Origin of the sequence: Aquimarina litoralis (assembly GCF_039523995.1) — a bacterium.
Taxonomy (GTDB): domain Bacteria; phylum Bacteroidota; class Bacteroidia; order Flavobacteriales; family Flavobacteriaceae; genus Aquimarina; species Aquimarina litoralis.
This window is the reverse complement of the sequence record NZ_BAAAGE010000002.1, coordinates 807402-922744: the sequence shown is the minus strand read 5'-3', so window position 1 is coordinate 922744 and position 115343 is coordinate 807402. Positions and strand designations below refer to the sequence as shown.

The window sequence follows — 115343 nt, the reverse complement described above, 5'->3', positions numbered from 1 at the left end:
ATACAAGGTTCTCCGGATGCTTTTGCTAACACTTTAGATATACTGGATCGACAAAATGATAGATTACAAAAATTGGTAGATCAAGTGGTTACAAATAGCTTGGGATCTGAGGAGATTATTCTTAAAAAAGAAGAAGTATTAGATGATACTTATTTTAAAAATGTATTAAAGGATTTTCAATTATCGGTGCAAGACAAAAATGTTACCGTCACCTCCAAAATAGAATTTAGAGAAGTGAATTTAAATATAGACAAGTTTATGTTTACCACAGCTTTGTTAAATATCTTAGATAACGCAGTAAAATATGGAAAAGATGAGGTAGAAATTGTTTTTAGAACTTATCTAAAAGATGATTTGTACGAAATATCAATCCATGATAACGGAATTGGAATTTCGCCAAAGGAACAGCGAAGGATTTTTGAAAAATTTTACCGTATTACCGAAGGAGATGTGCACGATGTAAAGGGATTAGGTTTAGGATTGTTTTTTACCAATCAAATTGTAAAAGCACATCAGGGCAACATAAGCTTGGAAAGCAAATTAGATTTAGGAACCACATTTACCATCAATATACCAATCAATAAATAAGATGAAGCATATATTATTAGCAGAGGACGATTTTGATTTCGGAAGTATTCTAAAACAATATTTAGAACTTCATGGATATAAGGTGGTATGGGCCAAAAATGGGAAAGAAGCCTTAGAAATATTTGGGCAAGAACAATTCGATATCTGCGTCTTTGATGTTATGATGCCCAAAATGGATGGGTTTACATTGGCAGAAAAAGTTATCGAAATACACCCAGAAACTCCCTTTGTTTTTTTAACAGCAAAAAAAATGAAGGAAGATAAAATACGAGGGCTAAAACTAGGCGCAGATGATTATATCGTAAAACCTTTTGAAGCAGATATTCTTGTATTACGTCTTCAGAATATTTTAAAAAGATCTCAAAGAACTCAAGTAATAAAGGAAGAGGTGTTGTCTATCGGTGATTTTAAATTTGATGCTGTAAATTATTGTTTAAAATTGAACGATGATCGACAAAAATTAACCGAAAAAGAAACAATTCTTATTCAGTATCTATATGATCATAAGAATACTATGATCAAAAGAGAAAATCTACTTAAAGATGTATGGGGAAATGACGATTTCTTTTCAGGAAGGAGTATGGATGTGTTTATCAGTAGACTAAGGAAGTATTTTAAAAAAGATAGTAAAATAAAAATCGAAAGTGTAAGAGGAGTGGGACTAACATTTCAAATAGAATAAATTTCATCAATCATCAATCATCAATTATCAATCAAAAAACGAACATCATGAAAACACTACAAGTACTATTATTTTGTTGCATATCATTATATGTAAATGCTCAATTAAAACAAGAGCAATTAGATCAAAAACTAGGAGATATTTATAAATCCAGTAAAATTTCTGGTTTTGGAGTTTCCGTATTTACTCCTAATCAAATTTTGTATCAGAACGGCTTTGGTTATGCTGATAAAGAAACACAAAAGCCTTACACAATTAATACAGTACAAAATATTGGTTCGGTTTCTAAAACTTTTATAGGAGTTGCATTCATGAAAGCTATCGAAGAAGGGAAGCTTTCAATAGACACTCCAATTAATGATGTTTTACCTTTTAGAATAAATCATCCAAGACATCCTGAAACACCAATAACGGTAAAACATTTGGCAACACATACTTCTTCGATTTTAGATACAGATGCTTATGAAAAAAGCTATGTTTTAGAAAATGAAGCGGAGTTCGATGAAAATACTTATACCAAAAGCGAGTTAAAGGATCTTAGCTTGATAAAAGGAAATAACAAGTATAGTCTAGAAGCTTTTCTAAAAAATCATTTGACACCAAAAGGGGAGTGGTTTCGAAAAAATAACTTCTCTAAGCATCAACCAGGCGATCGATATGAATATTCCAATATAGGTTCGGCACTATTAGCATATATTATTGAAATAGCTACAGGAACTTCATTTACAGAATATACACAACAAATTATATTAGATCCACTAGGAATGAGTAACTCGGGTTGGTCTTATGCAGCATCTAACCCAGAAAACTACGCATCGATTTACACAGAAAATGGTAATAAAATACCTAAGTATGATTTAATTACGTATCCAGACGGAGGATTAAGGAGTAGTATAAAAGACCTTTCAGCGTATTTGCAAGGATTGATGAAAGGGTATTATGGAGAAGATTCTGTATTAAAAACTGAATCTTTTCAACAGATGATGTCCGCTAAACTGGATAAAGACCAGTTAAATAATAAAGGAAATCAAAAAAACAATTATGGTTTCTTTTGGGAAGTAGGAACTTCTGGAAAGATAGGTCATAATGGATCGGATCCAGGAATCTTAACACTAATGTACTTTAATAAAAATGATCAAATAGGAGCTATATTTTTTATGAATACAGGTATTGATCAAGATAAGGATGTTATTAGTTCTGTTCAAAAAATATGGAATTCGCTTAAAGAGTTTAAAAACGATTATAAAGAGATATCAAGTTTAGATTAATTATAAAAAGAACATATAAAATGTTGAAATCAAAATTTTGGAATCAGCTTATACTCTTTGTGATCGTTTTACTCGCTACTTTAATGGGTAAGCAGTACATTATTAAGCTGTTAATGCAAAAAGAGATTGTATCGTATGAAATACATACACTTTTAAATATTGGATCAAACTTGCTTATCGTTTTAGTATCAATACTATTGATACGGAAAAATGAGCTTTCCGAAATTGCAGGAATAAAAAACACGAAGCTTAAAAAGAAGTACTTCTTAATTTTTCCTGTTGTGTATTTGGTGTTGCTTAATGTATTACTGATGGATGAAATAAATAGAGAACTTTTGGTGCTTAATATCATTTTGTTCGTAATATATTCTTTGTCCATAGGATTTGCCGAAGAGTTTAGTATTAGAGGATTTTTGCAATCTCACTTAATAAAACATTTTGGCTCTAAAAAGAAAGGTATAATTATGTCCGTATTAATTTCATCCTTGTTTTTCGGACTACTGCATACCATCAAATTTGATAAAGGTATTTATGGAGAATTATCTCAAGTTGGATATGCAACGTTTATTGGAATCATGTTCGGAATGTTATTGGTCATGACAAGAAGAATTTATCCTTTAATTATTATTCACGCCATTGTTGATTTTGTTGGGGATTTTGATACAATTGGGGTTAGCATGAAAAATAGGACAATCAATAGTGTTTCATTTGAGGATGCAATTTTAATAACCCTACTGGTATTACCATGTTTACTATATGGAATTTTTATGATGAAAAAGTATCAATTCCAAGTTATAGAGTGGAATTAAAGATCAGATTCCACATTTCACAGAATAAATATAAATCATTAAAAATAATAATATGAAAACAGTAATTTTTGTTATTGTGAGTCTTGTATTTGGCTTACTAACAACACAGGCACAAACAGACGAAAACTCATCAGGATCTTCTTCTAGTTTTTCTATAACGTATGATACTGATGCAGAGCATAAAGCATTTTATAGATCATTTGTTACGCTCGATACAGATGATAACTATCGTATTAAGATTAAGTTCATGAAACGCATGAAGTCTCATGTAAAATCTTATTTGATCGATCAGTTTGGGCAAAAAGATATGGTAATAAAAGACAATACATATTCTTGGACAAAGGGTTTAGAAGATGAAGAAATATATGTAGTAAAACTAAAAGGAAATAAACTTAGAATAAACGTAAACAAAGAATTAGCTTCAGACAAATTATTAAAGAGATTTGGGCTCATCGGTAAAGAATTAAAAGAAATGACTTCCCAAGAATCAGGAAGTTAGTATTTAGTAATTATTAAAATCAATCAATAATCTGTTCACTTAAAGTGAATCATCAATCAAAAAAAGAGAATTATGAAATAGGCCATAACCAATGTATTGGTATTAACTGATATGTTATATGGCGATTCCATATGACCTTTGGAAAAACAATAAATATAAACATATGAAAACAATCATTTTTATCTTATGTATGACAATGGCAGTGCCAACAGCATATACACAAACAAATTCAAACACTAAAGTAACTGTTAATTATTCTAGTGATGATACCGATACAGGGTATAATATCAATATTTCTGTCTCCAATACCGATGATAGCTATAGATTAAAAGCCAGTTTTCCTTCTGATAAAACAGATAAAGTAAAAAAGTTTTTAAAAGATCATTTAGATGCAAAGATGACCAAAAGCTATGGAACTTATGAATGGAACTATTTGGCTAATGGAGAAGATGGGTATAAAGTGAAACTTAAAAAAGGAAAATTATCAGTTTTTTTAGATAAAGATGCAGTTTCTATTGATTTGGTAGAAGATCTTATTGATGCTTTTGATGATCTAAGAAGCTTAATAAAGGATAACTAATAATGAGTTTTGTCTCAATAGCTATAAAAATTGAAATCATTATAGAGATGAGCTTTATCTGTGATGATAAGGCTCATTTCTTAAAATCGTAAAACCTCTGTAGAGTTGTTCAATAAAAAATAAGCGAATCATTTGATGAGAAAATGTCATTTTGGATAAAGAAAGTTTTCCGTTCGCTCGATTATAGACTTCTGGACTAAATCCATACGGCCCTCCAATAACAAATATTAATTGTTTTATACCACTATTCATATGCTTCTGTAATAGATCAGCAAAACCTACAGAGTCATATTGCTTACCATTCTCATCCAATAAAACTAACACATCAGAAGTGGTTATTTTCTGCAGGATCAATTTTCCTTCTTTGTCTTTTTGTTGTGCTTCACTAAGATTCTTGGAATTTTTGATATCAGGTATAATGTCAAAAGAAAACTTGATATAAAAACCTAGTCTTTTAATATATTCTGCAGTAAGATCCTGTAATTGTTTATGATCTGTTTTACCAACTGCAATTAATTTAATAGTCATTTGTATTTATTATTTATGCACTTTGTAGTTACTACTTCATTCTTCCAACTACTTTTCCTACTTTAGCAAAAATAACCATTCAATATGATTACAAAGGCTCAATTCGACAACGAAATTGAATTAATTATTGCTAATGCTATTAGAGAAGATGTTGGTGATGGAGATCATAGCTCTCTTGCTTGTATTCCAGATACAGCAACTGGCAAAGCAAAACTTCTCGTAAAGGATGAAGGAATATTGGCAGGAGTAGATTTTGCTAAGAAAGTATTTTACTATGTAGATCCAAATATGGAAATCGAAGTGATGATCGAAGATGGATCTAAAGTAAAATATGGAGATATTGCCTTTTATGTTTCTGGAAGCTCTCAATCTATTCTTAAGGCAGAGCGACTTGTATTGAATGCAATGCAAAGAATGAGTGCTATTGCTACAAAAACAAATCATTTTGTACAACTTCTGGAAGGAACAGGAACTAAAATTTTAGATACAAGAAAAACAACTCCCGGAATTAGAGCTTTAGAAAAATGGGCTGTAAAAATTGGTGGTGGTGAAAATCATAGGTTTGCTTTATATGATATGATTATGCTAAAAGATAACCATATTGATTTTGCTGGAGGAATTACAAAAGCCATAGAAAAGACAAAAAAATACCTAGCTGATACCAAAAGAGATTTAAAAATAATTGTAGAAGCTAGAAACCTTGAAGAGATTCAGGAAATACTTAAAACACCTGGTGTCTATAGAATCTTGATTGATAACTTTAATTATGAAGATACTCGAACAGCAGTGAAGCTTATCGGAGATACTTGTCTTACTGAATCTAGTGGTGGTATTAATGAAAATACAGTTCGTAGATACGCAGAGTGTGGTGTTAATTATATAAGTAGTGGTGCGTTAACGCATTCGGTATATAATCTAGATTTGAGTTTGAAAGCAGTGTAATATATGTCAAAAGAAGTCGAAGATAAACTCCATAAAATTCCGATTATTAATCTTTTTGTTAAAATCGGTAAAAAAGTAATTCTTCCAGGCTTCGAAGGGCTATCATTATATGATTTGGTAGAAATTTATTCGATAGGTATCGTTAAGGGAACATTTTCGGCAAGAGCAAGTTCCATCTCATGGAGTTTTTTCTTATCCCTGTTTCCCTTTTTACTTTTCTTACTTAATTTAATTCCTATAATTCAGATTGATGGTTTTCAGGAAAACTTCTTCGAGTTTATTACCTCTGCACTACCCAATCAATCAAAACTTTTTTTTGAAGGGATTTATAAAGATATTTCCGATACACCCAGAACAGGTTTATTATCTACAGTATTTGTTTTGTCGCTGTTTTTAATGACGAATGGGATAAATGCAGTTTTTTCGGGATTCGAATACTCCTATCACGTAACACTGAACCGTAATTTTGTAAAGCAATATATAGTTGCCTTAGGAGTGTCTTTAATTGTGGCATCATTGTTGCTTATCACGGTAATAGTAACATTATATTTTAGTTACTTGTTAGAAAATCTGAAAAAAATAGGAGTAATGGACAATACCGTTTTTTGGTTGCAATTTGGAAAATATGGATTATTTGTACTAATGATCTTTCTTATTGTAGCTACCTTGTTTTATTTCGGTACTACAGAAGGTAAGATGAATAGATTTTTTTCTCCTGGTGCGTTTATGACTACCATTTTAATTATGATTACAACCTATTTATTTGGTATTTATATAGATAATTTTTCTAACTATAATAAATTGTATGGTTCTATAGGAGCAATGCTGATTCTAATGGTATACATTTGGCTCAATGCTAATTTACTTTTATTAGGATTTGAATTAAACGCATCTCTTATTAAATTGAAGAAGAATTTTTAATATTTTAGCATCATACAAACATTTAATTTAATAAAAATGAAAAAACTAAGCTTATTATTTATTCTTTTAGCAATTGTAGGAACTACTCAAGCTCAAGTGAAGGTAGGAGATGCTACACTTCCAAATACAGTAACGTTTAGCGGAGAAGACCTTTCTATAAATGGAGCTGGATTGAGAGTAAAGTTCTTTTTTGACATTTATGCTGGAGGATTATATCTTAAGAAGAAAAGTGCTAGTGGGAATACGATAGCGGCAGCCGATGAAACGATGGCAATTAAATTGCATATTTTATCAGGAATGATGTCTAGAAGTAAGATGGCTGGTGCTCTAAGAGATGGATTTGAAAAATCTACAAAAGGTAATACAGCACCTTTAGACGATAGAATTAATACATTTATTGGTTTTATAAAAGATGAGATCGAAGAAGGTCAGATATACGATATAGTATATGAAAAAGGAAAGGGAAGTGTGATCTATAAGGATGGTGTAGAAAAGGGACATGTAGAAGGTTTGGACTTCAAAGAAGCGCTTTTTAAGATATGGATTGGAGATAATCCAGCAGATAAAGGGTTAAAAAATGAAATGTTAGGCGCTTTTTAGGATAAAATGCTTATTTTAGCGGTGAAATACACAATTTAACGTTTTTTTTTGAAAATTGCTATGCGCGCATAACAGATTTTATTACTTTTGAAAACTTGATGGAAAAATTGATATTAATATACCCCAAATAAAACTTTGACAAAGATGAAGAATATTACTTTATTAATTGTAGCGTTAATTTCTCTAAATACAGCTACAGCACAAATTAGAGTAGGTAAGGCTGTGTTACCTTATGAAGAGAATTTTGGCGATACAGATCTTAAGTTAAATGGTGCGGGGATGCGCGCAATGTTATGGATTGACCTATATGCTGGAGGGTTGTATTTACAAAAAAAGAGTAAAGACCCTAGAGCAATTTTGGATGCTGACGAAACAATGGCTATTAAACTAAATATTGTTTCTGGATTTGTTACTCAAAAGAAAATGATCAAAGCTGTTAGAGATGGATTTAACAAAGCTACTTTTGGTAATACAAAATCATTAGATGAGAGAATCAATAAGTTTATTAAGTTCTTTAATGAGCCTATTGTAAAGAATGATATTTTTGATATTGTATATATAAAGGACAAAGGTGTTCACTGTTTCAAAAATGGAAAAAAACTCGGAGAGATAGAAGGACGTGACTTTAAATATGCGTTATTTAAAATATGGTTAGGTGATGAACCTGCTAGTGACGATATCAAAAATGGAATGTTAGGATTACAATAATTCTACTTTTCAATAGCATAAACATAAAAGCTACCTGAGCTCAGGTAGCTTCTTTAGTATCACAATATTTTTTTAATATTATAATCTAAAATGAATACTCAATATGAAATTACATCAAATCATTATTAGCTGTTTTATATTACTATCATGTTTTGTTAATGCTCAAAATGGAATTATTGGAAAATGGAAAACTATAGATGATACTACGGGAGAAGCCAGATCTATCGTAGAAATCTACAAAAAAGGAGATAAAATTTACGGAAAGATTGATCGAATTTTAAAAGAATCGGATAGAGGACAATTATGTAAAGAATGTGAAGGAGAAGATTATAATAAACCTATCGAGGGTATGGTTATTATAAAAGGTTTAACAAAAGATGGAAATGAATATGAAGATGGAACAATTTTAGATCCTGAAAATGGAAAGGTGTACAGATGCAAAATTTGGTTGGAAGAAAATGATCCAAACACCTTAAATGTAAGGGGTTACATAGCTTTTTTATTCCGTACTCAACAGTGGGTAAAAGCTTAGTGTATTTCTTAACGTTTTTATGTTTAAACAAAATTTTAACATTTTTGATTGTTAGTTTTTAAAAAAATACAGAACTAAGACCTTGTAATTTTTAAAAAACTAAATCATGAAAAAAATAATTACCCTATCTATATTATTGCTAGTTGCAACGATAGCTACGGCTCAAATTAGAGTTGGTGACGCAGTAGTTCCTTATAAAGTAAATTTTGAAGGAGAAGAACTTACCCTTAATGGTGCTGGAGTTAGAAAAGTACTTGGAGTAGAAACATATTCAGGAGGTTTATACACGGTTAACAAATATACAGATGACAGAAAAGTTTTAGATGCAGATGAGAGTATGTCTATCCGATTAGTAATCAATTCTAAAAAAGTAACTAATAAAAGGATGATCAAAGTGTTCAGAAAAGGTTTTGATGATGCAATGTTTGGAAATACGCAAAGTTTAGATGAAAGAATCGATAAGTTTTTAGAATTATTCGGCAGTAGTACGCAAATCAATGATTTCTTCGATCTAGTTTACATAAAAGGAAAAGGAATAAGAACGTATAAGAATGGAGAAGAAATAGGATATATAGAAGGAAGAGATTTTAAATATGCGTTATTCAAAATTTGGTTAGGAGATGAGCCAGCTTGTAAATTAATCAAAGGAGGAATGTTAGGTCAAAACGGATAAAATAAATTTACCCCAAAATCTAGCAAAAGCCAGGTCAATTGATCTGGCTTTTGTTGTTTATAATTTGGCTAAAGATGTATTTTTGTATGAATCAAAAATGTCAATGCAGTATTATATAGATGTAATTCTTCCAATTCCTCTTCATAAAGAGTTTACGTATAGTGTTAATGAGAATGAGGCTCATTTCCTAAAACCAGGAATGAGAGTAGCTGTACAATTTGGTAAAAGTAAAGTTTATTCTGCATTGGTAACAAACATTCATCAAACGGCTCCTCAGGTTTATGAAGCTAAAGAGATCGAGCATATTTTGGATGAGGTTCCTATTGTCACAAATGATCAATTACAACTTTGGTCTTGGATATCGGAATACTATATGTGTTCTAAGGGAGAAGTAATGAGAGCTGCCTTACCTAGTGCATTCTTACTCGAAAGTGAAACTATTATTCTTAGAAATGATTCACATACAATAGATGAACAAGAATTAAAAGACGATGAATTTTTATTATACGAAGCACTGCAGCATCAAAGTTTACTTCGTATACAGGAGGTAATGGATATTGTAGGTAAGAAAAGTGTACTTCCGCTTATAAAAAGACTTATAGAGAAAAATGTAATTACTGTTCAGGAAGAGATTTATGAGCAATACAAGCCTAAACTAGTTCGGTATGTTAAATTACAGATTGCGTATAGTACCGAAGAAGCATTACAAGATTTATTAGACTCTTTAACAAGAGCTCCGAAGCAAAAGGAAGTGCTGATGCACTTGTTCATGTTGCAAGCCAAAACAAATAAAGCTATTAAAGTTGCTGACCTTATTAAAGTAGCTAATAGTAGTGCTAATATTATTAAGGCCTTAGTTGATAAAGGTATTTTAGAGGAGTATCATAAACAAACCGATAGAGTAGAGTATACGTCTAATCTTAGTGTTGCTAGCAAAGAATTGAATTCTTTTCAAGAACAAGCGTTAGAGCAAATACAAAAGCATTTATTAGAAAAAGATGTCTGTTTGTTTCATGGGGTTACTTCTTCTGGTAAGACAGAAGTATATGTAAAACTAATAGAAGAGCAAATTGCAAAAGGAAAACAAGTTTTGTATTTGTTACCCGAAATAGCTTTGACCACGCAACTAATTAGTAGATTACAAGAATACTTTGGTGAAAAATTGACTGTATATCATTCAAAATATTCGGTAAATGAAAGGGTAGAAGCCTGGAATAACGTAAAAGAATCTAAAGCAAAAGCACAAATTGTTATTGGCGCTAGATCTTCAATCTTTCTTCCATTCTCAAACCTTGGGTTAATCATTATAGATGAGGAACATGAAAGTTCGTTTAAGCAATATGATCCTGCTCCTAGATACCATGCTAGAGATACAGCAATTGTACTTTCCAAACTATTTAAGGGTAAAGTAGTTCTTGGATCTGCTACTCCTTCTTTAGAATCATATTATAATGCCAATCAAAAAAAGTACGGATTGGTTACTCTAAATAGAAGATATGGCAATGTATTGATGCCAGATATTAATCTGGTAGATCTTAAAACGAAATACAAGCGTAAAGAGATGAAAGGGCATTTTAGTGATACATTGTTAACAGCTATCGAAGAAGCTTTAAAAGAAGATGAACAGGTAATTTTATTTCAAAATAGAAGAGGGTATTCTCCTGTTGTAGAATGTAATACTTGCGGTCATTCTCCGCAGTGCCCTAATTGTGATGTTAGTTTAACATATCATAATTATAGAAATCAATTGAGATGTCATTATTGCGGATATCATATCGCAATGTTACAAAAATGTCTTGCTTGCGATAGTCCGGAGTTAACAACAAAAGGTTTTGGTACTGAACAGATAGAAAATGAGCTTAAAGAGCTTTTTCCGGAGCATCATATTGGTAGAATGGATCAGGATACTACAAGAGGAAAACATGGATATGAAAAAATCATTACCAAATTCGAAAATGGAGAGATCGATATTTTGGTAGGAACTCAAATGCTTACCAAGGGACTTGATTTTAGAAATGTAACCTTAGTGGGTATCATGAATGCGGATAATTTGCTCAACTTCCCTGACTTTAGAGCGCATGAAAGAAGCTTTCAATTAATGCAACAGGTAGCTGGTAGAGCTGGTAGAACCAGTAAAAGAGGAAAAGTTCTGATTCAGACCTATAATCCTTTTCACCAAATTCTTCAACAAGTATCTATTAATGACTTCGAAGGAATGTATAAGGATCAGATGGAAGAGCGTTATCAATATAAATATCCTCCATTTTACAGGATTATTAAAATAACGGGACGTCATAAAGATTATAATAGAGTTAATGAGGCTACAGCTTGGTTTGCTAAATCTCTTAGAATGAGTTTTAAAGAACATGTTTTAGGGCCCGAATTTCCACCTATTTCCAGAATCAGAAACCAATATAATAAAAATATATTGGTTAAAATACCAGCAGGACAATCTCTAAAAAAAACAAAGGAAGTCATTAAAAAAATTGAGAACTCATTTAAAAGTGTTAAAGAATTTTCTGGAGTACGGATAATTATCAATGTAGATAATTATTGATGATTGCTGGGTTTCATTCAATAAAAAATCCCATCACTATATAGTAACGGGATTGTATATTTATTATACTTTGTTTTATCCGCTTAATGCCTCTATCAAAGAATGTTTTTTGTGTCTACTCAGCGGTATTTTTTCATCCGCTATTTCTATGTTACGACTATTATAACGTTCTACTTTATCAAGATTTACGATGTACGATTTGTGTATTCTTAAAAAACGATCACTTGGTAATTCTGCCTCAAATGATTTCATCGTAGCCAAAACCACAATAGGATCACCATCTTCCATAATTAACTTTACATAATCACCCAAAGCTTCTACATACTTTAATTGATTTAAAAATATTTTTCGTTTTTTCAGATTACTTTTTACAAAGATGTAATCATCATCCTCTACAGATGCTTGTTCCGAATTTAAACGAGACATGCTAAGTGCTTTCTCTACAGCTGCATTAAATCGATCTTTTTTTAGGGGCTTTCTTAAATAATCGATAGCATCGTAGTCAAAGGCTTTAAAAGCATATTTTGTTTTTCCAGTAACAAATATGATATGAGGTTTGTTTTCTAGATCATCTAAAAGATCAAAACCGGTGAGTATTGGCATTTCGATATCTAGAAACAATAGGTCAACCGGAGTATCTAATAATCCGTTTTTTGTCTCAATAGCATTGTTCCACTCAGCTACTAATTCTAGTGATGAGTGTTCATCTATTAGTTTTACAATTGCGAGTCTTTGAAGACGTGAATCGTCTACTACTGCACATTTTAATTGAGATTGTTCCACTTGCATAGGTTAATATTCTATACAATATTAATGAATATATATTATTTCCACAAACATTTTACGCTTTTTATCGATAAAAAATGTGTTTCATCGAAATGAAAAATTTCAATGATTTTTTGTTCTAAATGTCATTTTTTAGAATCACTTTAATCACAGTTACTTATATTTAATTTTTATGATCTGTAACGCTAATTAGATTTTAAAATATCCCTTAATTCTTGTTTCTTTTGTCTACTTATAGGAATAGCCTCGTTTTTAATTTCCAAATAACTGGCAGTAAAACGTTCTATTTTTTCTAGATTTACGATAAATGATCGGTGTACTCTAAAAAAGTATTGTTTAGGTAACAAGGATTCTAAGTAAGTCATCGTACCAGTTACAACTAAAGGAGTACTTTTTTCTAAGTGAATTTTTGCAAAATCTCCCATTGCTGATATAAATAAAATGTCTTGTAAATAAACCTTGTATTCTTTTAAACCGCTTTTGATGAATACCGAAGGACTGTTTTTTTCCGCTTCAATTTTTTTATGAAAATTATCAGCTTGTAAAAGTTTATCTATGGTGATAGAAAAACGACTTGATTTCAAAGGTTTTTTTAAAAAATCTATCGCATTATAATCAAAAGCTTTATGAGCATATTTTGATTTTCCAGTGACGATGACAACATGGGGCTTGTCTTCTAAATAATCAAGAAGATTAAAACCATTTAGTACGGGCATTTCGATGTCGAGAAATAATACATCTGTGTCTACATCTAGTAATCCATTCTTTGCTTCGATGGCGTTGCTCCATTCCCCTACTAGTTCTAATTGGGGTTGTTTTCTGATTAATTGGGTTATAGCAAGACGCTGCATATTGGAATCATCTACAACTGCGCATTTGATTAAAGGTTTTTTCATTTTATTAGATTTAGGATGTTACAATAGTACTCAAAAATTATCTAAACTTAAATGAATTTGTGTATTTTATCGATGAATTGTGTTTTTTAACGATAGACGGGCGATGTTTACATTTTTGATAATACTTTTTATTTACTCTCTTGTTGAGTTTATTGAATATTTTAAAAAATAGTATTACTTTTGCAGCCAATTTTAATTAAAAATAGATTTTTATGAATCATTATGAAACTGTTTTCATCTTGAATCCCGTTTTATCTGAAGAGCAGATAAAGGAAACAGTTAAGAAATACGAAGACATTCTTGTTTCTAACGGTGCCAAGATGATATCTAAAGAAGACTGGGGTCTTAAGAAGTTAGCTTATGCAATCCAGCACAAGAAAAGTGGTTTTTATCACTTATTTGAGTACACTGTACCAGGAGAAGCTATCAACACTGTAGAGGTTGAATTCAGAAGAGATGAAAGAGTGATGCGTTATTTAACTGTAAAATTAGATAAGCATGCAATCGCTTGGGCTGAGAAAAGAAGAAATAGAAACAAACAAAAAGCTTAATTATGTCATCGATAGAACAACAAGCTAAAGGAAAAAAAGATGGAGAGATCAGATATCTTACTCCATTAAATATAGATACTTCTAAAACGAAGAAATATTGTCGTTTTAAAAAATCAGGAATTAAATATATCGATTATAAAGATCCTGATTTCTTAATGGCTTTTGTAAACGAACAAGGAAAGTTATTGCCTCGTCGTCTTACAGGAACATCTTTAAAATATCAGCGTAAAGTGAGTGTTGCTGTAAAAAGAGCAAGACACTTAGCATTAATGCCATACGTTGGAGATTTATTAAAATAAAATTCGTCATAACATTATGGAACTTATATTAAAGAAAGACGTTGAGAATCTAGGATTCGCAGACGATGTAGTAGAGGTGAAGAACGGTTATGGACGTAACTTTTTGATTCCTGGAGGATATGCAGTATTAGCTACTCCATCTGCTAAAAAAGTATTAGAAGAAACGTTAAAGCAACGTGCTTTTAAAGAAAAGAAAGAAGTTGAAGATGCGGAGAAATTAGCTAAGAAAATTGCTGCTTTTGAAATCAAAATTGCTGCAAAAGTTGGATCAGGTGATAAGTTATTCGGTTCTGTTTCTAGTGCAGATGTTTCTGAAGCTTTAGCGAAAGAAGGTGTTGAATTAGAGAAAAAATTCATCACAGTGCCAGGAGGAACAATAAAACGTCTTGGTCAATACGAAGCTTCAATTCGTCTTCATAGAGCTGTTATTACTCCACTTGCGTTTGAAGTTGTAGCACAAGCAAAATAAATAAATCGGTTAATAAACCAGTTTATAATAATAGAAAAACCGCTCCTTTGGAGTGGTTTTTTTGTTTATTTTCATTGTATTCACACAAAAACGATCAATCAATGAAAAAAACTCTTATCACTTTAGTCTTTGCCTTATTGGCAATTACTATTCATGCTCAGGTAACAACCTCCAATATTGCTGGTTTGGTATATGATAATGCCAATCAATTACTACCAGGAGCTAATATCACTGCTGTTCATTCGCCTACTGGAACCACTTACGGAGGAACAACTAACTTCGATGGTAGATTTGACCTTATTAATTTGCGAGTAGGAGGACCCTATCGCGTAACAATTAGTTATGTAGGTTTTAAAAAAAAGGTGTTTGATGATGTGTATCTTCAGTTAGGACAAACATATAATATTGATGTGGTTATGATTGAGGACGCCAATCAATTAGAAGAGGTCGTAATCACTACCAATAAAAATGCTACGTTTAGTAGTGAAAGAACAGGTGCGGAAACTAGTATTGGTAATAGAGAAATAAAATCTCTACCTACAATTACTAGGTCTGCAGCGGATTTTTATCGTTTAGAGCCAACAGCCTCGAGTAATGGTTCTTTTGGAGGAAGAAATGATCAGTTTAATAATTTTAGTTTAGATGGTTCTATTTTTAATAATCCATTCGGATTAGACGCAGCCACTCCTGGTGGACAGACCAATGCACAACCTATTTCTTTAGATGCTATAGATCAAATTCAGGTTTCTACTGCGCCTTATGATGTTACACAAGCTGGATTTACCGGAGCATCTGTAAATGCAGTTACGAAAAGTGGTACCAATGAATGGAAAGGTACCGTATATGGTTTTTATCGTAATCAGGATTTAACCGGAGATAAAGTAGGAGATGATGATATTATAGTTCCAGATTTGACCCAAGCACAATATGGTTTAAGTGTTGGAGGACCGATTGTAAAAAACAAATTATTCATTTTTGGAAACTTCGAGATAGATGATCGCGAAGATTTGGGTTCTAATTTCTTAGCAGCCAGACCTGGATTAACTGGAGCAAATGTATCCCGAGTTTCTGCTGAAGATTTAGATTATGTGTCTGAACAGCTTCGTTTATTAGGTTATGAAACAGGACCTTATGAAGGTTATACCCATAATACAGAATCTACAAAAGGAATTTTAAAGTTGGATTGGAATATAAGTGATAATCATCGATTAGCACTAATTTATAATTTTTTAGACGCTTCTAGAGATTTACCTGCGAATCCAGAAGCAGCGGGTCGGAGAGGGCCAGATTTGACTACTTTACAGTTTAGAAATGCTGGTTACACTATAAACAATAAGATTAATTCTTTTTTAGTAGAATTAAACTCTAACTTTAGAGGTAATATCTCTAATAAATTTCAGGCAGGTTATACCTTGTTTGATGATAGTAGAGATCCTTTTTCAGCGCCTGCACCTCCTATCAATATTACACAAGATGGTGTGCGATATATTGTCGCCGGACATGAACCATTTTCTATCAATAATAGATTAGAACAAAAAGTATATCAGGTAACTAATAATTTAAATATTGTAACTGGTAAACATACAATTACTCTAGGAGGAAGTTTTGAAAGATTCGAATTCGATAATTCTTTTAATCTTGGAGCATATAGTTTTTTTAATGCTAATGGAGGCGTTGGTTTTTTTGCTCCTGATTTTGATAGCGTTAGGATAACACCTGGTTCTACGAATAGTTTTGAACAGGCTTTAAATAATGGACTCATCGCAGAGGCTCTTGCGAATGCTCAAAACGTATTTGATACTAATAATGCAACAAACAATTGGGCGTTGGCAGAAACAAACATTGGGCAATTGGCTTTTTATGCACAGGATAAATGGAGAATGAATGACAAGTTTACCTTAACTTATGGGATTAGAGTGGATCAACCACTATTTTTTGATACCAGAGATAAAATTGCCGAAAATATAGAAAGAGCAGCAGGAGGGACTTTTCCGGAAGATCAAGATGCAACTTATCAACCAGGGATTACCTATTTTGACGAGAATGGAAATCCAATAAGGTTAAATAGTCTAGATCTTCCAACTAGAAAATTATTAGTTTCACCTAGATTAGGATTTAATTATGATGTATTAGGAGATAAGACGTTACAAGTAAGAGGGGGAACAGGTATTTTTACAGGGCGTCTTCCGTTTGTGTGGATAGGAAATCAAGTGGCAAATCCTACGGTTTTCTTTTACACTACAACTGCTCCTGATTTTCGATTCCCTCAAGTATTTAGAAATAGTTTAGGGATTGATTATAAATTTAAAAATGGTTTGATTGCATCCACTGATATTATTTACACAGAAGATATTAATGCACAGATAGTAAGGAATTACGGGTTAAATACACCAAGTGGTACCTTAAATGGTGTTGATGACAGAGCTATTTATTTAGCAACTGATAGATCTACTTCTAATAGTTTTGGGTTTTCCAATGCTGCATACGTATTTACAAATACAAACATAGGCTATTCTTTTAACTGGTCATTTAAATTACAAAAGAGTTTTAAGAATGGATTATTTGCCAGTATTGCTTATAACTTCTTAGAAGCAGAGGATGCTAGTTCGCTTGATGCTGAAATTTCGAGTGATGCTTTCGATAGAAATCCAGCTATTGGAAATGTAAATCAGGCGATAAGTACTGCATCTAGATATGGAGATAGGCATAGAATTGTGGGGCAATTAAACAAATCTTTTCATTATGGAAAAAATAAACAATGGAGAACATCATTAGGGGCTTTTTATGAATATGCTCAAGGCGGAAGATTCTCTTACACCTATTCTGGAGATATAAATAATGATGGATCTGTATTGAATGATTTGATTTATATTCCAACACAAACAGAATTAGGTACTTATGACTTTAGCGGAACTCCAGCAGAACAAGAAGAGCAAAGAGCTGCGCTAGAAGCATATATTCAGCAGGATGAGTATCTTAGCGGAAGAAGAGGTAACTATGCCGAGAAGTATGCAATTTTAAGCCCTTGGCGAGGAAGATGGGATGTAAAACTTTTGCAGGATTATGATTTTCAAATAGGAGATAAAACCAATACGGTTCAATTAAGTGTCGATATTCTTAATTTTGGAAATTTGTTAAATTCTGATTGGGGTGTGATCCAGATACCTGTAAATGATCAGCCAATTGGGGTTACGGTGGATGCTACTAATACACCTACCTATTCTTTTGACACTTCGCAGACAAAGACATTTGCAAATGATTTTAGTTTAGACTCTAGATGGCAAGCACAGGTTGGTTTGCGTTATATATTTAACTAAAACCATTGTATTCAGAATACTATAAAAATCCGTTCCTAATTATTAGGAGCGGATTTTTAATTATTACTATTTTTGCAGCCAATTTATAGAAAAGATGAAGTACAAAAGGCTCACCAAAGAACAATTAGAAGAATTACATCAAGAGTTTATTAATTTTTTAGCTACGCAATCTATTACAGCTGAAGAATGGAGTGATATCAAAGCAAATAAGCCTGAAGTTGCAGAGGAAGAGATAGATGTTTTTAGTGACCTAGTTTGGGAAGGAGTTCTTAATAGCGCTCAGTTTTTAGAACATTTTTCTAAAGATCAAATACATCTGTTTCATCTTGGAGAAATAGAAATGCATTTGATTGCGATAAAAGTAAATGTGGATGATGTTGATATCACTACAAAAGAAGGTTATGATTGGTTACGAAATAATTTATTAGATGATAAAGTAGCTTTTTATAATGCTAATAAGGCCTACGGAGAAGATCCTAATATGGATAAGTTTAAACTGATTCTTCAAGGGGCAAATATCACCAAAGGAGAGTTGTTTCAATATTTTGATAAACTTATTGGCGATAAAGAATAGGAAAAATTATTTTTTGGTTTTAGCCAATAGTAATTTTAAACCTTTGTCTGATAAAACATGACCGTTAAAAGAATATATCTTGTTTGTTAAAGTGTACGTTATTTTACAAGTACTATCGTATTCTTTTCTTAGCAAAATATTATGGATATTGCTAGGGAGTGATTTATAATCTACCTTCCGGCTCTTTATGGTTTTTAAATCTATGAGTTTTATAGTAACACCAAAAATATTTTTGAATATAAGTATTTTCTTTTTAATAGAAATTGTGTGAACCATTAGGAAAAGAATAATGGTTATTAGTGTTCCATGTAATATGAATAGGTAATTTGGAATGTTAAATAAGGTAGTGCCAGTAAAAAAGGTTTTGCCTATTATTAATAGGATAAATACCGAAACATTAATTAAAATAAATCTGGATATCAGAAAAAAGTAATTTTTTTCAAATTTCATTTTAACGTTTTATGTCCAAATTACTCATATCGTAACGATTCTATAGGATCTTGTTTTGCTGCTTTTACAGCTGGATAAGATCCGGACACAACTGCAGTTAAAAATGAGGTAACCACTGCAGCCAAAATTGCTAACCAAGGTGTACTAAATTCAAAGCCTGAAACAGCAACAATAATTGCTCCAATAGTTATTCCTAGTATAATACCTACTACACCACCGATTTGACCAATAATAACAGTTTCCATAAAAAATTGAACGGAAATAGTATTCTTTTTGGCTCCAAGAGCTTTTCGAACTCCAATTTCTCTAGTTCGCTCTGTTACAGAGACCAGCATAATATTCATAAGAGCAATAGAAGATCCAAATATCGTAATGATACTAATGATCCACGCTGCCCAATACAGATATCCAGTAATACTAGAAATACGGTTAATCAAGTCATCACTTCGTTCTAGACCAAAGTTATTTTCTTCTATAGGATTGAGACCGCGTATTTTTCTAAAAGTAATGATTGCTTCATCTTGCGCACCTTCTAAAAATTGTTTATCATCTACCTTTACACTGATACTGTAGTTGATGTTTGGTAAAGTATAAATTGAACGTGCTACTTGCAAAGGAATTAATACTTTAAGATCTTGATTGTTTCTAAAAGTAGCTCCCTTACTTTCTAATACACCAATCACTTTAAATTTCACTCCTCTAATGCTAATCGTTTTATTTACAGGATCAGTATCTTTAAAAATATTCTTCTTAAAATCTGGACCAATTAGACAAACACGATTGTTGTTTTCTATATCAAAAAAAGTAAAATTTCTTCCAAATTCTACTTCTGTGCCCGTATTCTCTAGATAGTTTTCATTAACTCCTACTACAGAGGCTTCTGGGTCTGTTTTTTCATTTTCAAATTTTACTTCTGCATTTCTAGTTCCTGTAAAAGAGATAGAAGTCTTAGAGAAAGGATATTGAAACTTTTCTTTGAACTGTCGTACGTTTCTGTAGTTTATAATAGGATTTATTTTTTCTCTTTCGCCACTACCACCTCTTCTGGTAGTAAACTCATAACGTTGAATATTAAAGGTGTTAGAGCCCATGGAAGCAAAGTCTCCGGTTATGGTGTTTTCTAAAGCTCCTAAAAAGGTCAATATTCCTACCAGTGCTGTAATACCAATAGCAATGATTAATACAGTAAGAATGGTACGTAATAATTGCCCTTTAATAGAGTCTAAGGCAATACGTACATTCTCGCGAAAAAGTGAAAACATAATTAGTGAATTAGTATCCGTTTCTTGTATAAGACTACAAAACGTCATTAAAGTTACTCAAAAAAGTAAATTTTATTAAAATAAGTAAAACTCTTTATATTTTTTGATATAAAATTTTAAGCTTTTTTAGATCTTTACATCCTTTAGAATAAATCAAAATTAGTAGTAAGAGTAGAAATAAAGAATTGTATACTTTTGCTAAAATTTAATGAAAATATATGGCACAAAAACCTTCTATAGCAAAAGGGACACGTGATTTTTCTCCAATTGAAGTAGCTAAGAGAAGTTATATCATGAATACTATTAAAGAACAATTTAAATTGTTTGGTTTTCATCCGATAGAGACTCCTAGTTTTGAGAATAGTGAAACATTAATGGGTAAATATGGGGAAGAAGGAGATCGCTTGATTTTTAAAATCTTAAATAGTGGAGATTACCTAAATAAGGTAGATGATGAATTGTATGCTAGTAAAGAAAGTACAAAAATCACTTCCAAAATTAGTGAAAAAGCACTTCGCTATGACCTTACAGTTCCATTCGCTAGATATGTCGTGCAACATCAAAATGAAATTAATTTCCCTTTTAAAAGGTATCAGATACAACCAGTTTGGAGAGCAGATCGTCCACAAAAAGGAAGGTTTAGAGAGTTTTATCAGTGTGATGCAGATGTGGTAGGTAGTAAATCTTTATGGCAAGAAGTAGATTTTGTACAGCTTTATGATAAAGTGTTTTCTAAATTAGGTTTAAATGGAGTTGCAATAAAAATGAATAATCGTAAGATTCTTTCTGGTATTGCAGAAGTTATAGGAGCTAGTAATAAACTTATTGATTTTACTGTTGCATTAGATAAGTTGGATAAAATAGGAGAAGAAGGTGTAAAAAAGGAAATGCTTTCCAAAGGAATCGAGCAAGCTGCTATCGATAAGGTACAACCTCTTTTTAATTTTACGGGAACTACTGCAGAGAAGTTAGCTAAGTTGAGAGAGCTTTTGGCTACATCAGAAATAGGGTTAAAAGGAGTAGATGAATTAGAGTTTATCGTAAATGCTATTAAGGAAATTCCGTTAGAAACTGCCAAGCTCGATTTGGATGTTACCTTAGCAAGAGGTTTAAATTACTATACAGGAGCAATTTTTGAGGTATCAGCACCAGAAGGGGTCAAAATGGGATCTATTGGAGGTGGTGGTCGATATGATGATCTTACAGGTATTTTTGGACTTAAAGATGTAAGTGGAGTGGGTATTTCGTTTGGATTGGATAGAATATATTTGGTTATTGAAGAATTGGGATTGTTTCCTGATACAGTTGCTCCTGGAACTAAAGCTCTATTTATTAATTTTGGTACAGAAGAGGGTTTGTATAGTCTAAAAGCAGTTGCTCAATTAAGAAAAGAAGGTATTGTTACTGAGCTATATCCTGATAGTGCAAAAATGAACAAGCAAATGAAATATGCTAATAAAAGAGACATACAGTTTGTTATTCTTGCGGGAGCCTCAGAATTAGAAAATAATAATTATACCGTTAAAAATATGAATACTGGTACTCAAGAAACTATGAATTTTGAAGAATTAAAGTTACTTTTAAGGTGAAATAACAACCAATAAATGTACCTTGCTAAAAGCAAATACTATTAACTACCCTAAAATTATAATTATGAAAAATATCTTATTGAGTTCACTTTTATGTCTTTTATTGTCTTTTGCAGTGTCTTGTAAAAAGGATCCTAAGGAAGATAAGGTTGAAGTTGTAGAAGAGGTTGCAGACTCAACAGATGTTGTAGAAGTTGTAGAGGAAAAAAAACCGGTTGTAAAAAAGAAAAAGAAGCCTAAGAAAAAGAAACCAAAAACTGATGAAATAAAAGTACCTGCTGGGGCGCCGTCATTTGATAGTAGAGAAGCAAGAAAGTATATTAGAGATTATGAAGCCTATGTTGCAAAATATAAAAAAGCTGTAGAATCTAAAGCTGATATGGATGCCTTTTTAAAGCTTAGTGAATCTAGTAGTAACCTTACAAAACAGTATAGGAAATTAATTTCGACTTTACCTGCTGATGAAATAGAAAAGATGAGTAAGTATATGCAGGAAAAAACAAAACAAATAGATGCTTTAAGTAGACAAATGTAGTGTTAGCACATTCTACAAATAAAGAAACCACCTTAAAATTAATTTTAAGGTGGTTTTTTGTTTAAACTGTTATTTTTAGTTTCTTATTCTTATCTGCTTTATTTGTTTAAATGGGATTAGCGTATAACCAGTATAAGTTTTATGATACTTTTCAGAATATAATATGTAGACTACAAACTCTTCCATAAACCAAAAAAAGCCCTTATTTCTAAGGGCTTTGTGAATTAATGTAGCGAGAGGGGGGCACGATCCCCCGACCTCTGGGTTATGAATCCAACGCTCTAACCAGCTGAGCTACCTCGCCAAATAGATGCTACATCATTTTAATTCGGGTGCAAATATAAAAACAAAAACCATTGTAGCAAACAATAAAGTAGAATTAATTTTTTTCAAATATTTTTAAAGTCAATAATTAATCTATATATTGGCTTACTAACAATTTCCAATATGTCTGAAAAAATAAAATACGAGCTTGAATTTGTAATACAATCTTCTCCTCAACTATTATATCAATACATTTCAACTCCTTCAGGACTTTCTGAGTGGTTTTCTGATAATGTGAATTCTCGAGGTGAAATGTTTACATTTATATGGGACGATAGTGAAGAGGAAGCAAAGCTTTTAAGTAAAAAAAGTGGTGAAAGAATTAAATTTAGATGGTTAGCAGATGATGAAGATGGAAGTGATTATTTTTTCGAAATGCGAATTCAGGTAGATGAAATTACCAAAGATGTATCCTTAATGGTTACAGATTTCTCGGATGATGACGAAATCGATGAAAATAAAATGTTATGGGAGAATATGATTAGTAACCTAAAACATGTACTAGGTTCTGCTTAATTCCTATATTTTTATAATGTATATTTGCCCCGCCCAATGATAATTGGTAATAAGGGGCTTTTTTATGATCAATATAAACGGAAATTTGTTGAAGGATAATGAAGCTACATTATCTACAACCAATAGAGGATATACATACGGAGATGCATTGTTTGAAACAATACGGGTGAATTCTGGTACCATTCTATTTTGGGAAGACCACTACTTTAGATTAATGGCTTCCATGAGGATTCTAAGAATGCAAATTCCGATGAAGTTTACACCAGAGTTTTTACAGGAAGAGATTTTAGGTCTTATAGAAGAAAATGGTTTGTCAAACTCTTCTGTTCGCGTAAAGATAATTGTAAATAGAAAAGAAGGAGGTTTATATACGCCAGCCACCAATGATGTTGATTATTCTATTTCGATAAAGCAACTTACATCGTCCTTTTATACTTTATCTGAAGATTTTTATGAAGTAACATTATTTAAAGATCATTATGTTGCTACAGATTTATTATCCACACTAAAATCTAATAATAAATTAGTGAATATTCTTGGTGGTATTTTTGCTAAAGAAAATGGATACAATAATTGTTTATTACTTAATTCTAATAAAATGGTTATTGAGGCTTTAAATGGAAATTTATTTTTGATAAAAGGGAATAAGATAAAAACTCCGCCAGTTGCGGATGGATGTCTTAAAGGGATATTACGAGCTCAGTTACTAAGAATTATTGAAAAGTTACCAGAATACGATATAGAGGAAGCTTCTATTTCTCCTTTCGAATTACAGAAAGCAGACGAACTTTTTATTACCAATGTGATACAAGGTATTCAACCAATTACTAAGTTTAGAAAGAAAGAGTATAATTTAGATATTGCGAGAAGATTACTTGGGGTATTAAATGCACAAATAAGACTGGGAAATTAATTATAACTAGGATCTGCAGGCGCGTTGGACCACAGCACATATTCTCCTCCTAGTTCGATCATTTTTTCTTTCCAGAAAGTATTATAGGATTTTCCTATAATGTTCTTCTCATAAGTGTTTTTCACAATCACCCAAGAGTTAGCTTCTAATTCTTGTAGTAATTGTTTTGCATCCCATCCAGAATACCCTAAGAAAAAACGAATTTCATTAGGTGTAATTTTATTTTCGATAATTAATTTAGATACTACCGAAAAATCACCACCCCAATAAATTCCTGAAGAAATCTCTACACTATTAGGAATTAACTCTGGAATTTTATGAATGAAATACAGATTATCCTGCTCTACAGGACCTCCGTTATAAATTTGAAATTCTGATTCAACTTCAGGAACTAAATCAGAAAGCACATAATCTAATGGTTTATTCATGATAAAGCCTATAGATCCCTGATTACTATGATCTGCTAAAAGTACTACCGAGCGATTAAAAGAAACATCGCCAATAATCGATGGTTCTGCAATCAGAAGGTGTCCTTTTGCTGGTTGTAATGAAATCATAGATGGTGTAGTTTATACTAAAACTAAATAATTATTTCTAATAATCAAAAAGTATAGCCGATTTTTAGCTGTTCTCCATAAAAAAAGCTCCTTTAAAAAGGAGCTCTTTATAATATCAAAAACTAACTAAATTAGTTAACTGAACTAGATAAATCTGCACCAGCTTTGAACTTTACAACGTTTTTAGCAGCGATCTTGATAGTTTTTCCTGTCTGAGGATTTCTACCTTCTCTTGCAGCTCTTTTAGAAACTGACCAAGAACCGAATCCAACTAAAGAAACACGGTCACCTTTTTTAAGAGAACCTTCAACATTTCCTAAAAAAGACTCTAAAGCTTTTTTTGCTGCTGCTTTTGTAATTCCAGCATCAGCTGCCATTGCATCGATTAATTCTGTTTTGTTCATAATTCTGTTTTTAAATTAATTGTTGGTTAAACCAAATTTTTGTTAAACGCTCTACAAATTTATACGGATTTATGATTCGTGCAAGGATTAGCCCAGTAAATACGGGCTTTTGTTGATAACTCAAGGTGATTGTTAATAAACATATATGAATTATTGGATTTTTCTTACTCCTTTGATAGCAAGGGCTCAGCACATTTTAGCATCTTTATAAAAAGTGTACCCGTTAAGGAGTGCTTTAGCTTCCATAGCTTTTTTCCCCGGAAGTTGAATTTTATTTAAAATAATATATCCTTTTACTACAGAAACTTTGATTTTCGAATCTTCAATGATTACTTTTCCTATCTCAAAATTATGTTCTATTAGTTCTATTTCAGCTTCATATACTTTTATAGATATTTCTTCTCCTTTATTATATAGGTTACTCCAGGCAGAAGGATAAGGACTCAAACCTCTAATAAGGTTGTAAATATTTTCAATTGTGTCGTTCCAATTAATCTTGGTATTTTCTCTATGCAGTTTATAGGCAGTCTTAAAAGTCTCTTCTTTTGGTTGTTTCGTAGTAGTAACCGTTTCGTTTTCTATAGCTTTAATGGTGTCAATTACCAAAGCTGCTCCTTGTGTCATTAATTTATCATGAAGCATCCCTGCAGTGTCCTCTTTTTTAATTTCTACTTCTTTTTGAAGAATGATATGACCAGTATCAATTTTTTCATCGATAAAAAAAGTAGTAATTCCAGTTTTTTGTTCTCCATTGATTATAGCCCAATTAATTGGTGCAGCACCTCGGTAATCTGGTAATAAAGATGCATGAAGATTAAATGTGCCATACTCGGGCATGTTCCATACTAGTTTTGGTAGCATTCTAAAGGCAACTACGATATTTAGATTTGCTTCTAAGGAAGCTAATTCTTTTATAAAATCCTCATTTTTTAGATTTGTTGGTTGTAATATTGTTAGACCTTGGGATAATGCATATTCTTTTACGGCAGACGCTCTCAGTTTTCTACCTCTTCCGGCAGGTTTGTCTGGAGCGGTAATAACACCCACAACATTAAATTTGTTTTCTATAATTGTTTTAAGGGTTTCTACTGCAAAATCAGGTGTACCCATAAATAGAATTCGTAAGTCTCTCATGTATTTATACAAGTTGATAGTTGTTATAAGAATTTATTTTTATAATACGATGTTCGTTTAATTCTCTTAGTATTTTTAATCCTTCTTCTTCAGAGCATTCTAGTTGGTGTAACAATTCTCTGGAGGATAAGTCTTGTTTTGTTAAAAGAGTGAGTATTTGTTTTTTGATTGTTACAGGATCAATAACTGATTTTTTTTTGGCGAGACATATGTCACAAATTCCACAATCAACAGCATCTTGTTCACCAAAATACTTTAGCAAAAATCTACTTCTGCATATTTTCTCGTTTTGTACAAAATCAATCATTGCATTTACCTTTTTAGTTTTTGATAATCGCAATTCTGTTATATAGGGTTTTATTCTATTAATAGTGTGATCATCTTCTCTAGGTACTAAAAAAGTGATATTAGCATCTGTTAGTTTATGCTTAAAAATAAGGAGTTCAGCTTCTTCTAATTGTTTTAATGTGTCGATGACATCCGTTTCTGTACAATTTACTTTGGAGGCGATTAGTGATAGGTTAACCTTTACTTCTTCGTCAAAGATACCTCCGTATGTTCGCAAAATTGCTTTGGTAATTAATGCTAAGTGAGGTTTTTGTTCTAGATATCCTAGAAGTTGATTTCCAGTAGTAGTGATATGGATCGTGCTCTTTTTGGAGTATCGTTGAGAAAAACTCAATACACTACAACGATCTAAAAATTGTAATGCATTGTAGGTAATCAATGTATTTAAATTATAAGTTTTACAGAATATATTAAAATTGAAACCATGGGAGGATTGTTCACCTTCTCCATAAGATATTCTAAAATAATTGCAGAGTTTACGATAAACCAACTTTACAAATTCTATATCCGGTAATACTTTTATAAACTGATTTTGAACATTACGGATGTCATTATTACTATTTAGTAAAAACGCAAATGATGTGGTTCCATCTCTTCCAGCTCTTCCAGCTTCCTGAAAATAACTTTCGATACTTTCGGGAATGCTATAATGTATAATAGTTTTTACATTTGATTTATCAATACCCATCCCAAAAGCATTGGTAGCTACCATGATAGTAATTTCCTCTTGCATCCATTGTTGGAAACGTTTGGTCTTTTCTTTTGCGTCTACACCTCCATGATAATAAGTTGCTTTCAGTTTATTTGCATTTAGAAAATCACTAATTTCTAAAGCAGATTTTCGATTTCTTACATAAATGATAGAACTACCTTTATATTTAGAAAGAATCCGAAGTAATTGGTCATTTTTGTCTAAAGTTTGGGTTACGATATACCCCAAGTTATTCCTGTAAAAAGATTGTCGGAATACTTTTGGCTGAAATAAATCTAATTCAATTATAATATCATCTACTACTTCGGGAGTAGCAGAAGCCGTAAGTGCAATTATGGGAACGGAAGGTTTTAATTCTCTTAGAGTTCTTATTTTTTTATAAGAAGGGCGAAAATCATTACCCCATTGTGATATACAGTGTGCCTCATCTACTGCAATCAGATTAATGTTCATTTTTTTTAAACGTTCTTTCACCAAATCCTGCTGTAGTCGCTCAGGCGAAAGATAAAGGAACTTATAATTTCCATAGATACAATTATCTAATAAGGTGTCTAGTTCAGAATATTTGATTCCACTAGTAAGCGCTATTGCCTTAATACCTTTTTGTTGTAGATGTTGTACTTGATCTTGCATTAAAGCAATAAGTGGTGATATTACAATACAAATACCAGGTTTCAAAAGTGCTGGTATTTGAAAACAAATTGATTTACCTCCACCGGTAGGGAGTAGACCAAAGACATCATTATTTTCGAGAAGTGCATTGATGATCTCTTCCTGAAAAGGTCTGAAAGAATTATAATTCCAATTTTCCTTTAATAGTTGAATAGGGGAAATCATCAATACTATTTTATAAAACGTGTTCTAATATAAAGGTACTGCGTTCTTTTACATTTCCAAAAGGAACTTCAATACAATTGTATCCAAACTTTGTATAGGTGTTTAATAAGTGAAGGTATATTTGTTTTGCTTCCTCAAAACTTTCATATCTTTCTTCATCAGAAGTGTAAATGTCTTCCCAAGGAGGAAGTATAAAAATCTTATCATACCGATACGACTTACAAGCATCAACAAAAATTTCGTCATATGTTTGATTAAACAAATCCATGTACGCAAGAACATCAGGAATTCCACGATCATAAAATGAAATTTGTTTATCACTAGCTGTACGATCTTGATATTGATCAATTCTACCTTGCAAAAGTTGTAAGTTGAAATCGTGAGGATCATCAACAGATACAATAGGATTAGAGGTGATTTCCATCGCGTCGTTGCTAAGTTTCACCTCTTGAGTTATACTTCTAATAAATTCTGGAAAACAAAAGAAACCATCATCTTCGAGTTTGTTTATGATGGATGTTTTTCCAGTAGAAGGACCTCCTGTAATTACTATTTTGTGTTTCGTCAAAGAAATATTTTTCCACAAATTTCGGAATTATTATAGGATTTTGAAAATAGATTGATAAGGATACCATAAAGCTCTGTTAAAGTTGAATTGCCCAGTATTTATTTTTATTACTTTAAAAAAGCGAAAATAGATTTTTAGCTTATTTAGACTAATTAAATACAAATCTTTAAAAATTAAACTCATGCCTGTTTATAATCTAAAAGTAAATGGTAAATCATTTTCTGTTGATGCAGATAAGGACACACCATTATTATGGATTCTACGAGATCATTTTGATTTAGTGGGTACCAAATTTGGTTGCGGAATTGGACAATGTGGCGCTTGCACAGTACACGCTGATGGAGTAGCTACTAGAAGTTGTTTGTTACAAGTATCTGTAGCTGCTGAAATGGAAATAACGACAATAGAGGGGTTATCTGAAGACGTTTCGCATCCAGTTCAACAAGCTTGGAAAGAAATAGATGTTCCTCAGTGTGGATATTGTCAGGCCGGACAAATTATGACCGCTGCCGCGTTTTTAGAGCAGAATCCAAATCCTAATAGAGAGGAGATTAGAACTGCTATGAGTGGAAATCTATGTAGATGTGCTTCCTATAATAGGATAGAAAAAGCTGTAGAAAAAGCTGCAAGTAAGCTAAGTTAACCAATTTAAATCCAAAAAAATGAAACGTATTACAACACCTTCTGTTAGTAGAAGGTCATTTATAAGAACATCCGCATTGGCTGGTGGAGGAATGTTAATTGGTTTTAACCTATTTCAGGCTTGTAAACCAGAAGCTGCGCCTCCAGTAGATATTGCTGATTTGAATTTTAATGATTTTAATGCATTTATTAAAATAGCAGATAATGGAATGGTCACTATTTTTTCTCCAAATCCAGAGATTGGGCAGGGAGTAAAAACTTCGATGCCGATGTTAATCGCAGAAGAGTTAGATGTTGCATGGGATAATGTAGTGGTAGCACAAGGAGCATTGGATACCAAAAACTTTACCAGACAAGTGGCTGGAGGTAGTCAATCTTTAAGGCATGGTTGGGAACCGTTAAGAAAAACAGGAGCTACTGCTAAGCAAATGCTAGTGAATGCTGCAGCGGCAAAGTGGGGAGTAGATCCTTCTACATGTACTACTAAAGAAGGAGTGATAACCAATAGCAATGGAGATAAACTCGGATACGGAGAAGTGGTTAAAGAAGCAGCTTCTCTGGAAATTCCTGAAGATATACAATTAAAAGATCCTAAGGATTTTACTATTATCGGAAAAGATATTCAAAATGTAGACATTGATAAAATCGTATCTGGTAAACCTCTATATGGATTAGATTATAAGGAAGAAGGAATGCTATACGTTAGTGTAGTGAGACCGCCTGCATTTGGTAAAAAACTAGAAGATTTTGATGCTACAGAAGCTAAAACGGTAAAAGGTGTTGTCGATATATTCAAGTTTGGTGATAAGATTGCTGTGATGGCCGAAAATACTTGGTCGGCGATGAAAGCTAAAAAAATCGTCAAAGCAAAGTGGAAAGATGATTCTAAACTAGAGAATACAGAAGATCATGATAAGGCATTAACTGCTCTTTTGGATGGGAGTGAGTTTAATACGATGAGGGCAGACGGAGATGTTAAAAAAGCTTTTGCAAGTGCAGATAAGGTTCTAGAGAGAACATATGAATCTCCTTTTCTACCGCATAATTGCATGGAACCTATGAATTTCTTTGCAGATGTAACCCAAGAAAAAGTGCGTTTGGTTGGACCTATTCAAACACCAGCAGGGACTGCAAGAAGAGTAGCGGAACTATTAAATAGAAAGCCAGAAGACGTTACCGTAGATATGACCAGAATGGGCGGTGGTTTTGGTAGAAGATTATATGGAGATTTTGCTTTAGAAGCTGCAGAGATCTCTAATATCGCTAAAAAACCAGTTAAAGTGGTATATTCCAGAGAAGATGATATGTCTGCAGGAATCTACAGACCTGCAATAAAATATAGAATTAGCGCTGCGATAAAAGATGGTAAATTAATAGGTTATCACTTAAAAGAAGCTGCAGTGAATTCTAATATGTATGGCTTAATTCCTAATTTCTTTCCTGCGGGAGCAGTGGAAAATTATCAGGTAGACGTTGCTAAATATGATAGTAATATTACCATAGGAGCTTGGAGAGCGCCATACACGAATTTTCTTGCTTTTGCAGAGCAAAGTTTCTTTGATGAGCTAGCTGAAGTAATGGAAGTAGACAATATACAATTACGACTAGACTTATTGCAGAATGTGAAAGGACATAATGATGAAAGAATTCAATATTCTCCAGAGCGATTAGAACAAGTGATCAAAACTGCAGTTGAGAAATCTGAGTGGGGTAAAAAACCTGAAGGAGTATTTCAAGGGTTTAGTTCTTATTATTGTCATAATACTCATGTAGCCGAAGTAGCAGATGTGGTCATAGAAAATGATCAACCTGTAGTGAAAAAGATAACTTGTGTGGTTGATTGTGGTATTGTTGTAAATCCTTTAGGAGCTAAAAACCAAATAGAAGGAGGAGTTATCGATGGAATAGGACATGCTATGTATGGAGATTTCACCTTTAAAGATGGTCAACCTCAGGATACTAATTTTAATACATATCGTTTAATTAGAATGAATGAAACTCCTATTGTAGAAACACATTTTATCGAAAGTGATGTTGCGCCTACAGGATTAGGTGAACCTACATTACCACCAGCAGGAGCTGCAATTGCTAATGCTATAAAAGCCGCAAAAGGTGTTCGAATGACAAAACAACCTTTTGTGAAAAATATGAAGGAAAAAGAATTGCTTGGGTAGAATATGACTCATGAGTTTAAAGAAATAATAGCTTCTTATAAAGAAGCAAAGAAAATAGGAATGCGAGCCGTCATGGCAACAGTTGTTGATATTGATGGCTCGTCTTACCGTAGACCAGGAGTTGGAATGTTGATTCTGGAGAATGGACAGATGACCGGAGCGGTTAGTGGAGGATGTGTAGAAAAAGAAGTGTTAAGGCAAGCTCAATCCGTTTTCGATTCTGGACGAGCTAAGATTATGACGTATAACGGAAGGTATCGTCTGGGTTGTGAAGGTGTTTTATATATTCTGATAGAACCTTTTTTAATTAGTTCTGAAAATATAGATGAAATAGAGTCGTATTTACAATCTCGAACATCTTTTGAGATGAGTTCTTTTTATGCAAAAGAAGAGAATACTAAACTTCTTATGGGATCTACTTTGTCTTTTGATGCTACTCATAGCTTTAGATTCTCAGATAAATTTGAATTATTATCGACAGATATTTCCAGTGGAATTCATTGTTTTAAAAGAGAGATGAAACCATGCTTTCGATTAGTGATTATTGGTTCTGAGCATGATGCAGTAGTATTGAGCGAAATAGCTCATAAAACTGGATGGGAAGTAGCGGTGGTAAATTCTCCAAAAAAACCTAAAACTGTCGACGATTTTCCAGGATCTAATCAAATCATCAATCAATCTCCTGAAGATTTAATAATTGATAAGGTAGATAAACAAACAGCAATTGTATTGATGACACATAATTTCGCGAAAGATCTATTATATCTGCAGGCAATTAAGGATACAAGTCCTGTGTATATAGGTTTGTTGGGACCTTCCAGAAGAAGAGAAAAACTGCTATCTGCATTTATAGAATATTTTCCTGAAGTTACAGATGAGTTTATGGATTGTATTCATGGACCTGCCGGGCTTAATTTAGGAGCAGAAACTCCACAAGAAATAGCTATTTCTATTATTGCAGAAATACTTTCTGTTGTTCGTAATCAGAGACCTATTCCATTACATGAAAAAATAGGAGGTATTCACAGTGATTATTCCAATAATCTCGCTCATAATACAGTGAAAAATCGTTAAAGAAATAGCGCATATCATATTAGCAGCAGGAGCTTCTACCAGAATGGGATCTCCAAAGCAATTGTTACCTTGGAAAGAAGAATCTTTGATAGTATCTGAAATCAAAAAGGTTCAAAAATTATCTCAATTAGAAACTTATGTCATATTAGGAGCTAATTTTGATTTAATTAATAAGGAAATAGAACATTTACCAGTTCGTATTTTGTACAATCAAAGTTGGCAATCTGGAATGGGAACTTCTATAAGCACGGGAGTTCGACATATAATGAGTGCAACGAAGAAATATAAAGCAGTATTAATATCTTTAATTGATCAACCTTTTATAGATCTTGTGCATTTTAATAATTTGATAAAGCATTATGCCGAAAATCCAAATGCGATTGTAGCTACAGCAATGCAAGCTAAAATAGGAGTTCCAGCAATATTTTCTAGTATTTACTTTGAAGAATTATCAGAGCTAAAAGAAGATTTTGGAGCAAGATATATTATTAAGAAATATGAGGATAAGGTTATTACCTTAGATGGTAAAAATAAGACGGATGATATGGACACAATCGAACAATATCGGTTGTTAATTAAAAGGCTAAAAGAGTAATATATCACTTCTTCATATATAAAAGAGAAGGTGTATCTTTGCCCAAAAATTTTGTAATAGATGAGTGACCCTTCAAAATCTGAAGAATTTTATAAAAAATTAAAAGCCCAATTAGCTGATACAGCTCTTTGGCCAACAAACTATTTGTATAAGTTTATCGTTCCTACAGAAACTGAAAAAGTGAATCAGGTAGAAGAGATCTTTAATAATCTTGGTGCTGTGATTACTACCAAACAGTCCAAAAATGGAAAATACACTAGTGTTTCTATAAACGTTCGCATGAAAAACCCGGATCATGTTATTTCTAAGTATAAAGAAGTAGCGGATAAGGTAGAAGGTGTAATTTCTCTATAAAAGGAATATTTTTAGATTCATTTTGAGCATACTAATATTATTTTAGTATTTTGCAAACAAATATTGAGTCGCCTAAAAGTCAGGATATATTACTTACCATTCCTTTTTGTAGATGCTCAAAACTACTACTTATACATTTTATAGACTTTAACAATCATATGAGTATAAATAATTTAGAATATAATACCGAACGGGATAAGTTGATTATTCCAGAGTATGGTCGTCATCTTCAAAAAATGATTGATCAAGCTGTTGAAATAGAAGATAGAGAAGAGAGAAATAAAGTAGCAAAAGCGATTATAGCGGTTATGGGAAATCTTCAACCTCATTTAAGAGATGTTCCAGATTTTCAACATAAACTATGGGATCAGCTTTTTATTATGAGTGATTTTAAACTGGATGTAGAAGCTCCTTATCCTATACTCACAAAAGAAAAGTTAGAAGAAAGGCCGGAGCCTTTAGAATATCCTCAAAATTTCCCAAAATATCGATACTACGGTAATAATATCAAGAGAATGATCGATGTTGCAATAAGTTGGGAAGAAGGAGATTTAAAAACTGCCCTTACATATACAATTGCCAATCATATGAAGAAATGTTATCTCAACTGGAATAAGGATACGGTTGATGATCAGGCAATTTTTAATCATCTTTTGGAATTAAGTGATGGTAAAATAGATCTTCGTAATAGTAGTGAGGATTTAAGTACTTCTACTGATCTACTTAGAGGAAAAAAGAAAAACTATCGTGGAGGTTCTGGAAAAAAGAATTATCGAAGCGGTGGTAATAACCGAGGAAAAAAACGTTATTAACCAAAACATTACCTTAACCAATCAACTTTTATGAGTACTTTTCAGATAGAAGGAGGGCATCAGCTCAAAGGTGAAATTACACCTCAAGGAGCGAAAAACGAAGCCTTACAAATTCTTTGTGCAGTATTATTAACTCCAGAAAAAGTTACAATTTCTAATATTCCAGATATTAGAGATGTAAATAAATTAATAGAGATTCTTAGAAATTTAGGAGTAAAAATTCAGAAACTTGGAAAGGGTAAATATACCTTTAAAAGCGATGAGTTGAATCTAGAGTATCTGGAGAGTGAACAATTTAAGCAAGAAGGAAGTGGATTAAGAGGATCTATAATGATAGTTGGGCCGTTATTGGGCCGTTTTGGAAAAGGATACATCCCAAGACCAGGAGGAGATAAAATTGGGCGTCGTAGATTAGATACTCATTTTGAAGGATTTATCAACTTAGGAGCAGAGTTTAGATATAACAAGGAAGAACGTTTTTATGGTGTAGAAGCCCCAGAAGGTCTTACAGGTACTTATATGTTACTGGATGAAGCTTCTGTTACAGGAACGGCTAATATCGTTATGGCTGCAGCACTGGCGAAAGGAAAAACAACAATATATAACGCTGCTTGCGAACCGTATTTGCAACAACTTTGTAAAATGATTAACTCCATGGGTGGTAAGATTCAAGGTGTTGGATCTAATTTGCTAACTATCGAGGGAGTTGAATCTTTAGGTGGATGCGAACATAGAGTATTGCCTGATATGATCGAGATTGGTTCTTGGATCGGTCTTGCTGCTATGACCAAAAGTGAAATTACGATCAAGGATGTAAGCTGGGATAATCTTGGTATTATTCCAAATACATTTAGGAAACTTGGTATCACTATAGAACGTGTAGGAGATGATATCTACATACCAGCTCATACTGATGGTTATCAAATTGAAAGTTATATAGATGGATCCTTTATGACAATTGCTGATGCTCCATGGCCTGGATTTACTCCAGATTTGTTAAGTATTGTACTTGTTGTAGCTACACAAGCTAGAGGAGAAGTAATGGTACATCAGAAAATGTTCGAAAGTCGATTGTTTTTTGTAGATAAATTGATAGATATGGGGGCTAAGATCATTTTATGTGATCCACATAGAGCAACTATTATTGGTCATGATTTTAAATCTACATTAAAAGCAACCACTATGGTGTCTCCAGATATTAGAGCTGGAATTTCTTTGCTAATAGCGGCTTTAAGTGCAAAAGGAACATCTACGATTCATAATATTGAGCAGATAGATAGAGGATATGAAAATATTGATGATCGATTGAGAGCCATAGGAGCTAAGATTATTAGAATGGACTCATAAGTAAAAGATCTACTTATATTGAAAAAAACAAAAAGAGGAACTAAACTGTTCCTCTTTTTGTTTTAATCCTTTATATTATGGTCACTCTAACTTTTTTCTTTTTAAGTCTGGTATTCGTAACCTGTTCGATTACTTTTTTTGCTTTAGAAGCTTTTACGGCTGCAAAAGCACAATCAGGTTTGATTTCTATAATGCCTAATTCATCTCTGTGTAACTTTCCTTGTTTTATAAAAAGACCAGCAATATCTCCTTTGGATATTTTGTCCCTTCTTCCTCCAGAAATAAATAATGTTTTCCATTCAGATCTATCCGGAATGGGAGCATCAATCAATTCTTCGATTTCCACTTCATCTATAAAATCAGGAAGTATTTCTTCTTCCCATTGCAGGATATAAGCGGTCCCATTAGTATTCATCCTTGCTGTTCTACCATTTCTATGTGTGAATTCCTCACGCTTTATAGGTAGATGATAATGTATAATATATTTGATTTCGGGAATATCAATTCCTCTTGCAGCAAGATCTGTGGCAACGATTATTTGATGTGTTCCATTTCGAAATTTTATTAAGGCTCGTTCTCGATCTTTTTGTTCCATACCTCCATAAAAACAACCATGATCTATCTTGTTCTCTTTTAAAAATGCGCTGACACGTTGTATAGAATCTTTGTAATTACAGAATATAATTCCAGGCTGATTACCAATGTGTTTAATTGTTTTTACTAATACTGGTAATTTGTCTTTAGACTCAGAGATAACTCTTTTTTGCGTTAATTGAGAGGTAGCTTGATCTAGATAATTGATTTTTATTGGATTGTGAAGTCTCACAAAATCAGGTATTGTAGATTCTTGCGTGGCAGAAGTAAGTACTTTTTTCTTGATATTGGGTAATGAATTGATAATCTCTATCATTTCTTTTTCGAAACCTACTTCCAATGATTTATCAAATTCATCCAAAACGATAGTGGTAAGATGAGCGACTGAGATGTTATCCCGTCGAAGTCTATCGGCAATTCTACCAGGAGTTCCAATAAGAATTGCTGGACGATGTTTTAAGTCTAATTTGTCCTGAGTACCCGATCTTCCTCCATAGACAGCATTAATCTTAAATCCTGTTCCCATATCTCTGGCAACTTTTTCTATTTGTATCGCAAGTTCTCTAGACGGAACTACTATAATCGTCTGGATTTCTTGGCAATCAACATCTAGATTGGCCAGGATGGGTAACAGAAAAGCAATGGTTTTTCCTGTTCCAGTTGGAGACAATAAAATGACATTATCGCTGGAACTAATTGCCAATCCTGCTTCTTCTTGCATGGGATTAAGCTTATCTATACCTAGTTTTTTTAAAAATACCTGCTGGTTTTGATCTGTATATGACATTTTGCAAATGTACAGGTTACTGAAAGATTAACGACTGTTTTTCTAACTATTATAAAACTATCTTAATTGATTTTTTAGGATAAAAACTGTAACTTGAATTACACAAATATTTTGAAAATAAAATTATCTCCTTGTGTATTTAGGTGAAAATTCCCTAAATTTATAAAACAGCTAATAATATCTTTAGTGATTTTATCGCTAACAGATACTTCCACAAATCCAAATAGTACAGGCTCGATTAAGATTTTATAATAAGTTTTAAATTAGATATATAATGAAAAGAATTTTAGCGATTGATGATCAGCAACTAATACTATTATCTTTAGAAAAACATCTTACCGATTTGGGATATGAAGTAAAATGTGCGGATAGCGGACAAGAAGGATTACGTCTTTTTGATTCTTTTGACCCTGATCTTATCATCGTGGATATTAATATGGATGGAATGTCTGGTTTAGAAGTTATAGAAACCGTAAAAAGAGAAAAAAAACCTGATGTAAAGGTATTAGTACTTTCCGGAAATAACGATGAAGATACCATCATTAATGGTTTTGATTTAGGGATTGATGATTATATGAAAAAACCACTATCATTGAATGAAGTTTCGGTTAGAATAGGTAGGATTTTAGGGGTGAAGAAAGACAGGATTCCTAGCGATGATTCTAAAGGTAAAATACTACAAAGAAATTGTGTGGGAGTGGTAATTCCGTGCTACAATGAAGAAAAAAGATTGTTAAGTAAGGAATTTATTGATTTTACGAATAGTAATCTAGGATATCATTTGTGTTTTGTTAATGATGGAAGTACAGATGATACACTTAATGTTTTATTAGAGTTACAAAAAGGGAGAGAAGATAATATAAGTGTTTATAATTGCGAGAAAAATGGTGGAAAAGGTGAGGCAGTGAGACAAGGAGTATTACATATGGCAAAAGATAAACAGTTAGATTATATAGGATATCTAGATGCCGATCTTTCTACAGATTTCAAGGATTTTGATGACTTGGTAAAAACAATAGCCTCTTCTGATTTTAAAATTGTAAGTGGATCCAGAATGAGTAGAATGGGAGCGGATATCACCAAGGAATCAGCACGTAAAATAATTAGTAAAACTATTAATCTAATCATTCGTAATATATTGGGTATGTCATTTAATGATACTCAATGTGGAGCCAAAATAATGGATAAAGAAGTATTTAATGAGTTGTTTAAAGAAAAGTTCATTACAAGATGGTTATTCGACGTGGAGATTTTTATGAGAATGCGAAAATTTTATGGAAAGAAAAAAGCAATTTCTTATATATGCGAACAACCTCTTAAAAGGTGGATACATGCTGATGGATCCAAATTATCCATGAAAGACTCTGTGAAAATTGTTGGGCAATTAGGTCAAATAGCATACCACTATAGTTTTAAAAATTAATATGATAAAACCTTATAGGGTTTCTGCTAAATAGCTAGTGATATTAGTTAAGATATTTTCAAACTCCTCTTTTAGTATTTCAGAGGATTCTTTTAGGTTGTCTTCGTATTTTTCTGCAACATCATATCCTTTTTCTAATCCCAAGATACTAATCTTGTGTTTAAGCTTATGCACATCTTCCGCTGCTTTCGTGTAATTTTTTGATTTTATACTCAAAAAATATTTTTCTTTTTCTTCAGGAAACTCTTTTCGAATTACTTTAAATATTTTTTCTTCAAAGACTTTATCTCCGTTAGAGAGTTTAGTAATAAAAGATAGGTTTGGTTGCTCCATAAATCAAATCTATGTTTAGTTTTTAATTGTTTGGCATACAGTTTTTTATAAAGATTGTGTGTTAAGGCTGGGGGAATTTACCTCTAATTTAAGAACAAAAATTAGGAAAAACTACAAGTTTTTATCAAAATATGCCTACGCATATTTATGAATAATAGTTTCGTTTTTTGATTATAAATCACTTTCCATGATCACATGCTATATAGGTTTTTGAATTTAGTTACTAGTTATCTTCCTAGTTATTAACATAAATTACAGTTGTTAACATAGTTATTAACAATTATAGAAAGAAATAACTTACATTTTCATTTTAAATATATAAATTAATTCAATTTTATCCTTAAAAATGTACTTTTAAACAATTTATAAACATTAATTGAACAATATTTTTGTTAAATTGTTAATAACTATGTATATTTAACCTGTTTAATCTTTAAATCACACAGTTATGAATCACCTTTACTCTTCTATTGAGCTTATTTTAAAAAGTGCAGTTGATTTTTTAAGAGATCTTCCCGGGGCATCTAGTTATGCAATCCGTAAATAATAAATTGTTTAGTTGTAGTTTATAAATAGTCGAAAAAGGTTACTTCTTGTAAGTGACCTTTTTTTTGTACCATAAACTCATTCCTCGTGTAATACTTGGTCTTTATATAAATATTTTGTTCTTTCGTTGATATAGCAATACATATTGAAAGATCTAGAAGAAAAAATACGGTCCTTTACACCAGTTAGCGATTCGGATATGGAATTTGGGCTTCAGTTTTATAAAAAAGAAACGTACAAAAAAGGAATGTTTCTTGTAAAACCAGGGCAATATATCCGTAATTTCTATTATATGAAGCAAGGTTGTGCAACCTACTATACCGTAGAAAATGGAGTAACCAGGGTTATGGAGTTTTATACGGAGAATACTTTTTTTACAGATTTATATCCTTATATAGAAGAAATACCTTCAGAATCATATTTGGAGCTTACAGAAGATTCAGTAGTCTATGCGATATCCAAAAGTGATGCATTAAAAGTTTTTGATCATTCTCATGCGTTAGAAAGATTCGGAAGATTGTCCATGCAGAAAGCCTATATCAATAATTTTCAAAAAATTAATCGTATCAAAAATTTATCAAATCAGGAACGATATCTTCAGTTGTTAGAAAAAAGATCTTCTCTTTTTCAACGAGTTCCTCAATATATGATTGCTTCTTACCTAGGATTAACGCCAGTAGGACTTTCAAAAATAAGAAAACGCCTTAGCCAACAATAGAGTTTATTTTTGTTAGATCGAAAACCTAACAAAATCTTAAATTTCTCATTTATTAAACATGTTTAATGAGAATGTATTAAATATTCACGAAATTTAATGAGTTGTCAATAATCAACTTCTTAAAACTTCAAGCAATGGCTAATCAATATGTAGATATAGATACTTTAAAATTCTTTTTATACGACGTTCATAATCTAGAAGAGGTATTACTGCAAGAACGTTTTACCGATCATGATAGGGATTCGTTGAATTTGTTTATAGATTCTGTAAAAGAATTTTCGGATAGAGAACTGTTTCCGTATTTCAAGGAAATGGATGAAAACCCTGCATATCACGAAAATGGTGGAGTAGTGGTGCATAAACAGGTAGAAGTAATGATGAAAAAAGGTGGAGAAATGGGACTCATTTCAGGTACCTTTGACTATGAAGCGGGAGGATTGCAAATGCCTATGATGGTCTATACAGCTTCTGCTTTTATACAGGATGCCGCTAATAATCATTTGCCTGGTTACGTAGGTTTAACACTAGGAGCTGCAGAACTCATCATTCATTTTGCCAATAAAGAATTGAATGACACATACGTTCCCAAGATGTTATCTGGTGATTGGGGAGGAACAATGTGTTTAACGGAGCCCCAAGCTGGTAGTTCGCTCTCTGATGTGGTTACAAAAGCTTCACCACAGGATGACGGCTCTTATAAAATTTCAGGACAAAAAATATTTATTTCTGGAGGAGACCATCAATATGCAGAAAACTTTGTCCATTTGGTACTCGCACGTATTGAAGGAGCTCCAGCAGGAACAAAAGGAATTTCCTTATTTATTGTACCTAAAAAACGACCTGATGGTAAAGGAGGACTTATTAGTAATGATGTTACTACGGTTGCAGATTTTCAAAAGATGGGTCAACGCGGTTATTGTACTACGCACTTAGGTTTTGGCGATGCAGATGATTGTAAAGGCTGGTTAGTTGGTGAAGCGCATCATGGTCTTAAATATATGTTTTTGATGATGAACGGTGCAAGAATCGCTGTAGGAAGAGGTGCGGCGGCAATTGCTACAGCTGCCTATCATGCTTCATTACAGTATGCAAAAGAACGTCCGCAAGGTAGAAAGCTTGCAAGTACCGGAAAAAAAGACCCTGAACAAGGCCAGACTTTAATTATCAATCACCCTGATGTTCGTAGAATGCTTTTATTGCAAAAAGTAGTTGCAGAAGGTTCACTAAGCTTGGTATTGTTAGCTTCAAAATATTATGATCTTAAAGAGACTGTTACAGATCCTTTAGAAAAAGAAAGATATAGCTTATTGTTAGAATTGATCATTCCGATGGTAAAAACATATCCTTCAGAGATGGGAGCACAAGCTGTTTCTAATGGTTTACAGGTGTTAGGTGGATATGGGTTTTGTGCAGATTTTATATTACAGCAATATCATAGAGATATTAGAATATTTCCAATTTACGAAGGGACTACAGGTATACAGTCTCAAGATTTACTCGGTCGAAAGCTTTTAATGGAAAATGGAAAGGCTTTAGAATTACTTACTAAAGAAGTAATGCTAACTATAGAAAATGCATCTAAGTTCGAAGATCTAAGAAAATATGCAAATACCCTTGGAGGTAAACTTCAATTAGCTCAAAAAGTAATTGGATTTTTAGTCGGTTTTGCTAAAAAAGGCGATTACGAAAGGTTTTTATCTGATGCTTCTCCTTTTATGGAATTTTTAAGTAATATCACCCTAGCTTGGGTTTGGCTAGAAACAGCAACTTTTGCTAAGAGCACATTGATTTCTGGCGCTTTAAAATATTCAGAAGAGTTTTATGAAAGTAAAATTCATGCAATGCGGTTTTATTATAAATACGAGTTGCCAAAGACTACTGGATTAGCAGAAATTCTAACGAATGAAGAAGTACTTACAGTAGCAACTGAAAAAGAGATCTTACATTAATTTATCCCACAATTTAAAAATCATTAATTCATTAAACACCTAATGAAGAGTATACAGCAATCATTTAATTTAAAAGGAAAAGTAGCTATTATAACTGGTTCTAGCAAAGGAATTGGAAAATCAATCGCTCAAGGATTGGCAGAATATGGAGCCAAAGTGGTTATAAGTAGCAGAAATCAAGAAGCGGTTGATAACGTTGCAGAAGAATTCAATAACAATGGTTTAGAAGCGATTGGAATTGCTTGTCACATCGGTAAAGCCGATCAACGTAAAGAGCTAATAGAAAAAACCATAGAACATTATGGTGGAGTAGATATTTTGGTAAATAATGCGGCTATTAATCCTATTTATGCTCCAATTGAAGAAGCTGAAGAAGAAGTTTTTGACAAGATTATGGATGTAAATGTAAAAGCACCTTGGCTATTATCTAATCTGGTATTGTCTTCTATGAAAGAAAGAGGAGGTGGTAGTGTAATTAATATAGCCTCTGTAGAAGCTTTGCATCCAGGAGCTGGTTTAGGTTTATACAGTACGAGTAAAGCGGCTTTACTGATGTTAACTAAGAATCAAGCTAAAGAATGGGGACAATATGGTATCAGAGCGAACGTAATTTGTCCAGGACTTATCAAAACTAAATTCAGTGCTGCTCTTTGGCAAAATGAAAAGTTACTTAATAAAATAGAAAAATCATTGCCTTCATCTCGTATGGGAATGCCAGATGAAATGGCAGGGATTGTTTGTTTACTAGCTTCAGATGCCGGAGCTTATATGACTGGAGGAGTGTATACCGCGGACGGAGGTTATATGATAGCAGGTTAATCTTGAGAGATAGATTTTGAAATAATAATTATAGCTAATAATAGAGAGTATATGAATTTCGATTACTCAGAAAAAATTATAGATCTTCAAGAGAGACTTACTTCGTTTTTTGATACACATATTCTGCCTGTAGAAAGAGAAGTCAATGAATTTCTGTATCATCCTGATAATCTTTGGAAACCATGGCCCGGTATGGAATCATTAAAACAGAAAGCCAAGGAAGAAGGTTTATGGAATTTATTTCTACCCAAAGCGTATGGAGATCTAAGTCCTGGATTGTCAAATCTGGAGTACGCTCCTCTAGCAGAAATTATGGGGCGCATTTTATGGTCTTCAGAAATCTTTAATTGCAGTGCGCCAGATACTGGAAATATGGAGGTTTTGGCAAAGTATGGATCAAAAGATCAGCAAAAACAATGGTTAGCACCTTTGTTAAACGGAGATGTTCGTTCTGCTTTTTTAATGACAGAACCTCAAGTCGCTTCTTCGGATGCAACAAATATCGAAACTTCCATTGTGAGTGATGGAAATGATTATGTGATTAATGGAAGGAAATGGTGGTCTTCTGGCGGAATGAACCCTAATTGTAAAATAGCCATCGTAATGGGTAAAACAGATCCACAGGCTCCAAGACATCAACAGCAAAGTATGGTCTTAGTACCTATGAATTCACCTGGATTAAAAATAATTAGACCCTTATCGGTTTTTGGTTTTTATGATTCACCAGAAGGGCATGCAGAGATCTTACTAGAAAATGTTCGTGTTCCCAAAGAAAATTTGATTCTGGGAGAAGGAAGAGGTTTTGAAATAGCGCAAGGAAGACTAGGGCCTGGACGTATTCATCATTGCATGCGTCTTATCGGAATGGCTCAGAGATCTTTAGAGCTAATGTCAAAACGAGCTTCAGAACGTATAGCTTTCGGAAAAACATTTAAAGATTATAGCAGTATTAGACAAGAAATTGCAAAATCGCAATGTGATATTGAGCAAGCTAGATTATTGACACTTTCTGCAGCTGATAAGATGGATAAATTTGGGAATAAATTATCCAAAGATTTAATTGCTATGATTAAAGTAGTAGCTCCTAAAATGGCATTGAAAGTAATTGATAGAGCCATGCAAATTCATGGTGGAAAAGGTGTGGGTCCAGATACTCCATTAGCACATTTTTTTGTTGCTGCAAGAATGCTGAGGTTAGCAGATGGACCAGATGAAGTACATATGTACCAATTAGGAAAAAGTATTATAAAAAAATACGCTGAGTAATATATAAAATCAACGCTTTTTAAAGATTACTATCATGCAAGATGTTCGTAAAGGAGAAGAACTTAATGAAGAAGCATTAAAATCATTTCTACAAAAAAATGACCTTATACAGAGTATCGAGAGTCCATGGAAGGTTACGCAATATACTCATGGCTACTCCAATCTTACATATTTAGTAGCAATAGAAGATAAGGAGTATGTGTTAAGACGTCCTCCATTTGGTGCCATAAAACGAGGACACGATATGGGACGAGAATTTAGGGTTCAATCTGGTATTTATAAAGCGTTTCCAAAAGTTCCCAAGATGCATGCTTATACTGGTGATGAAAGTATTTTGGGATGCCAGTTTTATGTGATGGAAAAAGTGGAAGGAATTATTCTAAGCATTCAAGAAGCAAAAAAGAGAAATATTAATGATACAAGTTTTAAGAAAATAGCAGAATCTTGGTTAGATACTTTTGTTCAATTACATGCGATAGATTATAATAAAGCAGGGTTAGAAGATCTTGGTAGGCCAGAGGGATATGTGGAGCGTCAGGTATCTAATTGGAGTAAGCAATATGTGGCAGCAAAGACTCAAGATGTTCCGGAAGCGCAAAAAGTAATGGAATGGATGGAGACACATCAGCCAAAAGAGTATACATACAGCTTAGTTCATAATGATTTTAAATATGACAATATTGTTTTTAAAGATGAGAATTGGAATGAAGTAAATGCTGTTTTGGATTGGGAAATGGCAACGCTAGGAGATCCTTTAATGGATTTAGGTACATCTTTAGGATATTGGACAATGCAGAGTGATCATGAATTTGTAAAAAAAGGAATTCCTTCACCTACCATAATGGAAGGCAATCCAACTAGAAGTGAAATTGTTCAGAAATATGCAGTGAAAAGTGGAAATACTGTCGATAATCTGATTTTCTATTATGCTTTCGGACTTTTTAAAATTGCAGTGATTGCTCAGCAAATTTACTACAGGTATGATAAAGGATTAACAACAGACCCGCGTTTTGCCCAATTGGATCAGGCATCGGCTTTGTTATGTTCGTTGGCATGGAGGGCAATCCAAACAAAAAAGATTGACTAATACTGGAAAAAATGAGTTATTTAGAGGAAACATACTATTACGATCATCAAAGTGCTGATATTAAAAATATGATACAGGAGTTTGATAATGAAGAGCTAACACAAAAGGAAAAAGCGGTTGGTTTATATCTGAAAGTTAGAGATGGGTGGCGTTATGATCCTTATCATATCCGTTTAAAAAAAGAAGCGTATAAGGCAAGTGCATTAGTAAAAAGAAATAGTGGGCATTGTTTAGATAAATCGATCATATTAATCGCAGGATTACGAGGTCTTGGAATTCCTGCAAGAATACACTTAGCAAAAGTAAAAAACCACATAGGTGTGGAGCGATTGATTGAAAAAATTGGAACGAATGAATTAACACCGCACGGAATGATTAATGTCTTTCTTAATGGAAAATGGTTAAAGGCTTCTCCAGCATTTAATAAAGAGTTGTGCGAAAAATGTAATGTAGCACCACTAGAATTTAATGGAGAAGAAGATTCGATGTTTCAAGAGTTTGATAATGAAGGAGGTGCTTTTATGGAGTATTTAGAGGATTATGGGCATTTTGAAGATGTACCATATGATTTTATTTTAAATAATATAAGAGAACATTACGGCGAAATTTATAATAAGTATGAAGGATTAAAAGAAATAAGATTGTAAATATCAACTTTATGAAAACCTATACTAGTATAACTGAAAAACAATTAAGTGATTTTTTGAAATTACCTATCGCAGGATCTTTTCAAATGATTAATCTATTAAAATTTAAAGGTATTATAGAAGAGCAGGGAATAACTGGAGAAGAAGGCTATGCTGAATATATGAAAGCAGCACTTCCTTTTTTTAAAGCAACAAACGCTGAAATAGTTTACAACGGAAAACCAATCTACGAATTAATTGGACCTGCAGATACTTTAGAATGGGACAAAATACTAATTGTACAATACGAAAGTAAAGAAGAGTTTATAGGAATGATTAGTCACAAGGCGTATCCGATGGAAATGAGAAGCAGATCCTTATTAGACTCTCGTCTTATTTTATGCGCAAATCATTAAGAAACAACTTCAACAAAAATAAAGGAATATGCAAGTACAAAATAAAATAGTTATCGTAACAGGAGCAGGTTCTGGGATTGGAGCTGCTACCGCAAAACATTTTGCAAAACATAAAGCAACGGTAATAGTATCGGATATAAAAGAAGGAAAAGCAAAACGTACAGCGGATCAAATACTGGATGAAGGAGGAAAAGCAGCAGTGATTCCAGCGAATGTGGCAAGTTATGAAGAGGTAGAAACTCTTATTGCGAAAACAGTTGATCAGTTCGGGCAGTTGGATGTAATGGTTAATAATGCGGGAATTGGCCCTAGAAATATGTCTAAAACAGCAGAATATACATTGCAAGACTGGGATAATGTAATTGCCGTCAATCAAACAGGAGTGTTTTATTGTATGAAATTAGCATTACAGCAAATGATGAAACAAGGTTATGGAAATATTGTAAATATAGCTTCTCTGGCTGGTCTAAAAGCATCATTAAACAACCTGTCATATAGTGCTAGTAAGTTTGCTGTAGTAGGAATGACAAAATCAGCTGCATTAGAATACGCTACGAAAAACATTAGAATTAATGCAGTATGTCCGGGTTATACAGAATCTGCACTACTTAATAAATTATTATCTGTGCGACCAGATATGGACGATATGCTTAAAAGTGTAATTCCTATGAAGCGATATGGTCAAGCAGAAGAAATAGCAGAAGCAGTAGTGTGGTTAGCATCTGATGCTACAAAGTTCATAACAGGACAAACCATAACGTTAGATGGAGGAACGTCTTTATAAACAAATTTTAAGATAAACCATTGATACAGAAAAGAACTAAACTAATAGAGAAATAAAACAATACACATGAATAAACAAATCATCTTAAAAAATAGACCAGAAGGATTACCAGATGAAAATACTTGGGAATTGCAAAATAAAGCTATTCCAGAACCAAAAGAAGGTGAAGTTCTAATACAACATCATTATATATCATTGGATCCTGCAATGCGAGGTTGGATGCGAGAAGGAAAATCATATATTGAACCAGTAGAGTTAGATGATGTAATGAGAGCTGGATCTATAGGTAAAGTGGTAACGTCAAATAATCATCCAAAGTTTAAAGAAGGTGATTTTTTAACAGGCTGGGGTGGTGTTCAACAGTATGTAGTAACGAATGGAGAAAATTGGTATCCCGTGGATCCAAGCTTAGCGCCTTTACCAATGTATATCGGAACTTTAGGTATGCCTGGAATGACAGCGTATTTTGGTATTCTCGAAGTTGGTAAGATTAAAGAAGGAGATACTGTTTTAGTTTCTGGAGCTGCAGGAGCTGTTGGTAGTATTGTAGGTCAAATAGCTAAAATTAAAGGATGCCGTGTTATTGGTATAGCAGGAGGGGCTGAAAAATGTAAATACATAAAGGAGGTATTAGGTTTTGATGGAGCTATAGATTATAAGTCTGAAGAAATTTATGATGCAATCAAAAGAGAATGTCCAAAAGGAATTGATGTTTATTTTGATAATGTAGGAGGTGAAATTTTAGATGCGGCTTTATCAAGACTTCGAATGCATGCAAGAATAGTCATTTGTGGAGCCATTTCTCAATATAATAATATGAATGATGTAAAAGGCCCCAAAAATTATTTGTCTTTATTGGTAAATAGAGCAACTATGCAAGGAATGGTTGTCATGGATTATGCTAAGGATTACGGGAAAGCAGCTAAAGAAATGGGAGGCTGGTTAGCACAAGGGAAGTTAAAAAGTAAAGAAGATGTCTATCAGGGAATAGAAAATTTCCATGATACTTTTTTGCGCCTTTTTTCTGGAGACAAAATGGGGAAACTAGTTCTAAAGGTTATAGAGGAGTAATTATGAAGGCTATTATATGTAAAAAATATGGACCTCCTTCTGATTTGGTTTTTGAGGATATAGAAAGTCCGAAATTAAAGAAAGATGAAGTTCTTATTCAGATAAAATCTTGTGGGGTTAATTTTCCCGATACCTTGATTATTCAAGGATTGTATCAGTTTAAACCAGAATTACCATTTGTTCCAGGAAGTGATGTTGCTGGAATAGTTAAAGAAGTGGGTAGTGAAGTGAAACATTTAGAGGTTAATGATGAGGTTTTTGGATTTGTGATGAAAGGCGGATATGCGGAGGAAGTGGTAATGCCAGCGAATTTGTGTTTTAAAAAACCTCAAAAAATGTCATTTGAAATAGCCTCTTCGTTTATGATTGCATATGGGACATCTTACCATGCATTAAAAGATCGAGTAAATCTAAACGAAGGAGATACTTTATTAGTTCTGGGAGCTTCTGGAGGTGTAGGTCTTGCAGCTGTGGAATTAGGGAAGCTAATGGGCGCTAAAGTAATTGCAGCCGCTTCTTCCGAGGATAAGTTAAAGCTATGCAAGGAGTATGGTGCTGATGAGGTTATTAATTATGCTACCGAAGATCTTAAATCTAAAGTAAAAGAGTTAACAGATGGCAAAGGAGTAGATGTGGTATACGATCCAGTAGGAGGAGACTATTCAGAAATAGCATTACGTTCTATGGCTTGGGAAGGACACTACTTGGTGGTGGGTTTTGCAGCTGGTTCTATTCCTAAAATCCCTTTAAATTTACCTTTGTTAAAAGGATGTTCAGTTGTTGGTGTTTTTTGGGGTAGTTTTGCGATGAAGAATCCTAAAATGAATATGGATAATACGATGCAATTAATGAAATGGCTCGAAGAAAGAAAATTGAAACCTCATATTCATAAGGTATATGAATTAAAAGATGCTTCTAAGGCTTTAGAGGAAATGATAAATCGTAAGGTAAAAGGGAAAGTAGTGATTCAGTGTTCTTAATGATATCGATATAATTAATGAAAAGATGAGATTAAAAGATAAAGTAGCTGTTGTTACAGGTGGAGCCAGAGGAATAGGAAAAGCAATTTCTACCTTATTTGCAAGTGAAGGTGCTAAAGTAATTATTTGGGACCTTTTGGAAGCAGGTAAGGATTTGGCGAGTGCTATAGCTGATCAAGATCAAGTAGCTGAGTTTACAAATATTTCTGTAACTGATAAAAATGGAATTGAAATAGAGGCTGAAAGAATATATCAAAAATATGGAAAGATTGATATATTAATTAATAACGCAGGAATAACCAAGGATCGTACATTACATAAAATGAGCGAAGCCGAATGGGATGCTGTTATAGATGTAAATCTTAAAGGAGTTTTTCTCTGTACTCAGGTTATTTCAAAGTACATGAAAGAAGCTGGCTACGGTAGAATAGTTTCTGCAGCATCGAATGTAGGGCTAAGAGGAAACTTTGGACAGACAAATTATTCGGCAACTAAAGCTGGCGTGATTGCCATGTCTAAAACATGGACTATGGAGCTTGGAAAATATGGTATTACGGCGAATGCTTTAGCACCAGGTTTTACGCTAACAGAAATGACTGATCAAATCCCCAAAGAGCATATTGATGGAATAAAATCACAAATACCATTACAAAAAGCTGCAACACCAATGGATATTGCGTATGGATATTTATATTTGGCTTCTGATGAGGCTTCTTATGTGTCAGGTATCTGTTTGACCATAGATGGAGGCATTTCTAGGTAAATGAATCTATACGTAAATATATGGAACAACTTATTTGTAAAAACTTTGAAGAGTTTAAAACTCATAAAGGAAAGACCTTGCCAATTGGAGAATGGGTTACTGTTACTCAGGAAATGATTAATTCTTTTGCGGATGCAACACAAGATTATCAGTGGTTACATGTGGATTTAGAGCGTATTGAAAAAGAATCACCATTTAAAAAACCTATTGCTCATGGCTTTTTATCGATTTCACTGTTGTCCAAGATGCTAATGGATCTTGTGATTGTTGAAAGTTTGGAAATGGGGGTAAACTATGGTCTTAATAAAGTTAGATTCCCACACCCTGTTATTGTTGATAGTAGGTTACGATTGCATAGTAGTATTGCAGAGGTAGAGCCATATACAAAGAAAGGATTAAAGATCACTTGGGATTGCTCTGTCGAAATCGAAGGCGTTAGAAAGCCTGCCTGTGTAGCAGAATTTGTTTCATTGATGTTTGAAAATCAAGAATAATATTATTTAGATAGTAAAAACTTATAAAATTGTTATTTATATTTGGAATAGATCTAAATAACAATTAATTTTGCTGTTGGAATATGGAATTACTGTTTGCCTCAAAATATTATACTTCTTATCAGTCTGCTGAAGAACGTTGTTTTTATATTGATTTTGGTCATAAATTGATAAAGGTATCGTTTTGTCAATTATTGAGTCTTCGATATAAGGCAAAACAATTATCTGCCCAAGAACATATAGAATATATGCTTAATCAGGGTGACACCACTCTTTTATTGTTCTGTGATAAACAGCATGTATTATTATTGGATACACTTCAGGTGTTAGATTTTGTGGATCTGATTCATGGAACATTCACGATGATAGAATTGCAAGATATTCTTGTTACCGTCTAATCTTACTTATATTTAGACTTTTTATAAATTGATATCGCTATTATTTTCTCTTTCTTTTTTTGTTTAATTTTAAATTAAAATTAATTGACAAAACACACGAGAAATGGAAAATATAGCGAGAAAACAGATTAGTATCAATTTAGAAGTAATGGATTTGCTTAATGCGCAAATTGCAAAAGAGCAACATGCATCATCTGTATATTTGGCGATGGCCTCTTGGTGTGATCAAAAGGGATTACTTAAAAGTGCTGATTTTTTCTACAAACAATCTGAAGAAGAAAGAGAGCATATGATGAAGATTTTTAAGTTCATCAATGATGCTGGAGGAGCGGCGTATTCTCCAGAAGTTTCCAATTTGTCAAATGCTCATGAATATAGTTCTTTAAAAGAAGTCTTTGAAGCAACCTTAGAACAGGAAATTAGTGTTACTAAGTCTATCTATAACATTGTTGCTAAATGTAGAAAAGTAAATGATTTTGGAACTGAAAACTTTCTACAATGGTTTGTAGAAGAACAAATGGAAGAGGAGCAAACAATAAGAGATATCTTAGATATGATAGATCTTATGGGAGATATGCCTTTAAAATTTGTAGATGAAAGAATTCCGACAGAATAATTAATAAATCATTTCTTTATTTTACTATTCCTTCTGGTAAGGAATAGTAAAATAAAATATACTACCTATATCCTTTGTGCTATCCAGCCAGATACTGCCACCTAGCATTTCGCTGTATGCTTTAGCAATGGATAAACCGATACCAGCACCTTCAATAGCATAATTGTTTTCAATATCAGCTTGCACAAAGCGTTCAAAAATTGCTTTTTGTCTATCCTTAGCAATTCCCATACCAGTATCTTTTACATAAAACTGTAAAAAATCACCCTCTAATTCATATCCAAATGTAATAGAACCTTCTGGAGTGTATTTAAGGGCATTTTTGACCAGATTAGTAAGGATTGCATTAAACTTTTCTTTATCTGTTTTAATAATGGAATCACTATCAGGTAGTCCGTTTTTAAATGAAAGATCTAGGTCTTTTCTATCTGCTTCAGGTTTAAAGAAATTATATAAATAAGCTACTTGTTCATTTACATTTAAATCAGATAGGAACACTTTTACCTGTCCAGATTCAATTTTAGAAATATCGATAATATCTCTAATGATGTTTAGCATTCGAGCACCACTCTCTTCAATTAAACTGATGTATAGTTGTTGTTCATCACCGGTTAGTACAGGCTCTTTTAATAACTCGGCAAATCCTAAGATTCCATTCATAGGAGTGCGAATTTCATGACTCATATTGGCAAGAAATGCAGATTTTAATCGATCACTTTCTTCGGCTTTATCTTTTAGTTTGTTCAGTTCTATTTCGTAGAGTTTTAAATCTGTGATATCTGTAGTAGTTCCTACATAACCGATTACTTCTCCTTTTTCATTATATTCTGGAATTGCTTGACCTAATACCCATTTAATTGTTCCATCAGGGCGTAAAAAACGATATTCTGCATGAGAAGAATCTTTTTTCTTAGAATCTTGATACCATCCTTGTTTTAGTTTTTTTCGATCTTCTGGGTGAACAGCTTTTAACCACCCGTCATTCAAAGCTTCTTGCTGTGGAATTCCTGAAGTCTGGCACCATTTTTCATTTACAAAAGTAGTTTTTCCATTAGCCTTTGTCATAAAAATACCTACCGGAGAAATATCAGTTAGTGTTTGATACCTATTTTCACCTAGCTGAATTACTTTTTCTGCTTCTTCAAATTTTTGACGGTAGGTTAGTGAATGATATACATCTTTAAAAGTAGCGTAGGTATTTTCGTTGATTTCTTTTTGTATGTATTTTAAATACACAGTAAAAATAATCCCATAGTAAAAACTCATAGTAATTTTAGAAGCTAAACCAGATATTAAAAAAGATAGCATACTACTGTTGTTCCAAAATCCTACAACACTAAAGAGAATCGCATCGAAAGTGAGGATAGTAAGCATTGTTAAGAATATGCGAAAGAATAGATTTTCGATATATTTAGAAATGTATTCATACACGAAAATGAGTAATATAGAATCAACAAATAATAATACTGTGCCGTAAATCAACAAAAAGATATTGGTGTTAAAAAAATCAGAGATCATCTTAAAAGACACCTGATGTATCTTAGAGTCTTGTAGGTTGATGCTAAATAACAGTAATAAAATTACAATCATTAAATTTGCAATGACTAAGGCATAAATAAGTCTTCTAGTTAGTAATGCATCTTCCTTTATATAAAATATTAAAACTGAAAATAGCGTAACAGAAAAGAGTACAGAAGAGCCAGGAGAGACAGTTATACCATCATATATTTCGAAATACATAGTAGTCGCGGTGAATACCTGTATGAATTGAAACATCCCAAGTGCGGTAAAAAGTAAACCATTACCAGTGACCTTACGAAAATGGAATAATATCAATACCAATGATGAGACAACAAACCCTTGTAGTAGAAAAACTGATATTTGATAAAAATTAATAGCTTCCATAGAACATAATTAATCATCCTAACTTTCATTGAAAGAAAGAAATTTTTAGTGCCGTTTTTAAAAAATCTTCAAGATGATCGATGTGTGTATCGTTAAGAGAATTAATGTATTGTTCTAAGATACAAAAGTATTTATATATACGTCCTCTTAATATTTAAGTTTTTAGAGATATGATTTTTCTCCCTTTTTTAATTGCCTGCTGCTTTACGAAATTTGGAGGTTTTTTTTGTATTTTTAAAGGTGGATTTAAATATGTTATTTTCATATTTATTTCAACCATAATAACTTTTAGAACCTTTTAAATAAACAACAATGGGGATTTTTTTAAGTACATATGTTCCAGAGTTAGGAATGAGTCCAGATTCTGAAATATGCCATACTTTCGTCTACAGATGGCTAATAGCTAATGGAAATTTTACAGGAGATTATCCAGATCCGTTACAGAATATCTCTTCTGTAGAAGCAGAACGATTCTTTTTTCCTGATATGGGTTTGCCAGCTAGAGTTGGTGGAGAAGTTCAAGTTCGTGAAAACTCTGTAATTGGGTTTTGGGATCATGGTGGAGTTTTGCAACACACCATGTTGGCAATAACACCTACTTCTTGGGTAGGAGCTAATAATACAGGATGTTTTGGAGTACAGGGCGGAAGAACCCAAATTAATGATGTGGATGAGTTTGTAAATGGTCCTCGAAGTCATTTTGGCTGGGTTGGTGATGATAATGGTTGGCAAGGTCAATACCAAGGTTTGACAGTTACCTATAGAGATTTGCCAAGAAGAACTTTTTAGGTTAATTTATAAGGTGTTTTGTAGATATGTATACACAAAAAATAAAGTTGCTGCAAATGCTGCACTAACAAAAAAATAAAGGATTCGCTTTGGATCCTTTTCTTTTTTTGAACTAATTATCTGTATTACTTTGGAAACCCTATTCTTTTCAAAAATTAAAAGGACGAAAAGAATTACAAGAAATACAATAGCGTTCACAGTAGCGCCGGTTTTTACTTCATAAAAAATATCAAATAATACGATATTAATCATAATTGGAATTAATAGTAAAATCCCAATAATTTTTGTTCTATAAAATAATAGAAATATAGCTCCTGTTACTTGTAACAATCCAATAATTATAGGTAGTGTTTGAGTGTATCCAAAAAAGGACCACATAAGTTCCATTCCTGTAAGTTCACTTACCAATTTATCTGGAAACCCATTATTGTTTTGAAATTGTAAAGGTTTTGCAGCGCCATATATGAAAATGAAAAATGAAACGAAATAACGCAACGTACGTTCCATAATATTTTGAAAAGTCATACAGAAACAGATTTAGTAATCAGACGATTTACTAGAAATGTTGTTACAGCATTAAGTTTTTGAAATTTTTCTTCTCCAAAAGGTAACAAATAGTAGGGTGACGACAGATGGTGTTAGCCAAACCCACAGAGTGCTTGAATCTAAGGCTGCAAGAAGGAATGCTGTTACGGCTGCTCCAAAAGCTCCAGACATTTTACCAAGATGATTGGATAAATAAGCTGTAGGGTTTGTTTTAAAGGTTTTGTAGAGTTTAATATCTCTTGTGGTTGCCATGATACCAAATCCTCCAAAAAAGAAAAATAAAGCGCTCTTAGGTATTGCATTTATTTGATAATAAGCTCCTACCGCAATCATCCCAAGAAAAACAACTCCCATTACTGAAGTGATAATAAGGTCTGTATTACCTATCGTGTGATTTTTCTTAAATTTAAGTACACGATTTCCAGAGACAACTAAATAGATAGTAAAAATAGAAAGTAGGTGTAATAATAAGTTTTTATGATTTGGTAGTAATGTAATAGGTATTGCAATCAATGAACTTATAAGCATACTTATCGAAAAAACTACACCACCTTTTTTATGATAAAATCTTCCTTTTTTGCCGACTAAACTTATAAATCCAGATAATAATCCAATACTACCAAAGAAAGCATGGATATAAATGAGTGTTTTAGCGGTTAATTCCATTTAGGTGATTCAGATTCTTCATAGTAAAGATAAAGAAAAGGAATTGCGAATCATGTTATAAAGTAGAAATATACTTCATGATATAATAAATTAATCTAGCTGCTAATCTTGCTGTACAATTATCAACATCATAAGCTGGATTAAGTTCTACAATGTCAGCGCTAATAAGTTTGTTAGAATTACAAATCTTTTCGATAGTGTGTAACGCTATAGAAGGAGAGAACCCAAATGGAGAAGGAGCACTTACACCAGGAGCATATGCAGAAGAAAAGCCATCTAAATCTATAGAGAGGTATACATAATCAACAGTATTAATGAAATTGATAAGGGTTTTGTCTATATGATCTGTATGCTTCATTGTAAACTCTGTATTTTTGATGAAGTTTACATCTAATTCACGAGCGGTTTCAAATAAAATCCTATTGTTTGCTTCTTCTTGAATTCCTAAGCATAAGTATTTGAAATGATCGTTCTCTTTTGCTATTTGGTAAAATGGAGTACCGGAATTCCCTTTTCCGTTAGGGACTCTTAAATCAAAATGTGCATCTAAATTGATGATTCCGATAGTGGCAGTAGGGAGATGTTTTTTAATACCATTATAATGCGCGTATCCTAAATCATGACCACCTCCTAAAACTATATTAAAATATTCTTTTTCAAGTATTTGATATATTTTATCTGAAGTAAAACTTTGGGTTTTTTCTAAATCACCATCAACACAGTTTATATTGCCAATATCAATGATATCTACATCATTTTTGAAGTGATTTGATAAAGATCCCATCATTTTTCTAATGATATCGGGAGCAGTTGCAGTACCAATACGTCCTTGGTTTCTTTTAACTCCTTCTTCACATGCATATCCTAATATGGAGAATCCAATATTTTGATTTCTAGTTAATTCCTCTTTTTTAAGATCGATGCATCGTACCTTTTCATGCAGATATAGCTTTTTGTCAGATGTTCTCCCTTTCCATATATCGTAAGAAGTTTTTTCGTAACTAGCCATTTTTTATAAATTTATTGAGATCTATTTTGATTAAAGTTGTTTTTGAATGTAAGCTTTAAAATACTCTATCTAAAACGCTATTATTTAATTTATTAGGAATTGTTACTTTAAGTGTTGGTGTACGTTTCATTTCTCTTTTTATTGCGAAAATGGCCTCTTCATTTCTTGCCCAACTTCTTCTAGATATACCATTATTAACATCGTAAAAGAGCATATTTTTCAATTTAATTGAAGCTTCATTAGATCCATCAAGTAAAAGTCCAAATCCACCATTAATTACTTCGCCCCAACCAACACCACCTCCATTATGAATGGATATCCAAGTGGCACCTCTAAAACTATCACCAATGACATTATGGATAGCCATATCAGCGGTAAATCTACTACCATCATAAATATTGCTCGTTTCTCTATATGGAGAATCTGTACCGCTAACGTCATGATGATCTCTTCCTAAAACAATAGGAGCAGATATATCACCTGATTTAATAGCTTTATTAAACGCCTCAGCGATTTTTATTCTTCCTTCGGCATCAGCGTATAGAATTCTTGCTTGAGAGCCTACAACAAGCTTATTTTGTTTTGCTTCCTCAATCCATGTAATGTTGTCTTGCATTTGTTGTTGGATTTCTTTTGGAGCTTCTGCTTTTATTTTTTGCATTACCTCAATAGCTATTTGATCCGTTTTATCCAGATCCTCTGACTTGCCGGATGTACAAACCCATCTAAAGGGTCCAAAACCATAGTCAAAACACATAGGGCCCAAAATATCTTGGACATACGAAGGATATTTAAAATCCACTCCGTTAGTATTCATAACATCTGCACCAGCTCTTGATGCTTCTAATAAAAATGCATTACCATAATCAAAAAAATAAGTTCCTTTGGCTGTATGCTTATTGATTGCTGTAGCGTGTCTTTTTAGGGATTCCTGAACTTTTACCTTAAAACCTTCAGGATTGTGGGCAATCATTTCATTAGCTTGCTGGTAGCTTATATCTACAGGATAATATCCTCCAGACCATGGGTTATGTAATGATGTCTGATCGGATCCTAAGTGAACATAAATATTTTCCTCATAAAATCGTTCCCATATATCAACTACGTTTCCTTTATAGGCTATAGAAACAACTTCAGTATTAGAAATTGCTTCTTTAACACGATTTACTAATTGGTCTAGATTGTCTATAATCTCGTCTACCCAACCTTGCTGATGTCTTTTTTCGGCAGCAGCTGGATTTACTTCTGCACATACGGTGATACATTTGGCGATATTACCAGCTTTTGGTTGCGCTCCACTCATTCCACCTAGCCCGGCTGTTAAAAATATTTTTCCTTCAGAAGTTTCTCCTGTTTTCAGAGTTTTTCTAAAAGCATTCATCACTGTGATTGTGGTTCCGTGTACAATTCCTTGTGGACCGATATACATGTAACTTCCAGCAGTCATTTGTCCGTATTGAGTCACTCCAAGAGCATTGAATTTTTCCCAATCATCAGGTTTAGAGTAATTTGGAATCATCATTCCATTGGTGACTACAACTCGTGGAGCGTTTTTAGGTGAAGGAAATAGTCCCATCGGATGACCAGAATACATTTGCAATGTTTGTTCCTCAGTCATTGTTGCTAGATAATGCATTGTTAGTAAATACTGTGCCCAGTTTTGAAATACTGCGCCATTACCTCCGTAGGTAATAAGTTCATAAGGATGTTGAGCAACTGCAGGATCTAAATTATTTTGTATCATGAGCATGATTCCAGCTGCTTGTAAATTGTTTGCTGGATATTCATGTATAGGTCTGGCATACATATCATAATCGGGCATAAATCGGTACATATAAATTCTGCCATATTCATTTAGTTCTTCAAGAAATTCTGGAGCTAATTCTTCGTGCCATTCCGAAGGAAAGTATCTCAAAGCATTTTTAAGTGCTAGTTTCTTTTCATCAATTGATAATATTTGTTTTCTTTTTGGAGCTCTGCTTATGTTTGTGTTAAATTCCTTTTTTTTAGGAAGAGTTTGCGGGATACCTGTTTTTATTTGCTCTTTGAATGTAGTCATGATAATGGATTGTAATTGACCTTTAATTACTAGATTTTTTGATCGATTGGTTATTTAGAATACACAGATTCACCTCGTTTCCATACTTGTGAGGGAGTGAGTTTACCTTGATGATATAATATTTCGTTAAAATGATGAGATGGAAATAGACAAAAATCTGCAAGCATTTTTGGTGCTAAACTACCTCGATCATTTAGTTTTAGTGCTGCAGCAGCTCTGCAAGTTATGCCGGCTAAAACTTCTGCATTGCTAAGTTTTTGAAAAGTTCCCAAGATGCAAGCTTGTGTTAGTAAATCGCCCATAGGTGCAGAACCAGGGTTCCAATCACTCGCTATTGCTAAAGCGCCTCCTTGATCCAAAATTTTTCTGGCAGGAGTAAAGTCACACCCTAAACCTATGGATGCTCCTGGTAATGCCACTGCAATAGTATTGCTTGTTGCTAATTTTTCTATTTCCTTTTCTGTGCTGGCTTCTAAATGATCGGCACTAATAGCGTCAAATTTTATGGCTATTTCACTACCGCTAGTTGTAAACTGATCTGCATGCACAGTGATATCAAATCCCATTTCCTTTGCTTTATGAAAATAAGGTTCGATGTGTTCGTTAGAAAAAGCGCTTTGTTCTATAAATGCATCAATTCGATTACTTAGATTTTCAGTTTTTAGAATTGGAAATAGTTTTTCGGCAATTTCAGAAAGGTAAGTATGATGATCACCATCATAATCTTTTGGAAGCATATGTGCTGCCAAACAGGTTAGTATAAGGTCGGATTCCGAATTTGAATTCGCTTGATTGATTGCTCTAAGCATTTTCAATTCTTCTGATATGGAAAGTCCATATCCGCTTTTAACTTCTACGGTAGTAACCCCGTTTTTAAGCAAGTAATTCGCTCTTTTGATAACCGAATGGCACAATTCTTCTTGACTTGCGGCTCTTGTTTTAGTGACTGTATCCCAGATACCTCCACCAGCTCGTGCGATCTCTAAATAGGTCTTTCCCGAATTTCGCATAGCATAATCATTAGCTCTGGAACCTGAAAAGCAGATATGCGTGTGCGCATCTATCATACCAGGCAAGCAAACATAATCTGTGTGTAATTCAATGATCTTTGCATTCAATTTAAGTGCAATTTCCTTGATCGCTTGATAATCGCCAACGGAATGAATTAACTCATCTTCTATTAGAATTCCTGCATTTTCAATTACACGAAGTTCTTCATCTTTTAATGCACCTTTTAGTGGGGTATCATCCATTGGTAATACTTGGGAAATAGGTCCAATAAGTGTATACTTTTCCATAATTAATATGTTTCAAATAAGGAAGAAAACTTGGTTTCTAAGGATAAGTTCTTCTTTTTAGTTACTTCATTTGCTAAGTATATGATACTATTGTTTCTAATAATATCAATTCCTTTTTCTATATCATCTGAGAAAACCCGATCTTTTTCTGCAAAAGAAACTTTAGTACGTACCATTTTATGGATTTCATCTAAGATAGGGCCAGATTTCATCGGTTTTCGGTATTCGAATGCTTGTGCAGCGGTTAGAAGTTCTATTGCTAGTATCTTTTCTACGTTATCTATAACTCGAATTGCTTTCCTTCCTCCAATAGATCCCATACTTACGTGATCTTCTTGCCCTAAAGAGGTTGGAATACTATCGGCGCTAGAAGGGAAACATAATCCTTTGTTTTCACTTGCTAAAGCGGCTGTTGTATATTGTAAAATCATATATCCAGAATTAATACCTGTGTCTTCCATTAATAACTTTGGAACTCCAGGAGAGTTTCCTTCTAAGGCCAGATATATGCGTCTGTCTGAGATATTTCCTATTTCAGATGCAGCAATACAAGCGTAATCTATTGCCATAGCTAAAGGTTGTCCGTGAAAGCTTCCGCCACTTATAGTTAATTCTTCATTGATAATAATGGGATTATCAGTTACAGAATTTAATTCTATCTCCAATAATTCTTTAAGATGAAGCCAAGCGTTTCGAGAAGCTCCATGTACCTGAGGAATACATCGCAAAGAATAGGGATCTTGAACACGGTCACAATCAATGTGATCTTCCATAATTTCAGAACCTTTTAATAAAGATTTTACTCTGGAGGCAACATGAATAGTACCTTTGAATGGTCTTAAAGCGTGCAATTCATTGTAGAAAGGTTTAACAGAACCTTGCAATCCTTCTATCATCATTGCTCCAATAATATCCGCTTGAGAAAGACAACTATGGAGTTTTTCAACAACTTTAACGGCATGAGCAGCAATAAATTGCGTTCCGTTAATCAAAGCTAACCCTTCTTTTGGTCCCAATTCGATAGCTTGTAAACCTGTAAGGTCAAATAACTTTGAAGTGGTTATTTCTTTGTTCTTGTAGGTTACTTTCCCTAAGCCAATTAAAGGTAAAAATAAATGAGAAAGAGGAGCTAGGTCTCCAGAAGCTCCTACAGATCCCTGTGAAGGTACTATCGGAATAGCATCATTATCAATATGCCATAAAATACGATCTAAAGTTTTCTCTGCAATGCCAGAATACGCTTTAGCTAAAGATTGTAATTTCAGGATTAGCATAAGTTTGCTAATTTCATGATCAATTGGATCTCCCACGCCTACACTATGACTTTGTAATATATTGGATTGTAATACTCTAGTTTCTTCTTTAGAAATCATTGTTGTACAAAGCGGTCCAAATCCAGTATTGATTCCATACACAGGCTTTCCTGTTTCAACAATATTTTCTACGATGTTTCTGCTGCTTTTTATTTTTTCTCTCGCATCATTAGAAATTATCCCTTTTAGTTCTTTTCTAGCTATTTTTATAGCCTTTCCAGCGGTTAAATAGTCTTCTCCAAAGTGGAAGTGTGATGATATTTTAGACATTTTGTACGATTCTTTATTTGTGTACATAAAGATAATATGTATTTTTAATACTTATAAATACTAATTTTATCAATAATTAATAACTATGAGTTATCAATTAGAACTTCGACATTTTACTTATTTTTTGGCAGTGGCTGAAGAATTACATTTTCGCAAAGCTGCAGAGCGGTTGTTTATTTCTCAACCTGGGTTAAGCAGACAGATAAAGCAAATGGAAGAAATCATTGGAGCTGAACTTTTTATTAGAAATAAACGAAATGTAAGTTTGACCGCTGCAGGAGTGTATTTGAAAAAAGAACTATCTTATATTTTCAATCATATTGATTTTACTGTAAAGCAAACATCTTTAATAGATAAAGGTAGTGAAGGGGAGATACGAATTGGTTTTTTGGGCTCTGCTATGCAGACTGTTATTCCTAATCTTCTAATAAAGGTTAATAAAGAATTTCCTAAGATTCAATTTAGCTTAGAAGAAATGTCTAATTATGATCAGGTAAATGGAATATTAAGTGATGAATTGGATGTAGGTTTTGTAAGATTAGCGAGAGTTCCAGATGGAGTTAGTATTAAACAAGTTCAAACCGATACTTTTTCATTGGTGTTACCAAAAAATCATTTTTTGAATCAAGAAAACTTTACTAGTGTAGCTCAAGTGTCTAAGGAACATTTTGTTTTATTTTCTTCGGATTATAGTTCTATTTATTATGATAAAATAATGAGTATTTGCGAAGATCAGGGTTTTACACCAATTGTATCTCATAAATCTGTTCATGCGCAAACAATTTTTAAATTAGTAGAAAGCGGTCTTGGAGTGGCTATTGTGCCGACTTCTCTGCAATATGGTTTTGATTTGAAAGTGAAATTTTTAGAAATCCCAAGGATTTCTCAAAGAGCTGAATTGTCTGTAATATGGAAAGAAGATAATCGTAATCCTGCTTTAGCTAAGGTGAAACAATTATTGTTTTAGATTCTTAAAAAATCACTTCTTTTTAAGGAATTGTTATTTCATGAAGAACGTATAATTATTGTTGTTTTTTTTCGTTGGGAATTACACTAACAATATAATCAACTTACATGAAAACTATTATCAAGTTAATGGTCACGCTATTCGTGTGCCAACTTTCTGCACAACGATCTAAAAAACCTTGGCATAATCATGAGAATTATAAAGAAGATGTCATTAAAGCTATTAAGCAGAGTCCTGAAATTCTAAATCCAAAGGAATTTTTTGATTTTCCAGAGGAGTCTACTACTATAATCAGTAGTAATTCTCAACAACAATCTGATGCTAATGTTTCGGAGTTTGTAAATGGAATTAACATCGCCTGGGTTTCATTTGGTAGGGATATTGGAGTAGATCCAGAATATGGAACAGAATATCATCCAGATTTAGATACTTTTAGCTTAGTTATGGATAAGGTAGTTAATGCTGGTGGTAATGTTTTGCGCTGGTGGTATCATACAAATGGTTCGACGAATCCAGTTTATGATATGGATCAAAAAGTAACAAATAACCCAGCTTTTTTTCATGAGGATGTTATAAAAATACTAGATCTGGCAGCTTCTAAAGAGTTACAAATACAAATATGTCTTTGGTCATTTGATATGTTAAAAGATCAGTGGAATGTTGATGCTGTTGCTAATAAAAAAGTACTCACTGAGGATGAAAATATGGAAGCATATCTTACTAATGCCTTGATTCCTTTGGTTCAGGCAGTTGGAGATCATCCTGGTTTGTATGCTTGGGAAATTTTTAACGAAGCAGAAGGTATGACTACTGAGTTCGGGTCTCATTGGCCGGGATTTATAGAGAAAGTTTCAATCGTAGATATTCAAAAATTTATCAATAAAGCATCTGCGGCAATTAGAAGAGTAGAGCCTAATGTTATGATAACAAATGGGGCATTAGGTTTTCTTACAAACGTAGATGATATAGATCTGGGATATCAGAATTATTATACGGATCAAAAACTTGCAGAAATTGGAGGTGAATCTGAGGGTTACCTAGATTTTTACAATATTCATTATTACAATTGGGCAGGAGAGAATGGTTCGCCCTTTCATAATTTTTATGATGTTCAAAAAATTGATAAAAAAGCTGTTATTGCAGAATATTATCCTGATAACACTTTTGGTATAGAAGCAGAATACTTAGGAGTTGTCTTAAAAGAAAATGAATGGCATGGTTCTTTAGTGTGGTCTTGGACCGATCGGCCATGGAATACCATGGAGCCTATAATGATAAATATAGAATCAAACATATTGTCTGTTTCGGATATTGCACCTTTGGATTCTTCTAAAGTTATTTTAACTCCAAATCCGGTTGATAATTTGGTTACAATACATGGAATCACTAAAAGAACGTTAGTTCAAATTAGTGATATTACGGGTAAAACCGTTTTTAAAACTATACTTAATAGTAGTTTTCAAAATGTGATCGATCTTGGAGGTTTACAAGAAGGGATGTATCATGTTACATTAAATGATACGATGGTAAAAAGAATTCTAAAAAAATAATCCGATTAAGATTTACAATAAATTTTAATAAACAAAAAACAAGTTTCGCCAGAGGTGAAACTTGTTTTTTTAGGTTTTATAAAAATATAAATATATTACGAAGGCATGGAATAGAAAAACTGTTCTTCTATTATTTTGCCATTATCTACACTGTATACAGCTAATTCTTCGAATTGCATCCTTCCTTGACCTTTAAAAGTACAGTCCATTTTCATTCTACAAGAGAAATGATTGTCCGCAACAACTGGATCAGAAATTTCTCCTCCATGAAACTCTTCTACGGTAGCATACCACTCCTGACTTTTTTTGGTTACAGCATCTTTACCTTGTATCACTGGGTTTGGAGCTCCTGGCATTTCTTTACTAACAATATTATCCGCGTATAATTCCTTTAATGCCTGCATATTCTCACCTTGACGGCAAAGTTCTACTAAACGATTAGCTACTTCTTGTGTATTCATTGGTCTTGATTTTAATAATTTGTGACCCTTAAATTACAAAAAATAGCTATCTGCGTTTTTAAAGAAATGTTATAATTTAATTATTAAGCAACCGCTTCTTTGTATACTTTTAGACAGCGTTCTCTAGCCATTTTGTGATCTACTATAGGTTTCGGATAGGTAAGTTCATTGATATCTGGTACCCATGTATTGATATATTCTAGTTTTTTATCGAATTTAGTTACTTGTGTTGTAGGGTTGAAAATTCTGAAATAAGGAGCAGCATCTACTCCAGATCCAGCAGCCCATTGCCAATTTCCAATGTTGGCTGACATGTCGTAATCCAATAATTTTTCTGCAAAATATGCTTCACCCCAACGCCAGTCTATAAGAAGATGTTTACACAAAAAACTGGCAACGAGCATTCGTACTCTATTATGCATATAGCCGGTTTTGTTAAGTTCACGCATCCCAGCATCTACAAGTGGATATCCTGTTTCACCTTTTTTCCATGCGTCATATTCATCTTCATCATTTCGCCATTCGATTCGGTCGTATTTAGGTCTAAACGCCTTATCCTTTGTATGTGGAAAATGCCATAGAATTTGCATAAAAAATTCTCTCCAAATTAACTCTGACCAGAAAACCTCATTCTTTTCTGCTATGGCTTTTTTTACCATTTTGCGAATACTAACCGTACCAAATCGCAAATGTGGACCTAGTCTTGAAGTGCCATTTTCCTTTGCAGGAAAGTTTCTCGTTTCTTCGTAGTTGTTTATTAAAGAAGGGGATACTAGATATTCAGGAACTTTGATATCTGATGCAGAAAATCCAATATCAGATAAACTTAAGTTTGGTAGATTTATATTTTTAATAGTATTAGAAAGTACATTTTCGGTCTCATAAGGTTTTAGTAAAGAAGCATTAAATTGCTCTTTCCATTTGTTTTTATATGGAGTGTACACCACATATGGTGCTCCATCAGCCTTTACGATCTCTTCTTTTTCAAAAATTACTTGATCCTTAAAAGTTTTGAAAGTGATATTATTTTGAGATAATAAATTTCCTATTTCTTTATCTCTCTCTTTGGCATAAGGTTCGTAATCATGATTGGTGTACACTTTTTGTATATCATAATCTTTTTGTAACTGACCATAAACTTCTTTTGGGTTACCATGATAAATTGCTACTGAGCTTCCGTAGTTGTTTAGCTTTTTATTAATTTTTTGAAGGTTGTCATGTATAAAAGATACTCTCGCATCATTTTTTGGTAATTTATCTAAGATTTCTTTATCAAAAATAAAAATGGGAAGCACTGGTAAGTCATCTGATAGCGCATGATGAAGTCCCGTATTATCCTCTAATCTTAAATCTCTTCTGAACCAGAAAATATTTACTTTTTCAGCCATTTAATTAACGTTTAAAGTAGACATACCACCATCTACACCTAAGATCTGTCCTGTAATCCAGCTGCTATCATCACTTAATAGGAATTTGGCAATATTGGCAATATCTTCTGCTTCTCCAACTCGTTTAAGTGGGTGGCGTTGATCCATTTTCTCTCTTTTCTTTTCGTTTCCTAATAACCTCTCGGCTAATGGCGTATCGGTTAGGGAAGGAGCGATAACGTTAACTCTTAGTTTTGGGGCATATTCAGCAGCTAATGCTTTGGCAAAACCTTCTATGGCACCTTTGGCAGCTGCTACACTTGTATGAAATGGCATACCTATTTTTACTGCTACGGTGCTGAAAAAGATAATACTTGCTTGCTCTGATTTTTTTAGATGAGGAATAATCGAATGCATGATTTTTACTAAAAACATAAAATTAATCTGCATATCTTCTTGAAAAGCCTCTAGACTTAACATTTTAAAAGGTTTTAGATTTATACTACCAGGGCAGTATACAAAACCATCTAATTGCTCTGGAAGTAAAGAAGTATCAATTTCATCGGTAGAAGCATCATATGGAATGTGTGTTACCTCTAAATTTCCTAAGTTTTGAGAGGTTCTTGATGCAATATATATGTTATGATCTTTGTAAAGTTTTAAAGCAAGTTCGAAACCGATTCCATGACTTCCACCAATTAGTAAAATATTTTTTCTCATATTATTTTTTTATTCTTAAACTGTTGCTGTTTCTTCTTTTGTGTTATGCTTGAAGGTTCCAAAAAGTTCAATTAACTTTTGCTCACGATACTCGAATATCTCTTTTAGCTTTGGCTTAACTAAAATAGGATGTACCAATTGGCCTAAAATTCCAAAAGGGACTTTATAATCAATAATATCTTCCATTTCTACACCTCCAGGAATTTCCTTAATAAAATGTTTATGATGCCATAATGCATAGGGGCCAAATCGTTGTTCGTCTACAAAGTATTCTTTATCTATAGCATGTGTAATTTCTGTTACCCATTTGGTTTTTATTCCCGCAATGGGTGTTACTATATATTGTATGATTTGTCCAGCATACATTTTTCTATCAGCTCCGGATAGGATTTCAAACCCCATATAATCGGGTGTAATGGTCTTTAGATTATTTGGATCTGATAAGAAATCCCAGGCTTCTTGCAAGGAGATCGGAAGATTCTGTTTTGTCTGTAATGTATAAATTTTCATTGTATACCTTTTATAAGGATAAAGGTACAATGATTTTGTTTAATTTTTTAACTAAAAAAGTTAAACAAAATTAAAAATAAGAAATAGCCCAAGATTTGGCTTCTTCTAAACAATCAAAAAATACAAATGATTTATCGAACAGCTTTTGTTCTTCAAGGGCTTTATCACGATCTGTTTTTTCTTTAGAAACAATGGCAAGGCCTTTCATATTTGATAATTGACCTTGTTTGTATACATCAATTGATACTTCGTGATTGTTGAGTCTGTTTGAGATTAAAACAAACTTTTTGTCTTTATAAAAACTACGAAGCTCTTTTCTAATGATATTAGCTTTCTCTAAAGTAAATGTAATACCTTTATTAACGGTTATAATCGCAAACTTTTCATATAACTCTATCGTACAAAAATCTGTAGTCTGTAATTGCATAAAAATTAATATGCAATAAAGATATGTTAAATAAAGTTAATTTTAAAACGACTGGATTTTAGATATACCAAGTTAACAGTCGTTGCAACAATTATCGGCTTTTGTTAATCTGCAAGTTAGAACAGCTAAAATAGCACCTATTACGGGTGCGGTCATATACAGCCATTGGTGTTCCCAATGTCCTGATAGAAGTGCTGGTCCGAGTGATCTAGCTGGATTCATAGAAGCATTTGTCATGGGGCCTGCAAACATAGCTTCCAATAATACAACACCACCAATAGCAATGCCCGCCATCGTGCCAACTTCTTTAGAACCAGTAGATACATTTATAATAACTAACATTAAGAAATAGGTAAGGAGTAATTCTAAAACAAATGCTTTATACGCTTCGAAAGAGGGTAGAGTACCGCCAAGAAACTCACTTTCCGGGAATAAAAATAATAAAACACTACTGGCAGCGATAGCGCCAATACATTGCGCTAGAATATATTTAGGGACTTCTTTCCAACTAAATTTTTTTGCAAAGGCAAATGCGACAGTAACCGCAGGATTAAAATGAGCCCCAGAAATGTCACCAAACGAATAAATCATGGCCATCACAATCAATCCCCAGGTGATAGCAATTCCTACGTGAGTTACATCACCACCAGTTACTTCATTAATAGTCATTGCTCCCGTACCACAAAATATCATGGTGAAAGTTCCGATAATCTCTGCTATATATTTACGCATCATACAATTGAAAATGATGGCAAATATAACACTCCTTATTTTAAGTTTTTGTTAACTCTTAATGTATGTGTAATTATTATTTTCGTTACCAGTAATACTAATTAACGGAATAAAATTAAATACAATTACAATGAAAAAGATCGTCTTATTTGTTTCTGTGGCTTTATTATCATTAGGTGTAAAAGCGCAGGTAGAAACTCCACAGCCAAGTCCTTTATCAAAAATTGAGCAAGTTGTTGGGTTAACTGATGTAGCCATTGAATATTCTCGTCCTAGCATGAAAGGGCGTACTATTTTTGGAAACTTAGTTCCTTTTGATAAATTATGGAGAACAGGTGCTAATAAGAATACACAGGTAACTTTTAGTGATGATGTAAAAGTAGAAGGAGCAGACCTTAAAAAAGGTACTTACGCTATTTTTACAAAACCGGGAAAAGAGAGTTGGGAAGTTATCTTTTATAGTGATGCTAATAATTGGGGTACACCACGCCAATGGGATGATAGTAAAGTAGCTGCTACTGTAAAAGTAAAAGCGACTAAAATACCTATGAACGTAGAAACGTTTACTATCATGTTAAGTGATTTTACGATGGATAGTGCTTTAATTAATATTTTATGGGAGAATACTGAAGCGGCTATAAAGTTAGAAGTTCCTACAAAGAAAAAAGCTACAGAGAGTATAGAAAAGATCATGGCAGGTCCTTCCGCTAATGATCATTATCAAGCGGCTGTTTTTTATAAAGAAACAGGAGACATTGCAAAAGCAAAAACACATATTGAAAAAGCCGTAGCTGGAAAAGCAGATGCTTTTTGGATGCATAGACAACATTCTCTAATATTAGCTAAGAGTGGAGATAAGGCTGGGGCAATAAAAGCTGCTAAAACTTCGTTACAATTAGCAGAGAAAGCAAATAATGCGGATTACGTAAAACTAAATAAAGATTCCCTTGCAGAGTGGGGAGCTAAATAAACACTCTTTTTTTTCACACAAATGGAAAAGCGCTCTGAGTTTCAGAGCGCTTTTTTTAATCATCACTGTCTAAAAAGAATATTTCTTCTACTGGTTTTCCAAATAGCTTCGCTATTTTTAGCGCTAAAACAGTAGAAGGTACATACTTGTTCTTTTCCATAGCATTTATGGTTTGTCTACTTACTCCAATTTTTTCAGCTAAATCAGCTTGAGTGAAATCATGAATAGCTCGCTCAATTTTGATTTTATTTTTCATGATCTATTGTTTTTATAGATAACGTAGTGAAACCTAACAATAAAAATAAGCAGCGGAGTAAACATGTTATAAATTAATACATGAAAATACTTCATGTCATAAATAAAGATAGTTAACAATAGGAGCAAAGAATAGTTTACAATAATCGACCAAGCTAGAGAGTCTAGTCTTGTTTTTGCAATAAATTCATCTTCTATTTTTTCTTTAGAAAAGCTAATCAGTAGTCCTCCTATAATAATTAAAATGATAATAAGTTCGTCTAAAATGTCATTTTTTATGATTCTTATAATACCATTCTTTTCTTTTTCAAAAGAATCATAATGAAATAAGGAAATAACAGAAGTCCTCATTTGATCTGATTCGAATCCCTGTAGTTGAAGATAAATTCCCGCAATACTTCCAATAATGAAGAGTAACCATCCTGGTTTTTTAAACTTGTTTGATAATAAATATTTCATCTTGTTCGATTTTTGATTAATATTTCAAAAGTATGATTTTTTTTACTAAATGTAAAATAAACTTTACAAAAAGTAAAATAATTACGATGTTTTGTGGTTTTTTGTAAAAATCGAATGGTTAGTATTCCAGTTTGATTTCTTTTCTAACGTTATCTAGTAATTCGATAAGGTTTAGGCTTTTTTCAAAAGACATTACGGTACTTTCTATATTTCCCCTTTCTAGCATATTCTGTACATGAATTGCCTCGTAATTATATCCATTAGTTACTACTGGAAATTCGTACAGTTTGGAATCTCCATCTTTAGTAATGGTGACCGAAGATGGTTCATGAAAACGACTATTTATTATAATACTTCCATACTCCAGTTGGATAAAGGCCTTTGTTTCAGTTTTTTGAATAACAGAAGAAAATAGATTAGCGGATACCTTGTTTTTGTAATGAAGCGTCATATTGCAATCTTCATCTATCCCGGTCTCTCCAAAATTGGCCGAAGCTTCTATTTTTTCTGGAATTCCAATCATGCTTAAAGCTGCGAACAATGGGTATATCCCAACATCTAATAAACTGCCACCTCCTAGTTCTTTTCTAAATATTCGGTTATTAGGATCAAACGTGCTAGCAAATCCAAAATCAGCTTTAAGAGACTTAATTTTACCTAGCTGATTGCCTTTTAAAGTTTGCAAAACAAATTCATAATGTGGTAAAAAGTATGTCCAAAGTGCTTCCATCAGAAATGTATTTTGCGTTTTAGCCATTTGTATCATTTCAGAGACTTGAGCTTTATTCATCGCGAAAGGTTTTTCACATAGAACTGCTTTTTTTTCATTAAGACACATCATAGTGTTTTCGTAATGAAATACATGCGGAGTGGCAATATATATGATGTCAATTTTGGTATCCTTGGCAAGTTCAATATAACTTCCATAGTGGGTTGGTGTTTGATAAGTATCTCCAAAATCTTTTGCTTTTTCTATATTTCTGCTGGCTACGGCTTGTAATTTTGCATTAGGAATACTTTGTAGATCTTGAGCAAATTTATGGGCTATTTTACCACAGCCTAAAATACCCCAATTATATATTTTGTTAGAATTCATTGTCTTATTAAATAGATGACTTTTTGATTTAATTAAGGGGATTTTCCCTTAATTAAATTATCATTTTTATATTTTTTTAGAGATTTAATAATAATTTGTTTGCAATTTGTTTAAATGTTTAACAAAAACATAAAACATAAAGCTGTAATGCTGGATTTTTTTGATCTTTTCATATTTATTGGTAAATTTAAAACACTCACTTTTAAAACCAAACCATTATGGAAAATGACATTACTTTAACACTCTCCCCAAATCGTCAAAAGCATACCCTCAGGTTGAGCAGAATGAAAGAAGAGCTTTCCGCTATGCTTTCTGATTTGCATTCTTACCGTTGCGAACCATGCACTCCTGATATGCATCAACAGTATTTAGAACTGGATCATAACGGGCGTAAGTTATCACAAACGTTGATGAATACAACAGATTTACTAAAAGATACTGATGGGGTGTCAAAAGAGGTAGGAGATGAGATTTTTGGAGTAATGAAAACTTATAATACTTTTCAGAAAGATCTATCTTCCTATCGTTTAGAAGCGGTAGCACATCATTGATTATAAGTTCAAATATGATTTTTTAAACCCTTCGTCTTTGTTGGATGAAGGTTTTTTTATATTATTTAGGAAGCGTTATAATTAACTATTAAACCCAAGATATTCAAGACTCTAAATAGGATGAAATAATGGATTATGGCGTTAGTGCGTTTTAGAGATCATAGCAGATGTTTAAAACCCTATATAAATCAATGTTTTTATTGTTGTATGCCTGAGAGTTATTCTTATATTTGAACACACAAATCAGGCATATTATAGAGATATGATATGTAATACCAAAAAAATATTACAGAGCGAATGAATCTCTTACAAGGTAAAACTGCTATTATCACAGGTGCTACACGTGGTATAGGCAAAGGAATTGCACAGGTTTTTGCAAAAAATGGTGCTAACGTTGCATTTACATTTAGTTCTTCAGTAGATGCTGCAAAAGAATTAGAAAAAGAATTAAACGATTTAGGAGTTAAAGCAAAGGCTTATCAAAGTAATGCTGCAAGTTTTGAACAATCAGAAAGTTTGGTTAAAGATGTATTAGAAAACTTCGGAAGTATCGATGTATTAGTAAATAATGCAGGGATTACAAAAGATAACTTATTGATGAGGATGAGCGAAGAGGATTTCGATAAGGTAATCGAAATAAATCTAAAAAGTGTTTTTAATATGACCAAAGCTGTTCAACGAACAATGCTTAAGCAACGTAAAGGAAGTATTATTAATATGAGTTCTGTGGTTGGGGTAAAAGGAAATGCAGGACAAGCTAATTACGCTGCTTCTAAGGCAGGTATTATAGGATTTTCGAAATCTGTGGCGTTAGAATTAGGATCCAGAAATATTAGAAGTAATGTGATTGCTCCTGGATTTATCGAAACAGAAATGACTGGTAAATTAGATGATAAGGTAGTAGATGAATGGAGAAAAGCAATCCCACTAAAAAGAGGTGGTTCTCCAGAAGACATTGCAAATGCTTGTCTATTTTTAGCTAGTGATTTAAGTTCATATGTTACAGGTCAAGTACTAAATGTGGATGGTGGTATGTTAACCTAAACCTTCAGTTTTTTAATAAGTTTAAGATCTTTTAAATTAAATCTGATTAATTTTCGTTTTGAAATATAAAATCTTAGATTTTAAGATTGTAACAAAAAAGAATGCAGATACATAGTATAGGATTGATTATCGCAGCTGGAATAATAGCACTAATTATTTCTATATTTCAGTATACTTATAAAGCAAAAAACAGAACAAAAAAGCATCTGTTTTTTGCTTTACTACGTTTTTTAAGTGTGTTTACACTGTTGATTTTATTAATCAACCCTACATTTCGCAAAAAATCGAGCTATATCGAAAAGCCATCTTTGATCATTGCGGTAGACAATTCATCTTCTATAAAACATCTGAGTCAAAATAAACAGGTTATTGAACTTGTTGATAAATTTCAAAATTCGGAAGAACTGCAAGATAGATTTAATGTAAAGTTTTATACTTTTTCAGATCGTTTAGAAGATACATTGAATTTGAAGTTTGATAAAAAACAAACAAATATTTCGAATGCTCTTGGAAATTTAGATCAGATTTATAAAAACTCCAATGCACCAACAGTTTTGATCACCGATGGTAATCAAACCTACGGTGGGGATTATCAATTTAGTAGTAGAACATATAAGCAACAAGTTTTTCCGGTAATTGCAGGAGATACAATAAAAGTTGCCGATACTAAAATTCAACAATTAAACGTAAATCGATATTCTTATTTGAAGAATAGATTCCCGGTTGAAGTGATTCTTACTTACTCAGGTGTAGATAATGTATCCACGAAATTTGAAATAAAATCAGGTAAGAATACAATTTATTCTCAGCCAGTTTCTTTTTCTAAAGATAATAATTCGGAAATTATAACTTTAACCTTAGGAGCTTCTAAAGCTGGGGTTCTGCAATATACCGCTAGATTAGTGCCATTAGAAAATGAAAAGAATGTTATTAATAATAACAAAGATTTTGCAGTAGAGGTAATCGATCAAAAAACAAATATTCTTTTGGTTAGTGATATGACGCATCCAGATCTTGGAGCTATAAAAAAGAGTGTAGAAAGTAATGAGAGAAGAAGTATCACAATCCTTAAGCCAGCAGAAGTTCAAGATATAGAAGACTATCAGTTAATAATCTTATATCAACCTAATACAAGATTTAGCAGTGTTTATAAGAAGATTACAGATGTTAAGAAGAATCATTTTACTATCACTGGATCTAAAACAGATTGGGTGTTTTTAAACAAAGTCCAAGATTTATATAAGCAGGAAATTACAAGGCAAACGGAGTATTATCTTCCAAGATTCAATAATAATTACGGAACTTTTTTATTAGAAGATATTGGTTTCGGTGGTTATCCACCATTAGTAGGAACGTTTGGAGAGATAGCTATAAATTCTTCTTATGATGTGATACTTCATAGAAATATCAGTAATATCAATACCGAAGAACCCTTACTAGCAACTGTAGAGGATAACGGTACTAGAGAAGCAGTTTTGTTTGGAGAAGGCATTTGGAGATGGAGAGCACAATCGTATTTGGATACAAAGAGTTTTGAAACTTTTGATGAATTCTTTAGTAAACTAGTTCAATATCTTGCTTCTAACAAGAAAAAAAGTAGACTTAATACGATTGCAGAATCTTTTTATTATGGAAATTCTAGTATAAAAATAAAGGCAGAATACTTTACCAGAAATTATGAGTTTGACAATAGAGGAAATCTTAGTATCAGTTTAAAAAATAAAGATACAGAGCAATCTCAAACAATTCCTATGTTACTAAAGAATAATTCATATGAAGTGGATTTAAGTAGTTTGTCTTCGGGGAATTATGATTATACGGTATCGGTTATTGGAGAAAATATTAGCCGTTCAGGTAGTTTTAGTATTTTGGATTATAACGTCGAACAACAATTATTGAATGCAGATGTAACAAAACTTACCCAAGTAGCGACTAATACGAACGGAAAGGCTTATTTTATGAATCAAGATGATATTTTGATACAAGATCTTGTAGCAGATGAAAGGTACAAAGCGGTTCAGAAGAGCAAGGAAAATATCGTATCTTTAATAGATTGGAAATATCTCTTAGCAATACTCATAGCGCTATTAAGTATCGAGTGGTTTATGAGAAAATATAATGGGCTTATTTAATTATTAAAAAAACTAAAAAATTATCATGGAAAAATTACCTAAAATAGGATTACCTATTCTAATCATCATTGTATTAACTATTGTGTTTGTATCGAAGTCAACAGTTACTATCGGATCTGGAGAAGCTGGAGTTCTTTATAAAACATTTGGAGGCGGAGTAGTAACGGATGCACCACCACTAGGAGAAGGGTTTCATCTAGTTGCGCCATGGAATAAAGTAATAGTATACGAAGTAAGACAGCAAGAAGTATTTGAAAAAATGCAAGTATTATCTTCTAATGGTCTAGAGATTAAATTAGATGCTTCTGCTTGGTTTCAACCAGATTATGGGAAACTAGGTTTGTTACATCAGCAAAAAGGTGAAAATTACGTACAAAGAGTGTTACTTCCTACAATTCGTTCTGCAGCTCGTAGTGTAGTAGGTAGATATACACCAGAACAGTTATACTCCAGTAAAAGAGATGCAATTCAAAAAGAAATTTTCGAAGAAACTAAAAAGATTGTTGGAGATCAGTATATTCAGTTGAATGAAGTTTTAGTACGTGATGTTACTTTACCTCCGACCATTAAAGAAGCGATAGAAAGAAAATTAAAGCAAGAGCAAGAAGCGTTGGAGTATGAGTTTAGATTAGAGAAAGCTAAAAAAGAGGCAGAGAGACAAAAGATCGATGCAGAAGGTAAAGCGGTAGCAAACCAAATTCTTAGTGCTTCCTTAACAGATAAAATTCTAAAGGAAAAAGGAATCGAAGCTACGCTACAATTAGCAAAATCTCCTAATGCCAAAGTTGTTGTTGTAGGATCTGGGAAGGATGGTATGCCGTTAATTCTTGGAAACCAGTAAAACATAACAGAACTTATTGCGGTTACGTAACTGCAAACTTTTTAAACCCGTCTTTCAACTAAGTGTAAGATGGGTTTTTAATTTTGTAACATTTTGGATTATTTAGATACTTATAAATAAAACAAGATTATACTATGAACTATATGTTTTTTGCTTTATTGAGTTTTGCTGGTTTTCTTTCTTTAGAAAATGAAAAGAATGGTAAAAAGAAACGATTGTTTACGTTTTTATATATGTCTTCAATAGCAGTAGGATTATTATACTGTTTTGGAGGATTTATTGGAAAGCAGTTATATAATTTTCTTCATGTGTAATCTATTTATCTGATGAGAAAGATAGTTCCATTCGAGAATTTTGAAGAAGCAATTAAGTCCTTAGATAATGGAGGAAGATTTTACAATATACTAACGAAAGCAGAGGATGGTGTGATATCTACTGCCGAATTGGGTAAGGTTTCTGGTTTATTTAGTGATAAACAAAAAATGATTTTATTTCTCGATGTAGCGACTTCTAAATTAGAAGTTTCTGATAGAAATCAAGTAATATCTTATTTGTCCGAGGAATTACAATTGATTTATAATTCGTACAAAGCCAGAGAAGTTATCGATGCTAAGGAGATAGAGTCGATCGAGTTATCGTCAAATGTTATCATTACTGGGGTACCTAAAAAGATTGCTTCCAAATCAAACTTTAATGGTTTTATAATGGTTCCCATTGTAGCTGGAAAAGTAACAACATTTAGTATGATTCCGATTATAGATACCTACAACGTTTACGAAATATCAGACATAAATTCCTCTTCTAATTGCATCATTGCACATTCTAAGGAATTCGCGAAACTTCCAGAAAAACTAATGAAAATAGCAGGTGTAGTAAAAGAAGTTACATCTAAAAGAGATACAAAAGATTCTTCTGATAAATATGTGGAAGCACTTTATTATTTAGAGATATAATTATTTCTTTCTGATTCTTAAAAGCACAATAACAGCTATAGCTGTTATAGCAAATAATATTAGAGCACTCACAAGATTACCATAAATAAGGTATCCAGTGCCAAATAGCGAGCAATATACAAGTAATACACCTAATAGCATTGATGCCAAGTCAATTGTGAATCTATCTGAACTATCATCTAGTGTAATATTATCTTTCTTGATTTCGTGTTTAAAACCGTTCCACCCAATTCCAAAGGGCTTTACTTTATTGTAAAATTTTATCAGCGTTTCATTTTCAGTTGGTTTGGTAAGTAAAGTAGCCGCAATCCAACTTATGGTAGTTAATATTACTCCGATTACTAATTCTTGATATCCTTCTAAACGCGATCCAAATATAGGCTCATGGATAAATTCAAACCAAAGTGCAATAATAAAAGAAACGATCATCCCAGTTATTTCGCTGTAGGCATTTATACGCCACCAAAACCATCTTAGAATAAAAATTAAGCCTGTTCCTGCGCCAATTTGCAATAGTATTTTAAAAGTGCTTAAAGCGCTTTCTAGAGCCAACGCAATTAGCGCTGCAAATAGCATTAGACCTATGGTACTTACACGTCCAACATTAACTAGCTTTTTTTCACTGGAATCGGGGTTCATAAAGCGTTTGTAAAAGTCAATGGCTATATACGAAGATCCCCAATTAAGATGGGTGGAAATAGTACTCATAAAAGCAGCAATTAAGGAAGCTACAACTAGCCCTAATAAACCAGCGGGTAATTTGGTTAACATTGCGGGATATGCAAGGTCGTGTCCAATGATTTCAGAGTCTACATTAGGAAAAGCTTGTTGTATAGAATTTAATTCTGGAAAAATCACTAATGAAATTAAAGCAATTAGTATCCAAGGCCATGGACGTAACGCATAGTGTGCAATGTTAAATAGTAGGGTAGCACCGATAGCATTTTTCTCATCCTTAGCAGAAAGCATTCTTTGCGCTATGTAACCACCACCACCTGGTTCTGCACCAGGATACCAAACGCTCCACCATTGCACAGCTAATGGTATTATCAATAGTGTTATAAGAGAGTTGGAGTCATTAAAATCGGGTAAAAAATTAAGTTGAGGACTTACATTTTCATGTGTTAATAAATTGGATAACCCGCCAACTTCAGGAAGGTTAATAAGATAATAGGCTGCTGCGATTGATCCTATCATCGCAACAATAAATTGAAGGAAATCAGTAAAAATCACACCTCTCAGACCGCCTAATGCACTGTAAATTACAGTGATGATAGAAGCGTATAATACACATTCCCAAGGAGCTAATCCAAATAAAATGCCGCCAATTTTTATAGCTGCGAGACACACAGATGCCATGATCATGATATTAAAAAAGACACCTAGATAAATAGCCCTAAAACCTCTTAGAAAGGCGGCAGCTTTTCCGCTATATCTAATTTCGTAAAATTCCAAATCGGTTAGCACTTCTGATCTTCTCCATAATTTGGCATATACGAATACAGTTAACATTCCAGTAAGTAAAAAAGCCCACCAAACCCAGTTTCCTGAAATTCCATTTTGTCTAACAATGTCTGTTACCAAATTTGGAGTATCCGCAGAAAATGTGGTAGCTACCATAGAAATACCTAATAACCACCAAGGCATATTACGTCCGGATAAGAAAAATTCGCTAGCACTTTTACCTGATTTTTTCGAAACAACAATACCAATGATAGCAAAAACAATAAAGAAGGAAATAATGATAATCCAATCTAAGGTAGATAATGACATATAATAGAGAGTTAATTAGATCACGTAAATCTAACACTTTTTTATTATTCTTTATTTCAAAAAAAAGCCTTTAAGCAGTCAACGCTTAAAGGCAAATATTGATTAGAGGTAATTTATATTACTTCTGATTCTTTAGTTTTTCAGCTTGATCGGTCCAATTATCCCGTTCTATTCGACCAGGGAAGAATTGAATCAGTTCGGTAACTGTTTCGATATCTTCTTTGGTAAACCTACTGATTTGATCAAAAGTAAATATTCCGATACTGTTTAGTTTTTTCTCTATAAAAGGACCAACACCACTTATTCTTTTCAGATCATCTTTTTGAGTTTCATCAGCTTTACCGAAACTTTCAAAATTTAGTTTTGGTTTTTCAACAGCTTCCGTTTCAACCTTTATATCTGTTGTTTCAATTGCTTTAGGGGTTTCTACAGGAATTGGTTGAGAGAATGTAGTATTAGCTTTTTTATAACTTCCATTTCTAAGTTTTTCCTTTTCCTTTAGACATTTGTCTAATTCTGCTTGGTATTTATTTTTAAGTGACCACCTAGATAATAGCCATCCTAAAAGGAAAGCGATTAATAATAATAGTAATAGGCACCACCAGTTTGCTTCGTTTAAAAAATCTAACATTGTTATCGTTGGTATTTAGTTTACAGTTATTTCTATTCTTCTATTTTTTGCTCTGTTTTCTTCGCTATCATTAGGAACGATAGGGTCTGTTTCTCCTTTGGATTTTGAAGAAAGCTTTTCTGGAGAGATCCCTTGAGAGATGAAGTACTTTTTTACATTTTCAGCTCTTTTTAACCCAAAGTATTGGTTGGATTTGTTATCACCTATATCATCTGTATGTCCAGTGATCAACACTTTTTTAGCTGGGTATTTGGTAAGATAACTTTTTAACTCGAGCGTATAATTGGCAAGGGTTGCATCTGGTTTGAATTCTTTAGACCCAAAATCAGAGTACAATGTCTTATTGGCAATGCCTTTTTCTACTTCTTCCAGTCTAGATGTATCTAGTGTATGGAAGTTTAAAAGAATACCTCCGTTATATTTTCCATTTTCATCATAAGAGTAGTCTTGTAATTTTGCTTTAGAAACAAGACGATCACCATTAACTCCTGCGTTAATCAAAATGTTCCTAATAAAATCAGCTCTGGTAATACCAGTTAAGCTATCAGCTTCTCTTTCAGTAGAAATTTCATAACCAGTTATAATTAATTCCTGATCTTGATGCTGTCCTATATAATCAGCTATTTTGGATTCAAAACCTTTTAGTTTTTCTGGAATAAATACATCGAGATTAGAATTATTAATTTGAAGATTGGCAGGATACCTGAAGATATCGTTGTTGTCGATATCTAATGCATATAATCCATTAGCTAAAGCAATACTGTCTTCGTACGCTTTTTTAGCCTTGGCTTCTGCTTCAGGATCTGATTTTTCTACAACTGTGGTTTCACTATCTCTATCTCCTAAACAGATAGGGCAGGAATAGTACCACCACATAGCAAGTAGTGCAAATAGGATAAAAATTAAAAAGGAAATTAAATTTCTCATAGGTTGATGATTAGTATTACTCTTTTAAATTTATGAAATGTTTTAATTAATCTGTTAAAGCAGAATGATTTATGCATCAAAAAAAGATGAATTGCAAAAAATTAAGCTGAAATACATTTTGAGTAAAACTTTTTTTTTATAAATTCGCTGCAGATTTAGAAAAAATGAAAAACATACTTTTACATCATCATCATTCTTACATTTCCGCCCAAGCGTGGTAAGTTGATATGTGTAAAAGTGAATCATATATAGTAACCCGTTTGAGCAAAGTCAAACGGGTTTTTTATTTAAACTTGTTTTGAACTGACCAAACACAACAACAAAAACATGTCAAAAATTAGAATTGCTATTCAAAAAAGTGGAAGATTAAACCAAGATTCGGTTCAGATCCTTAAAGATTGTGGAATTTCTATAGATAATGGAAAAGACCAATTGAAGGCAGCCACTAGAAATTTCCCTATGGAAGTTATGTTTCTTAGAAACGGAGATATTCCACAATATTTAAGAGATGGAGTAGTGGATATTGCTATTATCGGTGAAAATGTATTGGTAGAAAAAGGAAAGGATATTGATATTGCGGAGAGATTAAATTTTTCTAAGTGCAAAGTATCACTTGCAGTTCCAAAGGATATGGAGTATAATTCTATTCAGGATTTGGAAGGAAAAAGAATTGCTACTTCTTATCCCAATACTGTCATTGAATATTTAAAGGAGAAAGGCGTTTCTGCTGATCTCCACCAGATTTCAGGTTCGGTAGAGATAGCTCCGAATATCGGTTTAGCGGATGCAATTTGCGATATAGTGTCTAGCGGAAGTACCTTATTTAAGAATAATCTAAAAGAAGTAGAAGTTATGCTTACTTCTGAAGCAGTTTTAGCTGTTTCTCCAAAGATTAGTGAAGAAAGCAAAGAGATACTAGCTAAGTTACAATTCAGAATACAAGCAGTACTGAAAGCAAGAGCTTCTAAATATGTGTTGCTAAATGCTCCAAACGATAAAATCGATCGTATTGTGGATATTTTACCAGGTATGCGGAGCCCTACAGTATTGCCACTAGCAGAAAAAGGTTGGAGTTCTATACACACTGTGGTGGAGAAAAATAAGTTTTGGGATATCTTGGATGAATTAAAATCAGAAGGAGCTGAAGGGATTCTGGTATGTCCAATTGAAAAAATGGTATTATGATATCAATTACTCTTATACCTAAAGAAAATATCCAAATCATTGTTCCTTTTTTAGAACAACTCAATCCTAATATTAGTAGAGAAATCTTGTCAAATAGGTTAGCAGAAATGATTCTGCAAGGGTACGAGTGTGTTGGTGTATATGATGATAAAACTTTAATTGGTATTTCTGGGTTGTGGTTTCTTACCAAATATTATGTAGGGATGCATGTAGAGCCAGATAATGTATTTATTCTTCCAGAATATCAAGGAAAAGGAATAGGTGAACTTATGATGCATTGGATTTTTGATTATGCCAAATCTAAAGGGTGTGTTGCTTCTGAGTTAAATTGCTATTTAGGTAACGAAAAAGCACATAATTTTTGGGAAAATCAGGGGTATGAGAAAATTGCATATCATTTTCAGAAAGAATTATAATGGTTAATATCTCTAACTAATAGAGATCAAATAGTATTGATTGTTTTGAATAAAATATATAATCCAGGAAAAAGTACGTGGTCGGAAATTTTAAAACGACCAACTCAAACGGTAGCAGATATTGAGAACGTTGTTTTAGATGTTTTTAATGAAGTAAAGGAAGATGGGGATCTTGCTATTAATAAATATACGGAGAAGTTTGATAAGGTTTCTCTTAGTACTACTTTAGTTAGTAAGGAAGAAATAGAAATCGCTAAGAATAGTGTGTCGTCTGATCTTAAAGAAGCAATTCTTATGGCCAAATCTAATATTGAAGCTTTTCATGCGGCACAGAAAACTGATAAGGTTTCCATAGAAACTACAAACGGTGTTAATTGTTGGCAAGAGAAAAGACCTATTCAGAAAGTTGGTCTTTATATTCCAGGCGGAACAGCTCCATTATTTTCTACAATTTTAATGTTAGCAGTTCCAGCTACCATAGCTGGATGTAAAGAAATTGTACTGTGTTCTCCTCCTAATCAAGAAGGAAAAATAAACCCTGCTATCCTATATACAGCAAATCTTTGTGGAGTAACTAAGATTTTTAAAGTAGGAGGAATTCAAGCAATAGCTGGAATGACTTTTGGAACAGAAACGATTCCTCAGGTATATAAGATTTTCGGTCCTGGAAATCAATTTGTAACCGTTGCTAAACAGTTAGCAACTAAGTTTGGTGTAGCGATAGATATGCCAGCAGGTCCTAGCGAATTGTTAGTAGTTGCGGATGAAACGGCAGATCCTTCTTTTGTAGCTTCAGACTTGTTAAGTCAGGCCGAACATGGAAAAGACAGTCAAGTGATTTTAGTATCAACTTCTAAAGATTTGATAGAGCATGTAGAGTTAGAAGTAGCAAAACAATGTGAAGTATTACCAAGAAAAGAAATTGCAGAAGCTGCTATAGCAAATTCTAAATTGATTTATGTTTCTGATGATAAGGAAGCTTTAGAATTGATTAATGAATATGGTCCTGAGCATTTTATTGTATGTGTAAGCGATGAAGCGTATTATATCGATAATATTTCCAATGCTGGTTCTGTTTTTATTGGTAATTATACTCCAGAGAGTGCAGGAGACTATGCTTCAGGAACTAACCATACATTACCTACAAACGGATATGCTAAACAATATAGTGGTGTAAATCTAGATAGTTTTATGAAGTCTATGACCTTTCAGAAATTATCTAAAGAAGGCATAAAGAATATTGGAAATGCTATCGAAATTATGGCAGAAGCAGAAGGTTTACAAGCGCATAAAAATGCAGTAACCTTGCGATTACAGAGTTTGAAAAATAGTTAGTTAATAGTTTTATAAAGAATGTAAACTAAAATTAGGAATTAGTGAATTGTAGAAATTGTTCATATCTCATATCTGAAAGTTCAGATTACTGTCAATCTTGTGGCGCAAAAGTAATAAGAGAACGGATTACTTTTAAAGGATTAAAAAGTGATTTTTTTAGTAATGTTCTAGGGCTAGACAATCTCTTTATTAGAACATTGATTGGTATAGTTACTTCTCCACAAAAGGTTATTTCAGAATATATTTCAGGAACAAGAAAGAAGTATATGAATCCATTTGCGTTTCTGGTAATTGGTACTGCAGTTGCAACATTTACGTTTAACTTCTTTTCTGAGAAATATATCGAATTAATGTTATCCGCGCAAAATGAAGCAATGTATGAGACAATATTTTCTATTACACAACCTGAATTAGATAAAGAATCGGCAGCTTATCAGGAACAGTTTTTACAATACAAACAAGAGCAACATGAGATAAATAAAGGAACTCAAAATTTTATGCTTAAATATTTCAACTTTATTGCTTTTCTAATGATTCCTTTTTATGCATTGTTATCATTCTTAGTATTTGGAAAGAAGAAGTATAATTATGGAGAACACTTAGTAATTAACTCCTATTTATTGGGATTAGCATTATTTTCAGGAACGCTCTTCTTTTTACTTGGATTAATTACTTCACCTTACATATACATGGTAAGTTCTTTAGTTGTCATCTTTTATTACTCTTATACCTATAAAAAATTAGGTGATTATAGTATTGGACAAATTTTTTTAAAGTTCTTAAAGTTTATAGCAGTATTAGTCCTTCTGTCAATAACTTTCGGTGTTTTAATAATAATAATAACAATTGCATTTATATTTCTCTTTAAGTTATTTCAATAAATAAAGAAGCACAATAAATAATGAAAACGATAAAATTCAATATAAACCAATTAGTTCGTGAGAATGTAAAAGATTTACAGCCATATTCATCTGCTCGTGATGAATATGTTTCTGATGGTTCGGAAATGATTTTTTTGGATGCAAACGAAAACCCTTATGAAAATGGGGTAAACAGATATCCTGATCCACAACAAAGAAGTCTTAAAGCTATATTAAGTGAGCAAAAAAATATATCAACTGAATGTATTTTATTAGGAAATGGCAGTGATGAAGTTTTAGATCTTTTGTTTAGAGCATTTTGTGAACCAAAAGTTGATAACATCATCACATTGCCACCAACTTATGGGATGTATAATGTATTAGCAAACACCAATGATATAGAAAACAGGAAAGTTCTTCTAAATGATAATTTTGAGCCTAATGTAGCTAAGATTTTAGATACAGTTGATCACCAAACAAAAATGATATTCTTATGTTCTCCTAATAATCCTACGGGTAATTCTTTTTCAGAAAAGAGTATAGTGGATATTTTAGAAAACTTTAATGGGTTGGTTGTCATTGATGAGGCTTATATTGATTTTTCATCTCAAGAAACATGGATTGGTAAAATCAAGGAATATCCTAACCTTATAATTACACAAACATTATCTAAAGCATATGGAATGGCTGGTATTAGACTTGGATTGTGTTATGCTTCTAAAGAAGTTATAGGGGTATTAAATAAAATTAAACCACCTTATAATGTAAATGAACTAACACAACGAAAGGCATTAGAAAGAGTAGAGGATGTAGCATCTGTACAAAGAGAGGTAGACAATATTTTGCAAGAACGAGAAAAGATATTGGTTGCCTTAGAGGAAATTAGCTTTATTGAGAAGATCTATAAGTCAGACGCTAATTTTGTCTTGGTAAAAGTAGACGACGCCAATAGTAGGTATAACCAACTTATAGGAAAAGGAATTGTGATCCGAAATCGAACAACACAACCACTTTGTGAAAATACCTTACGATTTACAGTGGGTACGACAATAGAAAACCGAAAATTAATAGAGGCATTAAAAAGTTTGTAATTGTCATTCCGGACTTGATTCGGAATCCATAAATAACAAAATGTTTAATTAAAAATAGATTCCAGCATTTACTGGAATGACAAAAAAATGAAAAAGAAAGTATTATTTATAGATCGTGATGGAACACTTGTTTTGGAACCACCTGTAGATTATCAATTAGATAGTTTGGAGAAATTAGAGTTTTACCCAAAAGTTTTTCAATACATGGCCAAAATAGCCAGTGAATTAGATTATGAATTGGTAATGGTCACTAATCAAGATGGATTAGGAACGGATTCCTTTCCAGAAGATACTTTTTGGCCGGCACATAATAAAGTATTATCAGCATTCGAAAAAGAAGGGGTTGTATTTAATGGAATTCATATCGATAAAACATTTCCTCATGAAAATGCAGATACTCGTAAACCAAGAACAGGTTTATTAACAGCATACTTTGATAAAGAAAAGTACGATCTAGAAAACTCTTTTGTATTGGGTGATCGTATTACCGATATGGAATTAGCCAAAAACTTGGGGTCTAAAGGTATTTTCTTATCTGAAGATCCAGAGCTTGGCGCAGATGAAATAGAAACCGATAAGAAGACTATCTTAGATAGCATTGCACTTACATCAACAGATTGGAAAGAGATTTATGAGTTTTTAAAACTAAACGAAAGAGTAGCCGAAATAAGTAGAAAAACCAATGAGACTGATATTTATATTAAGCTAAATCTGGATGGAACTGGAAAAAGTGATATTTCTACAGGATTGGAGTTTTTTGATCATATGCTAGATCAAATCTCACGTCATGGACAAATGGACCTAGAGATTAAAGTAAAAGGAGATTTAGAGGTTGATGAGCATCATACCATTGAAGATACTGCAATTGCTTTAGGAGAAGTTTTTAGTACAGCTCTACACAATAAATTGGGTATAGAAAGATATGGTTTTTGTTTACCAATGGATGATTGCTTGGCCCAAGTAGCAATAGATTTTGGAGGACGTAACTGGCTTGTTTGGGATGCAGAATTTAAAAGAGAAATGATTGGTAAAATGCCAACAGAAATGTTTTATCACTTTTTTAAGTCCTTTACCGATGGTGCAAAAGCAAACTTAAACGTAAAGGCGGAAGGAACCAATGAGCATCATAAAATTGAAGCTATTTTTAAAGCTTTTGCCAAAGCAATTAAAGTAGCAGTAAAGCGAGATCCTGAAAAAATGATTCTACCAAGTACGAAAGGAATGTTATAACCAATGCTTTTGTCATTCCAGCGCAGGCTGGAATCCACTGTAAAGAAGAAGGTTTAAATTAAAAAAGATTCCAGCCTATGCTGGAATGACAATATAAATGAAAATAATAATTATAAATTACGGAGCCGGTAATATTCAGTCCATTAAGTTTGCAATTCAGCGATTAGGATATGATGCCATTCTGAGTGATGATCCAGAGGAGATTAAATCTGCTGATAAAGTCATTTTCCCAGGAGTAGGAGAAGCAAGTAGTGCTATGCAAAAACTTCGTGCTTCTGGTTTAGAAAAACTAATTCCAGAATTAAAACAACCAGTTTTGGGGATTTGTTTAGGAATGCAATTGATGTGTAATTATACGGAAGAAGGTGATACCAATGGTTTAGGCATTTTTGATACAAATGTGATTAGATTTCAGAAGGATGTAAAAGTCCCCCAGATAGGATGGAATCAAATAACATCTCTAAAATCTCCACTTTTTAATGATATATCCGAAAACGAATATATTTATTTAGTACATAGCTATTATGCTCCCATTACAGAAACTACAATTGCAGAGTCTACCTATGGAATAACCTATAGTACAGCATTGCAAAAAGATAATTTCTATGGAACTCAGTTTCATCCTGAAAAGAGCAGTACTGTTGGAGAGAAAATTTTAGAGAATTTTTTAAAGCTATAAATTTAAACCAACTACTAATAAAGAATAACTATTTACCAAAAGACAAAAATGAGAATAATACCAGCAATAGATATTATAGAAGGAAAATGTGTCAGACTTTCTAAGGGAGATTATGATACTAAGAAAATATATAATGAAAGTCCGTTAGAAGTAGCAAAAGAATTTGAAGCACACGGAATTCAGTATTTACATTTGGTAGATTTGGATGGTGCTAAATCGAAGCATATAGTTAATCATAAAGTTTTGGAACAAATAGCATCTAAAACAAGTCTCAAAATTGATTTTGGTGGTGGACTAAAAACTGATGAAGACCTTAAGATTGCTTTTGAGAGTGGAGCAAACCAAATTACAGGAGGAAGTATTGCAGTGAAGAATCCTGAAACTTTTAAATCTTGGTTGTCTAAGTTTGGTAATGATAAGATAATTCTTGGAGCAGATGCTCATCATGAAAAAATTGCTGTGAGTGGATGGTTGGAAGAAAGCGATAAAGAACTAATTCCTTTTATTCAGGAATACCAAAAAGAAGGAGTGTCTTATGTAATATGTACTGATATTAGTAAAGATGGTATGTTAGAAGGACCTTCGTTTGATCTTTATAAAAAGATTTTGGATAATTCCGAACATATAAAATTAATCGCCTCTGGTGGGATTTCAGCTTTTGACGAATTACCTAAATTGGCAGAGATAGGATGTGAAGGAACTATTATCGGAAAAGCCATATATGAAAATAGAATTAGCTTAAAGCAGTTAGAAAAATATATTCTTCAAATAAACTAAAAATGGATTCAGATATAATTCAGGATTTTAAAGAACAAATCATCTACAGATTAGATGAAAGTGTACGAATGATAACTATTAGTTTTGATCAACTTTCTGAAGAAGATATTTGGAAACGGTTTAATGAATCTTCGAATAGTATAGGTAATTTGATATTACATTTATGTGGTAATATTACGCAATACGCAATCTCGTCTTTAGGGAATTTAGAAGATAATAGAGATCGAGATGCTGAATTTAGTGCTACCGATGGATTGTCCAAATCGGAATTGTTAACCAAATTAACTGCTACAATTACTAAAGCTAAAAAGATCATCAATACTTGTTCAACCGCAGAGTATCAAAGAAAAAGAGAAGTACAAGGTTTTAATTTTTCAGGAATTGGTATTGCTATTCATGTAACGGAGCATTTATCATATCATACTGGGCAAATTGCATTTTGGACAAAACAATTAAAAAATAAAGATTTAGGTTTTTACGATGGTATGGACTTAAATATAAAAAACAACGATAAGTAATGCTTACAAAACGAATCATACCTTGTCTAGATATTAAAAACGGACGTACCGTAAAAGGAGTGAACTTTGTAGATTTAAGAGATGCGGGTGATCCTGTAGAATTAGCAGATATCTATTCTAAAGCAGGCGCTGATGAATTAGTGTTTTTAGATATTTCTGCAACAGAAGAGAGAAGAAAAACATTAGCAAATTTAGTGCTGAAAGTAGCAGAAAAAGTAAACATTCCGTTTACTGTAGGTGGAGGTATTTCTTCTGTGGAAGATGTTGATATATTGCTAAAAAATGGAGCGGATAAAGTTTCAGTGAATTCTTCTGCAGTAAAAAATCCACAATTGATTAATGAATTAGCCGGTAAATTTGGAAGTCAGTGTATCACTGTAGCGATAGATGCTAAACAAATAGATGGAGAATGGAAAGTACATTTGGTTGGAGGAAAAGTACCTACGGAATTAAATCTTTTTGATTGGGCAAAGGAAGTGGAAGAAAGAGGAGCTGGAGAAATCTTGTTTACCTCAATGGATAATGATGGTACTAAAGATGGTTTCGCTAATGAGGCATTAGCAAGGTTATCTACCGAACTTAATATACCTATTATTGCTTCTGGAGGAGCAGGAAATATTAAGCATTTTGTGGATACTTTTAGGGAAGGTAAATCAGATGCAGCATTAGCGGCCAGTGTTTTTCATTTCAAGGAAATAGAAATAGAAGATCTAAAGAAAGAATTAAAAAAGAATGACATTCCCGTTAGATTATAATCACATTATACTTTTACAATCGGGAGAGCTTATAGCAAAATAACATACAATCAATCAATATATTTCACATCTACTGTGGAGTTATAAACTTTAATAATGGAAATAAATTTCAATAAAAATAATGATGGATTAGTGCCAGCAATCATACAAGATGCTTTAACAAAAAATGTACTAATGTTAGGATTCATGAATGAAGAAGCTTATCGGAAAACAGTTGATACAAAAAAGGTTACATTTTTTAGTAGAACTAAAAAACGATTATGGACAAAAGGAGAGGAAAGCGGTAACTTTTTGAACCTGGTAGATATAAAAAATGATTGTGATAAGGACACATTACTAATAACAGTAGATCCTGTTGGTCCAACTTGTCATAAGGGAGATGATACCTGTTGGGCTCAAAATAATGCGCAGACTTTTGGTTTTTTAACCGAGTTAGAAAATGTTATTCAAAACAGAAAAGAGAATCAGGATGATTCAAAATCTTATGTAGCATCTCTATTTAGAAAAGGGATCAATAAGGTTGCTCAAAAAGTAGGAGAAGAAGCTGTAGAAGTTGTTATTGAAGCTAAAGATGATAATGAAAAGCTGTTTTTAGATGAAAGCGCGGACCTACTTTTTCATTATTTGATTTTGTTACAAGCAAAAGGATATAAATTAAACGATATTGTTGAAGTTTTAAAGGATAGACATTAACTGATTTTAGTGTGTTTTACCTCCAAATTATCATAGCGATACTAAGATAAGTTTTAAACGAACTTTTAGAATAATTGATTTGATACTTCATAAATGATTAATTCATTTATGAAGATCTTGTTTGGTATATTCTTTTATGTGCCTTTTTTCTTTCATATTTGATGAAGGGGAAATTTCTTTACTAAAAAGGCATCAATCTTAATACAAATCATAGTGTTTTTACGGCACTTTTTTTAATATTGACATGCTTTTAAAATATTAATCAATTTTATTTCACTTTTGGTAGTAACAAAATGTGATAAAATGATACTTACACTTAAACCAATTCATCTTGAAAAAATATTACGTAAAACACTTTTTGATTGTATTTCTGTTTTTTGGGGTCACAAAAAAACTATTTGCTCAATGTAACACTACACAAACCATAACCGTTTGTGATATGGAAACCATTGACTTTGATAATGATGGTAACCCAGATGGAATAATTAATTTGTATACAGAAACTGGTATTGTTCCCGAATCTGGTGATTCTTGGGAATCTACAGGAATAGACGAAGGGGAAGAGGGTATAGAGTCTTCTGGTATTTTAAGATTGTGGCAATTAAGAAATGCCTCTGGGGATTATTTTTTTGATCTTATAAACCCCAATTGTCCAAGTGGATATAGAGTTAGAGTTAATCTAAAGCTCGGCCCTTATGCCGGGATTGCTGCTACTACAGGATTCTTTCCAGTATGTGACAATGATGATATTTGCCAACCTGGTATCGAAGTTGATATCAATTTATTTGATACCCTAGAATCTAGAGAAGGTTTTGCGCTTCCTCATTTAAATGGTGAGTGGAGCTACACAGGTCCTCAACCAGCAAATCCTTATATATTAGAAGGTGCAAATTTTGCCACTACTATAGACGATAACGGAGGTTTTCCTGTAGATAGTGAAGATTTTAGTTTTAGATATACTGTTTTAAATGTAGATACTTGTATAACGGATTTTGTTGATGTCCAAATAACAGTAGTAAGACCGGTGACAGCTGGTTACGCATCATCATTTACGATTTGTGAAAGTGATATTGATTTGTGGGATGAGAATATTAATCTTTTTGAAGATAGATTTTTAACAAGAGAAGATACAGGAGGAAGTTGGGAAGATGATGATAATACTGGTCAGATTACAAGTGCCACGGATTCAACAATTAATTTAAAAGAAGTTTACGACGTTTTTAGAGCTTCTCCAGAATATGTTCCTGGTTTTAGTTGTGTAAATTTTAGTTATACCTATAAAATCAACAGCAGATCTCCTATTTGTCCAAACGACGAAGAAACGGTTACCTTTGTGATTTATGAAGAATTAAGGCCATTTGCTCCTGAGAATTCAGTAGAAGAAATTTGTCCTAATTCTTCTCCGGATCAAATTAATCTTTTTGATCTACTTGAATTTGAACCTGGATATGTATATATGGATGGTTCAATTGCTGATGATTTTGCCTTTTGGACCTTTGTTGGAGGAGTGCCTTCAAATGGAGACCTTAATTTAGAAAATAATCTAAACGATCTACCTGAAGATGAGCAACATCTTGGACCAATTAATATTGCCAATGCAAATCCCGGAACTTATAGATTTCGATATGATGTGATTCCCAGACAGAGCTGCGACGTTACATTTTTATTTTCGGATGACGTATGTGATCCTATTAGTATAGATAGTAATCCTTGCGCTTCGATTTCTACTATTGTGACGATTGAAATTTTGCCTTACGATTATGCAGGACAGGATACAGTAGATCTTGATATTTGTCAAAGTTCCAATGATCAATTTAGTTTACGCAGTTTACTCAACTCAGATGGGAGAGAAATAGCAGAAGGAGTTTGGACAGATAATATGAATGTTGTAGTAGATGATATTTTTATGGTTCCAACAGATATTGTAGATCCTATTTCTTATTCATTTACACATACGACTATGAATCCTTCAGGATGTGTTGATGAAGCTATACTAGAATTTACAATATATAAAGAAGCTGAAGCAGGTGCTGGAAGCGGAACTGCTGTTACCGTATGTTCAGATAATTTAACCATTACTCTTTTTAATCTATTGGAAGGAAATCCTGATCCAACAGGAATATGGACAGGTCCTTTCGGATATACCTCACCAGATCATTTAGGAGTTTTTGATGCTACAGATCTTACATTACCAATCTTAGGTCCTGGAAACTATGTTTACACCGTAGGTGGTAATGCTGGATGTACTGGTCAAGATCAAGCTACAGTAACTATAGAAATAGTAGAGCCTGTAGAAATAGGAAATGATCGTAGTGCTTCTTTTTGCGAAATAGATGGTCGTGTTAATCTATTTATACTATTAGATAATGATACTCCTAGAATTGGAAGTTTTGAGGATATTGAAAATACAGGAGCGCTAACTCCCGAAGGTGTGGTAGAATTTGATCTATTGCCCAATCCGGATAATGAGGTTAATATGATATATAATTTTAGATATGTTATTCCTAATTCTGCTCCTTGTGATCAATCTTCATTGAATGTTGAAGTGCAAATAATTGATTTGCCTGAACCAAATGTGCCAGATCAAGAGTTTTGTATTCTGGATGCAAAAAGACTAGATGATATAGAAGTTGATGTACTCAATTATAATTGGTATGATAATCTAGAAAGTGATATGCCAATTATTGATAATCCTCTACTCTTTGATAATCAAGTTTTTTATATAGCTACAGTAGATGCTGATAATTGTGAATCAGAACGAGTGATGGTGCAAATAAATATCCTAAATATGGGAGAACGGTTTTCTAATGGAGAATTATGTGCTTTGGATTTTCAGGATGGAGTATCCCCAGATGGAAATAACCAAAATGATACTTTTGATCTGTTTATAGAAGAACAGTTTAATATTCCAATTGCATTTCCAGATTTTGATTTAAAAATCTACAACAGATATGGAGCTTTAGTATATGAGGGGAATAGAGATACAGAAGAATTTAGAGGAGAAAGTAACGTTTCTTTGCGATTAGGAGATGACCTTCCTTCTGGAACCTATTTCTATATTTTTACTCCCAATTTTGAAAATAATTTTCCAATTCAAGGAAGTTTTTACCTAAGCAGATAAATAGTTCATGAGATCACGATTAATTTTAAGTATAGCACTTGTTTTCTGCTCGGTGATGTATGCACAGCAGGATCCACAATATTCCCAGTATATGTATAACATGAGTACGGTAAATCCAGCTTATGTAACTAACCAAAGAGGGCTTATTTCTACTGGTCTTTTATATAGAAAACAATGGACTGGAATTGAAGGTTCACCTGAAACAGCAAATGTTTTTGGTAATATTCCATTAAACGAAAAGGTAGAGTTGAGCGTAAATTATGTAAATGATAGAATTGGTGAAGCGATTCGTACCAATAATAATTATTTTAATGTTGATTTTGCATATATCACTCGTATTTCTGATAAATTTAAGTTATCATATGGTTTAAAAGCTGGTATCACTAGTTTTCAGTTTAATGCTATCGGGTCAGATGTATCTGATGATCCTGCCTTTTCTGATAACAACTCTTCTTTACAACTTAATCTGGGAGCAGGTTTGTTCTTATTTTCTCATAATTTTTATGCTGGTATTTCGTCTCCAAATTTACTACCTAATGATGTTGATATAGATGGAGTAGGTGTATCTAGATCAAAGACTCATTTATATGGGGTTACTGGTTTTGTTTTTGATTTGGTTGATGAGGTTAAACTGAAACCATCTATGGTAATCAAACAGGTTTTGGATTCACCATTAACCTTTGATATTTCTTTAAATTCCTTAATCTATAATAAATTCGAACTAGGAGTTTCTTACCGTTATGAAGATGCTTTTATTGCGCTGGCAGGATTTAATATTACCAGAAATTTAAAAGTGGGATATGCATATGATTTTAGTACTAGCGAATTAAGTGGGTATAATAACGGAAGTCATGAAATTATACTTCTTTATAATTTCGATTTACTCAATCTTAGCAATAAATATACATCTCCAAGATTTTATTAAAATATGAAAACTAAGTTACTTTTTGTATTCGTCCTTTTGATCGGACAAACTATTTTTTCTCAAAGAAAGAGTAGAGCAGATCGTTTTTTTGAAACAGGAGACTATATCAATGCGGCATTGCAATATGAGGAAGAACTCAATAGAGAAGGGTATAGAAAAGATATATTAGAAAAGATATCTACCTCATATTATAATGCTTTTCAGTTTCAAAAGGCATATAGATATCTTAAAATCTTGACTTCTGGAAAGTTTTATGCAAAAGATAAGAGTTATGATAATTCGTATAATTTTAAAATGTATCAGGTCCTTTCTGCTTTAGGAAAATATGAAAAAGCAGTAGAGTTTCTGGCTTTGTATAAGAAAAACAAATCAGAAGAATTAAATAAAGAAAGTGCTATAGCTGTTATTGAGGCCTTTAAACTAAAAGATGATGACTATACCATTAGTCCTCTAAAAATTAATTCCAATGCATCAGAGTTTGCTGCAGTAAAGGTCGATAGTACCATTTATTTCAGTTCTGATAGAAATTCTAATGGTTTTATGGATAAAAGCTATAAATGGACTCATCGTCCGTTTTTAGATATTTATAAGGTTCGGGTGAATGAGAAAAATATACCAACAACTGATATAGAAAAAATTTCAGGAGAAATTAACTCTAAATTGCATGAAGGTAATTTTTGTTTTACCAAAGACGGCAACACCATTTACTTTTCTAAAAGTAATTCTGAAAAAGGCAAAAAGAAATACGATAGTATAGGAAATAACTCAATATTCTTATATAAATCAACCAAGACAGATGGTATTTGGAAAACTCCAGAAAAGCTTCCTTTTAATAATACAAACTATTCTGTCGAGCACCCATCACTTTCCACAGATGGTAAGATATTATATTTTTCGTCTAACATGCCTGGTGGATATGGTGATTTTGATATTTATAGAGTGCTTGTTAATCAGGATGGTACGTATGATGAGCCTGTAAATCTTGGGGCCACTATCAATACTGCTAATAGAGAACAGTTTCCGTTTATATCTAAAGATGGCCATTTGTTTTTTTCTTCTAATGGTCATTTAGGTCTAGGTATGATGGATCTCTTTGTATCAGAAAGAAAAAATAATGTTTTCAAAAAACCAGTGAATCTAGGAGCACCGATTAATTCTAGGTACGATGATTTTTCTCTTACCTATTATAATGAAACGGATGGTTTTTTTGCTTCAAATAGAAAAAATAAAACAGATGATGATATCTATTTGTTTTCTCAGATAGGAGAAATATTTCTTAAGGAATATAAAGCTAGATTCACGGTTAAAGATTTTGCTTCAGATTCCTACATACCCGATGCAGATATATTTGTTTCGAATTTAGAAAATCAATTACATGAAGGTAAGCTAGACAAACAAGAATTTTTTACCATATCCTTATTTCCTGGCAAATATGATTTCACAGCTACTGCAAAAGGCTACAAGAGCAAAACAAAATCAATTATAGTAAAGGAAAAAGAAAATGAGGTTTATGTTATTTATTTGGATAAAGAAATAGTTTCTGTCGTAGAGGAAAATGGTAATAATGAAAATAATACAAGTGCTCCTAACAAAGATATAGTTACCAACAAGGAAAACTTAACAGGAGAAAAATTACGTAACACCTTGTTAAACGATAAGGTAGGCCCTCCAGTGATAGAAAAAAATGGAAAACTATATTTCGATCTTCCGCCTATTTATTTTGATTATGATAAGTGGAATATAAGAGCCGATTCTAAAAAGGTGCTAGATGAATTTGCCTTAAAGTTAGAGAAATATAAAAGTGTTTACATTAAAATCTCTTCACATACAGATAGTAGGGGTACAGATTCATATAATCAGGTGCTTTCAGAAAAGAGAGCAGAATCAACACGTAATTATCTTGCTTTAGTTGGTTATGTAAATGCGAGAAGAATGAAGTTTGAAGGTTTTGGAGAGTCTATTCCGTTAATCGATTGTGATACAAAAAATTGCTCGGAGGAAGATCATCAGATCAACCGAAGAAGTGAATTTGAGATTATCAAGTATTAAAAGGAATAAACAAATGTTTAATATATTGTTTTCTAATAAATTAAATTGTATTTTTGCAGCCCTTTTTGGCGATTAAGAGAATAGAAAAGGATAAATATAATTTAATTTAACGCTTCTGTATAAGTTTTTCGTATTGATTCTCAAACAAATACAGGATACAAATTTTATCTTCAATGTCTGAAGAAACAAAAAACACAGATGTTCAGGAAGTAGAGGCTCCAAAGGCAGCTCCTGCGGCTTCACCTCAACAAGAAAACCCTGAGCAATTTTTAAAAGATTTTAACTGGCACAATTACGAGGAAGGTATCGACCCAATCGCAGATTCTAAATTAGAAGAGTTTGAAAAGCTAGTTGCAGAAAATTTTGTGGACACCTTAAACGACGAGGTAGTAGAGGGAACAGTAATCAATATTACAGATCGTGATGCTATCATTGATATTAATGCAAAGAGTGAAGGTGTAATTTCATTAAATGAATTTCGTTACAACCCAGATCTTAAAGTAGGTGATAAGGTTGAGGTTTTAATTGATGTGCGTGAAGACGCTACAGGTCAATTAATTTTATCTCACCGTAAGGCTAGAGTAATTAAGGCTTGGGATAGAGTAAATAACGCTCATGATACTGGTGAAATAGTAAATGGATTTGTTAAGTGTAGAACTAAAGGAGGAATGATCGTTGACGTATTCGGAATCGAGGCGTTCTTACCAGGTTCTCAGATTGATGTAAAACCAATCCGTGATTACGACGCGTATGTAGGTAAAACAATGGAATTTAAAGTTGTTAAAATCAACCACGAGTTCAAAAACGTTGTAGTATCTCACAAAGCGCTTATCGAAGCAGATATCGAAGAGCAGAAGAAAGAAATTATTGGTCAGTTAGAAAAAGGTCAAGTATTAGAAGGTACTGTTAAGAATGTTACTTCTTATGGTGTATTCGTTGATCTTGGAGGAGTTGACGGACTTATCCATATTACTGATCTTTCTTGGTCTAGAATCAATCATCCAAATGAGATTGTTGAACTTGATCAGAAATTAAACGTTGTAATCTTAGACTTTGATGAGGCTAAGACTCGTATCCAATTAGGTCTTAAGCAATTAAAAGCACATCCTTGGGAAGCTCTTGATAATGAACTAAAAGTTGGAGATAAGGTTAAAGGTAAAGTTGTTGTAATCGCTGATTACGGTGCGTTTATCGAAGTTGAAGAAGGTGTAGAAGGATTAATCCACGTTTCTGAAATGTCTTGGTCTACTCACTTAAGATCAGCACAAGACTTTGTAAAAGTAGGTGATGAAGTAGAAGCTGTAATCCTTACTTTAGATAGAGAAGAGCGCAAAATGTCTCTAGGTGTTAAGCAATTAACTCCAGATCCATGGACAGATATTACATCTAAATATCCTGTAGGTTCTAAGCATACTGGAATCGTTCGTAACTTTACAAACTTTGGAGTATTCGTAGAATTGGAAGAAGGTATTGATGGATTAATTTATATCTCTGATCTTTCTTGGACGAAGAAAATCAAGCATCCATCAGATTTCACTAATGTAGGTGATAAGTTGGATGTAATTGTTCTTGAGTTAGACGTAGAAGGACGTAAATTAAGCCTTGGACACAAACAAACTGAAGATAATCCTTGGGATAAGTATGAAACTGAGTTCGCAGTAGGAACTAAGCATACACATGCCATTACTGAGATTGTAGACAAAGGAGCTACTATCGAGTTTAATGAGGATATCGTTGCATTCGTACCGTCTCGTCACTTAGAGAAAGAAGATGGTAAGAAGTTAGCTAAAGGTGAAGAAGCAGAATTCCAAATTATTGAATTCAATAAAGAATTCAAAAGAGTGGTAGCTTCTCATACAGCTTTATTTAAAGAAGAAGAAGCTAAGATCGTTAAGCAGGCTGCGAAAAAAGCTGCCGCTAGTAATTCAGAGAAAACCACTCTTGGTGATATCGATGCATTAGCAGATCTTAAAGCTAAAATGGAAAAAGGAGGTAACTAATCTCTTTATTCTTTATAAATTAAAAGACCGTTCGAAAGAGCGGTCTTTTTTTTACACTGAAAGTAGGTGCTACGTATTCACTGATATTGATGTAGTAGAAATCTAATAATTTATAGAATTTAGATGTCATAAGATTATAGTAGTAATGAGAGGTTTGTTTTTATTAGTAATAAGTAACTTGTTTATACATTCATTACATTGTCAGCATATGCATACAGAAGAAGAGTTACAGGAATTTAAGAAGATTGTAAGTCAAACCAGGCAGCTGGGGAGAGAAAAAATAGTATACATCGCTTTAACCAATATAACAGATGATCCAGAATCAGTTTTAAAAAATGATAAAGTTACTATTTCTGTATGGTATAATGATTTGACGGTAAAAGTTGATATTCAAGAGCATTCTCCGATTCGTTATTTTCCAATGAATACAAAGTATCATTTAGAAAAAACCATATATGTTTCTATGGATCATGTCTCTGGTTCCAGCGGAAGTATTGTATACAATCAAAAGAAGGAACAAGCAGCAGATAATTTTAGTAAAGTTTTTTTATATCAACATACAGAAGATAAAAAAAAGATGGTCTCTAAAGTTTTTCAGCTTAATAATAGAAATGATCCTCAATATTATCTAGATCCTGAAACACAAAGGCATATTACTATTAGAGAACATAAGAGTCATTATAGTATACAAATTGGTGATCAATATGCTATTACTTATAAAATTGATAAAGAATCTGGACAGATTTATGATTATGATGATCCGTATAAGAATTTTTATCCTACTCCTACAGCGACATCATTTAAACCTAAACCTTTAGGTGGATCTTGGATAGAAATAAAAGAATGACAGATTTTTATTCCATTTTATAATAAAATTCTTTTATAGGAAACATTAGTTTTTGAAATACAAGAGCTTATTTTTATCCGAAATCTAAGATTGAATAATCCTAAAATTTGATTACATTTGTATTCCAAATGTCTATTTGGAAATTATGAGTCAAAAATTACTACTTAGTGCAAAAGAGATAGATATTATTCTGCACCGTTTGGCTTGTCAATTGATAGAAAATCATACAGATTTCGACAATACAGTCTTAATAGGAATACAACCGCGAGGTACGTACTTAGCTAAGAGGTTACAGAAAATTCTTGTTGAAGAATATCAACTCCATAATTTGAATTTAGGGTATCTCGATATAACTTTTTACAGAGATGATTTTAGACGAGGAGAAAAACCTTTAGAAGCTAATAAGACAGATATTAATTTTGTCGTAGAAGACAAAAGAGTTGTTTTTATTGATGATGTATTATACACGGGAAGAAGTATAAGAGCTGCATTAACAGCTGTTCAATCATTTGGTAGACCATTAGAAATAGAATTATTAACATTAATCGATAGACGTTTTAGCAGACATTTACCCATACAACCAAATTATAGAGGTAGACAGGTAGATTCGATTAATCAGGAAAAAGTAAAGGTGAACTGGATAGAAAATGAAGGAGAAGATGCAGTTTATCTTGTAAGTAGATAAAAATTAAATTTAAATACAGAATGAGCGAATTAAGTGTAAACCACTTACTAGGAATCAAATATCTTACCAATGAAGATATTAACCTCATTTTTGAAACAGCGGATCATTTTAAAGAGGTCATTAACCGACCCATTAAAAAAGTTCCTTCGCTTAGAGATATAACCATTGCTAATCTTTTTTTTGAAAATAGTACAAGAACTAGATTATCATTTGAACTAGCTGAAAAAAGATTATCTGCAGATGTTATTAATTTTTCTGCGGCATCTTCCTCCGTTAAAAAAGGAGAAACACTCATAGATACAGTTAATAATATTCTGTCTATGAAGGTGGATATGGTAGTGATGAGACATCCTAATCCAGGTGCGGGTGTTTTTCTGTCTAAGCATGTAAATGCAAGTATTGTAAATGCAGGAGATGGAGCTCATGAGCATCCAACTCAAGCGTTATTGGATTCCTATTCCATCCGTGAAAAGTTAGGAGAAGTAAAAGGAAAAAAAATTGTTATTGTTGGAGATATTTTACATTCTAGAGTAGCATTGTCTAATATTTTTGCACTTAAGCTTCAAGGAGCAGAGGTAAAAGTATGTGGTCCTAAAACGTTAATACCAAAATATATTGAAAAACTTGGTGTTACAGTAGAAACGGATCTTATAAAGGCTTTAGAATGGTGTGATGTAGCAAATATGTTACGTGTTCAAAATGAACGAATGGAAATTAGCTATTTCCCTTCCACAAGAGAATATACTCAACAGTTTGGAGTAAATAAGAGGTTGTTAGATAACCTCGACAAGGAGATTGTAATTATGCATCCGGGACCCATCAATCGTGGTGTAGAGATCACGAGTGATGTTGCTGATTCTAAACAAGCCATTATACTAGATCAGGTTCAAAACGGAGTAGCAGTGAGAATGGCGGTTATTTATCTTTTAGCTTCAAAAATAAAACAATAATAGTATGATATTCAATAAAGAAGGTTCTACAACCATTATTACACAAGAAAAAGCAACAGTTGTTGATTTCGTGAAAGCCATTGAGACTAAATACGAGTCAATGAAAAATGATAATATTGTTGCAAACTTATTCTCATTAAAAAACCTATCGGTTGATGATATCAATGAGTTTCTTAGGGTCTCAAATAAGCACAAAGCAAATAAACGTTCATTTGTTATAGTAACGGATCAGGTATCTTACGATGAATCGCCAAAAGAGATTACTATTGTTCCAACTTTAATAGAAGCTTTGGACTTAATTGAAATGGAAGAAATCGAGCGTGATTTGGATTTTTAAAAATCTTTGATATTTTTTGTAATCAAAGTTAATTTCTAACGTCTTATTTATCATGAATAAAATAGCCCCATTTATTCTTGTGTTTACTTTGTTGCTTTCGACAACTGTAATTGCACAAGACTGGAAATATGATTTTGAAGAAGCTAAAGTATTAGCAAAAGAAAAAAATCAAAATATTGTTTTACTTTTTACTGGTTCGGATTGGTGTCCGCCTTGTATCAAACTAGAAAGAAAAATTTTTTCTAATACTGATTTTAAAAAGTTTGCCGACGAAAAGTTTGTTTGGGTAAAAGCAGATTTTCCAAAACGAAAAAAAAATCGTCTATCAGAAGAACAACAGAAAAAAAACTTTTCTTTGGCAAACCGGTATAATAAAAAAATGGTATTCCCTGTCATTCTTGTTATTGATCAAGAAGGCCAAGTACTCGGCGCAACAGGATACCGAAAAATGTCTGCAAATAGATATATGGAATTGCTTACTACATTTGATTCTTTTGGCCGTTAATATTGATATATCTATAGGATTAAGTTATCTTGAACTTTTTAAAAATTAAGATATAAAATAAATTGAAAGTTACCATTTTAGGCTGTTATTCGGCCACTCCAAGAACATTTACGAATCCTACATCTCAGGTATTAGAAATTAATAATCACATTTTTCTTATTGATTGCGGAGAAGGAACGCAAGTAGAATTAAGACGAAATAAGATAAGGTTTTCTAGGATTAACCATATTTTTATTTCTCATCTTCATGGAGATCATTTTTATGGATTAGTAGGTTTAGTATCTACCTTTAGAATGTTGAATAGAGAAAATCCTCTTCATATATATGGCCCTGAAGGAATAAAAGAAGCAATTACATTACAACTAAAACTTTCAAATTCTTGGACAGATTATCCCTTACATTTTCATGAACTAACTAGCGAAGATTCCCAGGTCGTTTTCGAAGATGATAAAGTTATTGTGAGTACCATACCTTTACAACATCGTATTTATTGTAATGGCTTTTTATTTCAAGAAAAATTAGGAGATCGAAAATTGCTTATGAGTAAGGTGCTTAATTACGATATCGATAAGGTGTATTACAAATCCATCAAAAAGGGGAAAGATGTAATATTAGATGATGGTCGTATAATTCCAAACTCTGAATTAACAGATGATCCTGCTCCAGCAAAGAGTTATGCATTTTGCAGCGATACAAAATATGATGAAGAAAAGATACCCTTAATTCAAGATGTGACAACCTTGTATCATGAATCTACATTTTTGGAAAGCCATAAATATTTATGTGATAAAACAGGTCATAGTACCGCAATAGAAGCCGCGAAGATTGCTAAAAAAGCAAATGTCAAGAATTTAATTTTAGGACATTATTCTACTAGATATGGGAATATTGAGCTTTTCAAGGAAGAAGCCCAAACTGTTTTTGAAAATGTAGAGATAGGAGATGACGGAAAAGTTTTTAAATATTAAATAAAAATTAGGGTTTTTATAAATGAGTTTGTTTCAGTAATAGATCTGCAGTTTTGTGTGATCTTAATAAACGAATCTTAAAACTCTAATTTATGAAAACCAATATCATCTTAATTTGTTGCCTATTTTTTTATTCAACTTTTACGATTAAAGCGCAAACAGCTAAATACGTTCCAGGAGAAATTCTTGTTAAGTTAAACGAAGAATACTCTGGTAAAAAGTTTGTTCAGGATTTTGAAAGGTCTAGTAGTCAGTTGAGTAATCCTGTTTTGGTGTCTAAATCATTAAACATTTGGAAGTTCAGTTTTGATGAAAATAAAACACCTATGAAAACTATTTTAAATAATGTTTCAAGAAATAGAAACACTCAAATAGTTCAGGTCAATCATATTATTACTAAAAGAGCTACTACTCCAAATGATGCTGAATTTGATAGACAATGGCAATACTTTCAATCAAACGATAAAGATATTGATGCAGAAGAAGCTTGGGATATAACTACTGGTGGAACTACTGCAAATGGACATGAAATTGTAGTAGCAGTCATTGATGATGGAATTCAGTTTGATCATCCAGATATGAAAGACAATATTTGGATGAATACACAAGAAATTGCAGACAATGGTATTGATGATGACGGTAATGGATATATTGATGATGTAAAAGGATGGAATACAGCAACTAATGACGATAATGTTGGTGATTTAGGACATGGAACTCCCGTAAGTGGTATAATTGGTGCAAAAGGAAATAATGGTATTGGAGTAGCTGGTGTGAATTGGGATGTAAAGGTAATGGCTATTGATGGAGGAACAGGAGTAGAAGAAGAGGTTATTAGAGCGTACTCTTATGCTTTGGATAACAGAAAATTATACAATGAAACTAATGGAGCCAAAGGTGCTTTTGTTGTAGCTACTAATGCATCTTGGGGAGTGGACTTTGGCCAACCAGGAGATGCTCCTCTATGGTGTGAATTATACGATACACTTGGTGAAAATGGAATATTAAATGCGGGAGCAACTATTAATGATGATCAAGACATTGATGTAGTTGGAGATTTGCCAACAGCTTGTCCAAGTGAATTTTTAATAACAGTGACCAATATGAATCAGGATGATGAGAAAGTACAGTTTGCTGGATATGGAAAAACTACGATCGATTTAGGTGCTCATGGAGAAAATGCTTTTACGATTACTTCTGGAAGTGGTTATGGAGGATTTGGAGGTACATCTGGAGCAACTCCACATGTAACTGGTGCTATTGCTTTATTATATTCTGCACCAAATACTTCTTTTGCAGAATTAGCTATTAATGATCCTGAAGAAGCAGCTAGAAAAGTACGAGGTTATATTTTGGATAATGTAGATCCAAATACCTCTATACAAGATATTACAACGACTGGAGGGAGATTGAATTTGTTCAAAAGTTTACAGGCTTTAATGAATGATCAAACACTTTCTATAGATGAAGTGACTAGTCAACCTAATGATGGAATTTTCTTGTATCCAAACCCTGCTAGAGATATTATTACATTTGAATTACCTAACAATGTAAAAATAAAATCTGCGTCTATTTATTCCAGTACTGGGCAATTGGTAGAAAAATTAGAAAATAATGTAGCATCAATAAATATTTCAAATCTTGCTAATGGATTGTATATAGTGCGCTATCAAATAGATGGAGCTAATTCTTTATATCACACAACACTGTTAAAAAGATAACTAATTATTTAGTGTTTATTTATAAATTTCTCATGCATTTTTAAAATCAAATTGTCTTACTTTTACAGTATTAATTATTGCGAATACTGTTAAATGAATAGAGATCTTACAGATTATAGAAAATCATATGATAAGAAAACTTTAGAGGAAGACACACTAGAGAAATCTCCTTTTGTATTGTTTTCTACTTGGTTTAAAGAAGTTGAAGAGGCTGGAGGAGTAGAAGAAGCTAATGCAATGACCATTACCACCAATGGATTAGACGGTTTTCCGAAAGCAAGAATAGTTTTGTTAAAGCACTATGACGAAAAAGGTTTTGTGTTTTATACAAACTATGAATCCGAAAAAGGAAAAGCTATTGCAGCTAATAATAAGGTTTGTATTTCATTTTTTTGGCCTAATCTGGAAAGACAGGTTATAATTAAAGGAGAAGTTGCTAAAATATCGAATGAGAAAAGCAATGAATATTTTCAATCGAGGCCTCGCGGTAGCCAACTTGGCGCTTGGGCTTCTGCACAAAGTAATGTGATTTCGAATAGAGAAGTTCTCGAAAAAACACTAGCAAATTTAGAAGAAAAATATAAAGATACAATCATCCCAAAACCTGACTTTTGGGGTGGTTATTGTATCAAACCCGTTACCTTCGAATTTTGGCAGGGTAGACCAAATCGTTTACATGATAGAATACGTTTTGAATCTGAGGATAACAAGAACGAGTGGAAAATCGAAAGATTATCTCCTTAGTATCTGAAAAAAAAGGTGCTTTTACCCTATAAGATTAGTCTTGTGGTGGTTTAATCCATGATAACAAAATTGGATCTTCTATTTTTACGATACTCTTCTTCTTCACAATCTTGTCCATCAAGACAATTATTTACAGGTCTTGTTTCACCAAAACCTTGATAAGAGAGTATTCTATTTCTAGAAATTTCCTGACCAACAAGATAATTATAGATAGATTCTGCTCTTTTTTGAGATAAATCTAAATTATAATCATGATTTCCTCGGCTATCTGAGTGTGTTTCAATTTTAATGATCATCCCGGGATAATCTTCTTTCATTAGTTTTACTACTTTGTTAAGCTCTACTTCTGCTTTTTCTGTAATATCCCATTTATCAAACTCGAAATAAATTTCATTTAACTTAATGAGATCATTAATCGTTTTGTCAAGCTTCACGTCTGAACTTAGATTAGATGAAGGATCTTGATTAGAGTTTACGATATCGTTATCATTCAGACCAGTACTTTCGGTATTTTCAGATTTGTTGGCAGTATTAACTTCGACGATATTTTTCTCTAAATTCTTTGTTCTTGCAGCAAAATTTGCGTTAAAATTTGGACAATTTAGTCCGCTCATATCTACCGCTAGTTTTATTTGGTAATAGTCAGGAAGATTACATTTATTAATGTGGTTATATCCTTTAGTATATTTTTTAGTTTCATTAAGAGACCCATTGAACTCAGCTATTACTGGTTGATCTTGCACAAGAACTTCTCCAGTTTCATTCAAAAGCTCACAAGTACTATTTACCTGTATTGCATATCTGATTTCAAAAGGTTCGCTATCCATTTTTACCATTTTATTAGGTACAGAAAAGCTTAGTGTCCGCGTAGGCTCATCATAAGAAACTTTGATTCTTTTTGAAGGAAGAACTACAGATTCTTTGGAAAAGACAACATGCTCAGGAAGAATATCCTTAATAATGGTATTTTTAGCGTCATCGTTTCCATCGTTATGAATAGTTAAACTGTATGCAATTTCTTGATCAGGTGCAATTACGTCATTAGGAAATACAAAACTACCATCCGAATATCTGGATCTCTTAACGATTTGAATTGCAGGCTCATAAATTTCTACGCTAAAAGCAACTGCCATTACAGAATAACCATCATTATCGGTAAGCAACCTAAAACTTGATTTGGTTTGATTGTTACCAATAATACTGTTTCTTGGATTTTTAATTTCAAATAGGTCAGCATCATATCCTAGAGTATTTTGACTAGCAGGAACTCTGGATGTAATATTTCGACCATTCTCAGTAATATTAGCATTAAAGAAATTGTTCATAGGATTGGTATTATCCGTAATTCCTTTATACTTATTAGTTTCATTAGATAAAACCTGAAAACGATCACCTCTGATACCTTTATCACCTTCATAAGAGATAACTCCTATCTTACCATGAACAGCTCCTTCTGGAATAGTCTGGAAATTATCAAATGAAAATTCTACTGGTTTTGCTTTAGAATCAATATTTACAAAACCATCATATACATAAAAACGTTTTCTTGGCTTGGAGTTATCTTCGTAAATAACAACCATAGTCCAACCACCAGCAAGGCCATTGCCTAAGGTTTCATCATCATTCACTTCTGATGTAGTGGCAGGAATATTAGCAACAGTATAAGTACCCATCGGATCCTGTAAACTTGTTACTTGATCTGTTATATCCTTGTAGCAAGAGTATTGCTTAAATAATGACTTGTCATCATTATAATAATCATGAATGATTTGCGCACCGGTCAAATTAGTGTACGTATCACTTCCCGGGTATTTTATTTTAATGGAAGTAATATCATTTGCTCTTTCTTTATCAGCGTAAGATGCTGTCCAATATAAACCTACATGTTTAATAGAAGCACAGCCAGAAGGAATATCTAGATCAGCACTACTGGAGTTAAAGGTGGTATCATCATTATCAATATCGATAAATCCCATTCTGAACTGATTATTCAGACCACCATTATTATAACTTTTGTTTGGGTTGAAAGGATCTGTTCCATCATCATTACTTACTTTACCAAGTATAGTGTTGGATACAAATTTGAAATCTCCTTTAATAGTAAATTCCGTTCTTTTTTCTAAAGGTACCTCTACCTGCCCAAAGATTGTAGAGCAGTTCATGATTACAAAAACGGCAAGAGCGTATTGTAATTTTAAGCCTAGTATTTTTGAAAGTCCAATTTTTTCCACTTTTCCTTTTTTAATCCCTGTTATATTTAACTTAAAACTTGATACTAAATTGTGTTTAATTACTAAGGGTAAACATCTTCATTATAAGGGGAAACCGTAGGTAAAGTTAAATTTTAACAACTTATTATGTAAGTAAAAACTGATCTTTTCGATATAAAATGTGGTTTTATCGATTAAATGCAGCTTATTAGTCTGCTCATTTTCATTGTTTTAAGGGAGTTTTTCGCAAATAGATCATTTTAGAGTAGCAGAATAAATCGAGTTTTTTCTAGAATTCGTTTACCGCTTTTTTTAACAAAAAATATTTTTATGATAATATATGTAGAAATGTAAATGCTTATTCTTAAACTTGCGTATGTGTAAATTTAGGCGGATATAATTTTTTGATTCAATCATGAAAACGTTATACATTATTAGACATGCAAAATCATCTTGGGAATTTGATTTAGAAGATCATAAAAGACCATTGAATAAAAGAGGTTTAAAAGATGCTGATATAATAGGTAAACAGCTTAAAAGCCTTATAAAACCTATTGATAAGGTAATTAGCAGTGATGCCGTAAGAGCAAGAACAACAGCTGAGATTATTCTTGGTCACCTAGATATTGAGGAGGATATTTTTAATTTAGAACCCAAGCTTTATGACTTTAATGGCCATCAGGTTATAGAAGTCATAAAAAATTGTGAGAACCACATTGATACATTGGTAATTTTTGGTCATAATCATGCCTTTACTTCAATTGCTAATCTTTATGGAGATCAAATGATAGATAATTTGCCGACTGCAGGTGTGGTAGGTATTCAATTTGATATTGATAATTGGGCGGATATTAGCGTAGGAAAAATCATACTAACCTTATTTCCCAAAGATTTACGATAAATGGAGGAAAATCAAGTAAATAGATATATAAATAGAGAATTAAGCTGGTTACAATTTAATGCAAGAGTATTACAGGAAGCATCGGATGATAGTGTTCCATTGTTAGAAAGACTTCGTTTTATCGGAATATTTTCAAATAATTTGGATGAGTTTTTTAAAGTTAGATATGCTGCTATCAAAAGAATTGATCTCTCTGGTACTGATGGTAAAAATGTATTAAAAGGAATGACTGCCAGTGAACTTTTAGAACAAATAACTAAAATAGTTATTAAACAGCAGTCAGAAAGTTTAAAAACGATTAATACGATTAGTGAAAGATTAAAAGATCATAACATCTTTATCATAAATGAAAATCAAGTTACTCCAGAGCAAGATAATTTTATACGTAGGTATTTTGTAGACAAGGTAAGTCCTGCTTTAGTAACTTATATTTTAAATGATTTAGATAAGTTTCCTCATCTTAAGGATAGTGTGGCTTATTTAGCCGTAAAATTGGTTTTGAAGGATACAGTGCCGAAAGAAGGTACCATATCTAAAATCTTACAACAAAAAACCAAAGAGAAAATCTATGCACTTATAGAGATTCCTAAAAATATGGATCGTTTCGTAGTGCTTCCGGAAAAAGATGGTAAAAAATATATCATAATTCTGGATGATTTGATACGGTATTGTATGCAAATTAACTTTAGTATTTTTAATTATATCAGTGCTTCTGCTCATATGATTAAAATTACAAGAGACGCGCAGTTAGATTTTGATAATGATTTTAGTAAGAGTTTTATTGAGAAAATTTCGAGTAGTGTAAAATCGAGAAGAGATGGAGAACCTGTAAGATTTGTATACGATAAAACAATAGATAAGGATACACTTAATTTCTTAATGGAAAAGATGGGTGTGGATAATACCGATAGCATTATACCTGGCGGTAGATATCATAACCGTCGGGATTATATGAATTTTCCAGATTTAGGAAAGAAAAGTCTTGTCTATCAGAAATTGATACCACTTACAATTCCTGGACTAAGTCTACAGGGAAGCTTACTCGATAAAATTGCAAAAAAAGACTTTTTACAGTATACACCGTATCATACTTTTTCATATACCGTAAAGTTTTTGCGTGAAGCAGCAATTGATCCAAAGGTAAAGACGATTAAAATCACGATTTATAGATTGGCAAGGATTTCTCATATTGCCAGTTCTCTCATCAATGCAGCAAAAAATGGTAAAAATGTAACGGTACAAATAGAATTGCAAGCACGATTTGATGAGCAGGCTAATATTAGATATGCAGAACAAATGCAAAGAGAAGGTGTTAATCTAATTTTTGGAGTTTCTGGTCTAAAAGTACATTGTAAAGCCTGCGTAATAGAAAGAGAAGAAGAAGGAAAGTTAAAAAGATATGGCTTTATAAGTACCGGTAATTTTAATGAGTCCACAGCAAAAATATATACAGATTATACCTTATTTACTACTAACGAGGCAATCTTGAAAGAAACCAATAAAGTATTTAAGTTCTTTGATATTAATTATAAGGTAAGTAGGTATAAACATTTATTAGTGTCTCCTCACTATACACGAAGTGCTTTAACGAAATTAATTGATAATGAGATTAAGAACAGTAAAGCAGACAAACCTTCAGGAATTAGATTGAAATTGAATAGTCTTAGCGATTATAGAATGATTGATAAACTTTATGAAGCGAGTAGAGCTGGTGTAAAAATCAATTTGATCGTAAGAGGTATTTGTTGTTTGATTCCTGGAATCGAAGGAATGAGCGAAAATATTGAAGCTATCAGTGTTGTGGATAAATTTCTAGAACATCCAAGATTATTAATTTTTGAAAATGGAGGAGATTCTAAAGTATACATTTCTTCTGCAGATTGGATGAGAAGAAACTTAGACAGAAGAGTAGAAATAAGCTGTCCTATATATGATAAAGATATCAAAGAAGAATTAATTGATACCTTTGATATCTGTTGGAGTGATAATGTAAAAGGAAGAAAGCTTTCAGAAAATCAAGATAATAGGTATATTCGAAATGATAAAGAAAAGGTAAGATCCCAAATTGCCACTTATGACTATTATTTAAAAAAATTAGGAAATTAAATATTTTGTTGACTATAGAAAAATATGGAGCTATTGATATTGGTTCCAATGCGGTGAGATTGTTGATTAGTAGTGTCCACGAAGAAGAAGGAAAAAAGACACGATTTAAAAAAACTAGCCTTGTAAGAGTTCCTATTCGATTAGGAGCTGATGTTTTTTTAAATGGAAAAATCTCGGAAGAAAATATTGGTAGGATGTTAGATGCTATGCAAGCGTATCAACTTTTAATGAAAACTCATAAAGTAGTGCGTTATAAGGCTTGTGCTACTTCAGCAATGAGAGAAGCTAATAATGGTAAAGAGGTCGTAGATCTTATTAAGGAAAATACGGGAATACATATTGATATTATCGATGGCTCTAATGAAGCTGCGATTATAGCTATGACTGATCTCCATGATTTGATAAATTCTGATGCAACCTATCTTTATGTAGATGTAGGAGGAGGAAGTACAGAATTTACATTATACCATAATGGTAAGACTATTGATTCCCGATCTTTTAAATTGGGAACAGTAAGGTTACTTAATAATGTGGTTTCTGAAGATACTTGGGGCGAAGTTGAGAATTGGATTAAAAATATTACTACTGGATATACTCGACTATCTCTTATTGGTTCTGGAGGAAATATTAATAATATTTTTAAAAATAGCGGAAAAAGTAACGGAAAACCACTTTCCTTTTTGTATTTAAGTTCGTATTATGACTTATTAAAGTCATTGTCTTATGAAGAGAGAATCTGGGAATTAAATCTTAATCAAGATAGAGCGGATGTTATTCTTCCGGCTACTAGAATTTATTTATCGGCAATGAAATGGAGTGGTGCTCAAGAAATTTATGTGCCTAAAATAGGTCTTTCTGATGGTATAATAAAATACCTTTACAGCGAAAAGTTAGATAATAAATAAATGCTTTTTATCGATTATTATTGTATTTAATCGATAATAAACTATTGTTTTAATAATTAATATTAGACAGATTTCGGAATAATTATTTTTTTTGTTTTAAATTGTATACCAAACCAAATCAATATAAATATTTACACTATGAATAAAATAATACTTTTAGTTTTTACTGTGTTAATAACCTGTTTTACGCTAAATGCTCAGGAATCCAAGTATGGAATTAGAATTGGAGCGAATTTAAGTTCTTTAAATTCTGATAATATTACAGGTGATTTGGATCAAAGTAGAATCGGAGTGGTAGTTGGTTTTCTTGCAGATTATAGATTAACTAACAAATTAAGAATACAACCTGAACTTCAATATTCTGGACAAGGTAATAAAGATAGAGACCTTAGAGTAAATTACTTGCAGCTTCCAATTTTATTAAAATACAATATAACAGATGTTTTTAATGTTCAATTAGGACCACAAGCAGGTATTAAGATATGGGAGTGGGAAGATAATCAAGCTGGGACTACGGACTTTGGTACTTTTGATTTTGCTGGAGTGATTGGTGTTGGCGCTAATATCACGGATAATTTTTTCGTTGATCTTAGGTATGCCTTAGGATTTGCAAATGTTTTTGATGAAGGTGCAGGAGTAAATATCGATGGAACTAGTCGCAATATTCAACTTTCAGTAGGTTATAGACTATAAAATATACTTTTTAAATGAAATATAAAAAAGCTCACCAATCACATGGTGAGCTTTTTTTAATATTAAAATGTTCCATAGTACTCAAAGAATTTTTTGGTTAGCGTTAATGTATTTTGATCAGATTTAATGAGTAGTTTACGTTTTAGTTTATTCATAATTTTATTAATGGTTACTCGGGTTACTCTTAAGTAATTAGACATTTCTTCTTGATTCAAAGGCATGTTAATAATAATATTCTCCTGATGATCTAATTTATGATCAAACTTATCTTTGAACTCCATCAATACATGAAGAATTCTTTGTTCCGTATTTCTTAGATACAGCATTTTAATTCTTTTTTCTAGTTCTATGTATTGATCTCCTAAGATTTTCAAAAACCCAATATTCTCTGATATTTTATCATGTAATAGATTTTGTAAAATCATAATATCAAACTCTTGTATTTCTGTATTATTCTTTTGTGCTTCACAGACATAATGAAAAGGAAAGCTATCGATCATAGGTTTAGCGCCAAAATATTGACCAGAAGTTAGTAATAAAGGGATAGTTTCTTCTCCATTTTTTGTAATGCTGCTGATTTTTACAATCCCATTTTTTACATGGAATATTTTTTTGTAGAAACAGGTTCCCTGAACAATGATTTCTTTCTTGCAATAATGATTAGATTGTTTTTGATCCTTTGGAATCAAAGCGTTTAATGATGTAAGTGACATTGAATTAAGTTGGTTATTTAATTAAACAAATGTTAAAATTATGTCATATTAACATTGTAAAATGAATTTAATTGTGATTAATACATATTTCTTTTGAGGTTAATATGTCGTTTTAAGGGATTCATAATTAAAATAAAGTAGAATTAGTGTTAGAAAATTTATACCAAAGTAGCAGACCCTATACTAATTTCGAGTTGTATAAAAACACAATTAATAACTCTTAAAACCATTTAAAATCATGAACTCAATTCATTTAAAACGGGGATTTATCCTCATGCTACTTGGAGTATTGACTACAATAATCTATTCATTTGCAAAAAATGATATATCCGAAGTAGTTAAGATCGAATACAAAGAATCTGTAGTAAGCTATTTTGGAGATGAAACAGTATCCAAAAAGGACCTTTTAAAAGAAGCAAAACTTATTGATATCGCAGATCGACGATTCGAAACAAAGTGGAAAAATAAAGATCCAAAAGGTATCTCTGAAGAATACACTACTTCTGGAGCTGTATTTATGAAACCAGGAGTAAAACCAAGAATTGGAAGATTGCAAATAGAACAAGAATTTGCAACAAGCGTTAAATCTGTAGACAAAGTAGAATTTTTTCAGGATGAGTTACAGTTTTTCGGAGGAATGGATGTTGCTTTTCAGCGATGTCATATGTTAGGATATGTGGATACAGACAATAAACCCATATTCGAAGGGTCTTATGTAATTCTATGGAAAAAAGAAAAAGGAGAATGGCTTATAGAATATGATATGTTTAATTCCGATAAATAGTCATTTTCTTAAATCAATTTGTAATTACAAAGCTTTGTATAGAAGTAATTGTAATTCATAATCACAATTACAACTAAAGCAGGACTATATTAATACGATTTCTACTAGAGTCTTGCATAACTATAATTGTTTAGAATAGAATCGCTTAAAAACAATGGGTCTTATTATCGTAAAGGAATTTTCTATTCTAGCAATAAAAACACACACATGAAAATAAATAATTCAGCAATACAATCTATTGCCAAAGAATATGGTACTCCATCTTATATTTATGATGGAGATCAATTAGTGAAAAATTATAAAAACCTCGTAAATGCATTACCAAACTTTGTAGATGTATTTTATGCATTAAAAGTAAATCCGAATGTTTCGCTTGTTCGATTATTAAGAAATCATGGAGCATGTACTGAGGTGTGCTCGATTACCGAAATGGAAATAGCACTAAAAGCAGGAGCTACACCAGAAGATATTATCTATTTAGGACCTTGTAAAAAGGACTATGAACTCAAAAGAGCAATATCGTTAAATATATTCGCTATTGTTGTAGAATCCGAAATCGAATTAGAAAGGGTTTCAAGTTTTGCAAAAGATTTAGGAGTAGTAGCTAATGTAGCTATTCGGATAAATCCAGACTTTTCTGCCGAAGGATCACCGTGGAAAATGGGAGGAAGACCTACGCATTTTGGAATTGAAGAACAACATGCCATACAATACTTTCGAGAGTATTTGAACACTCCAAATGTAAATGTGAAAGGAATTCACGTGTATAATGGAACTAATATTTTAGAAGCTTCTTCAGTATACGAAAACACAAAATACATCCTAGGATTATATGATAAAATTGTGCAGATGTATAACTGCAAATTTACTATGGTTGACGTGGGTGGAGGAATGGGTGTTCCGTATTTTAATAACCAGAAGGAACTAGATATTGAAGAATTTAAGGCATTGATGGTTCCGTTATTCTCTAAATTCAATCAAAAATATCCAGATACACGCATTATTATGGAATCTGGAAGATTTATAGCGGGAACAGCAGGCTATCTGGCTGTTACTGTAAATAATATAAAAGTAAATCATGGAAAAACATTTTTAGTTACGGATGGTGGTACGAACTGTCATTCTGCAGCAGCAGGTTCAGGACGTGTCGTGAAAAGAAATTTTCCAATGCAAAATATTTCAGCACCAAAGGATAGTACAAATAGGGTGGTATATCAAGTATCAGGACCCTTGTGTAGCCCAGATGATATCATTGGTAGAAATATGGAATTAAAAGAGGCAAAAGTTTCAGATGTTCTTTTGGTAGCATTTTCTGGGGCATATGGACCAAGTTCTTCTCCAGGACTTTTTCATAGTCATGGTTTTCCCTCAGAAGTACTCATGTATCAAAATAAATCATATTTGATTAGAGAAAGCGATACTACTTTGGATATCATGAATAAGCAAATAATGGTGGATGTCCAGCATCACGATGAATTAATTTTAAACTAGCTAAAAATGAATACAGACATAATTTTAGATACTATAAAAAATGGACTTATAGATAGTATACCTAATATTACAAAAGATCAAATTGTTATGGGTGCTCATCTTAAAAATGATCTAGGGATTGACTCATTATCATCTATGTTTTTTCTGACTTTTTTAGAAGATAATATTCAGGGGTTTGAAGTGAATGCAGATACTATAGAAGCCAAGCATTTTAATACGCTAAAATCAATATTTGAATATGTATTGAATGAAATGAAAATACCTGTTTCTGCTATTTAAAAGAAGATACAATTAATCACTTTTCATAGACTATCTTATATTATTAATTATTTATATATAGAGAACAATTAAGGCTTTTAGTATGATTAGATATTAGAAGCCTTGATTAATCTTCTTTCTTTATATAACATCACAAATCTTACAAAACAATGATACCAAAAATGCAAAATTTCTTGGAAGAATCAGTACGTCGGTTTCCGAACAAAGCTGCGGTAGTTACCGGGAAAGACATATATACTTTTTCTGATGTAGAGCATCAATCAGATTCATTAGCAATTTATCTTCAAAGTGTTGGGGTAAACAGAGGAGACAGAATTGTACTGCAATTAGGAAATACGATCGAAGCGGTTATTTCATTCTGGGCAGTTCTTAAAGTTGGAGCTATTGTTATTCCAGTTGGAACAGAATTGAAATCAAATAAGTTGGAATATATTTTAGATAATTCTGGTGCTATAGTTTTTATTTCAGCAAAAGACACCATCTTATTACACAAAAATATCATAGCGAAATCTAAACTTACTAAAGTTATTGTAACGGATATTGATGATCAACTCAAAGAAGATTTGTTTGTGGATTATTCCGATACGTTAAAGAGTCATCATTCGACATTAAAGTCTTCAGGTTTAATCAGTATAGATCTAGCTGCTATTATTTATACTTCTGGTTCTACAGGAGAACCTAAAGGTGTTATGCTATCACATGAAAACATGATCGCTGCTACAAATTCTTTAAATAGCTATCTTAATTATCAAAAACATGACAAAGTATTATGTGCGTTACCATTATCTTTTGATTACGGTCTATACCAGATGATCATGTGTATTTCTAAAGGAGCAACCTTGTTATTGGAAAAAGAATCTTCTTGGCCTATATTTTTGTTAAAGACTATTGAAAAAGAGAAGGCGACTATTTTGCCAGCAGTTCCAACTATGGTTATGTTGTTACATGAGCAAAGTAAGAAATACAACTTTGATCTTTCTAGTATTAGGGCAGTAACGAATACTGGAGCAGCATTGTTGCCAAGTAATATTCAGATGATAAAAAAGCTATTTG

117 protein-coding genes and 1 tRNA gene (2 of these 118 cut by a window edge) are annotated in these 115343 nt (G+C 32.6%); 85 read left to right on the top strand and 33 right to left on the bottom strand.

Going from position 1 to position 115343, the window contains the following annotated elements:
• From ABD077_RS13125 to ABD077_RS13100, 6 genes are all read left to right on the top strand, one after another.
• Positions 1–588, top strand: the end of a protein-coding gene (locus ABD077_RS13125) for a sensor histidine kinase (protein WP_343912747.1). The gene continues 810 nt to the left of window position 1, outside the view; only the last 588 of its 1398 coding nucleotides appear in the window; its start codon lies beyond the left edge, outside the window; its stop codon occupies positions 586–588.
• Between the two features lies 1 nt (position 589).
• Positions 590–1270 carry a response regulator transcription factor gene (locus tag ABD077_RS13120; RefSeq protein ID WP_343912746.1) on the top strand — a complete coding sequence of 227 codons (681 nt, stop codon included), beginning with the start codon at positions 590–592 and terminating at the stop codon, positions 1268–1270.
• Between the two features lie 47 nt (positions 1271–1317).
• Positions 1318–2538: a serine hydrolase domain-containing protein gene (locus ABD077_RS13115; protein ID WP_343912745.1), complete on the top strand. Its 1221-nt coding sequence runs from the start codon at positions 1318–1320 to the stop codon at positions 2536–2538.
• A gap of 20 nt (positions 2539–2558) precedes the next feature.
• Positions 2559–3347, top strand: coding sequence for a CPBP family intramembrane glutamic endopeptidase (locus ABD077_RS13110; protein WP_343912744.1), 789 nt, complete (start codon positions 2559–2561; stop codon positions 3345–3347).
• A gap of 52 nt (positions 3348–3399) precedes the next feature.
• Positions 3400–3846 (top strand): hypothetical protein, encoded by a 447-nt coding sequence (locus tag ABD077_RS13105; protein ID WP_343912743.1) that lies wholly within the window; start codon positions 3400–3402, stop codon positions 3844–3846.
• Between the two features lie 163 nt (positions 3847–4009).
• Positions 4010–4426, top strand: coding sequence for a hypothetical protein (locus tag ABD077_RS13100; RefSeq protein ID WP_343912742.1), 417 nt, complete (start codon positions 4010–4012; stop codon positions 4424–4426).
• Between the two features lie 54 nt (positions 4427–4480).
• Here the strand turns inward: ABD077_RS13100 and rlmH are convergent, their stop codons facing one another.
• Positions 4481–4954 (bottom strand): 23S rRNA (pseudouridine(1915)-N(3))-methyltransferase RlmH, encoded by a 474-nt coding sequence (rlmH, locus tag ABD077_RS13095; RefSeq protein ID WP_299600689.1) that lies wholly within the window; start codon positions 4952–4954, stop codon positions 4481–4483.
• An 84-nt stretch (positions 4955–5038) separates the two neighbouring features.
• On the opposite strand from rlmH, the gene nadC reads away from it, so the two are divergent.
• The 7 genes from nadC (at position 5039) to priA (ending at position 11887) form a co-directional block, all read left to right on the top strand.
• A complete protein-coding gene (gene nadC / locus ABD077_RS13090) occupies positions 5039–5896 on the top strand; it encodes a carboxylating nicotinate-nucleotide diphosphorylase (protein ID WP_343912741.1) in 858 nt (285 codons plus the stop codon).
• Between the two features lie 3 nt (positions 5897–5899).
• Positions 5900–6817, top strand: a complete 918-nt coding sequence (locus ABD077_RS13085; protein ID WP_343912740.1) for a YihY/virulence factor BrkB family protein — start codon at positions 5900–5902, stop codon at positions 6815–6817.
• 36 nt (positions 6818–6853) lie between these two features.
• Positions 6854–7417: a chalcone isomerase family protein gene (locus ABD077_RS13080; protein ID WP_343912739.1), complete on the top strand. Its 564-nt coding sequence runs from the start codon at positions 6854–6856 to the stop codon at positions 7415–7417.
• Between the two features lie 144 nt (positions 7418–7561).
• Entirely contained in the window at positions 7562–8125 is a 564-nt protein-coding gene (locus ABD077_RS13075) for a chalcone isomerase family protein (protein WP_299897560.1), read from the top strand.
• Positions 8126–8228: 103 nt separating this feature from the next.
• Positions 8229–8657: a DUF2147 domain-containing protein gene (locus ABD077_RS13070; protein ID WP_343912738.1), complete on the top strand. Its 429-nt coding sequence runs from the start codon at positions 8229–8231 to the stop codon at positions 8655–8657.
• A gap of 106 nt (positions 8658–8763) precedes the next feature.
• On the top strand, positions 8764–9330 hold the full coding sequence (locus ABD077_RS13065; protein ID WP_343912737.1) for a chalcone isomerase family protein: 567 nt from the start codon (positions 8764–8766) through the stop codon (positions 9328–9330).
• Between the two features lie 103 nt (positions 9331–9433).
• Positions 9434–11887: a replication restart helicase PriA gene (gene priA / locus ABD077_RS13060; protein WP_343912736.1), complete on the top strand. Its 2454-nt coding sequence runs from the start codon at positions 9434–9436 to the stop codon at positions 11885–11887.
• Positions 11888–11962: 75 nt separating this feature from the next.
• Here the strand turns inward: priA and ABD077_RS13055 are convergent, their stop codons facing one another.
• Together ABD077_RS13055 and ABD077_RS13050 are read right to left on the bottom strand one after the other, a co-directional pair.
• Entirely contained in the window at positions 11963–12676 is a 714-nt protein-coding gene (locus tag ABD077_RS13055; RefSeq protein WP_299600705.1) for a LytR/AlgR family response regulator transcription factor, read from the bottom strand.
• Between the two features lie 182 nt (positions 12677–12858).
• Positions 12859–13569: a LytR/AlgR family response regulator transcription factor gene (locus ABD077_RS13050; RefSeq protein WP_343912735.1), complete on the bottom strand. Its 711-nt coding sequence runs from the start codon at positions 13567–13569 to the stop codon at positions 12859–12861.
• A gap of 212 nt (positions 13570–13781) precedes the next feature.
• Here ABD077_RS13050 and rpsF point away from each other — a divergent pair, with 212 nt between their 5' ends.
• The 5 genes from rpsF to ABD077_RS13025 all read left to right on the top strand — a co-directional run bounded on the left by rpsF (position 13782) and on the right by ABD077_RS13025 (position 18779).
• Positions 13782–14120, top strand: coding sequence for a 30S ribosomal protein S6 (rpsF, locus tag ABD077_RS13045; RefSeq protein ID WP_299600709.1), 339 nt, complete (start codon positions 13782–13784; stop codon positions 14118–14120).
• Positions 14120–14419 (top strand): 30S ribosomal protein S18, encoded by a 300-nt coding sequence (rpsR, locus tag ABD077_RS13040; RefSeq protein ID WP_174412104.1) that lies wholly within the window; start codon positions 14120–14122, stop codon positions 14417–14419. The genes rpsF and rpsR overlap by 1 nt, the downstream gene beginning before the upstream one ends.
• 16 nt (positions 14420–14435) lie before the next feature.
• Positions 14436–14888, top strand: coding sequence for a 50S ribosomal protein L9 (rplI, locus tag ABD077_RS13035; protein WP_343912734.1), 453 nt, complete (start codon positions 14436–14438; stop codon positions 14886–14888).
• 101 nt (positions 14889–14989) lie between these two features.
• Complete coding sequence (locus tag ABD077_RS13030; RefSeq protein WP_343912733.1) at positions 14990–18205, top strand: TonB-dependent receptor; 3216 nt, start codon at positions 14990–14992, stop codon at positions 18203–18205.
• 94 nt (positions 18206–18299) lie between these two features.
• Positions 18300–18779, top strand: a complete 480-nt coding sequence (locus tag ABD077_RS13025) for a DUF6495 family protein (protein ID WP_343912732.1) — start codon at positions 18300–18302, stop codon at positions 18777–18779.
• A gap of 470 nt (positions 18780–19249) precedes the next feature.
• Here the strand turns inward: ABD077_RS13025 and ABD077_RS13020 are convergent, their stop codons facing one another.
• Positions 19250–20491, bottom strand: coding sequence for an ABC transporter permease (locus tag ABD077_RS13020; protein ID WP_343912731.1), 1242 nt, complete (start codon positions 20489–20491; stop codon positions 19250–19252).
• Positions 20492–20709: 218 nt separating this feature from the next.
• On the opposite strand from ABD077_RS13020, the gene hisS reads away from it, so the two are divergent.
• Positions 20710–22080, top strand: coding sequence for a histidine--tRNA ligase (gene hisS, locus ABD077_RS13015; protein WP_343912730.1), 1371 nt, complete (start codon positions 20710–20712; stop codon positions 22078–22080).
• Positions 22081–22144: 64 nt separating this feature from the next.
• On the top strand, positions 22145–22615 hold the full coding sequence (locus ABD077_RS13010; RefSeq protein ID WP_343912729.1) for a hypothetical protein: 471 nt from the start codon (positions 22145–22147) through the stop codon (positions 22613–22615).
• A 230-nt stretch (positions 22616–22845) separates the two neighbouring features.
• Here ABD077_RS13010 and ABD077_RS13005 read toward each other — a convergent pair.
• A tRNA-Met gene (locus tag ABD077_RS13005) sits at positions 22846–22919 on the bottom strand.
• A 143-nt stretch (positions 22920–23062) separates the two neighbouring features.
• Here ABD077_RS13005 and ABD077_RS13000 point away from each other — a divergent pair.
• Together ABD077_RS13000 and ABD077_RS12995 are read left to right on the top strand one after the other, a co-directional pair.
• Complete coding sequence (locus tag ABD077_RS13000; RefSeq protein WP_299600729.1) at positions 23063–23455, top strand: START-like domain-containing protein; 393 nt, start codon at positions 23063–23065, stop codon at positions 23453–23455.
• Positions 23456–23519: 64 nt separating this feature from the next.
• On the top strand, positions 23520–24368 hold the full coding sequence (locus ABD077_RS12995; protein ID WP_343912728.1) for an aminotransferase class IV: 849 nt from the start codon (positions 23520–23522) through the stop codon (positions 24366–24368).
• Here ABD077_RS12995 and ABD077_RS12990 read toward each other — a convergent pair.
• The 5 genes from ABD077_RS12990 to ABD077_RS12970 form a co-directional block, all read right to left on the bottom strand.
• Positions 24365–24925 (bottom strand): YqgE/AlgH family protein, encoded by a 561-nt coding sequence (locus tag ABD077_RS12990; protein WP_299600733.1) that lies wholly within the window; start codon positions 24923–24925, stop codon positions 24365–24367. The genes ABD077_RS12995 and ABD077_RS12990 overlap by 4 nt on opposite strands.
• Positions 24926–25056: 131 nt before the next feature.
• Entirely contained in the window at positions 25057–25329 is a 273-nt protein-coding gene (locus ABD077_RS12985; RefSeq protein WP_027391128.1) for an HU family DNA-binding protein, read from the bottom strand.
• Between the two features lie 186 nt (positions 25330–25515).
• Positions 25516–26463 carry a methionyl-tRNA formyltransferase gene (gene fmt / locus ABD077_RS12980; RefSeq protein WP_343912727.1) on the bottom strand — a complete coding sequence of 316 codons (948 nt, stop codon included), beginning with the start codon at positions 26461–26463 and terminating at the stop codon, positions 25516–25518.
• A 4-nt stretch (positions 26464–26467) separates the two neighbouring features.
• Positions 26468–28360, bottom strand: coding sequence for a RecQ family ATP-dependent DNA helicase (locus tag ABD077_RS12975; RefSeq protein WP_343912726.1), 1893 nt, complete (start codon positions 28358–28360; stop codon positions 26468–26470).
• Between the two features lie 10 nt (positions 28361–28370).
• The gene (locus tag ABD077_RS12970) at positions 28371–28928 is read right to left on the bottom strand and encodes an AAA family ATPase (protein ID WP_343912725.1); all 558 of its coding nucleotides are present in this window, start codon (positions 28926–28928) and stop codon (positions 28371–28373) included.
• Between the two features lie 181 nt (positions 28929–29109).
• On the opposite strand from ABD077_RS12970, the gene ABD077_RS12965 reads away from it, so the two are divergent.
• The 7 genes from ABD077_RS12965 (at position 29110) to murA (ending at position 35926) form a co-directional block, all read left to right on the top strand.
• Entirely contained in the window at positions 29110–29571 is a 462-nt protein-coding gene (locus ABD077_RS12965) for a (2Fe-2S)-binding protein (RefSeq protein ID WP_343912724.1), read from the top strand.
• Positions 29572–29590: 19 nt separating this feature from the next.
• Positions 29591–31744 (top strand): xanthine dehydrogenase family protein molybdopterin-binding subunit, encoded by a 2154-nt coding sequence (locus tag ABD077_RS12960; protein ID WP_343912723.1) that lies wholly within the window; start codon positions 29591–29593, stop codon positions 31742–31744.
• Positions 31745–31747: 3 nt separating this feature from the next.
• The gene (locus ABD077_RS12955; RefSeq protein ID WP_343912722.1) at positions 31748–32818 is read left to right on the top strand and encodes an XdhC family protein; all 1071 of its coding nucleotides are present in this window, start codon (positions 31748–31750) and stop codon (positions 32816–32818) included.
• Complete coding sequence (locus tag ABD077_RS12950) at positions 32811–33413, top strand: nucleotidyltransferase family protein (protein WP_343912988.1); 603 nt, start codon at positions 32811–32813, stop codon at positions 33411–33413. The genes ABD077_RS12955 and ABD077_RS12950 overlap by 8 nt, the downstream gene beginning before the upstream one ends.
• Before the next feature lie 60 nt (positions 33414–33473).
• Complete coding sequence (locus ABD077_RS12945; RefSeq protein ID WP_299600752.1) at positions 33474–33767, top strand: DUF493 family protein; 294 nt, start codon at positions 33474–33476, stop codon at positions 33765–33767.
• A 158-nt stretch (positions 33768–33925) separates the two neighbouring features.
• Positions 33926–34579, top strand: coding sequence for a DUF4290 domain-containing protein (locus ABD077_RS12940; protein ID WP_299600754.1), 654 nt, complete (start codon positions 33926–33928; stop codon positions 34577–34579).
• Between the two features lie 30 nt (positions 34580–34609).
• Positions 34610–35926: a UDP-N-acetylglucosamine 1-carboxyvinyltransferase gene (murA, locus tag ABD077_RS12935; protein ID WP_299897499.1), complete on the top strand. Its 1317-nt coding sequence runs from the start codon at positions 34610–34612 to the stop codon at positions 35924–35926.
• A gap of 70 nt (positions 35927–35996) precedes the next feature.
• Here the strand turns inward: murA and ABD077_RS12930 are convergent, their stop codons facing one another.
• A complete protein-coding gene (locus ABD077_RS12930) occupies positions 35997–37307 on the bottom strand; it encodes a DEAD/DEAH box helicase (protein ID WP_343912721.1) in 1311 nt (436 codons plus the stop codon).
• A 274-nt stretch (positions 37308–37581) separates the two neighbouring features.
• Here ABD077_RS12930 and ABD077_RS12925 point away from each other — a divergent pair, with 274 nt between their 5' ends.
• The gene (locus tag ABD077_RS12925) at positions 37582–38730 is read left to right on the top strand and encodes a response regulator (RefSeq protein ID WP_343912720.1); all 1149 of its coding nucleotides are present in this window, start codon (positions 37582–37584) and stop codon (positions 38728–38730) included.
• Positions 38731–38742: 12 nt separating this feature from the next.
• Here ABD077_RS12925 and ABD077_RS12920 read toward each other — a convergent pair whose 3' ends face one another.
• Positions 38743–39063, bottom strand: coding sequence for an Hpt domain-containing protein (locus ABD077_RS12920; RefSeq protein WP_343912719.1), 321 nt, complete (start codon positions 39061–39063; stop codon positions 38743–38745).
• A 691-nt stretch (positions 39064–39754) separates the two neighbouring features.
• Between ABD077_RS12920 and ABD077_RS12915 the strand changes: the two genes are divergently transcribed.
• The 14 genes from ABD077_RS12915 to ABD077_RS12850 all read left to right on the top strand — a co-directional run bounded on the left by ABD077_RS12915 (position 39755) and on the right by ABD077_RS12850 (position 51596).
• Positions 39755–40327, top strand: a complete 573-nt coding sequence (locus ABD077_RS12915) for a Crp/Fnr family transcriptional regulator (RefSeq protein ID WP_343912718.1) — start codon at positions 39755–39757, stop codon at positions 40325–40327.
• A gap of 134 nt (positions 40328–40461) precedes the next feature.
• A complete protein-coding gene (locus tag ABD077_RS12910; RefSeq protein WP_343912717.1) occupies positions 40462–42276 on the top strand; it encodes an acyl-CoA dehydrogenase family protein in 1815 nt (604 codons plus the stop codon).
• Between the two features lie 42 nt (positions 42277–42318).
• On the top strand, positions 42319–43095 hold the full coding sequence (locus ABD077_RS12905; protein ID WP_343912716.1) for an SDR family NAD(P)-dependent oxidoreductase: 777 nt from the start codon (positions 42319–42321) through the stop codon (positions 43093–43095).
• A 51-nt stretch (positions 43096–43146) separates the two neighbouring features.
• Positions 43147–44361, top strand: coding sequence for an acyl-CoA dehydrogenase family protein (locus ABD077_RS12900; protein ID WP_343912715.1), 1215 nt, complete (start codon positions 43147–43149; stop codon positions 44359–44361).
• A gap of 34 nt (positions 44362–44395) precedes the next feature.
• Positions 44396–45448 (top strand): phosphotransferase family protein, encoded by a 1053-nt coding sequence (locus ABD077_RS12895; protein ID WP_343912714.1) that lies wholly within the window; start codon positions 44396–44398, stop codon positions 45446–45448.
• Between the two features lie 11 nt (positions 45449–45459).
• Positions 45460–46095 (top strand): transglutaminase-like domain-containing protein, encoded by a 636-nt coding sequence (locus ABD077_RS12890; protein WP_343912713.1) that lies wholly within the window; start codon positions 45460–45462, stop codon positions 46093–46095.
• Between the two features lie 11 nt (positions 46096–46106).
• The gene (locus tag ABD077_RS12885) at positions 46107–46490 is read left to right on the top strand and encodes a hypothetical protein (protein WP_343912712.1); all 384 of its coding nucleotides are present in this window, start codon (positions 46107–46109) and stop codon (positions 46488–46490) included.
• 28 nt (positions 46491–46518) lie between these two features.
• On the top strand, positions 46519–47274 hold the full coding sequence (locus tag ABD077_RS12880) for an SDR family NAD(P)-dependent oxidoreductase (RefSeq protein ID WP_343912711.1): 756 nt from the start codon (positions 46519–46521) through the stop codon (positions 47272–47274).
• A 66-nt stretch (positions 47275–47340) separates the two neighbouring features.
• Complete coding sequence (locus ABD077_RS12875) at positions 47341–48345, top strand: NADP-dependent oxidoreductase (RefSeq protein WP_343912710.1); 1005 nt, start codon at positions 47341–47343, stop codon at positions 48343–48345.
• A gap of 2 nt (positions 48346–48347) precedes the next feature.
• On the top strand, positions 48348–49325 hold the full coding sequence (locus ABD077_RS12870; RefSeq protein ID WP_343912709.1) for an NADPH:quinone oxidoreductase family protein: 978 nt from the start codon (positions 48348–48350) through the stop codon (positions 49323–49325).
• 25 nt (positions 49326–49350) lie between these two features.
• On the top strand, positions 49351–50088 hold the full coding sequence (fabG, locus tag ABD077_RS12865) for a 3-oxoacyl-ACP reductase FabG (protein ID WP_343912708.1): 738 nt from the start codon (positions 49351–49353) through the stop codon (positions 50086–50088).
• 20 nt (positions 50089–50108) lie between these two features.
• On the top strand, positions 50109–50582 hold the full coding sequence (locus ABD077_RS12860; protein ID WP_343912707.1) for a MaoC family dehydratase: 474 nt from the start codon (positions 50109–50111) through the stop codon (positions 50580–50582).
• Between the two features lie 83 nt (positions 50583–50665).
• Complete coding sequence (locus ABD077_RS12855) at positions 50666–50980, top strand: hypothetical protein (protein ID WP_343912706.1); 315 nt, start codon at positions 50666–50668, stop codon at positions 50978–50980.
• Between the two features lie 103 nt (positions 50981–51083).
• Entirely contained in the window at positions 51084–51596 is a 513-nt protein-coding gene (locus ABD077_RS12850) for a ferritin (RefSeq protein ID WP_343912705.1), read from the top strand.
• 24 nt (positions 51597–51620) lie between these two features.
• On the opposite strand, the gene ABD077_RS12845 is transcribed toward ABD077_RS12850, so the two are convergent.
• A complete protein-coding gene (locus ABD077_RS12845) occupies positions 51621–53501 on the bottom strand; it encodes a sensor histidine kinase (RefSeq protein WP_343912704.1) in 1881 nt (626 codons plus the stop codon).
• A gap of 312 nt (positions 53502–53813) precedes the next feature.
• On the opposite strand from ABD077_RS12845, the gene ABD077_RS12840 reads away from it, so the two are divergent.
• A complete protein-coding gene (locus ABD077_RS12840; protein ID WP_343912703.1) occupies positions 53814–54290 on the top strand; it encodes a hypothetical protein in 477 nt (158 codons plus the stop codon).
• Positions 54291–54296: 6 nt separating this feature from the next.
• Here ABD077_RS12840 and ABD077_RS12835 read toward each other — a convergent pair whose 3' ends face one another.
• Genes ABD077_RS12835 through hutH form a run of 6 tightly spaced genes read right to left on the bottom strand, consistent with a single transcriptional unit; the run spans position 54297 to position 61451 of the window.
• Complete coding sequence (locus ABD077_RS12835) at positions 54297–54815, bottom strand: hypothetical protein (RefSeq protein ID WP_343912702.1); 519 nt, start codon at positions 54813–54815, stop codon at positions 54297–54299.
• A gap of 51 nt (positions 54816–54866) precedes the next feature.
• The gene (locus tag ABD077_RS12830; RefSeq protein WP_343912701.1) at positions 54867–55502 is read right to left on the bottom strand and encodes a hypothetical protein; all 636 of its coding nucleotides are present in this window, start codon (positions 55500–55502) and stop codon (positions 54867–54869) included.
• 55 nt (positions 55503–55557) lie between these two features.
• Positions 55558–56511: a formimidoylglutamase gene (hutG, locus tag ABD077_RS12825; protein ID WP_343912700.1), complete on the bottom strand. Its 954-nt coding sequence runs from the start codon at positions 56509–56511 to the stop codon at positions 55558–55560.
• A gap of 55 nt (positions 56512–56566) precedes the next feature.
• Positions 56567–58570 (bottom strand): urocanate hydratase, encoded by a 2004-nt coding sequence (locus ABD077_RS12820; protein ID WP_343912699.1) that lies wholly within the window; start codon positions 58568–58570, stop codon positions 56567–56569.
• 50 nt (positions 58571–58620) lie between these two features.
• Positions 58621–59868, bottom strand: coding sequence for an imidazolonepropionase (hutI, locus tag ABD077_RS12815; protein ID WP_343912698.1), 1248 nt, complete (start codon positions 59866–59868; stop codon positions 58621–58623).
• Positions 59869–59870: 2 nt separating this feature from the next.
• On the bottom strand, positions 59871–61451 hold the full coding sequence (hutH, locus tag ABD077_RS12810) for a histidine ammonia-lyase (RefSeq protein ID WP_343912697.1): 1581 nt from the start codon (positions 61449–61451) through the stop codon (positions 59871–59873).
• 85 nt (positions 61452–61536) lie between these two features.
• On the opposite strand from hutH, the gene ABD077_RS12805 reads away from it, so the two are divergent.
• Positions 61537–62418 (top strand): LysR family transcriptional regulator, encoded by an 882-nt coding sequence (locus ABD077_RS12805; protein ID WP_343912696.1) that lies wholly within the window; start codon positions 61537–61539, stop codon positions 62416–62418.
• Positions 62419–62525: 107 nt separating this feature from the next.
• Positions 62526–63968, top strand: coding sequence for a T9SS type A sorting domain-containing protein (locus tag ABD077_RS12800; protein WP_343912695.1), 1443 nt, complete (start codon positions 62526–62528; stop codon positions 63966–63968).
• A gap of 95 nt (positions 63969–64063) precedes the next feature.
• Here ABD077_RS12800 and ABD077_RS12795 read toward each other — a convergent pair whose 3' ends face one another.
• From ABD077_RS12795 to ABD077_RS12770, 6 genes are all read right to left on the bottom strand, one after another.
• Complete coding sequence (locus ABD077_RS12795; protein WP_343912694.1) at positions 64064–64429, bottom strand: SnoaL-like domain-containing protein; 366 nt, start codon at positions 64427–64429, stop codon at positions 64064–64066.
• Between the two features lie 83 nt (positions 64430–64512).
• Positions 64513–65817 (bottom strand): cryptochrome/photolyase family protein, encoded by a 1305-nt coding sequence (locus tag ABD077_RS12790; RefSeq protein WP_343912693.1) that lies wholly within the window; start codon positions 65815–65817, stop codon positions 64513–64515.
• Complete coding sequence (locus tag ABD077_RS12785; RefSeq protein ID WP_343912692.1) at positions 65818–66516, bottom strand: SDR family NAD(P)-dependent oxidoreductase; 699 nt, start codon at positions 66514–66516, stop codon at positions 65818–65820.
• A 15-nt stretch (positions 66517–66531) separates the two neighbouring features.
• The gene (locus ABD077_RS12780; RefSeq protein WP_343912691.1) at positions 66532–67026 is read right to left on the bottom strand and encodes an SRPBCC family protein; all 495 of its coding nucleotides are present in this window, start codon (positions 67024–67026) and stop codon (positions 66532–66534) included.
• Positions 67027–67096: 70 nt separating this feature from the next.
• The gene (locus tag ABD077_RS12775; RefSeq protein WP_343912690.1) at positions 67097–67453 is read right to left on the bottom strand and encodes a hypothetical protein; all 357 of its coding nucleotides are present in this window, start codon (positions 67451–67453) and stop codon (positions 67097–67099) included.
• A 72-nt stretch (positions 67454–67525) separates the two neighbouring features.
• On the bottom strand, positions 67526–68188 hold the full coding sequence (locus ABD077_RS12770; protein WP_343912688.1) for an MIP/aquaporin family protein: 663 nt from the start codon (positions 68186–68188) through the stop codon (positions 67526–67528).
• 127 nt (positions 68189–68315) lie between these two features.
• On the opposite strand from ABD077_RS12770, the gene ABD077_RS12765 reads away from it, so the two are divergent.
• Positions 68316–69155: a DUF2911 domain-containing protein gene (locus tag ABD077_RS12765; RefSeq protein ID WP_343912687.1), complete on the top strand. Its 840-nt coding sequence runs from the start codon at positions 68316–68318 to the stop codon at positions 69153–69155.
• 55 nt (positions 69156–69210) lie between these two features.
• Here the strand turns inward: ABD077_RS12765 and ABD077_RS12760 are convergent, their stop codons facing one another.
• The 3 genes from ABD077_RS12760 to ABD077_RS12750 form a co-directional block, all read right to left on the bottom strand.
• A complete protein-coding gene (locus ABD077_RS12760; protein WP_343912686.1) occupies positions 69211–69411 on the bottom strand; it encodes a helix-turn-helix transcriptional regulator in 201 nt (66 codons plus the stop codon).
• Positions 69408–69869 (bottom strand): hypothetical protein, encoded by a 462-nt coding sequence (locus ABD077_RS12755; RefSeq protein WP_343912685.1) that lies wholly within the window; start codon positions 69867–69869, stop codon positions 69408–69410. The genes ABD077_RS12760 and ABD077_RS12755 overlap by 4 nt, the downstream gene beginning before the upstream one ends.
• A gap of 118 nt (positions 69870–69987) precedes the next feature.
• On the bottom strand, positions 69988–70965 hold the full coding sequence (locus ABD077_RS12750) for a Gfo/Idh/MocA family protein (protein ID WP_343912684.1): 978 nt from the start codon (positions 70963–70965) through the stop codon (positions 69988–69990).
• A 218-nt stretch (positions 70966–71183) separates the two neighbouring features.
• Here ABD077_RS12750 and ABD077_RS12745 point away from each other — a divergent pair, with 218 nt between their 5' ends.
• The 6 genes from ABD077_RS12745 (at position 71184) to ABD077_RS12720 (ending at position 76486) form a co-directional block, all read left to right on the top strand.
• Entirely contained in the window at positions 71184–71516 is a 333-nt protein-coding gene (locus tag ABD077_RS12745) for a hypothetical protein (protein WP_343912683.1), read from the top strand.
• Between the two features lie 297 nt (positions 71517–71813).
• The gene (gene fabG, locus ABD077_RS12740; protein ID WP_343912682.1) at positions 71814–72560 is read left to right on the top strand and encodes a 3-oxoacyl-[acyl-carrier-protein] reductase; all 747 of its coding nucleotides are present in this window, start codon (positions 71814–71816) and stop codon (positions 72558–72560) included.
• A gap of 101 nt (positions 72561–72661) precedes the next feature.
• Positions 72662–74692 (top strand): VWA domain-containing protein, encoded by a 2031-nt coding sequence (locus ABD077_RS12735; RefSeq protein WP_343912681.1) that lies wholly within the window; start codon positions 72662–72664, stop codon positions 74690–74692.
• A gap of 25 nt (positions 74693–74717) precedes the next feature.
• Positions 74718–75533: a prohibitin family protein gene (locus ABD077_RS12730; RefSeq protein ID WP_343912680.1), complete on the top strand. Its 816-nt coding sequence runs from the start codon at positions 74718–74720 to the stop codon at positions 75531–75533.
• A 134-nt stretch (positions 75534–75667) separates the two neighbouring features.
• A complete protein-coding gene (locus ABD077_RS12725) occupies positions 75668–75847 on the top strand; it encodes a hypothetical protein (RefSeq protein ID WP_343912679.1) in 180 nt (59 codons plus the stop codon).
• 12 nt (positions 75848–75859) lie between these two features.
• On the top strand, positions 75860–76486 hold the full coding sequence (locus ABD077_RS12720; RefSeq protein ID WP_343912678.1) for a hypothetical protein: 627 nt from the start codon (positions 75860–75862) through the stop codon (positions 76484–76486).
• Here ABD077_RS12720 and ABD077_RS12715 read toward each other — a convergent pair whose 3' ends face one another.
• The 3 genes from ABD077_RS12715 to ABD077_RS12705 all read right to left on the bottom strand — a co-directional run bounded on the left by ABD077_RS12715 (position 76487) and on the right by ABD077_RS12705 (position 79817).
• Entirely contained in the window at positions 76487–78259 is a 1773-nt protein-coding gene (locus ABD077_RS12715; RefSeq protein ID WP_343912677.1) for a sodium:solute symporter family protein, read from the bottom strand.
• Between the two features lie 118 nt (positions 78260–78377).
• Entirely contained in the window at positions 78378–78890 is a 513-nt protein-coding gene (locus ABD077_RS12710; RefSeq protein WP_343912676.1) for a hypothetical protein, read from the bottom strand.
• A gap of 15 nt (positions 78891–78905) precedes the next feature.
• Positions 78906–79817, bottom strand: a complete 912-nt coding sequence (locus tag ABD077_RS12705) for an OmpA family protein (RefSeq protein WP_343912675.1) — start codon at positions 79815–79817, stop codon at positions 78906–78908.
• A gap of 327 nt (positions 79818–80144) precedes the next feature.
• Here ABD077_RS12705 and hisG point away from each other — a divergent pair, with 327 nt between their 5' ends.
• The 23 genes from hisG (at position 80145) to pdxH (ending at position 104208) form a co-directional block, all read left to right on the top strand.
• Complete coding sequence (hisG, locus tag ABD077_RS12700; protein ID WP_299600856.1) at positions 80145–81002, top strand: ATP phosphoribosyltransferase; 858 nt, start codon at positions 80145–80147, stop codon at positions 81000–81002.
• Entirely contained in the window at positions 80999–81418 is a 420-nt protein-coding gene (locus ABD077_RS12695) for a GNAT family N-acetyltransferase (protein WP_343912674.1), read from the top strand. The genes hisG and ABD077_RS12695 overlap by 4 nt, the downstream gene beginning before the upstream one ends.
• A gap of 45 nt (positions 81419–81463) precedes the next feature.
• Positions 81464–82753, top strand: a complete 1290-nt coding sequence (gene hisD, locus ABD077_RS12690) for a histidinol dehydrogenase (protein WP_343912673.1) — start codon at positions 81464–81466, stop codon at positions 82751–82753.
• A gap of 41 nt (positions 82754–82794) precedes the next feature.
• Positions 82795–83634 (top strand): DUF3667 domain-containing protein, encoded by an 840-nt coding sequence (locus tag ABD077_RS12685; RefSeq protein ID WP_343912672.1) that lies wholly within the window; start codon positions 82795–82797, stop codon positions 83632–83634.
• A 20-nt stretch (positions 83635–83654) separates the two neighbouring features.
• Positions 83655–84704, top strand: a complete 1050-nt coding sequence (gene hisC / locus ABD077_RS12680) for a histidinol-phosphate transaminase (RefSeq protein WP_343912671.1) — start codon at positions 83655–83657, stop codon at positions 84702–84704.
• A gap of 87 nt (positions 84705–84791) precedes the next feature.
• A complete protein-coding gene (gene hisB, locus ABD077_RS12675; RefSeq protein ID WP_343912670.1) occupies positions 84792–85934 on the top strand; it encodes a bifunctional histidinol-phosphatase/imidazoleglycerol-phosphate dehydratase HisB in 1143 nt (380 codons plus the stop codon).
• Between the two features lie 97 nt (positions 85935–86031).
• Positions 86032–86613, top strand: coding sequence for an imidazole glycerol phosphate synthase subunit HisH (gene hisH, locus ABD077_RS12670; RefSeq protein ID WP_343912669.1), 582 nt, complete (start codon positions 86032–86034; stop codon positions 86611–86613).
• A 48-nt stretch (positions 86614–86661) separates the two neighbouring features.
• The gene (gene hisA / locus ABD077_RS12665; protein WP_343912668.1) at positions 86662–87390 is read left to right on the top strand and encodes a 1-(5-phosphoribosyl)-5-[(5-phosphoribosylamino)methylideneamino]imidazole-4-carboxamide isomerase; all 729 of its coding nucleotides are present in this window, start codon (positions 86662–86664) and stop codon (positions 87388–87390) included.
• A 2-nt stretch (positions 87391–87392) separates the two neighbouring features.
• Positions 87393–87908 (top strand): DinB family protein, encoded by a 516-nt coding sequence (locus ABD077_RS12660; RefSeq protein ID WP_343912667.1) that lies wholly within the window; start codon positions 87393–87395, stop codon positions 87906–87908.
• Positions 87908–88663 carry an imidazole glycerol phosphate synthase subunit HisF gene (hisF, locus tag ABD077_RS12655; RefSeq protein ID WP_343912666.1) on the top strand — a complete coding sequence of 252 codons (756 nt, stop codon included), beginning with the start codon at positions 87908–87910 and terminating at the stop codon, positions 88661–88663. The genes ABD077_RS12660 and hisF overlap by 1 nt, the downstream gene beginning before the upstream one ends.
• A 96-nt stretch (positions 88664–88759) precedes the next feature.
• On the top strand, positions 88760–89356 hold the full coding sequence (gene hisIE, locus ABD077_RS12650; RefSeq protein WP_343912665.1) for a bifunctional phosphoribosyl-AMP cyclohydrolase/phosphoribosyl-ATP diphosphatase HisIE: 597 nt from the start codon (positions 88760–88762) through the stop codon (positions 89354–89356).
• 331 nt (positions 89357–89687) lie between these two features.
• A complete protein-coding gene (locus tag ABD077_RS12645) occupies positions 89688–92477 on the top strand; it encodes a T9SS type B sorting domain-containing protein (protein WP_343912664.1) in 2790 nt (929 codons plus the stop codon).
• A gap of 7 nt (positions 92478–92484) precedes the next feature.
• Complete coding sequence (locus ABD077_RS12640; protein WP_343912663.1) at positions 92485–93402, top strand: PorP/SprF family type IX secretion system membrane protein; 918 nt, start codon at positions 92485–92487, stop codon at positions 93400–93402.
• A 3-nt stretch (positions 93403–93405) separates the two neighbouring features.
• Positions 93406–95451, top strand: a complete 2046-nt coding sequence (locus ABD077_RS12635) for an OmpA family protein (RefSeq protein WP_343912662.1) — start codon at positions 93406–93408, stop codon at positions 95449–95451.
• A gap of 173 nt (positions 95452–95624) precedes the next feature.
• Positions 95625–97451, top strand: a complete 1827-nt coding sequence (gene rpsA, locus ABD077_RS12630) for a 30S ribosomal protein S1 (RefSeq protein WP_299600890.1) — start codon at positions 95625–95627, stop codon at positions 97449–97451.
• A gap of 208 nt (positions 97452–97659) precedes the next feature.
• The gene (locus tag ABD077_RS12625) at positions 97660–98298 is read left to right on the top strand and encodes a hypothetical protein (protein WP_343912661.1); all 639 of its coding nucleotides are present in this window, start codon (positions 97660–97662) and stop codon (positions 98296–98298) included.
• A 145-nt stretch (positions 98299–98443) separates the two neighbouring features.
• On the top strand, positions 98444–98983 hold the full coding sequence (pyrR, locus tag ABD077_RS12620) for a bifunctional pyr operon transcriptional regulator/uracil phosphoribosyltransferase PyrR (protein WP_299600894.1): 540 nt from the start codon (positions 98444–98446) through the stop codon (positions 98981–98983).
• A gap of 20 nt (positions 98984–99003) precedes the next feature.
• On the top strand, positions 99004–99933 hold the full coding sequence (locus tag ABD077_RS12615) for an aspartate carbamoyltransferase catalytic subunit (RefSeq protein WP_343912660.1): 930 nt from the start codon (positions 99004–99006) through the stop codon (positions 99931–99933).
• Between the two features lie 4 nt (positions 99934–99937).
• Entirely contained in the window at positions 99938–100270 is a 333-nt protein-coding gene (locus ABD077_RS12610) for a ribonuclease Z (RefSeq protein ID WP_299600899.1), read from the top strand.
• Between the two features lie 52 nt (positions 100271–100322).
• A complete protein-coding gene (locus ABD077_RS12605; protein WP_343912659.1) occupies positions 100323–100775 on the top strand; it encodes a thioredoxin family protein in 453 nt (150 codons plus the stop codon).
• A 62-nt stretch (positions 100776–100837) separates the two neighbouring features.
• On the top strand, positions 100838–101743 hold the full coding sequence (locus tag ABD077_RS12600) for a ribonuclease Z (RefSeq protein ID WP_343912658.1): 906 nt from the start codon (positions 100838–100840) through the stop codon (positions 101741–101743).
• A 92-nt stretch (positions 101744–101835) separates the two neighbouring features.
• Complete coding sequence (locus ABD077_RS12595; protein ID WP_343912657.1) at positions 101836–103464, top strand: S8/S53 family peptidase; 1629 nt, start codon at positions 101836–101838, stop codon at positions 103462–103464.
• A 93-nt stretch (positions 103465–103557) separates the two neighbouring features.
• The gene (gene pdxH, locus ABD077_RS12590) at positions 103558–104208 is read left to right on the top strand and encodes a pyridoxamine 5'-phosphate oxidase (protein WP_343912656.1); all 651 of its coding nucleotides are present in this window, start codon (positions 103558–103560) and stop codon (positions 104206–104208) included.
• A gap of 50 nt (positions 104209–104258) precedes the next feature.
• Here the strand turns inward: pdxH and ABD077_RS12585 are convergent, their stop codons facing one another.
• Positions 104259–106439 carry an OmpA family protein gene (locus ABD077_RS12585; RefSeq protein ID WP_343912655.1) on the bottom strand — a complete coding sequence of 727 codons (2181 nt, stop codon included), beginning with the start codon at positions 106437–106439 and terminating at the stop codon, positions 104259–104261.
• A 394-nt stretch (positions 106440–106833) separates the two neighbouring features.
• On the opposite strand from ABD077_RS12585, the gene ABD077_RS12580 reads away from it, so the two are divergent.
• From ABD077_RS12580 to ABD077_RS12565, 4 genes are all read left to right on the top strand, one after another.
• The gene (locus ABD077_RS12580; protein ID WP_343912654.1) at positions 106834–107319 is read left to right on the top strand and encodes a SixA phosphatase family protein; all 486 of its coding nucleotides are present in this window, start codon (positions 106834–106836) and stop codon (positions 107317–107319) included.
• The gene (gene ppk1, locus ABD077_RS12575) at positions 107320–109425 is read left to right on the top strand and encodes a polyphosphate kinase 1 (RefSeq protein WP_343912653.1); all 2106 of its coding nucleotides are present in this window, start codon (positions 107320–107322) and stop codon (positions 109423–109425) included. It begins immediately after the preceding gene.
• A 5-nt stretch (positions 109426–109430) separates the two neighbouring features.
• Positions 109431–110330 (top strand): Ppx/GppA phosphatase family protein, encoded by a 900-nt coding sequence (locus ABD077_RS12570; protein WP_343912652.1) that lies wholly within the window; start codon positions 109431–109433, stop codon positions 110328–110330.
• A gap of 138 nt (positions 110331–110468) precedes the next feature.
• A complete protein-coding gene (locus ABD077_RS12565) occupies positions 110469–111023 on the top strand; it encodes a porin family protein (protein ID WP_343912651.1) in 555 nt (184 codons plus the stop codon).
• Positions 111024–111085: 62 nt separating this feature from the next.
• Here the strand turns inward: ABD077_RS12565 and ABD077_RS12560 are convergent, their stop codons facing one another.
• Positions 111086–111736: a Crp/Fnr family transcriptional regulator gene (locus tag ABD077_RS12560; protein ID WP_343912650.1), complete on the bottom strand. Its 651-nt coding sequence runs from the start codon at positions 111734–111736 to the stop codon at positions 111086–111088.
• Positions 111737–111974: 238 nt separating this feature from the next.
• On the opposite strand from ABD077_RS12560, the gene ABD077_RS12555 reads away from it, so the two are divergent.
• The 4 genes from ABD077_RS12555 to ABD077_RS12540 form a co-directional block, all read left to right on the top strand.
• Complete coding sequence (locus tag ABD077_RS12555) at positions 111975–112520, top strand: YybH family protein (RefSeq protein WP_343912649.1); 546 nt, start codon at positions 111975–111977, stop codon at positions 112518–112520.
• A 126-nt stretch (positions 112521–112646) separates the two neighbouring features.
• Positions 112647–114011 carry a diaminopimelate decarboxylase gene (gene lysA / locus ABD077_RS12550; RefSeq protein ID WP_343912648.1) on the top strand — a complete coding sequence of 455 codons (1365 nt, stop codon included), beginning with the start codon at positions 112647–112649 and terminating at the stop codon, positions 114009–114011.
• Between the two features lie 6 nt (positions 114012–114017).
• The gene (locus tag ABD077_RS12545) at positions 114018–114290 is read left to right on the top strand and encodes an acyl carrier protein (RefSeq protein ID WP_343912647.1); all 273 of its coding nucleotides are present in this window, start codon (positions 114018–114020) and stop codon (positions 114288–114290) included.
• Positions 114291–114451: 161 nt separating this feature from the next.
• Positions 114452–115343, top strand: the 5' portion of a protein-coding gene (locus ABD077_RS12540; protein WP_343912646.1) for a class I adenylate-forming enzyme family protein. It continues 683 nt past the right edge of the window; only the first 892 of its 1575 coding nucleotides appear in the window; its start codon is at positions 114452–114454; its stop codon lies off the right edge, out of view.

What these genes read in the sequence shown, in the direction of transcription:
- ABD077_RS13105 (WP_343912743.1), top strand. Translation starts at nt 3,400, where the DNA reads ATGAAAACAGTAATTTTTGTTATTGTGAGTCTTGTATTTGGCTTACTA.
- ABD077_RS12765 (WP_343912687.1), top strand. Translation starts at nt 68,316, where the DNA reads ATGAAAAAGATCGTCTTATTTGTTTCTGTGGCTTTATTATCATTAGGT.
- ABD077_RS12830 (WP_343912701.1), bottom strand. Translation starts at nt 55,502, where the DNA reads ATGGAATTAACCGCTAAAACACTCATTTATATCCATGCTTTCTTTGGT.
- ABD077_RS12840 (WP_343912703.1), top strand. Translation starts at nt 53,814, where the DNA reads ATGGGGATTTTTTTAAGTACATATGTTCCAGAGTTAGGAATGAGTCCA.
- ABD077_RS12890 (WP_343912713.1), top strand. Translation starts at nt 45,460, where the DNA reads ATGAGTTATTTAGAGGAAACATACTATTACGATCATCAAAGTGCTGAT.
- ABD077_RS12735 (WP_343912681.1), top strand. Translation starts at nt 72,662, where the DNA reads ATGCAGATACATAGTATAGGATTGATTATCGCAGCTGGAATAATAGCA.
- ABD077_RS13080 (WP_343912739.1), top strand. Translation starts at nt 6,854, where the DNA reads ATGAAAAAACTAAGCTTATTATTTATTCTTTTAGCAATTGTAGGAACT.
- ABD077_RS12975 (WP_343912726.1), bottom strand. Translation starts at nt 28,360, where the DNA reads ATGATTTCCCCTATTCAACTATTAAAGGAAAATTGGAATTATAATTCT.
- ABD077_RS12850 (WP_343912705.1), top strand. Translation starts at nt 51,084, where the DNA reads ATGGAAAATATAGCGAGAAAACAGATTAGTATCAATTTAGAAGTAATG.
- rplI (WP_343912734.1), top strand. Translation starts at nt 14,436, where the DNA reads ATGGAACTTATATTAAAGAAAGACGTTGAGAATCTAGGATTCGCAGAC.
- hutI (WP_343912698.1), bottom strand. Translation starts at nt 59,868, where the DNA reads ATGGAAAAGTATACACTTATTGGACCTATTTCCCAAGTATTACCAATG.
- ABD077_RS12725 (WP_343912679.1), top strand. Translation starts at nt 75,668, where the DNA reads ATGAACTATATGTTTTTTGCTTTATTGAGTTTTGCTGGTTTTCTTTCT.
- pdxH (WP_343912656.1), top strand. Translation starts at nt 103,558, where the DNA reads ATGAATAGAGATCTTACAGATTATAGAAAATCATATGATAAGAAAACT.
- ppk1 (WP_343912653.1), top strand. Translation starts at nt 107,320, where the DNA reads ATGGAGGAAAATCAAGTAAATAGATATATAAATAGAGAATTAAGCTGG.
- ABD077_RS12820 (WP_343912699.1), bottom strand. Translation starts at nt 58,570, where the DNA reads ATGACTACATTCAAAGAGCAAATAAAAACAGGTATCCCGCAAACTCTT.
- ABD077_RS12870 (WP_343912709.1), top strand. Translation starts at nt 48,348, where the DNA reads ATGAAGGCTATTATATGTAAAAAATATGGACCTCCTTCTGATTTGGTT.
- ABD077_RS12780 (WP_343912691.1), bottom strand. Translation starts at nt 67,026, where the DNA reads ATGAAAATTTATACATTACAGACAAAACAGAATCTTCCGATCTCCTTG.
- hisG (WP_299600856.1), top strand. Translation starts at nt 80,145, where the DNA reads ATGTCAAAAATTAGAATTGCTATTCAAAAAAGTGGAAGATTAAACCAA.
- hisC (WP_343912671.1), top strand. Translation starts at nt 83,655, where the DNA reads ATGAAAACGATAAAATTCAATATAAACCAATTAGTTCGTGAGAATGTA.
- ABD077_RS12635 (WP_343912662.1), top strand. Translation starts at nt 93,406, where the DNA reads ATGAAAACTAAGTTACTTTTTGTATTCGTCCTTTTGATCGGACAAACT.
- hutH (WP_343912697.1), bottom strand. Translation starts at nt 61,451, where the DNA reads ATGTCTAAAATATCATCACACTTCCACTTTGGAGAAGACTATTTAACC.
- murA (WP_299897499.1), top strand. Translation starts at nt 34,610, where the DNA reads ATGAGTACTTTTCAGATAGAAGGAGGGCATCAGCTCAAAGGTGAAATT.
- ABD077_RS12860 (WP_343912707.1), top strand. Translation starts at nt 50,109, where the DNA reads ATGGAACAACTTATTTGTAAAAACTTTGAAGAGTTTAAAACTCATAAA.
- ABD077_RS12965 (WP_343912724.1), top strand. Translation starts at nt 29,110, where the DNA reads ATGCCTGTTTATAATCTAAAAGTAAATGGTAAATCATTTTCTGTTGAT.
- hisS (WP_343912730.1), top strand. Translation starts at nt 20,710, where the DNA reads ATGGCACAAAAACCTTCTATAGCAAAAGGGACACGTGATTTTTCTCCA.
- ABD077_RS12660 (WP_343912667.1), top strand. Translation starts at nt 87,393, where the DNA reads ATGGATTCAGATATAATTCAGGATTTTAAAGAACAAATCATCTACAGA.
- ABD077_RS12560 (WP_343912650.1), bottom strand. Translation starts at nt 111,736, where the DNA reads ATGTCACTTACATCATTAAACGCTTTGATTCCAAAGGATCAAAAACAA.
- ABD077_RS13000 (WP_299600729.1), top strand. Translation starts at nt 23,063, where the DNA reads ATGTCTGAAAAAATAAAATACGAGCTTGAATTTGTAATACAATCTTCT.
- ABD077_RS12770 (WP_343912688.1), bottom strand. Translation starts at nt 68,188, where the DNA reads ATGATGCGTAAATATATAGCAGAGATTATCGGAACTTTCACCATGATA.
- hisA (WP_343912668.1), top strand. Translation starts at nt 86,662, where the DNA reads ATGAGAATAATACCAGCAATAGATATTATAGAAGGAAAATGTGTCAGA.
- ABD077_RS12555 (WP_343912649.1), top strand. Translation starts at nt 111,975, where the DNA reads ATGAACTCAATTCATTTAAAACGGGGATTTATCCTCATGCTACTTGGA.
- ABD077_RS12875 (WP_343912710.1), top strand. Translation starts at nt 47,341, where the DNA reads ATGAATAAACAAATCATCTTAAAAAATAGACCAGAAGGATTACCAGAT.
- ABD077_RS13030 (WP_343912733.1), top strand. Translation starts at nt 14,990, where the DNA reads ATGAAAAAAACTCTTATCACTTTAGTCTTTGCCTTATTGGCAATTACT.
- ABD077_RS12595 (WP_343912657.1), top strand. Translation starts at nt 101,836, where the DNA reads ATGAAAACCAATATCATCTTAATTTGTTGCCTATTTTTTTATTCAACT.
- ABD077_RS12800 (WP_343912695.1), top strand. Translation starts at nt 62,526, where the DNA reads ATGAAAACTATTATCAAGTTAATGGTCACGCTATTCGTGTGCCAACTT.
- ABD077_RS12790 (WP_343912693.1), bottom strand. Translation starts at nt 65,817, where the DNA reads ATGGCTGAAAAAGTAAATATTTTCTGGTTCAGAAGAGATTTAAGATTA.
- ABD077_RS13100 (WP_343912742.1), top strand. Translation starts at nt 4,010, where the DNA reads ATGAAAACAATCATTTTTATCTTATGTATGACAATGGCAGTGCCAACA.
- fmt (WP_343912727.1), bottom strand. Translation starts at nt 26,463, where the DNA reads ATGAGAGACTTACGAATTCTATTTATGGGTACACCTGATTTTGCAGTA.
- ABD077_RS12615 (WP_343912660.1), top strand. Translation starts at nt 99,004, where the DNA reads ATGAGCGAATTAAGTGTAAACCACTTACTAGGAATCAAATATCTTACC.
- ABD077_RS12755 (WP_343912685.1), bottom strand. Translation starts at nt 69,869, where the DNA reads ATGAAATATTTATTATCAAACAAGTTTAAAAAACCAGGATGGTTACTC.
- ABD077_RS12640 (WP_343912663.1), top strand. Translation starts at nt 92,485, where the DNA reads ATGAGATCACGATTAATTTTAAGTATAGCACTTGTTTTCTGCTCGGTG.
- ABD077_RS12835 (WP_343912702.1), bottom strand. Translation starts at nt 54,815, where the DNA reads ATGACTTTTCAAAATATTATGGAACGTACGTTGCGTTATTTCGTTTCA.
- fabG (WP_343912708.1), top strand. Translation starts at nt 49,351, where the DNA reads ATGAGATTAAAAGATAAAGTAGCTGTTGTTACAGGTGGAGCCAGAGGA.
- ABD077_RS12610 (WP_299600899.1), top strand. Translation starts at nt 99,938, where the DNA reads ATGATATTCAATAAAGAAGGTTCTACAACCATTATTACACAAGAAAAA.
- ABD077_RS12845 (WP_343912704.1), bottom strand. Translation starts at nt 53,501, where the DNA reads ATGGAAGCTATTAATTTTTATCAAATATCAGTTTTTCTACTACAAGGG.
- ABD077_RS13070 (WP_343912738.1), top strand. Translation starts at nt 8,229, where the DNA reads ATGAAATTACATCAAATCATTATTAGCTGTTTTATATTACTATCATGT.
- ABD077_RS12625 (WP_343912661.1), top strand. Translation starts at nt 97,660, where the DNA reads ATGCATACAGAAGAAGAGTTACAGGAATTTAAGAAGATTGTAAGTCAA.
- ABD077_RS12895 (WP_343912714.1), top strand. Translation starts at nt 44,396, where the DNA reads ATGCAAGATGTTCGTAAAGGAGAAGAACTTAATGAAGAAGCATTAAAA.
- rpsA (WP_299600890.1), top strand. Translation starts at nt 95,625, where the DNA reads ATGTCTGAAGAAACAAAAAACACAGATGTTCAGGAAGTAGAGGCTCCA.
- ABD077_RS13025 (WP_343912732.1), top strand. Translation starts at nt 18,300, where the DNA reads ATGAAGTACAAAAGGCTCACCAAAGAACAATTAGAAGAATTACATCAA.
- ABD077_RS12760 (WP_343912686.1), bottom strand. Translation starts at nt 69,411, where the DNA reads ATGAAAAATAAAATCAAAATTGAGCGAGCTATTCATGATTTCACTCAA.
- ABD077_RS12605 (WP_343912659.1), top strand. Translation starts at nt 100,323, where the DNA reads ATGAATAAAATAGCCCCATTTATTCTTGTGTTTACTTTGTTGCTTTCG.
- ABD077_RS12775 (WP_343912690.1), bottom strand. Translation starts at nt 67,453, where the DNA reads ATGCAATTACAGACTACAGATTTTTGTACGATAGAGTTATATGAAAAG.
- ABD077_RS13115 (WP_343912745.1), top strand. Translation starts at nt 1,318, where the DNA reads ATGAAAACACTACAAGTACTATTATTTTGTTGCATATCATTATATGTA.
- ABD077_RS12750 (WP_343912684.1), bottom strand. Translation starts at nt 70,965, where the DNA reads ATGAATTCTAACAAAATATATAATTGGGGTATTTTAGGCTGTGGTAAA.
- ABD077_RS12885 (WP_343912712.1), top strand. Translation starts at nt 46,107, where the DNA reads ATGAAAACCTATACTAGTATAACTGAAAAACAATTAAGTGATTTTTTG.
- ABD077_RS12785 (WP_343912692.1), bottom strand. Translation starts at nt 66,516, where the DNA reads ATGAGAAAAAATATTTTACTAATTGGTGGAAGTCATGGAATCGGTTTC.
- rpsF (WP_299600709.1), top strand. Translation starts at nt 13,782, where the DNA reads ATGAATCATTATGAAACTGTTTTCATCTTGAATCCCGTTTTATCTGAA.
- ABD077_RS13065 (WP_343912737.1), top strand. Translation starts at nt 8,764, where the DNA reads ATGAAAAAAATAATTACCCTATCTATATTATTGCTAGTTGCAACGATA.
- ABD077_RS12960 (WP_343912723.1), top strand. Translation starts at nt 29,591, where the DNA reads ATGAAACGTATTACAACACCTTCTGTTAGTAGAAGGTCATTTATAAGA.
- hisF (WP_343912666.1), top strand. Translation starts at nt 87,908, where the DNA reads ATGCTTACAAAACGAATCATACCTTGTCTAGATATTAAAAACGGACGT.
- ABD077_RS12805 (WP_343912696.1), top strand. Translation starts at nt 61,537, where the DNA reads ATGAGTTATCAATTAGAACTTCGACATTTTACTTATTTTTTGGCAGTG.
- ABD077_RS12930 (WP_343912721.1), bottom strand. Translation starts at nt 37,307, where the DNA reads ATGTCATATACAGATCAAAACCAGCAGGTATTTTTAAAAAAACTAGGT.
- ABD077_RS13020 (WP_343912731.1), bottom strand. Translation starts at nt 20,491, where the DNA reads ATGTTTTCACTTTTTCGCGAGAATGTACGTATTGCCTTAGACTCTATT.
- ABD077_RS12795 (WP_343912694.1), bottom strand. Translation starts at nt 64,429, where the DNA reads ATGAATACACAAGAAGTAGCTAATCGTTTAGTAGAACTTTGCCGTCAA.
- ABD077_RS13085 (WP_343912740.1), top strand. Translation starts at nt 5,900, where the DNA reads ATGTCAAAAGAAGTCGAAGATAAACTCCATAAAATTCCGATTATTAAT.
- ABD077_RS12715 (WP_343912677.1), bottom strand. Translation starts at nt 78,259, where the DNA reads ATGTCATTATCTACCTTAGATTGGATTATCATTATTTCCTTCTTTATT.
- ABD077_RS12880 (WP_343912711.1), top strand. Translation starts at nt 46,519, where the DNA reads ATGCAAGTACAAAATAAAATAGTTATCGTAACAGGAGCAGGTTCTGGG.
- ABD077_RS13050 (WP_343912735.1), bottom strand. Translation starts at nt 13,569, where the DNA reads ATGAAAAAACCTTTAATCAAATGCGCAGTTGTAGATGATTCCAATATG.
- ABD077_RS12580 (WP_343912654.1), top strand. Translation starts at nt 106,834, where the DNA reads ATGAAAACGTTATACATTATTAGACATGCAAAATCATCTTGGGAATTT.
- ABD077_RS13055 (WP_299600705.1), bottom strand. Translation starts at nt 12,676, where the DNA reads ATGCAAGTGGAACAATCTCAATTAAAATGTGCAGTAGTAGACGATTCA.
- ABD077_RS12720 (WP_343912678.1), top strand. Translation starts at nt 75,860, where the DNA reads ATGAGAAAGATAGTTCCATTCGAGAATTTTGAAGAAGCAATTAAGTCC.
- ABD077_RS12705 (WP_343912675.1), bottom strand. Translation starts at nt 79,817, where the DNA reads ATGAGAAATTTAATTTCCTTTTTAATTTTTATCCTATTTGCACTACTT.
- hisIE (WP_343912665.1), top strand. Translation starts at nt 88,760, where the DNA reads ATGGAAATAAATTTCAATAAAAATAATGATGGATTAGTGCCAGCAATC.
- ABD077_RS12990 (WP_299600733.1), bottom strand. Translation starts at nt 24,925, where the DNA reads ATGATTTCATTACAACCAGCAAAAGGACACCTTCTGATTGCAGAACCA.
- ABD077_RS13120 (WP_343912746.1), top strand. Translation starts at nt 590, where the DNA reads ATGAAGCATATATTATTAGCAGAGGACGATTTTGATTTCGGAAGTATT.
- ABD077_RS12695 (WP_343912674.1), top strand. Translation starts at nt 80,999, where the DNA reads ATGATATCAATTACTCTTATACCTAAAGAAAATATCCAAATCATTGTT.
- hisB (WP_343912670.1), top strand. Translation starts at nt 84,792, where the DNA reads ATGAAAAAGAAAGTATTATTTATAGATCGTGATGGAACACTTGTTTTG.
- ABD077_RS12925 (WP_343912720.1), top strand. Translation starts at nt 37,582, where the DNA reads ATGAAAAGAATTTTAGCGATTGATGATCAGCAACTAATACTATTATCT.
- nadC (WP_343912741.1), top strand. Translation starts at nt 5,039, where the DNA reads ATGATTACAAAGGCTCAATTCGACAACGAAATTGAATTAATTATTGCT.
- rlmH (WP_299600689.1), bottom strand. Translation starts at nt 4,954, where the DNA reads ATGACTATTAAATTAATTGCAGTTGGTAAAACAGATCATAAACAATTA.
- ABD077_RS12730 (WP_343912680.1), top strand. Translation starts at nt 74,718, where the DNA reads ATGGAAAAATTACCTAAAATAGGATTACCTATTCTAATCATCATTGTA.
- ABD077_RS12985 (WP_027391128.1), bottom strand. Translation starts at nt 25,329, where the DNA reads ATGAACAAAACAGAATTAATCGATGCAATGGCAGCTGATGCTGGAATT.
- ABD077_RS12945 (WP_299600752.1), top strand. Translation starts at nt 33,474, where the DNA reads ATGAGTGACCCTTCAAAATCTGAAGAATTTTATAAAAAATTAAAAGCC.
- ABD077_RS13075 (WP_299897560.1), top strand. Translation starts at nt 7,562, where the DNA reads ATGAAGAATATTACTTTATTAATTGTAGCGTTAATTTCTCTAAATACA.
- ABD077_RS12745 (WP_343912683.1), top strand. Translation starts at nt 71,184, where the DNA reads ATGGAAAATGACATTACTTTAACACTCTCCCCAAATCGTCAAAAGCAT.
- hutG (WP_343912700.1), bottom strand. Translation starts at nt 56,511, where the DNA reads ATGGCTAGTTACGAAAAAACTTCTTACGATATATGGAAAGGGAGAACA.
- ABD077_RS12710 (WP_343912676.1), bottom strand. Translation starts at nt 78,890, where the DNA reads ATGTTAGATTTTTTAAACGAAGCAAACTGGTGGTGCCTATTACTATTA.
- ABD077_RS12905 (WP_343912716.1), top strand. Translation starts at nt 42,319, where the DNA reads ATGAAGAGTATACAGCAATCATTTAATTTAAAAGGAAAAGTAGCTATT.
- ABD077_RS12545 (WP_343912647.1), top strand. Translation starts at nt 114,018, where the DNA reads ATGAATACAGACATAATTTTAGATACTATAAAAAATGGACTTATAGAT.
- ABD077_RS12995 (WP_343912728.1), top strand. Translation starts at nt 23,520, where the DNA reads ATGATCAATATAAACGGAAATTTGTTGAAGGATAATGAAGCTACATTA.
- pyrR (WP_299600894.1), top strand. Translation starts at nt 98,444, where the DNA reads ATGAGTCAAAAATTACTACTTAGTGCAAAAGAGATAGATATTATTCTG.
- ABD077_RS12955 (WP_343912722.1), top strand. Translation starts at nt 31,748, where the DNA reads ATGACTCATGAGTTTAAAGAAATAATAGCTTCTTATAAAGAAGCAAAG.
- ABD077_RS12920 (WP_343912719.1), bottom strand. Translation starts at nt 39,063, where the DNA reads ATGGAGCAACCAAACCTATCTTTTATTACTAAACTCTCTAACGGAGAT.
- ABD077_RS12855 (WP_343912706.1), top strand. Translation starts at nt 50,666, where the DNA reads ATGGAATTACTGTTTGCCTCAAAATATTATACTTCTTATCAGTCTGCT.
- ABD077_RS12565 (WP_343912651.1), top strand. Translation starts at nt 110,469, where the DNA reads ATGAATAAAATAATACTTTTAGTTTTTACTGTGTTAATAACCTGTTTT.
- priA (WP_343912736.1), top strand. Translation starts at nt 9,434, where the DNA reads ATGCAGTATTATATAGATGTAATTCTTCCAATTCCTCTTCATAAAGAG.
- ABD077_RS12900 (WP_343912715.1), top strand. Translation starts at nt 43,147, where the DNA reads ATGAATTTCGATTACTCAGAAAAAATTATAGATCTTCAAGAGAGACTT.
- ABD077_RS13110 (WP_343912744.1), top strand. Translation starts at nt 2,559, where the DNA reads ATGTTGAAATCAAAATTTTGGAATCAGCTTATACTCTTTGTGATCGTT.
- ABD077_RS12910 (WP_343912717.1), top strand. Translation starts at nt 40,462, where the DNA reads ATGGCTAATCAATATGTAGATATAGATACTTTAAAATTCTTTTTATAC.
- ABD077_RS13010 (WP_343912729.1), top strand. Translation starts at nt 22,145, where the DNA reads ATGAAAAATATCTTATTGAGTTCACTTTTATGTCTTTTATTGTCTTTT.
- hisH (WP_343912669.1), top strand. Translation starts at nt 86,032, where the DNA reads ATGAAAATAATAATTATAAATTACGGAGCCGGTAATATTCAGTCCATT.
- fabG (WP_343912682.1), top strand. Translation starts at nt 71,814, where the DNA reads ATGAATCTCTTACAAGGTAAAACTGCTATTATCACAGGTGCTACACGT.
- ABD077_RS12940 (WP_299600754.1), top strand. Translation starts at nt 33,926, where the DNA reads ATGAGTATAAATAATTTAGAATATAATACCGAACGGGATAAGTTGATT.